Below are 108,130 nucleotides of genomic sequence, written 5' to 3'. Positions count from 1 at the left end.
GCTTGAGAGCGTTGTCACGAAGCGGCGAAACAAACGCGCCGCATTGAAAATGCTCAGAAAATTGATGAGGAGGTATGGTCAGCCTGAGGTGCTGGTCACGGATCGGTTCGTTTCATACAAAGCTGCGCTTCGCGATCTGGGTTGCGATCATCTCCAATCATGTGGGCGCTGGCTCAACAACAGAGTCGAGAATTCGCACCTGCCATTCCGACGACGAGAAAGGGCGATGCAGCGCTTCCGGCGGATGCGAAGTCTGCAGAAATTCGTCGCCGTCCATTCCTCCATTTTCAATCACTTCAACCATGATCGCAGCCTCTCCAAACGAGATCACTTCAAACAAAATCGATCCGCTGCTCTGGCCGAGTGGCGCGGTCTCTGCGCGGCATAAGGGACAGCGCTACTGTCCTTGCAGAGACGAGTTCGAATTCGTCTGACAGCACCCTCCTCGCTAAACGACAGCTTTGTCCGCGACGCAGTCATTCAAACGGCTCACAGACGCGGCATTGCAGCGAACGGCAGGATTGTCCGCGGAGCGGCCATGCGGCTGGGTCGCAGCTAACGGCAGCTCAGAGCCCAAGGCAGACATGATCCGCATCGATGTTCGCAGATGCAGCAACCCGGTTAATCAAAACTGCTGGCTGCGCTGCAGAAGAAAAGCCGTCGTTGGTTGTGCCTGCAGCGAAGTTCCAAGGGGCTATGGCTAAGTTGCGGACGAAGCTGCGTGATGTTGGTGCAGCAAAACCCCTCTCGGCCGATCGATCGAACCTTGAAATGGCTCGCGGCGGTGCAGCACGAGTTACCCGAAACGGTTATTCAAGACTGCGAAATCGACTAAAATCCAAACCGGCCATTCGCCGCGCGGGCGTCAAGTGTCTCACATGCGGGACGAACCGGCCCTTCAGGTCACCTCCTCACCTACGGCGCGGGTCCAAGATCATAAGAACCCATTTCGTCGCTGAGGTTTGCCATCCATTGCCGATAATTTCGCGTTCTTCAGTCGCTTCAAAACCGCGACGCTCATAAAGACGAATGGCACCAAGATTGTTGTCTTCTACAAGAAGACTAATCACATCTGCGTCTTTGTCTCTTCCAATAGTTACGGCAATGTCCAGAAGTCTCGAACCGAGACCTCGGCCTCGATGCTCCGGAAAACAGGCCAGCGACTCAATGAACCAAGACTTCGGGGCCAGCGCTTCAAGCTCGAGCATGGGCCGATAAAGCGGCGGTGCATCTGCCGGAACAGGATCAGGGTATTCAGGAATGCTGTAGCCCATCAGCGCTGCTATGGGGCCATCTCCTTCATCGGCCACGACGACACGACCGTCTTTTGCTTTTTCTGCCTGGTAAGCGCGTCCAAGTTCCCAACCCGCTTCAACTGTGCCTGCCTCTTCGGCCCAGAGATATTCTGGCAAACCTTCTCCGGCAAGGTTGATAAGCTGGGCCAAGGCTGAGGCATCTGTTGCGCGACCAAGCCGAAAAGGCGGGTCAAGTGGTATCATGATTTCTCTCCAATGCCGGACATTCTTAAGACCGAAACACCAAACACAGCAAATTCTAAGAGTTTTTTCGGATCATGACGACATGCGGATAAGTGCCTTAACCGCTGGCGCTGCGTAAGGCCCAAACAAGAACCTGGTCATCGGCTAATATTTTCGTCCGGGTCGACATATTCGCCGATTATGTCACGCAAAGAGCATCCCAGTTTTTCACACAATCAGGGAAGCTCTTCGGCATAAAGCCGCATTCTCCCGAGTTCAATCTGATTAATCCGAGAAGACGAGGTGTGTCCGAGTGCTTGGGCAACTTCACATTGCCTTAGGCCAACTTCTTTTCGGCGCGCCCTCAATCTTGCACCGATCTCACGTCGAATGTTTTCCAGCTCTTCGTCGAACATATACATATGAATGTCTGAAGCCGACGTTGGGTCAACATTTTTTTGACGCAATTAGGTTAAGTGTCTGCCGGTGAAGTGTAACCAGAGACAGGCTGCTTGAATATGCTTCCAGTAAGCCGTCCGCTTCGGTCGTTCACTGCATGCCGTATGGACGACCGTTCTGCGGACAAACCGGCCCGATGCACCTGTGGAAAGATCGAAGACCCTGAAGAGGGTTAAGCCATTCAGGTACGCGCCACAGCGCGGCTGAACTTCCCGAAAGACGCCATTTAAATAACTAAACCCTAACCAACCGTTCACTGCAAGAGCACTGGATATAACAAATGCCGGACTGAATTCTCGGAGGTAGGAAGTCAACTATCGATCCAAATTGAAGCCTTGTATTCTTTGCCCAAGAGTTTGGGAGCCTTCAATTGTGAGGTGCCCGTCGTCTCGAAAAAGGATGATGCCGTCACGGATCGTGTCGCACCGCCCTGAAACGCAGATCGCCTCGTCCAGCCGCAGCACTGGGGCCACGGCGCTGATCCGATCCATGATTCGGAACACCTCACGGTTGCGCGTGGACTCAAATTCGAAATCGCAGGCGTCTTCTTGGGCTCCGAACCGGACCACGCGCGCGGCGCACTGGCCAAGGTCAATCCCCTCCATCGGGGGCGGTGAGACGATCAGAACTTCAAGGCCTTTTTCCTTTAGTCGTCTTACCGTGTTTTCCAATGACGCCACTACAGCTTCAAATGCGTCTTCACCGACAAGCCGTGTTCCGTCCGCGTTCCAGAGCGCTTTCTCGTAAAGTGAAAATGGCGAGGACAGAACGATCGTGCGAAGACTAGTTTGTCTGTCCAGGTCGTCCAGCACATCGCGATTGAACTGAAAGCAGCCTGCCGTGTCTACAAAACCAAGGCTGTGCGCCCGGAATGCCACGTCGAGAAGAGGTGCGCAGCCGGCATAGGTGTGCTGGCGCAACTTGATCCCTGGGTTCGCGGCCAGCAGTGCGGGCACAAGATGCATAGCATAGCTGTCGCCCCACAAAATCACCTCCGGCTCATCAGAGGTCGCGCAGGCGGGGTCGGAGGTGAAACCGCCGGTACAGTTTTCGTCGAGCCCCATATTCGGCCGCAACCGCGTATCAAGCTCGGCCAGCGCCACGCCGTTGACCTTGCGATCGGGAAACCCGTTTTGCAGGTAGCCCCACAGCCCGCCGGCTGAGATTGCGACCATTAGCCCAAGCGAGGCCGCCATGTAGGGCCCGCGCGCCTTCAGCAGCGGACTGGGACGCCTACGAAAGGGCATTTCCACGAAGCGCCAGCTGAGGGCGGCAAGAACCAGAGTTGCCGCGATCAACGCGACGAGCAGACCGGGGCCGGGATCGTGCAGGCTGCGCAAGCGGGCGAAGGCGAAAAGCGGCTGGTGCCAGAGATAGGCGCTGTAGCTGACAAGACCGCCCCCGACCATCGCCCGGTTCGCCAGAATGCGGCCCACGATCCCGGTGTGGTCGGCAAAGAGAACCAATAGCATCGTGCCCGCGATCGGAACCAGCGTGAAGAGACTTGGAAAGGGTGTGTTGCTGTCGAACCCGAAAACGGCATAGGAGATAAGGGAGAGACCTGCCAAGCCTAGCGCGTCGATACGCCGGCGGTTTGGAAGAAACGCGCAAAGCGCGCCGGCGCCGATCTCCCACAGACGCGCGGCGGAATGAAAGTAGTTCTTGCCGGGGTCATCCGTCACACCCACATGCGCCAGGAAAATGCCGCCCAGCACCGACAGCAGGATCACGGCGAACAAAACCAATCTTCCGAAACGAGCCAAACTGAAAAGGAGTGCCGGGAAGATCAGGTAATACTGTTCCTCAATGGACAGGCTCCAGGTATGGAGCATCGGCTGCAGTTCCGAGCTTGGCTGAAAGTACTCAAGCTGGCTAAGGAAGTAGAAGTTCGACAGGAAGAAGCCGATCGAAAACAGGCTGCCGGAGAACTCCTGAAACTGCGAAGGCAGCATCCAGGCCCAGGCGAATGGAATACTGACCAGTATGACCACGGTCAAGCTTGGCAGGATGCGCCTGGCGCGACGCTCGTAGAAGTGACCAAACGAGAAGCAGCCCTTTTCAAGGTCCTTCAGAATGAGCGAGGTGATCAGGTACCCGCTGATTACAAAAAACACGTCGACGCCGACATAACCGCCGCTGAAGAGATCGAACCCGGCGTGAAAAAGGATCACGGCCATGACGGCGATTGCGCGCAATCCGTCTATTTCGGGGCGATAAGTCATTTGCGGGTTTTGGAGAGGTTCGGCGTGGAAAGCAATCACTATGACTCTGAAACCGCGCAAGTTAAGCTTCGGTTATAAGCTTCCGGTCCGAATTCTTCGCTAAATCTGCGAAAGTTTTTTCCGCCCATCGGTACTTGTGGTGTGAGACTCACCAATGAGAAGTTTGGGCTCAGAGCCACCGTTCGCTGCGCGTCCCACGAACGACTGCTATGCGCGTCCAATCTGTCCAGATGTCCATTTCTGACCCTCCTTCTGGACAAATAGACAGATTGAACAAGCGTTCAGGACAGCGGATCGGGCGTGGGGCGGCGTCTTTGCACGGCAAGATGGACACGCCACTGTCTTTGTGGAGACGAGTTCGAATTCGTCTGACAGCAACCGAAGTCATACAGTTTCTCTTGACCTGCGGATCTCGAAGTGACGTTCAAGCTTGTAGAGCTTTTTGACCGTCTGCTCTGCCCAAGAACTCGAGCGTATGCGCCATAATCTCTTGGAAAGCTGGATCGCTGGCGACCAGAAACGTATTCGAACTATCCACCTCGAGAAACTCTGCGCCCGGAATGCCAGCCGCAACCCTTCTCCCTTCTGTTACGGGATGTATTGGGCACATACGCGAGTGGATTACGAGCGTTGGTATCTGAACGCGTTCCAGGTCGTCAAGAACGTTTAGTATGTCGATCAGCTGTCGTTGTAGCAATGCGTTTTCTCCGGAGCCTGCATGGGAGATCAGATGGATGAGATCCGTGGTCTCCTCGAAAGAGGCCATCGGCAAAACCATCGTCGCCCAAGCACGCATAAAGCCATTGTCTGGATTGCCCCAGCCTCCACTCTTCAGAAGCGCAATAAAGGGATCGTTGTCAGCGGCATCTGAAGCACCTTCACGCATGGCTCTGCCACGCGCATAGCCATTTTGGATTACAAGGCGTGAAACACGTTCGGGATGTCGCGCGCATAATCGAATTGCAGTTGCCGCTGACTGCAGAACTGAAATCACTGGAAAACGGTCAATGCCAGCTGCATCGGCAACTGCAAGCATGTCATCAACGTGGTTGTCGAGAGTATTGTCGGGATTGATAGGGTCAGAGAGCCCTGACCCTCTTATGTCATATCTAACCAGCCGATGATTTTCCGAGAGTGCATCAAAGGTCGGGCGCAATAATTTGCTGCGCCAGTCTTTCTCCAGGTGTGAGAGGTGATGCCACGCATACAGGATAGGCGGCCCTTCACCGACGCTGGACCAAGCGATGTTGGTTCCGTCTTTGGAGGATGCATACCGGATTGTCTGGCCCCTCTCAGAGGTCAAAGAGGCCTTAGACTTTGTTTCCCTAGCTACATCAGCGACCATCTCAAATCCGCGCCGCGAGACGGTTCGGATCACGCGCTGATCTTTCCCATTGTCAGCGACTGCTGTGCGAGCAGCATTGATGCGTGCACTGATTGTCGCGTCAGACACAATGCGACCATTCCAGACCACGTCAATCAGGTCATCCTTGGTCACAAGCTGTCCGGCCCGCTCAGCCAAGAGCTGCAGAAGGTCGAATACCTGCGGCTCAATCGGCACCCTTTCGCCATCTCGTAATAACGTGTGGCTTGCCGTGTCTAGCTCGCAATTTGCAAAGAAATAACGCATTATTCGGCCGTTCCCTGCGATTTCCAAGTCAGGATCAACCGTTTCTTCAGGCAAATCAAGGAAATCACAAAGACTTCTAAAGGACTTCTTCAAGCGCGCATTTTTCGAGTCGGGCAAGGTGAATGCATCGAACAACGAGGAGACAAAAGATGACCACCCAGCCCGAATACAACACTATCGCCAACGGCTCGATCGACTACGCCCACTATGATCGCCGCGCCCGGGAGATCCGGAGCCAGGACGCGTGGAGCAACATCGGCACTATTGGCAAGGCCCTTGGGACCATCGCCACAGTGTTCCGGAGCAGAGTTTCACATAAGGCGAAGCTAATTTCGAAGGCTCCTGGTCGCAAACCGATGAGAACGCCGCAAATACGTCGTGCCCATCCGAAAGTTTCGCAAGCAAACTCCCAAACTGCGGTCCGCTAACGCCGAGCGACTGTCCAGAAACGTGATGACCCCGCCAATGTGCGGGGTTCTCATTATTTCGAAAGACAAATTGCCAGATCAGGATGGTTTGAGCAGCTTGATATGCTTTGCTCTGAGCAACGTCCGCTCTGGGCTGATTGTGTTGAAAAACTCTTCTTGAGCGATGCTTTGACTGCTGATTCACTTTCCTTGAAGCAAGGGAGTTCTGGCGATGATGGGGCTGAGGCAGGTGGCGTAGGGCGCGCTGTTCTACGAGTTCTCGATCGAGGATCACGTGCCACTTGATCATCTGTTGAGAGCCATGGACAGGTTCGTCGATCTCGGAGATATGCGCTGACATTTCGCACCTTTCTACAGCACGACAGGCAGGCCCTCGGTCGATCCCGAGCTGATGATCCGGATGCTGATCGTGGGCTACGCCTTCGGGATCCGGTCGGAGCGGCGGCTCTGCGAGGAGGTGCACCTGAACTTGGCGTATCGTTGGTTCTGTCGCCTCGATCTGAACGATCCGGTGCCTGATCATTCGACCTTCTCGAAGAACCGCCACGGCAGGTTCCGGGACAGTGACCTTTTCCGACACCTGTTCGAGAGCGTAGTCGCCCGCTGTATTGCCGAGGGCCTGGTTGGTGGCCAGACCTTCGCCTCTGATGCCAGCCTCATCCAGGCGGACGCGAACAAGCAGTACGCAGCAGCCAAGGCGGATTGGGACCCAGACCGGATCGATGTGACTTCCGCGCCGCGTGCCGTGCGCGAGTATCTCGAGACGCTGGACAATGCCGCCTTCGGGGCGGCGAGCGAAGTTGAGCCGAAGTTCACCTCCTTCGCCGATCCTGCCAGCCAGTGGACCGGCGCGCGGAAGGGGCCAGCCTTCTTTGCCTATTCCGACAACTACCTAATCGACACGGACCACGGCGTGATCCTCGATGTAGAGGCCACCAGGTCGATCCGCACGGCGGAGGTCGGCGCTACGCGGGCGATGATCGCACGAACGAGGGATCGCTTCGGCCTGACGCCAGAGCGGCTTGCGGCAGACACGGCCTACGGCTCTGGCGAGATGCTCGGCTGGCTCGTCGGCGAAGGCATCGAGCCGCATATCCCGGTTATCGACAAGTCGGAGCGCCGGGACGGCACCTTCTCCAATGCCGAGTTCCGCTACGACCCGGAGCGAGACGAGTACACGTGCCCAGGCAGGAAGGCCCTGAAGAAGTACTGGCGCAAGATGAAGACGCCTCGAGATGGGGTCGGCAAGGACGGCTTCCGGAAGTACTTCGCTCGCAAGCAGGACTGTTCGGCCTGTGAGCTCAAAGAACAGTGCACCCCGAACCAGCCTACCAGGAAGATCTCCCGCCATGTCCACGAGGCCGCACGCGACGCAGCCCGCTGCATCGTGACGACGGATGCCTACGCTGACGCCAGCCGAAGGCGAAAGAAGGTCGAGATGCTCTTCGCCCATCTCAAACGCATTCTCCGGCTCGACCGGCTGCGCCTCCGCGGACCCAACGGCGCCAGAGACGAGTTCCTCCTCGCCGCAACCGCCCAAAACCTCCGAAAACTCGCGAAATTGATCACCGCAACGCCCGCCTTAGCCTGAATGCAAGACCAAGCCGCACACGGCCGGACCAGTAGCGCGATCTTTAGACCGACTTCTTCAACACAATCGGCTCTGAGCCGCCGTTTGCTGTGGTCGGTTCGAATGGCTGCTAAGCGGACATAGTAGACTTTTGCTGCGGCTGCACAAATGTCCGCTTAGCGAATTACGCCATTCTGCTCAGTTGTCTTGCCAACAAAGCAAATCCGGCAGAATTTTTGCCGCATGTTCAGAGTGCTGTGCTTCCGGTGTTTATTCTGACATTACCTTCGGCGGTTCCTTCGTGATCGAATTGCTGCTGCACGGTGTGGCCGATCGCAGTGTGAATGCGCAGATCAGGGCGGCGTGACGGAGAAACGGATGCAGTTGGAAGAAGCAGGACGAGGATGTCTGCCGGGGTGCGATGCAGTTTTGACAAAGACCGGCACGCAAATCCGGGATATTTCCTAACGACGGTGTTTGGGATGACATGATGAACCAGATTTGGACCGTTACCATGAACCCCGCGTTGGACTACGAGACTTCGGTGCCCGTCATCCGATCCCGTTCCAAGTTGCGGTGCAGTGCGCCAATGCTCAATCCGGGTGGTGGCGGGATAAACGTGTCCCGCGCGATCCGGCGTATCGGGGGACATAGCCACGCCTTCGTCGCGCTTGGCGGGGCAGTCGGCGATGAAGTTCTTTCGCTGCTGCAAGCCGAGGGGATCGAAGCCGAGGTTATGGACGTCAACGGTTCGACCCGCATCAGCTTTGCCGTGACCGAGACTGATACCGCGGAGCATTTCCGGTTCATTCTGCCCGGACCACGTCTTACCGAGGGAGAGATCGAAGACGCGCTGCGGCGGATCGGTGAGTTGGCGGCGGGGGGCATCGTGGTTTTCAGCGGCAGTCAGCCGCCGGGCGCGCCCGACGATTTCCTGATACGCCTGTCGGCACGCCTTTCGAACGTGGGCGCCAGGCTATTTGCCGACACCTCTGGTCCCGCGATGGACGCGATATTGTCCGGCAAGGGCGGTCCGCTTGCTGTCTTACGTCTTGATATGGCTGAGGCCGCGCAGGCTGCGGGGAAGGTATTGAAGGACGCTGGAGATAGTGCTGAGTTCGGAAGGGACCTGATCAATCGGGGGGTGGCGGAAATGGTGATTGTAAGCCGCGGGTCCGAAGGGTCGGTTCTGGTGGATGGAACACAGAGGCTGTTTTGCCGGCCACCAAAGGTGCCGGTCAAAAGTGAAACGGGCGCGGGCGACAGCCTCATGGGGGCGGTCACGTGGCGCCTTGCGCAAGGTGACGGCGTTGAAGCGGCTTTGCAGGCGGGCGTTGCCGCAGCGGCCGCAGCCGTCATGACCGAGGCGACAAACCTGTGCGAAGGCGCGGACGTGGTGCGCCTGATGCCGGAATGCCGGGTGGAGGCTGTCTGAAACGGGACTTGTGGGTTTTCACAATACCGTCGCGGACAAATGACCCTTCAGGCAATGGGATAAACAGGCGTGCCGGGCCGTCATTTGGACTCGCTGGCGGCCACGTGTTTCTTCACCTGAAGAAAACTGTCCGGCACCACCGAGATTGAATCGATCCCGGCATCGACCAGAACGCGGGCGAAAGACGGATAGTTCGATGGCGCTTGCCCGCACAGGCTGACTTTCGCGCCGGCGTCATGCGCCTTTTGGACGACGGTACGGATCATCCATTCCACAGCCGGGTTGCGTTCATCGAAGAGCGGGGCCAGCTTGTCGCTGTCCCGGTCGACGCCGAGGGTGAGTTGTGTCAGGTCGTTGGAGCCGATGGAAAAGCCATCGAACCTTTTCGCGAACTCTTCGGCCAGGATGACGTTCGCGGGAATTTCGCACATGACGTAGATCTGCAGCCCCTTGGCCCCGCGCTGCAGTCCTTCTTGCTGCATCACATCCAGTACGCGGTCGGCCTCCTCGGGTGTTCGGCAGAAGGGGATCATGACCATCACGTTGTCGAAGCCGATTACCTCGCGCAGTTTCCGCACCGCGCGACATTCGAGACGGAACCCATCTTCGTAGGCCGGGTCGTAGTAGCGCGATGCGCCGCGCCAGCCGATCATGGGATTGTCTTCTTCCGGTTCGAACTGTGCGCCGCCAAGGAGATCCGCATATTCGTTCGTCTTGAAGTCACTCATCCGCAGGATCATCGGATGTGGGTGCGCTACCGCGGCGATGCGTGCCAGTCCGAGCGACAGGCTGTCGACGAAGTAATCGGCCTTGACTTCATAGCCACGGGTGAGCGTGTTGATCTCGGCGCGCACTGCTTCGTCTCGCAATTCATCGAAATGGAGCAGCGCCTCGGGGTGGACGCGTACGGTATTCGCGACGACGAATTCCATCCGGGCAAGGCCAACGCCATCGGCGGGCAGTCGCCACCAGCGGGCGGCGGTTGCCGGGTTGGCCAGATTGAGCATGACCTTCGTGCGTGTCGCGGGAACCTCTGTCAGGTCGATCTCTTCGACCGATACTTCGCTGCGCCCTTCGTAGACATAGCCCACATCACCTTCCGCGCAGCTGACCGTGATTTCCTGCTGGTCGTGAAGCAGCTCGGTGGCGTTGCCGCAGCCGACCAGTGCGGGCACGCCCAGTTCGCGGCTGACAATGGCGGCGTGGCTGGTTCGACCGCCGTGATCGGTCACAATGGCCGAGGCACGTTTCATCAGCGGCAGCCAGTCCGGATCCGTTGCCGAGGTCACCAGCACCGCGCCGTCTATGAAGCGGTCCATCTCATCGGGTGTTTCGATAAGGCAGACAGGCCCCGAAGCGACCTGTTCGCCGACCGCGAGACCACTGACCAGGGTCGCGCCATGCGATTCGATGTCGTAACGTTTGAACGTTCCGGATTTTCTTTGCGATTCAACGGTTTCCGGGCGGGCCTGGACGATGAACAGTTTGCCGGTCTCGCCGTCCTTGGCCCATTCCATGTCCATGGGCACGCCATAGTGTTTTTCGATGACAATGGCTTGATGTGCGAGTTGAAGGGCCTCGTCGTCGCTCAGAACGAAGCGCGCGCGCTCGGCCTTCGAGGTTGGCACGTTGCGCACCTGGCGCGGCCCTTCGCCGCTTGCGTAGATCATCTTGATCTCTTTGGCGCCGAGTTTCTTCTCGATGATCGGGCGCAGGCCCTGGCGGTCGAGAAACGGTTTAAATACCTGGATTTCGTCGGGGGTGACCGCGCCTTGCACCACATTTTCGCCAAGCCCCCAGGCCGCGTTTATCAGGACCACCTTGTCAAAGCCGGTTTCGGTGTCGATCGAGAACATAACGCCCGAGCCGCCGAGATCGGAGCGGACCATCTGCTGAACCCCGACCGAGAGAGCGACCATCTGGTGATCGAAGCCCATGAGCTTGCGATAGGTGATGGCGCGGTCGGTGAAGAGCGATGCGTAGCATTTCTTGCAGGCTGTCAGCAAAGCGTCCTCCCCTGCAATGTTCAGGAAGGTTTCCTGCTGACCTGCGAAGCTTGCGTTGGGGAGATCTTCGGCCGTGGCACTGGACCGGACCGCGACGGCGACGTTATCGTGCTGTGCACGTTCCGAAAGGATACGGTAGGCCTCCCGAATTGCGCCTTCGGTTTCTTTCGGCCAGTCACCAGCGACAATCGCGGTGCGAATCTTTTCGCCTGCCGCCTTGAGCGTGGTCTTGTTGGTTTCCAGCGCGGCGAGCGTTTCCGAGATCACCTGGTCGAGCGCATTCTCGGCGAGAAACCGGCGATAGGCATCGGCCGTTGTTGCAAAACCCGGCGGGACAGCAATCCCGACCTCTGCGAGCGTCTGCACCATCTCGCCCAGTGACGCGTTCTTGCCGCCAAAAACGGCAAGATCTTTGCGGCCTATGCTTTCAAAGAAGCAAACTTCGTCTGAGATTGGCATCTGATGCTTTCCATCTCGCTTAGAGCCGAATTCAGGTTAACGTAGCTTGCGTGCCATTCTGGGCATTGATCCGCATCAAGGCCGCCCGCCGCGATCCCGGGTTAGAGAAAACTGGACGAAAGGGTGCGAAATGGACAAAGCAACAGCCGATCTTGCCCGCAAAATCGAGGCGTCACTCACGCTGGGTGGCGAGCTTGCCGATCAAATCGTCGCGGTAATTCGCAAGGCGATCGAGGCGAAGGACTTCGATCGGGAGGGTCTGGACTCGACCGATCGGATACTCGCCGTGATTTGTGAAGTGCGACCGGGATGGAGCGTGTCGGCAAAGGGCATTGCGCACGGGCCGAACGGACATTGGCGCTGCACGTTGAGAAAGTCCGGTGTCCGGGACAATGATGAATACATCGGGGTTGGCCGCGGGCCCAATTTGCCCCACGCCATGTTGGCGGCACTCGTGAAAGTTCTTGCGTTCGGGCACTGAGGAGCCCGCTAGGTTTGACACCGAAGGTTTGTTCGCAATCGTCTTCTGTTGAGGTTTTTCAACACGTCATGACCGATCACCGCACGCGACTGCAGGATGAAAAGAGAGTACGTGGAAGCGTTTCCCGCGTTTCCGGATCGGTCGTGGATGTTCGGTTTCCGGCCGGAAAGTTGCCGGAGATAAACTCGGCCCTGGAAGTGCAATGGGAGACACCCAAGCGCCTGACGCTCGAAGTGCAGCAGCACAAGGATGTAAGAACCGTGCGCTGTGTCGCCATTCAGGAGACCGCGGGGCTGGCCTGCGGGGCAGAGGTGCTGGACACCGGCGGGCCGATCAGCATTCCGGTTGGTGAAGCGGTCCTGGGGCGGCTTCTTAACGTGGTGGGTGATCCTATCGACCACGGTCCGCCGTTGCCTGACGGGATGAAACGAAACCTGATCCACCGCAAACCGCCAAAGCTGGCCGCGCAGACGGCTAGCCGCGATCTTTTCCTTAGCGGCATTAAGGTGATCGATTTGCTGGCGCCGCTTGCAAACGGGGGAAAGGCAGCGATGTTCGGGGGGGCGGGGGTGGGCAAGACCGTCCTGATCATGGAGCTGATCCGGACAATCGCGGAAAAATATAAGGGCACATCGGTCTTTGCGGGGGTCGGCGAGAGATCGCGCGAGGGCCATGAGCTTTGGCTCGACCTCAAGAAATCGGGGGTGATCGATCGCACGGCCCTTGTCTTTGGGCAGATGAACGAGCCGCCGGGCGCCCGGTGGCGGGTCGCGCTGAGCGCCCTGGCGATTGCCGAGCATTTCAGGGATGAGGAAGGCAAAGACGTGCTTCTTCTGGTCGACAATGTTTTTCGCTTCGTCCAGGCGGGGGCGGAGGTTTCGGGATTGCTGGGTCGTCTGCCGTCGCGGGTCGGATATCAACCGACGCTGGCTTCGGAAATCGCAGAATTCGAAGAGCGGATCGCGTCGGTTCACAGCGCAGCGGTTACCTCGATTCAGGCTGTTTATGTGCCAGCCGACGATTTCACCGACCCAGCGGTTGCGGCCACGTTTACCCATCTCGACAGTTCCATCGTGCTAAGCCGGGAGATGGCGGGTGAGGGGCTGTATCCTGCCGTTGATCCTCTCGCGTCGAGTTCGACGCTGCTTGATCCCTCGATCGTCGGTCACCGGCACTATGATATCGCCGAGAAAACGCGGCAGCTGATCGAGCAGTACCGGGAGTTGCGCGAGATCATTTCGCTTCTGGGGATCGAGGAACTGAGCGCTGCAGATCGCAAGGCGGTGGGGCGGGCGCGCAGGTTGATCCGCTTTCTCACCCAACCTTTCGCCGTCACGTCCCAATTCACGGGCAAGCCGGGGGCAATGGTTGCGCTCGACGATACATTGGCAGGTTGCGAGGCGATCCTGGATGGCAAGGCCGACGAGATGGAAGAGAGCGATCTCTACATGATCGGGACGTTCGAGGAGGCGGAACAGCGGACAAAGGGGAGGGCCGCATGAGATTGACGGTGAGTACCCCAACCGCGCTGGTCGAGGACGTCCAGGACGTTCAGCATGTGCGTGCAGAAGACGAAACCGGGGCCTTCGGGATTTTGCCTGGTCATGCCGATCTCGTGGCGATCCTTCCGATTTCGATCGTGACCTGGCGAGCGTCGGATGGACGGGAGGGTTTCGTGCTTGTGCGGCAGGGTGTCTTGACGGTTCGGAATGGCGAGCATGTGGAGATCGCCGCGCGCGGAGGCTTTCGTGATGACGAACTGCCGGCGCTCGGGACGAAGGTTCTAGAAGAATTGCGCCAGTCCGACGAGGTCGAGGATGTGGCGCGAACCTCGGAGACGCGTTTGCACCTGGCCACGATCCGGCAGATCGAAAAAGTGCTGCGCGTCGAACGGGGGGCACAAGCGATGCCGCCCCGGCTTGACGGTCGTGCCGATGCAAGCGGGCAGGAGGCTGCCGGATGAGCGAAGAGGATCAAGAGGGGCGCCAGCATATGCAGGATGCAATTCGTCTTCGTCAGGCGCGACGAAAAACCTGGGAAAGCGAGGGCGAGCGCCCGTTGTGGCAGAACCTGTCCATGATCGGCGCACTTGGCTGGCTAATCGTGATCCCGGTTCTGATCGGCGTGTTCGCGGGCCGTTGGCTTGATGATCGCCTTGGCACCGGCGTGACACTGAGCGGCGCGTTGACCTTTGCCGGGGCCGGCCTTGGCTTCTACCTCGCCTGGAGAAGGATGAACGAGAAATGAGTATCATTCAAAGCCAGATACCGTGGTTTGTTTGCGGCCTTGCGCTGGGTGGGGTTTACCTCTTCCTGATCCATCTTTCGGTTCAGGCCATTATGCGCGAGACGGGTTGGATTGCCGCCTTCGGCCCGCTGGCGCTTCGTGTCGGATTGGCGGGGGTAGCGTTCTATTTCGCGGCACAGAGTGGTGCCTTGTCCGTGATCGTGATGTTGGCCGGTTTCCTGCTGATGCGCAGCATGGCGGTGCGCAAAATGAGGGAGGGCTAGGCATGGAGGGAAGCCCCCTTGCTGTTGATATCGTGTTTCAGCTGGGCTCCGTACCAATCAGCCGCGCCGTCGTGACAACATGGGCGATCATGGCGGTTCTTTTCGTGTTTCTGTCGATCGCGCTCAGGCGTCCGGTTGCGAAGGCGGGCCCGGTACAAGCCGCTTTGGAAATCGTGGTGACGACAATCGCGGCGCAGCTGCGTGAAATCCTGGGCCGGGATCCGTGGCCTTTCCTGCCATTGCTGGGGTCGCTTTTCATTTTCCTGGTGCTTGCCAATCTTGCCGCGATTCTGCCTGGGGCAACGCCGCCGACAGGCCATATCGAAACACCCGCTGCCCTAGCATTGATCGTGTTCTTGTCGGTCCATTTCTTTGGAATTCGTGCGCGAGGCGGCTGGCAATACCTGCGGCACTATGCAGAACCCAACCTGTTCCTGCTGCCGCTAAATATCCTGTCGGAGCTGACGCGCACCTTTTCGCTGATGATCCGCCTTTTCGGAAACATGATGAGCCATGAATTCGTTATCGCGATCGTGGTGTTTCTGGCAGGGCTACTGGTGCCAATTCCGTTCCTGCTGCTCGGCATCCTGATCGGGATCATCCAAGCTTATATCTTCACCGTTCTAGCAACAGTATACATCGCCGCCGCGGTTGGCGCGGTCGAGGCGTGAGAAAGGAAACGACATGGAAAATCTGGTTGAGGTGGTCAGTATCCTGGGGGCGGTCGTGGCCGTTTCCTTCGGGGCGATAATGCCTGCTTTCAGCGAAGGCCGAGCAATCGCCGCGGCCATGGAGGCGATTGCACGGCAGCCGGAGGCAGCGGGAACACTGTCCCGGACGTTGTTCGTCGGTCTCGCGATGATCGAGACGATGGCAATCTACTGTCTGGTGATTGCTCTGCTTCTGCTTTACGCGAACCCTTTTACCGGCTGAGGCAATGGCGATCGACTGGTGGACCCTCGCGCTTCAAACGATCAATTTTCTGGTCGTTGTCTGGCTGTTGAGCAAATTCCTGTATCGGCCAATCCGACGGGTCATCGAGGAGCGTGAAGCCGCGGATCAGAAGGCGGCCGAAGCAGCGCAAGAAAAAACTGAGGCGGCAGACGCCGCGCGAGAAGAATTCGAGGCAAAACGTGCGGAGCTGTCGCAAACGCTGCGCGAGGAAGAGGCAAAGCTGCAAACGCAGATGGAAAACGAGCGCGAGGACGTTCTGGAGAAGGCCCGGAAAGAGGCTGATAAGTTGTTGTCCGATGCCCGCGCTCAGATCGAGACCGAGCGCCACAAGACCTTTGAAACTCTGCGCGACCAGATTGCGGATCTTGCGCAAGACCTGGCCTTCAAGGCGTTGGCGGAAGGGGGAAACCTGGAAGAACCCGAGCTGTTGGCGCGTGTTTCGGACTATCTGGACGGCCTGAGCGAGGCCGACATGGCGGATCTGCGTGCCGATTTCGCCGGGGCGTCGGCAGAGTTGAAGATTGTAACCGCAACACCGCTGTCGACGACCGAGCAGTCCCGCTGGCGCAACTTTGTTTCCGAGCATTTCGGGGACGGAAAGATTTCGTTTGAGACGGATCCAGATATCATTGGAGGAGCCGAATTGCGGTTTGCCCATTCCGTCCTGAGCTTCTCTGTCGCGGACCGGTTGCGGCGCGCGGCGGCCGAGCTGAAGATGTGATGCCATGACGTTAGAAAAGGACATGCAGGCATGGATCGCGCAGGCCCGGCACCGCATCGGCGAAAGCGCGCTGGAGCCCGAGTTCAGGCGGATCGGGCGTGTGGAACTGATCGGCGATGGTGTCGCCCGCGTGGCGGGCTTGCCGCATACGAAACTGGGCGAACTCCTGCGGTTCGAAGACGGGACTTTAGGCCTGGCGATGACGGTCGAGGAGGCCTTTGTCGGGTGCGTTCTGCTGTCGTCGGATGAGACGATTTCAGCCGGGGGGCGGGTCTATGGCACAGGCGAAGTTGCCCGCGTGCCAGTGGGGGAAGACCTGCTCGGACGCGTTATTTCTCCAGTCGGGGAGGCGCTTGACGACGGACCGCCAATTGTAGCTGAGCGCATGGATCCGTTGGAACGTCCGGCCCCCGGAATCGTTGACCGTGACCTCGTGACCGAACCGCTTTTGACCGGGCTCACCGTCGTTGATTCCATGATCCCCCTCGGGCGAGGTCAGCGCCAACTTGTTATTGGGGATCGCAAGACCGGCAAGACAACGATCGCGATTGATACGATCATCAACCAGCGTGATACCGACGTCATCTGTATCTACGCTTCCATCGGCCAGAAGGCATCGACGTTTGCTCGTGTCATCAAGTCCGTTCGCGACCACGGCGCGGCCGAGCGCTGCATTTTCGTCATGGGGGCCTCCGACGCCGCGCCCGGCGCGCAATGGATCACGCCCTATGCCGCCTGCACCATTGCAGAATATTTCCGCGACCGTGGGCGGCATGCGCTCCTGATCCTGGATGATCTGACGAAACATGCGATCATTTACCGGCAGCTTTCGCTTATTCTGAGGAACCCGCCCGGGCGCGAAGCGTATCCAGGGGACGTCTTTTATCTGCATTCACGTCTTCTCGAGCGTGCCGCAAAGCTTTCGGAGCAAAACGGAGGCGGCTCCCTCACCGCGTTGCCGTTGGCGGAGACCCAATCGGGCAACCTGACGGCCTATATTCCCACGAACCTGATTTCGATCACGGACGGGCAGATCTATCTTGAGCCGAAACTGTTCTACGAAGGTCAGAAACCCGCGGTGAATGTCGGAATGAGCGTGTCACGCGTCGGTGGTGCCACGCAGGCCAGAGCGATCAAGTCGCTGGCGAACACTTTGAAGCTCGATTACGCGCAGTTTCTCGAGCTTGAGGTCTTTACGCGTTTCGGGGCCATGGTCGATGACCGGACGTTGAAGAAGATCGAACATGGTCGACGTCTCAGGGCGATACTCCGGCAGGAGGAGTATTCTCCCTTGCCGCTGTCGTTGCAGGTCGCCCTTCTTCTTGCTGTGACCGAAGGGCGGATGGATGCGCTTCCGGTGGCCGAGGTGGAGAGATTTCGAGAGATGCTGGCCAAGCGGTTGCCGACTGAACGTCCTCGTGCCGTTGCGGAAATCAACGAAACAAAAGAAGTGACTGACGAGGCGCGCGCTGCGCTCCTAGAGATCGTCGATGCCTGTGCCGCCGAGTTGACGCAAGTGAGAGAAGGCGATGAGGCCTGACACATGGAGTTGAGCCAGATAACGGCCCGTCTGGAGAGCCTGCAGGAACTGGGTGATCTGGTTGGGGCGCTTCGCTCGATGGCTGCATCGCGGGCTCAGGATGCGCAGGAGGCGCTTGACGGCACGCGAGCGTATAAACAGGTCGTCGAGCGCGCGATTTCGGAGATCGCGCCACTTGTGCGGGACTTTGCGGGCGATGCGGCCAGTGAAAAGGAAGCTGGGCAAAGCCTGTTGGTTATCGCCTCCGAGAACGGGTTTGTTGGCGGCTTCAATTCCCGCTTGATCGGTCACGCCCTGGGACTGCGCGCACCGGACGAACAGCTGCTGATCGTCGGTCGGCGTGGGCAAGTTGTTGCGTCCGAAAAGGGTATGGCTGAATTGACCGGCTTTCCGATGACAACGCGGATAGAGGGTGTGACGACGCTTGCCCGGCGCATCGCCCGGGCACTGAGCAACTGCGCCTCGGTGAGAATTGTGTTTGCCTGCCGAAAAACCGGCGCGTTGTTCGATTTGGCCGAGAAGCAGGTGGTGCCTCTGGCGAAATTGCCGCAAAGCGAGCTTCGCACTCCGCCAGTGACCCATGTTCCGTCCCAGAAACTCCTGGCTGGCCTGACAGACGAGTATCTTTTTGCCGAGATCGCGCATACCCTGATGGAAAGCCTGGCCAGCGAGAACGCCGCGCGGCTTGGAACGATGGATGCGGCATCAAGAAATATCGACAAAAAACTGGAACGTCTGACGCGCGATATGCGCGTCGCAAGGCAGGAAGAGACGACCTCCGATATGCTTGATGTCGTGACGGGGGCAGAAGCGGCCAACCAGCAATAGGGGCAGGCGTCAGTCGTTCAACCAGCGCCAGGCCTCGGAGAATTCGGAAGCCGGGAAGACACGCACCTCGCCTTTGAACAGAAACGCACTGAGCCGGACGCACCAGACCACCCAGTCAGGTGCGCCCACGAGGGCGAGTTTCTCAAAATCGGATGCATGCTTGAACCCCAGGCTCGTATCCTGCCAGGCGGCCGAGAGATCCCAACCGTGGAAATCCGGCCCGGCAAGGAACATTACGCGCAGCTTGCCATGTTTTCGGAAAAGGTCTTCGAGTTTCGGCAGAAACTCGGCATAGTCCTTTTCATGAAGCGTGCCGCTGACGCGCAGTCCGACGACGTTCCCGTGACTTTCGTCCATGAACTCGATCATTTTGGCAACCTGCCTAGCTCAACCGCGTCAGCCATTTTTCGACAGTGTCCTTGAGACCGTCCGCCTCTTCCTGAAAGCCCGTCCGGAGCGATGACCATTCGTCGGCGTCTTTCTTCTTGGCGTCTTCGATGCGGTTCGAGAGGTCCTCATGGAGCAGGCGCAATTGGCTCAACTCGGCAAGCGCCTTGGTTTTCTCGCCAATGTCGGCTTTTTCCAGTTTGGCCTTGGCTGCTTCGATCCCGCTGTCGATTTCGTGCAGCTTGCTCGCAAGATGTTCTAGATAGTCGGCCATTTCGCTTCCTTTCGTGTGGTCGTGTCAGAGTTCAAAACTTTGATGAATCTTAGGCATTTGCACGTGATGCCCCTTCAGCGTTTTCGCGATGTTTTGCATCGACTTTTCTTCGCCGTGGACCAGGAATGTAGTCTTGGGCTTGCCGGTGCGGCTGTGCCACTCGAGAAGTTCCTTGCGGCCGGCATGGGCCGAGAATCCGTTGATCGTGTGGATTTTCGCCCTGATCGGAATGTGATCGCCGAACAGCTTCACGGATTTCGCACCGTCGATGATAATCCGGGCAAGCGTTCCTTCGGCGGCATATCCCACGAAAACGACGCTGCAATCGCTGTGGGCGAGGTTGTGGCGCAGGTGGTGCCGCACGCGTCCGCCGGTGCACATGCCCGATCCCGCCATGAGCAGAGCACCAGAGCGAACGCGGTTGAGCGCCCGCGATTCCGATGCATCCTGTGTGAAATGAAGGCCGGGCAGATCGAACGGATCCTTGTGACAGCGCAGCATCTGGGCGAGCTCGGGTTTCATGGCTTCGGGATGGCGTTCGAATATTTTCGTCGCAGAGATTGCCATGGGCGAATCCAGATACACCTGAAGCGAGGACCGGATCGTTTTGTTCTCCATGCCTTGGTGCAGGAAATACAAAAGTTCCTGAGCGCGCTCCAAGGCGAAAGTCGGGATGACCACATTGCCGCCGCGCGCCTCGGCATCTTTCAGCGCATCGTAGAATTCCTCTACAGAGGCATCCAGCGATCGGTGGTGGCGATCGCCATAAGTGGTCTCCATCACTACGTAGTCGGCCCCCTCCGGTGGCGCGGGAGGATTGAGAAGTGGCCGGTCGCCGGGCCCGATGTCGCCGGAGAACAGGATGCTCTTGCTTTGACCGTTTTCAGTCACCTCAAGCAAGATGCTTGCAGAGCCCAGAATATGCCCGGCATCGAAGAAGGTGGCTGTCACGCCCTGGCAAAGCTCTATGGGTTTGCCGTATTGCGATGTCCGGCCGAACATGTCGATAGCATCAAGCGCGTCCACGGTATCGTATAGAGCTTCGGCGCGCTTGCCGTGTTTGCGCCGGTGCCTCGCCTCTTCCTCGTGGAGATGCGCTGAGTCCATCAGGACGAGGCGGGTCAGATCGCGGGTCGCGGCTGTGCTTATGATTTCTCCTTCGAAGCCACGCCTGACAAGGAGCGGGATGCGGCCGCAATGATCGAGATGCGCATGGGTGAGAAGAATGAAATCGACTGCGCCCGGGTCGAAGCCGAACGGCTCTGCATTGTCTTCATAGAGTTCGCGGCCGCCCTGGAACATGCCGCAATCCACGAGAATTTTGCGCCCGGCGGCGGATACGAGGTGACATGATCCAGTCACACCATGAGCCGCCCCATGAAATGATAACTGCATGCTGTTTGTCCTTTCAGGTCAGGGATTTGCCGGCGCGTGCATACCAACGCTGAATATCGTCCCAGATTTCCTGAGCCGTCTCCGCACACCAGAAGAGGTCCTTGTCTTCCGGGTCGATCACGCCTTCTTCGGCAAGGAATTCGGGGTTGAAGGCTTTTTGCCAGTATTCGCGGCCGACCAGGATCACCGGGACCGGTTTTATTTTCCGTGTCTGGATGAGCGTCAGGGTTTCGAACAACTCGTCCATCGTGCCAAACCCGCCGGGAAAGACCACGAGCGCCCGGGCCCTGAGCAAAAAGTGCAGTTTGCGCATGGCGAAATAGTGAAACCGGAAACACAGCCCCGGTGTCAGATAGGGGTTGGGGTATTGTTCATGCGGCAGCGTGATATTCAGGCCGACGGTTCTGGCGTTGACGTCGTGGGCGCCGCGATTGGCAGCCTCCATCAGGCCTGGCCCGCCACCCGTGACGATGGCCAGCCTGTTTCCCATGGCCCCTTCGGCGCGTCCGACAATCTGCCCGAACTCTCGGGCGACTTCGTAATACCGGCTTTTGTCAAGAATCCGCTTGGCGGTTCTGAGCTTGTCGGCAACGTCTTGGTCATCTGGGTGTTTCCTTGAAAGCTCCTCCAGCGTTGCGACTCTTTGCTTGGCGGTCTGCGGCTCCGGTATTCGGGTGCTTCCGAACACGACGATAGAATGTTTGATCCCCTGAGCCTGGAGAAGTTGTTCCGCCTTCATATAGTCGAGCTGGAGCCGCAAACCCCGCGTGTCATCGAGTTGGAGGAACTCGATGTCTTTATCGGCCTCAACGTATTCCGGGCTTTTCAGGATCGCCTGGATAAGGCCGGGCGCCTTCGGATCCTCGGACCTGGGTTTCGGGCTTTTCCAGGGAAGATCTGCCTTCCTGGTTTCAGGGTGTGATGGTTCCGGTTTGTCGCGGGATAATGGCATCGCCCAACCTGCCTGACGAAGTGTGCAACAAAATGATCGCATTGTGCCATCTTCAAATCATTGATGTGCATCAACCTGTTCTGGCGCCGATGAAGCGGTGTCCATCACCAAGCGCATTCGGGCCGAAAGAACGGGATGGTACGTTGGATTTTTCTTCGCTGGATAGGTGGTTCAATCCAGAGTTCTGCGGAACCTGAACAGAGCGGCGACCGACAGAAGAACCACGAATAACCCGAGCGCAACGAACGAATCCGCAACCGTCTGGGCTTCGGCCCCTTTCAGCATCACGGAGCGGATCAGCCTCAGGAAGTGAGTCAGTGGAAAAATCTCGCCCAGGTGTTGGGCCCATTGGGGCATGCCGCGGAACGGGAACATGAAGCCCGAGAGCATGAGCGATGGCAGGAAAAAGAAAAACGTCAGCTGCATGGCCTGCATCTGGGTGCGCGAAACGGTTGAAATCAGGTAGCCAAGAATCACCAGCGCCAGCACGAAGACGAATATGCCGGCAAGAACGACGGTCAGGCTGCCTATGAATGGCACATCGAACATCAACTTGGCCGCGGCGAGCACAACAACCACCTGAATGGCGCCGACCGCAAGATAGGGAAGGACCTTGCCAAGCATGATTTCCAGCGGTGTGGCGGGCATGGACAGAAGGTTTTCCATCGTTCCGCGCTCGGCTTCGCGCGTCAGGGCCATCGCGGTCATCATCACCATGGTCAGTTGGAGAATGACCCCAAGGAGGCCTGGCACGATATTGTACTGGGTGATGCCCTCGGGATTGTAGCGGCGATGCACGATAATCTCGACGCCGCGATCCTGCTGCGGCGCCGCGTCTCCGGCTTCACGCTGCAACGCCCTGCCTGCAACGGTCGAAAGCGTGGAAATCGCGCCCGACGCGACAGAGGGATCTGTTGCATCCGCCTCGATCAGGATCGCGGCCCTGTCATTGCGCTCGATCCGTCGGCCGAAATCCGATGGAACCGTGACGACGAAAGCCACGTCACCGCGGGCGATCATCGCCTCGGCCTGCGTCGCCGTCGCATTGGGGGCGATAAAGCGGTAGTACCCTGTCAGTTCCAGAGCACTGACCATGGCCCGGGTGAAACGATCTTGCGTCGGAGCAACCAGAGCGGCCGGCAATTCCTTGGGGTCGGTGTTGATGGCAAAGCCGAACAGCATCAATTGAACCAGTGGAACGCCGATCATCATCGCAAATGTGACGCGGTCGCGCCGCATCTGGATGCTTTCCTTGCTCAGGAGTGCCCTGAGCCGCGTAAGGGAAAAGAACCTGCTCATGGCGTGTTGTCCCTGGACGTGTTCATGAGCTGGATAAATACATCCTCGAGGCTCGTCTTGGCTGGTACGGCCGTGCAGTCCGTTTCCGCAGCGATCCGTGTCACACTTCGTTTGAGTGCCCGTGCATCCGATCCGACCACATGCAGGGTCGCGCCAAAATACGCGACCTGGTCGACACCCTCTTCCCCGGCAAGCGCGCGTGCAGCTGACGGGACATCCGCGCCCTCGATGATCATCGTGGTCAGGCCCGCGTCCCGAACGACGTCTTTGGTTGTGCCGATTGCGACGAGGTTGCCAAAGGAAAGGTAGGCGATCCGGTGACAGCGTTCGGCCTCGTCCATGTAGTGGGTGGAAACGAGAACGGTCAGACCGTTATTGGCCAGCTCGTGAATATCGTCCCAGAACTCCCGGCGTGCCTTCGGATCGACCCCGGCCGTCGGTTCGTCGAGCATCAGCAATTCAGGCTTGTGCATGATGCAGGCCGCGAGTGCGAGACGCTGCTTCCAGCCACCCGAGAGCGAGCCTGCGAGCTGATCCTTGCGGCTGGCGAGGCCGAGATCTTCGAGCGTGTCTTTCACGATCTGGCGCTTGGGCCGCATCGCATAGAGCCCGGCAACGAAGTGCAGGTTCTCGGCGATGGTGAGGTCGTCGTAAAAGGAAAAATGCTGGGTCATGTAGCCGACCTTGCGCTTGATCGCGCTGCGTTCGCGACGGATGTCGTGACCCAGCACGGTGCCCGTGCCGAAATCCGGTTCGAGCAGGCCGCACATCATGCGGATCGTTGTCGTCTTGCCCGAGCCATTCGGGCCGAGAAAGCCCATGATTTCGCCGCGGCGGACAGACAGGTCGATCCCGTTGACAACGGTTTTGTCGCCGAACCGTTTGGTCAGTTCGCGGACAGTGATCGCGTTGGTGGTCACTTCGCAGGCTCCGGCAGGCTGACCTCGATGATCTGCCCGGGTTTCAGCGTATGTTCACCCGTCGGCCGAGCCTCGACGAGATACACAAGCTTTTGCCGGTTCTCGAGCGAGTAGATCACTGGCGGCGTGAATTCGGGTTCATCCGAAATGTAACTGATGCGCGCAGTCAGCCCCTCTGGACAGCCGTCGCAACCAATTTCGAGTGTGCCGCCTATCGCGATCGTTTCGAAGCTCTGTTCAGGAACGTAGAGACGCAGCTTGACCGCTCCATCCGGAAGCACGGACAAGACCGGGGCGGTTGGACCCGCGATCTCACCCTCATGGCGAATGATGTCGACCACTGTCACGGGGGCCGTCAGTGACAGGCTGCGTTGCTCAAGCCGCCAGGAGACCTGGTTGCGCGCGGCCTCCGCCGCGGCGACGGCGGCCTTGGCCCGCGCGATAGCTTGCGGTCGGGCGGGAAGGCGGGCCACGGCCAACTGGGCCGTGATCTGGGCAACCTTCGCTCTGGCGACCTTGGCGGCAGTTTCGGCGTCATCCAGCTGAGCATCTGTTGCCACGTCGCGTTGTGAGAGTTGCGCTACGCGTTCCAGCGCGCGCTCTGCTTCGTCCGCTTGCAAGCGTGCCGCTGCGAGGTCGGCCTCGATCACCTCGATTTCTTCGCGACGTGCGCCTTCCAGGAGATCGGCCAGCTGGCTGCGGGCCTGAGCGAGGTTCGCGTCGGCTTGGGCGAGGGCGATTTCCGCGTCCTGCCGTTCCATCTCCACCAGAGCATTTCCTGCTGCAACGTGGTCCCCTCGCCGTACATTGAGGCTACGTACCTGCGACGCCTCGACCGGTGCAACCAAGGTGTATTCCCCTTCAACATATCCTGTCGCCAGAGGAGGTGGTGGTCCGCATTCTGCCAAGAGACCGGCAATCAGGGGCAGGTTACAAAGAATGTTCATCCGCGTTTCCTCTGAGAACCCATGCCAGGCTTAGAATGAGATTCCGGCAATTCACACGATAATGCACCAGACTGATCCCAGCATGTCCTCTTCCAACTTAAAGTATGACTTCACGCAGCCAGATCGGATTAGCACGATCCCAAGATAGACCGCCTTGTCGTAAATCAAGGCCTCGAACACCCTTTGTTCCGATGATACTCTTAAACGGGAAATTGCGTCCCTTAGGTTTGTTTCAGTCTAGTAATGCATCCAAAACTCACAACAGGAGGCCATTATGGCAGCGAAATGGAAGGTTACAGCCAAGCATACAGAAAATATTCTTACTTTGGGGGCTGAGGCCGTGGTGGAACAGGCTGTCGATCTGGCCAACCCTGACAGCCCAAGGGAATATCTCTACGATATCGAGCATGTGGATACGCACGAGTGCCGACGGGTTTTTTCGCATCGGACTCTGGAGGTAGGTGCGTTTATCGAAGAGGGTGAGTGGAGCAGAGACGTTTGAGGGATCATGCCAGATAGACCTGGCTTGAGGCGGGCAGGGGGCTTGCGCAGATTCTGGCTATGACCAAGCGCTCTCCTTCAAGTATTTCAAAACCAGCCCTGAGATCATTCGCCTGGTGGTGATGCTGTATGTTCGGTTTCCGTCTTACAAAGCCGCGCCTCGCGATCTGGGTTGCGATGATCTGCAGGCGTGCGGTCGGTGACTTAACAACCGCGTTGAGAATTCGCACTTACCATTCCGACGACGAGCGCGGGCGATGCGACGCTTTCGCCGAATGCGAAGTTTGCAGAAATTCGTTGCCGTTCACTCCTCCGTCTTCAACCACTTCAACCAGGACTGAAGCCTCTCCAAACGAGATCACTTCAAACAAAATCGAACTGCTGCTCTGGCCGAGTGGCGCGGTCTCTGCGCGGCCTAAGGGACAGTGCTACTGTCCCAGCAGAGACTTGTTCGAATTCGGCTGGCAGCGCCGCAGGCGTTTCCCAGCCGAAGGTAAGCGCCAATTGGTTGACAGAAAATGAGCCCGGCAATAGCTTGAAAACAGGAAAAAAAGCTGGAGAACCGACGATTTTCGCCCCATCGCTTCCTGTGGATTATGCGCATACCTGCATGAATCACTTTATCGTTCTCGATCTGCGCGAAACGGGGGAGTTCTCCGAAGAATTCCTCTTGGATTTGGGCAGCAAGATTAGTTCCAGCCCTTTGTGCGACGACATGCTCGTCCTGCAGCCTTCAAAAGTCGCTGACGTACGATTGCGGATATTCGGCGCAGACGGTCTCGAGGCCGATTTCTGTGCCAACGGGCTGCTGTATGTCTCCTCGAAAATCGGCGATGAGTTGGGACGCGACGCCGTAACGATCGAGATGCCGACCGGAGTTCGCAGGGCGTCGCGTGTCGGTGATGCTTGGCAGGCCGAAGTAGGGGAGGCCGAGCGGCTCGAGTTTGATCCGGCTCTTTGCAAAAATTTTCCAGTGATCGGTCTGATACGTGCGGGCGAGCCTCACCTGGTGCTCGGCTTGCCGGAGGCGTTGCCGGGCTTCAATATCGACCGCCGCGAATTCGAGCAGTATTGCAGGCCGCTGCCGGATCTTCTGGACATTCCTGGAGGCGTCAACGTAACGGTTGTTTTCCAGCAGCAGGATGACAGGGTGCTGATCCGCACTTACGAACGCGGTGTCCGCCGACATACGCTCTCGTGCGGCACCGGTTCGGTTGCGGCGACCGCGGCGGTCTTCGGCACGCCGGATGGCCCGCGCCGTTTTCATGTCTGCTCGCCGGGGGGAATGCACAGTATCTATTTCGATGGTGGGCATTGGCATCTCATTGCGCGACCGGTGCGCATCGGTTCAGGGTTCCTGCGTGACGGCCAGGTATGCTTACCGCTCGAACAACTGCAGCATTATTACGCGGAACCAAGGCCGATTTCTTTAACAGAGGCGTAAATAGGCACGATAATGATAAGCCCCGATAAATTCGGCGAAAAACGCGACCTGGTAATGCATATTCTCCGGCACACCAGTGCAGAACTGACGGCGTTGCTTGGTGTCGAGACACGCTTCGATCTGGCCAGTGAGGTCGATGGTGATCTGCTTGCGCGAATGGAGCAGATCGAGGAGGAGATCTTCCGCGTTGAGGACAACGTCTACACCGAGAGCGACCTGCGGGAATGTCTGGCGATGCAGGATGCTTTGCTGCTGACACTGACCATTGGCGGCAAAGTCGAGGGCTATCTCTTCGGTTATGCGGACGAGCCCGGCAATCCGGTCGTGGAAGGCAGCGACTACTTTGTCGACTCGGCCGTCATCTCGCTGGCCTACGAGGCGAAGGGCATCGGCAGCATGCTTTCGCTACCGGTACTCTTCCTGATCTACCTGCTGGGTTACAATGTGGCGGGTCTGACGACAGAGGAGCAGGACAGAACGGGGCGCAGACTGGCGGATTTTTACCGCAAATTGGGTTTCGTCAATGCGCCGGTCAACAGAGAAGGGGATGTAGGTATCGGGCTTACGCTTGAGCTGACACCACCGACGTTGAAACGGATTGCGGATATGCTGCCGAACACTGACTACCTTGTGGAGGCACTGGATGCCTGATCCGGCGCGTGCCGTCGTCATTGCCAGGTTGTGGCTCGAGCGCTTTTCCGCGAACACAGGGTCAGGAGTCTCGGGGTAACAATGACCGTGGCCGTGCCAGAATCCTCCGATCATGTTCTGACCAATCAGATCGTCCGCGCTGAGGACGGTACCGAGCTTGTCGGCGATCTCTACATTCCTGCTGGAAAACCCCCGTTCCCGGCCATTCTGCAGATCACGCCATACAATGCTCGCTCACTGGCCGGGCTCGGGCGTATATACGCACGGCGTGGCTTTCTTTTCCTGGCACTGGACTGCCGTGGCAGATACCGTTCAGCAGGCGATTGGGAGCCTTTCGCGCATGATCAGAAGGATGGGCATGCTGCCATCGAGTGGTTTGCGCAGAATCCCTTGTGCAACGGACGTGTTGGCATGCGAGGCCATTCCTACAGCGGTTACAACCTGCTGCTGGCGGCGATAGACGCACCCGAAGCATTGCAGGCAATCGTCTCCACGATGGCGCCAGGTGATCCTTTCGTGAATGCCCCCTTTGTCGGGGGCGCCTATAATGTCGGCAACTTGATCCGGTTGCTGGAGATCACCGGACGCGTCAGCCGGGATGCACGGCCCGACGAGGATTTTGGAATTCGACGTTTCGGCGCCAACAGCATGACGGTCAATCTCTACGAGGCTGATGGCAACTCGAGACCTGAAGACGACACCGATGATGAGTGGCCGGCTCTTTTCGCCAGTCGAATGGCGCGGCCGTTTGAGGAAATCGATCGCCGCCTCGGTGTCTTTCAACCGCAGTTTCGCGAGTGGATTCAGCACTGGCGACTTGATGATTTCTGGCGCGCGCGCTCGGTCGGTGGGCGTATCGAACGCATCAAGGCCCCGGCGCTTTTCATTTCCGGCTGGTGGGACGGCAATGGCGGCAGCGCGTCCGTTTTCTTTGACGGTTTGCGCAAGTCCGGTCAGGATAGGCGGCGGCTGCTGTTCGGGCCATGGGATCATGCGCTCAAGGCACCCGATTGCAGTGATCTGCCCGAGGATGATGCACAATCTATCATACGCGCAGCCGGACGGGACCAACTCAATGACGAATTCGCGTGGTTCGATACCCACCTGCGCGATCTTCCGTCCGGTCCAGCGACATCGGCCCGCACGACACTGTTTGTTACGGGGGTGAATCGCTGGCTCGATCTCGACGACTGGCCGCCGCACCGGACACACAAGTCGACCTATTATCTTCACGGGGATGGCGCTCTTCGGCTTGAGCTGCCCGAGGCTGCCGAGAACTCCAGCCGATACAGTTTCGATCCATCCGATCCGACGCCGTTCGGTCCGCCATCTTATCGCGGTAAGCCTTACCCGTTCGACAATTCAAAACTGGCCGAAAGCCGCAGTGACATTCTCGTTTTCGAAACGGACCCGCGCGGTGCGCCTCTTGCGCTTGTCGGCCAGGTATCAGCCTTGCTTTATGCCGAGGCCGACGTCGCCGATTTCGATCTCTGCGTGAAGCTGCTCGACCGTTATCCAGACGGTCGCGCAATTCTGCTGTGTGACGGGGTGCTGCGCGCGCGGTTCCGCGATAGCCATGAGAGGCCGACACGTGTCGAGCCCGGTCAGGTCAATTCGTTCAGTATCGATCTCTGGCATCTGGGTCATGTCGTCCGCCCCGGCCATGCCTTGCGCCTCGAGGTTGCTTCCGGTGCGCTCGGCCGGATAGATGTTAATCCCTGTACGGGGAACGACCTTGGTGGTGACACTGACAGGAAGCCTGCGAAAGTCCGGCTGCATCACTCGCTTACCCGTCCTTCGCAAGTGCTCCTGCCCATCTACGAAGATCCGCGACTGGTTGACGAGACACAGCCATGACGCTCAACGACAGTTTTTGGCCTGACCCGCAGGAGCGCAAGCTACTCGGCCGTTTCTACATAGCCGAAAGCATTAGTGAGATCCTGAATGTCATCTTCCCGTTCCGTTTCATCTATCTCTTTCTGGTCATGGAGCGACCGGAATGGGCGGTAATTCCGCTGATGGTTGAGATGGCGACGGTACTGGTCATGGAAATCCCGACCGGTGTCGTGGCCGACCGCTGGGGACGCAAGATCTCTGTTATCAGCGGCGGGCTGGTCTCGGCGCTCGGCTGGGGGCTGATCCCTCTGGCGGTCTTGGCAACCGGGCCGGATCAACTCCTCTATGTCAGCTTCTGTTTTTTCCTCAGCGGTTTCGGCCAGACGCTGGTGTCGGGTGCGCAGCAGGCCTGGGTCGTCGATAATCTGGCAAGTGCGGGCCGTCGTGATCTCGTCGACCGGTATTTCGCACGCATGCGCTCCTTTGCTTCGCTTGGCGGGGTCATGGCTGGCAGTATCGCGTTGCTCATTCTTTTCAGCACGGACGTGACGCAGGCCGTGCTTGGCTGGCTCTGGTGCCTGGCTGCGTTCGGGCTGTTGCTGGCCATCGCCATGGCCGCAACCATCCCGGAGAAGCGGCCGCAGCAGCAAGACGGCGAACCGCGAATCTCGGGGCTCTGGCAACAGACGATTGCCGGTTTTCGCAGCATCAGTCGCAAACGCCCGTTGTTGATGCTTGCGATCGCGATCGTGATTGCAACATTCTCGGGGGCCGTCGCCGACCAGGGTTTCGACATAGCCCTGGTCACGCGCGGTCTGGATGCGCGTGCGCTGGCACCGTTGGGTATACTTGATGACCTGATCGGAATGGTCGCACCTTTGATCGGCGTCGTGCTTGCGCGGCGGTTCGGCGCTACGCGTTTGCTGGCTGTCTTCATGATCATCCCCGCTCTCGCCGTGCTGATCTTCTTTCTTCAGCCGGGGCTGTGGGCCGTCGTGCTTCTGTTTCTCTTCCTGGTTTTCTTCGATTCGATTTGGGATCCGGTCGCCGATGCGCATCTGCACGATCTTATTCCCTCGGCACAGCGCGCCACCATCGGTTCTATCGTCAACCAGGCAAGTGGGGTTGCGATGGTGGCCGGTATCGGGCTGTTCGCACTCTTGCTTGGGGACCGCAGCGACGCGCTGCAGGCTGCGACGCCCGACCTGATCACTGCATTTTCCGGCGGAGTCTCGACTCATGTCGACCTGCCAACCGGACTGTTCGGCTTGCCGATTACGGATCTGGCGATCTTGCTGTTCGTGCTGGCCGGGTTGGGTGCCGTGCCATTTCTGTTGGCTGCCCGGGTGAAATCCGATGGAGGAAAGAAGTGAAACTGCGCGAATCGAACCGGATCGAGACCATCGTTTCAGAGGAAGACACGCCCGAACGCCAGCGATTGCTGAAGGTCAAAGAGGAACTTAACCGCACGCTCTCAAGGGACAATCCCGAAGAACGCGCAGACTGGCTGATTGCTGAGGAGCCGTTCGAACTGCCCGACAACGCCATCGAGAAGATGCGAAAGGCCGGGCCGGCGTTGAAGCGGTTTTTCGAGGTGGCCAACGCGCTTTTTCTCCGCGAACCGTGGATACAGAGCCGGCTCGAGAAGCGGATGACGCCCAATTATGCCTTGCTGAATCGCGCCCAACCCGATGCGCTGCCGCTCATGCCACGCCCTGACGTGGTGTTCGACCGCGACTGGAATCCGAAATTCGTCGAGTTGGAGATTACCGTCTGCGCGCGCTACGACACGGCCGCTATGGCCGAACTCTATGGTCTGGATGGTGACAACGGCCTGATCCGCAACTACGCCGAAGCCTTCAAACGTCGCTGGCCTGGGAAAACGCTGGCGTTATTGACCGCGCCACATCCAATCTGGTGGTACATCATCGACGAGGCGATACCGATCGCGGCCCGGTTGCAGCGTGAAGGGGTCGATGCGCTGGCGATCGGCGGTGAGGAACTGGCCAGCCTGCATTTCGATGGTGAGCGACTGTTGTTGCGGCAGCCGGATGGCAACGAGAAGCAGATCCACGTCTTCGACCGCTTCATCGATATTTACGAAATCGCCGAGATGACCCATCCAGGTATGGCACCGCTGCTCGATGCCTATTTCGCCGGCGCTGTCCAATCGATCAACACATGCAAGCAGTCGCTCGATGAAAAGGAATGGATGTGCCTTTTCTGGGATCCGGAACTCCGGTCGACCTGGAAGCAGGAACTTGGAGACGAGCATGACACGCTGCTGCGCGAGATGATGCCGCGTACATGGCGCGTTGAGCCCGGCGCCGTGATCGAGCTGGTTTCCGGCAAGCTGGTCCCGATGGAGCAGCTCGGATCATTGCCAGCCGAGGACCGTTCCTTCGTCCTGAAAGAGAGCGGCACGTCCTCTACATCCTCTGGTGCGCAGTCACTCAGGATTCTCTCGGAGCTTGATGCCGAGGCCGCGCAATCCGCGGTTGAGGGCGCATTTGCGAACCACACCACGTCACCATTCATCCTGCAGGAGATCATCGAGTCGCCACGCATCAGTTTCACGGCACTCAACACCAGGGATGGCGACAAACTCGTGACCCAGCATGGCGCGCGAATGAAGCTCAGCGTCTTCTACGTCGATGGCAAAATGACCAACGTCAAGTTCATAGCAAGCAATGGCAGCTTTGCGGTCAACTGGAGCGACTGCGTGGAGGGAATGGTGCAGTACTGACACTTTGCCGGGGCCTGGTCATAGGAACCTGTTTGTAGGTGCCGTGGCAGGCATCGCCGAGGCCCTGGCACAGGGCCGGGAAGTGTCCATTTGAACAACCGGTTGCCGCCACAGCCCCTTAAGGGCGGAGAAAAGGAAGCGACTGTGGTCAATGCTCTTATAATGGCAGACTCGCTTTCAAAATTCTCCCACGATGCGGCTACGAGGTGAAAAACTTGAATCGTGGTTAATGCCAAACCGTTGACTACGGCGATACGCCGGTGATCAACGACGCCTCGGTTGCCATTGCGGTAGCGATCGGATCTGCCACCGCCGATCTCAGCCTTATCACCAACAATGGCGATGGTACTTCCAGCCACGACCGTGCCGATTTCCACTTCCTGAATTAAGGTGAGGCAGCAATCTACGAGATCAGCCTCGACGTGGTTTCAGGGTCGGATACCGTCTCGCAAACCGTGACGCTGACGATCAGCTGTGCCAACGACGCGTCGGTGGTCAGCGGGCCCGTGCTGGCAATGGAAGACGAGGATGCGCTGCCGATCCTGATCGAGCAGGACGACCTGCTGTCGATCGCGTCCGACGTGGACCTTGCCGATGCGGGCGCGCTCGTGGCCGAGAACCTGGCGATCAGCGCCGGTGCGGGTGTCCTCGTGGACAATGGTGACGGCACCTGGACCTTCACGCCGGCGGCTGATGACGACACTGAGGTGAGCTTCACCTTCGACGTGACCGATGGTGACGAAACGGTCGCTGCGACCGGTGTGATCGACCTGCTTCCGGTCAACGACGATCCCGTCGGCACGGTGTCGATCTCGGGTGTCGCGCAAGAGGCAAGCGAGTTGGCGGTTCTCGTCTCCGGGCTTGCCGATGCCGACGGCCTGGGCATGCTGAACTATCAGTGGTTTGCGGATGATGTGGCCATTGTCGGTGCAACCGGGCTTACCTTCACGCCTGGCCAGGACGAGGTCGGCTCGATCCTGACGGTCGAGGTGAGCTACACTGATGGGCGCGGCACGCTGGAAAGCCTGCTCTCCGCGCCGTCGCTGGCCGTGCTGGACGCTGCCTACAACTTCATCGAGGGAACCGATGCGTCGGAACTGATCACCGGAAACGATGGACAGGACGCGATCTTTGCCCTGCTCGGCGACGATACACTCGTCGGCGGCCTCGGCGGAGACAGCCTCTCCGGCGGCGATGGCTTCGACATCGTCAGCTATGCCGACGCGGCCGAACGCGCGCGGGTCGACTTCCTGAACTAGGAGGCGGGTAATGCGCGCGCCGCGGCGGACGATCTCTATGATGGGATCGAGGGCGTGATCGGCACCGATTACGACGACCTGCTGTCGACCGACCTGAGCGACAACTTCCTGGATGGTGACCGCGGCAACGACGTTCTTCGTGCACGCAAAGGCCGCGATACCATGTTCGGCGGCGACGGCGATGACGAGCTCGACGGCGGCAAGGGCCGCGACCGGATGGAAGCAGATGACGGCAATGACATGCTGATCGGTCGGCGCGGGCATGACAACATGCGCGGTGGTCGTGGGGATGACACGCTGGATGGTGGTACCGGTAATGACTTCATGCTGGGCGGCCGTGGAAGCGACCTGCTCATCGGTGGTCAGGACAATGACACCATGCAGGGCAACCAGGATAGCGACACCTTCGTCTTTGCAGATGGCCACGGTGTGGATGTCATCACGGACTTCGAGGCAACCAACGATGCCGAGAGGATTGATTTCTCGGGACTTTCCACGATCGTTGACTTCGATGGTGTGACAGCGGTTGCGGTCGAGGATGGTGCGGATGTGGTGATTACCACCGGGGGTGCGTCGTCGATCCGGTTGGAGAATGTGCTGCTTACGGACCTGGACGCCAACGACTTCATCTTCTGAGGCGTCGACCAAATACGTGCATTGATCTGAGGCGGGGTTACCCCGCCTCAGTCGTTTTCGGGGTGGCGAAAGTGAACGCGCTGGCGGCCGGGATAATTTAAATTTTCCAATGGTTTGCTGGCCATCCCTAACCGCCGGGACGTTTTTCGGTAGCCCGCGGAACACCGCCAGGCCTGGCACGCGCGGCCATCGCTTTCGGCTCGGCAGCGTGGTCCGCTTTTCGCTTTGAGCCAGCGTGTTGCGGCAACGTGGCCGCCTTTCCGAGCTGGTCGTGCAGACCGCCCGGGGAATCGGCGTACGGTCGGGTTAACGGCGCTGCGGTGCCGCGAACCCAAGGGGGTGATCCGCGGCTGACATCCGGCTGACATGCATGCACCGCCGCAGCGCGGCAAATCTTTACGCTTTGTTAGGTTAACCCGCCGTGCGGTACCGTGCCAGGAGCGGCCAACTGCAGGTCAAGCCGATCCGTTCTTTCTTGGCACAAATACTCACTGGCGCGACGGAACCGCAGGCGGCACCTCGAACCCGTGGCCAATGCGGGCGTGCAGCGCGGAGCCGGCGCAAAACCTGCGCCGGGAGGGCAGGTCAGAGATCGATCCCCTTGGCCGAGGCGAGGCTCATCTCATGCACCTCGTCGTCGGCGCCCCAGTTGAGGATGTCGCGCAGCGTGACCACCGAGCCGACGATGATCATCGCCGGGCCTTTCAGTTTCGCCTCGTCCACACGGTCGTCGATATCGGTCAGCGTGCCGGTCACCACGCGTTGGTCGGGGCGGGTGCCATTCTCGATCACCGCCACCGGCGTGGTCATGTCGACGCCGCGCGCCTCGAATCCTTCGACCAGCGCATCGAGCGAGGACAGCCCCATGTAGATGGCCACGGTCTGCCCCGGGCGCACCATTGCCTCCCAATCGAGACCCAGCACCCCGCCGCGGCCATGCGCCGTGACGAAGACGCAGGATTGCGCATGGCCACGATGGGTGAGCGGAATGCCGGCATAAGCGCCACAGCCGGCGGCCGCGGTGATGCCGGGCACGACCTGGAAACCGATGCCGGCCTTGGCCAGCACCTCGATTTCCTCACCGCCGCGGCCGAAGATGAAGGGATCGCCGCCCTTGAGCCGCAGCACGCGATTGCCCTCGCGCGCGAGCTTGACCATGAGGTCCGAGATTTCCTCCTGCGACATGGTGTGGTTCGAGGGCGCCTTGCCCACGTAGATCCGCTCGGCGTCGCGGCGCACGAGGCTGAGAATCTCGTCGCCGATCAGCCGATCATAGAGCACCACGTCCGCGCGCTGCATCAGGCGCAGCGCGCGGAAGGTGAGCAGATCGGGATCGCCGGGCCCCGCACCGACGAGATAGACTTCGCCAACGGGCTTGGTCTTGCCGGTGGCGGCATCGTGCAGGTCCTGTTCGATCTGGCGGGTCGCGCGGTCTTCTTCGCCGGCAAGATAGAAGTCGCCTGCCGGGCCTTCGATCATGCGTTCCCAGAAATGGCGCCGGTCGCGGCCGTCCTCGAAGATGGCGGCGATCCTGTCGCGGAAGCCGCCGACGAAATCGGCCATCCGGCCGAAGGCGGCGGGCAGGGTGGATTCGATCCGGGCGCGCAGGATGCGGCCGATCACGGGCGCGACGCCGCCGGTGGAAATGGCGATGACGATGGGAGAGCGGTCGACGATCGAAGGGGTGATGAAATCGCACATCGGCGGATTGTCGGCGATGTTGGTCAGGCAGCCCTCTTCGCGCGTCCATTGATAGAGGCGCTGGTCGCGTTCGTCATCCTCGGACGCCCCCCAGACCACCATCGCCCCGCGAATGTCATCGCGCGTGGGCAGGCGGGGATGATGGGTGACATTGGGATGGTCGAGCAGCAGTTCGAGTTCCTGCGTGGGGTGCGGGTCGAACACCTCGACATGGGCGCCGGCGGAGAGCGCGCGCTCGACGCGGCGCGCGGCGACGGTTTCGCCACCGTCGACCACGACCTTCTTGCCGGTGATGCCGAGGAAAATGGGCAGGTTGTCCATGGGTGTCTTTCTTCTTTGTCAGGCGTTGCCGCCCGAGCCCGCGCCCTCGATCAGCGCGGCGGCGAGATTGCGGGCGCTGTCGGCGTCGAGGTCGACCTGGGTGATGCGTTTGCCTTCGCGCAGGATCAGGCGGGTCATCTTCATGCCCGAGTCGAAGGTAACCTCGCGCACCTGGGCCTTGCGCGAGTAAGGCAGGTCGAAGGCGGCGATTTCGCGGAAGTCCTCAGTCATATTCGAGCCCCTTGGTGAAGGCGGTTTCGAGAATCCATTCCCATTTGCGGGGGGTGTCGCGGTAATCCGGCTTGAGATCGAACTCCATGAACACTTCGCCGGATTGGCCCAGGTGTTTCACGAGTTCTTCAAGCTCCTTGAAGCTGGTGACCTCGGGGTGGCCGATGATCAGATCGCTGAGGCGTGCCATGTCAGACTTCTCCTACCCTGTTGTGAAAGCGGACGCGGAAAATGAGGCGCCCGGTATCGTCGTCGTTTTCGAATGCGGTCCTGTTGTGCAGGACGTTGTTGTTGAGAACGCCCTGGCCGGCCTCGAGCCGGATGCGCACCGCCAGCGGATCGCCGGTGGCGAGGTAGTCGCGCAGAAACGCCTCGGCTTCAAGGGTGGCGGGATCGTCGCGCCATTCGATCGAGCGGGTCCGCGCGGTATAGCGCATCTGCATCTGGCCGGTGCCGGGATCGGGATAGAAGACCGGGCCGACCGAGGCGGGACGCACCGAGCCGTCGGGTTCGGTGTTTTCGGGAATGGTCATGGCCTGCGGGTGCATCAGCGCCTGAAGGTAGGCGGGATGTTCGTCACGCAGGCGGATATAGAGGATCTCGGGATCGAGGATGTCGTTGGTGCCGCCCTGGGCCGCCTGCGAGACGCAATGCAGCACGAAGGCCGAGATGCGGTTCTCGGGCGCATTATAGTAGCCGTCGGTGTGCCAGTTCATCGCGCGGGTGGAGTAGGGGATGTAGCCGCGCTGTTTCGGCGCGTCGGAGACACGCAGCGCGACGATGCCCTGGTCGCCCCCCGAGCGGTGCGCCTCGGCGATGCGCAGGCCGAAACGCTCGGCGAAAGACCGCAGGTCGCGGCGGACCTTGGAATCATCTTTCTCAGGCGGGCTGCTGTAGATAGCAAAATTGCTCATCCGGCAGCGCCGGATGATTTCTTGTTGCTCAGATTCGCCGGGATTGGCCAGATCTGCGAGCGCCACGGGGGCGAGCCGGCGGCAATTTTCCGCGCCTGACAATTTTGTCGCACGCCATGCCTGGTAGGCCGTTTCATCCGACAGGTTTTGCCAGTTAAAGCTTTGTTTATGTTGAGTTTCTGTCTGCATTTCGGTCGCGCCCGGTCTTCTCCCTGAACTCGGATGTTGCCCGCCTGGACATGCGAACGTAAAATAATCTGCATCCGAGAGTGCATATTTTTTTTACATTCGTTTATCGTAATGTATAGATAGAAAGGTGAAATGCCATGCCGGCGCGGGTCTGGGAGGACGCTGAGGCGGGCGATCTTGGGAAACGCGCGAGATCACCACGCCGGCCAATGACAGAGCCGAACCGGCCGAACCCGCAACCAGATTTCTGGGAGGACTGTTGTGAAAGACGGCGACGCAAAGAAAACCCTGGATGGCAAGGACGTCCATCCGACCCCTCACCTCGACCAGCTCGAGGACGGCCCCTGGCCGAGCTTCGTGACCGGCCTGAAGCGGCTGCGTGACGAAGGATCGCCGAACAATCGGCGAATCATGAACGACCTGCTGGGTCAGTTGAACCACTCCTACGAGAAGCGCCTGGGTTTCTGGAAGGGCGGTACGGTTTCGGTGTTCGGGTATGGCGGGGGCATCATCCCGCGGTTTTCGGAAGTGGCCAGCATGTTCCCGGAATCGAAGGAATTCCACACGCTGCGCGTGATGCCGCCGGCGGGATACCACTATGACACCGAGGTTCTGCGCAAGATGTGCGACATCTGGGAAGAGCATGGCTCGGGCCTGATTGCCTTCCACGGGCAGTCGGGTGACATCATGTTCCAGGGCACCGACACCGCCGGCACCCAAAAGGCCTTCGACGCGCTGAACGAGATCGGCTTCGACCTTGGCGGCGCGGGCCCCGCGCTGCGGACGGCGATGAGCTGCGTGGGCCATGCCCGCTGCGAGCAGTCCTGCTATGACGAGGTGCGCGCACACCGCACCATCATCAACAGCCTCTTGGACGAAATGCACCGCCCGTCGCTGCCCTATAAGTTCAAGTTCAAGTTCTCGGGCTGCGCCAACGACTGCGTGAACGCGATCCACCGCGCCGACTTTGCCGTGATCGGCACCTGGCGTGATGACATCAAGATCAACCAGGAGAAGGTGAAGGAGCACATCGCCGAGGTGGGCCGCAAGTACACCATCGACACGGTGGTCAACATGTGCCCGACGCGAGCGATCTCTCTGAATGACGATGACACGCTGGAAATCGACAACCCCAGCTGCGTGCGCTGCATGCACTGCATCAACGTCATGACCAAGGCGCTGTCGCCCGGCGACGACCGCGGCATCTCGATCCTGATCGGCGGCAAACGTTCGCTGAAAATCGGTGACCTGATGGGCATCATGGTGGTGCCGTTCATGAAGCTGGAAACCGACGAAGACTTTGAGAAACTTGAAGAATTCGCGGAAAACGTGGTCGAGTTCTTTGCCGATAACGCGCTGGAACACGAGCGTGTGGGCGAGACGATCGACCGGATCGGCCTGCCGGCCTTCCTTGAGGCGCTGGACATCGAACCGGACCCGAACATGGTCAACCACCCGCGGACATCGTGCTATGTGCGCACCGACGACTTCGACGACGAAGCCGAGAAGTGGTTCGAGCGCAAGGCCCGCGAGGCAGGACTTCAGATCAGCGCCGAGTAATCGGCGCGATCACATCCGGATTTCATTTGGCTCCTGCCGTCACGGAGGATGAGGCGGCAGGATGGGAGGAAAGACATGACAGCAGCAGAAGACACCAAGCCGCGGATGCCGGACGAGGTCGGGGTTCCCGATCCGTTCCCCTACATGCACCCGATCATGAAGAAGAACTATGGCAACTGGGATTGGCATGACCGCCCCCGCGCCGGCGTTCTTCACCACGTATCGAAATCGGGTGACGAGATCTGGACCGTGCGTGCCGGTACGCAGCGCCAGATGGACGTGTTCACGATCCGCAAGCTGTGCGATATCGCCGACGAGTTCGCGGACGGCCACGTGCGCTTCACCACCCGCTCGAATATCGAGTTCATGGTGGGCGACCAGTCGAAGGTTGATCCGCTGATCGCGAAACTGGGTGAAGAGGGCTTCCCCGTGGGCGGCACCGGCGCATCGGTGTCGATGATCAGCCACACCCAGGGCTGGCTGCACTGCGACATTCCCGGCACCGACGCCTCGGGCGTGGTGAAGGGCATGATGGACATGCTTCACAAGGAGTTCATCCAGGAGAAGATGCCGAACCGCGTGCGTATCACCACGAGCTGCTGCCAGATCAACTGTGGCGGTCAGGGCGATATTGCCGTGAACGTGCAATACACCAAGCCGCCGAAGATCAACCATGACCTGGTCGCCAACGTCTGTGAACGCCCGGCCGTCGTGGCACGCTGCCCGGTGGCGGCGATCCGCCCGGCCATGGTGAACGGCAAGCCGAGCCTGGAAGTGGACGAGAAGAAATGCGTCTGCTGCGGGGCCTGCTATCCGCCGTGCCCGCCGATGCAGATCAACGGTGACGATTCCACCAAGATCGCGATCTGGGTGGGGGGCAAGCACTCGAACGCCCGTTCGAAGCCGACCTTCCACAAACTGGCGGTCGCCAACCTTCCCAACAACGCGCCGCACTGGCCGGAAGTGAAGGAAGTGGTGGGCAAGATCATCAATGCCTACAAGAAAGACGCCAAGCACTGGGAGCGCATGGGTGAGTGGATCGAGCGGATCGGCTGGAACCGGTTCTTCGAAATGACCGACCTGGCGTTCACCAAGCACCACCTCGACACCTGGACCGGGGCGCGCAAGACGATGAACATGTCGGCGCATATCCACTTCTAAGCCACGGGGACTACAGGTGAAAATCGGAGTATTGATAAGCGAGGGTCCGTATACGCACCAAGCGGCGGACACGGCCTTCAAATTCGTGACGGCGGCGATTGCCGCCGGCCACGAGGTGCCGCGGGTATTCTTTTACCATGACGGTGTGAACGTGGCGACGCGCCTGAGCGTGCCGCCGCAGGACGAGCGCAACATCCAGCAGAACTGGAGCGGGCTGGCCAAGGAGCATGGCACCGACCTGGTGGTCTGCATCGCCGCCGCACAACGCCGCGGCCTGCTGGACGAAAATGAAGCCAACCGCCAGGGCAAAGACGCCAACAACATTGCCGACGGTTTCCGGATTTCCGGGCTGGGGCAATTGATCGAAATGGGAATCCAGTGCGACCGCCTGGTGACCTTCGGCGACTGAGGAGGGATTTATGTCGGACGTGAAAAAATTCCTCTATGTGAACCGCAAGGCGCCCTATGGCACGATCTATGCGCTGGAGAGCTTGGAAGTCGTGCTGATCGGCGCGGCGTTCGAGCAGGACGTTTCGCTGGCCTTCTTGGATGACGGCGTGTTCCAGCTGACCAAGGGCCAGAAGACCGACGGTATCGGGGTCAAGAACTTCTCGCCGACCTTCCGGGCGCTGGGCGACTACGAGGTCACCAAGCTTTATGTCGAGAAGGAAAGCCTGGAAGAGCGTGGCCTGACCGAGGACGACCTGCAGGAGATCATGTACGAGGACGAGGATGACGACTGGGAAGAAAAGCCCAGCATCCGCATCGTCAGCCGTGCCGAGATGGCCGATGTCATGGCCGATCAGGACGTGGTTCTGAGCTTCTGAGGGGAGAGAGCAAATGGCAACGCTACACACGGTGAACAAGTCGCCCTTCGCCAATCAATCGCTTCTGAGCTGTTTGAACCATGTCAAGGACGGCGATTCGGTTCTGATGATAGAAGACGGTGTCTATGGCGGGCTTGCCGGGTCGGGCCTGTCGGACGCGGTGGCCGCCAAGGCCGGATCGGTGCAGGTTTTCGTCCTGCAGGAAGATCTGGAAGCGCGCGGCATTGACGCAGGTCGCCTGATAGATGGGGTGACAGCCGTCGGGTATGATGGATTTGTGAACCTGGTCGCGGAAACCGACCGGACGCAAGCCTGGCTTTGAAGAAACCTGCCCGGGGTTCGGGCGAACTTTTGTGAGGAGAAAGAAATGTCTGCATATAGCGTGAACGGCCAGACCGTTGAGCATGACGAAGAAGGCTACATCACCAACCTGAGCGACTGGTCGAAGGACCTGGCCGAGGTGATCGCCAAGGAAGAAAACATCGACATGACCGAGGAGCACTGGGCCGTCGTCAACTTCCTGCGGGAATACTATGACGAATACCAGATCGCGCCGGCCGTGCGCGTGCTGATCAAGGCGATCAAGAAATCAATGGGTCCGGAAGTGGGCAACAACAAGTACATGTACGAGCTGTTCCCCTACGGCCCGGCCAAACAGGCCTGTAAGATTGCCGGCCTGCCCAAGCCGACCGGCTGCGTCTGATCGGTTCTGCCCGGCCCGTTGGGAGGCTGGCCGGGCAAAATAGCCTTTAAAATTAAAGGCTTGCGCGAAAACTACGGGAGGAGTCCGCGTGCTGTCTGTGATCTACGCCATCCTATTCTACGTCGCGACGATCCTGTTGGTCGTGGGTGTGGCGATGAAAATCCGCAAATATGCGCGCACGCCGGCCCCCCTGAAGATTCCGACGACGCCGGCACCCACGACCACGGGCGGTGTTGTCCTGCGGATGTTCCGCGAGGTCGTGTTCTTCGAGAGCCTGTTCAAGTCGAACAAGTGGATCTGGCTGTTTGGCTGGGCGTTCCACATGGGCATGTGGCTCGTCCTGATCCGGCATATCCGCTATTTCACCTATGATATCTGGTGGTGGGTCCAGCTGGCCCAGCCGTTCGGCACCTATGCGAGCTTTGCCATGCTGGGCGGGCTTCTGGGGCTGTGGGCGCGGCGGATCCTAGTCGAGCGGATCCGCTATATCACCAATCCCAGCGATCATTTGATGCTGGCGCTTCTGGTGGCGATCGTGGGGTCGGGGATGATGATGCGCTTTGTCGTGCATACCGACATCCTGGCGGTGAAGGCGTTCATGCTGGGCCTGATGCGCCTGCGCATCGAGACCCTGCCGGGCGATCCGATCCTGCTGGTGCATCTGGGCGCGGTGGCGGTCCTGATGATCATCTTCCCGATTTCGAAACTTCTGCATGCGCCGGGCGTCTTCTTCAGCCCGTCGCGCAACCAGGTCGATAACCCGCGCGAAGTGCGCCATATCGCGCCCTGGGCCAAGAAACTGGAGAGCTGAGCCATGGCAGCCGATGGTGACGATATCCCGAAGCTGAGCCACCCGCTCGAGATCCCGAAGCTCAAATGCGGGGCGATGGAAGGGCTGCAGCCCTTCATCGCGGCGCCCGAGCACCAGGAAAAGCTGGGCTTCCCCGGAGAGCTGGTGCCGAACTGGAAAGAGGTGGCGCTGGCCAAGATGGCCGAGCTGGCGGAGAAGAACCGCGCGTTCCAGGTCTATCTCGATGCCTGCGTGAAATGCGGCGCGTGCACCGACAAGTGCCATTACTTCCTGGGCACGGGCGATCCGAAGAACATGCCGGTGGCGCGCCAGGACCTGCTGCGCAGCGTCTATCGCCGCTATTTCACCTTCGCGGGCAAGTATTTCCCGTCGCTGGTGGGCGCGCGTGACCTGACCGAAGAGGTGCTTCAGGAGTGGTATTCCTATTACCACCAATGCAGCGAATGCCGCCGTTGCAGCGTGTTCTGCCCCTATGGCATCGACACCGCCGAAATCACCATGGCCGCGCGCGAGATCATGGACGCGGTCGGCATGGGCCAGAAATACTCGAACGAGATCATCGGCAAGGTGAAGGACGTGGGCAACAACCTCGGCCTCAACCCCAAGGCGCTGGCGGCGACGCTGGAAGACCTGGAAGAAGAGATCGAGGACGACACCGGCATTTCGGTGCGCCTGCCGCTGGACGAGAAGGGCGCCGACATCCTGCTGGTCACGCCTTCGGCCGACTTCTTCGCCGAACCGCATATCGACGGGCTTATCGGCTATGCGAAGGTGTTTCACGAGGCCGGCGTGAGCTGGACGCTCAGCTCCTATGCCTCGGAGGCCGCCAATTTCGGCCTGTTCATCGGCTCCTACGAGAACATGCGGGAAATCGCGCTGCGAATCCGCAAGGCAGCCGAGGACCTGGGCGTGAAGCGCATCATCTTCGGCGAATGCGGTCATGCGTGGCGGGTGGCTTACAGCTTCCTCAACACGCTGGCGGGGCCGTTCGATTTCCTGGACCCGAAATACCCGGTGCCGCAGCATATCCTGGAGTTCACCTGGAATGAAATCCAGAAGGGCACGCTGAAATTCGACAAGAGCCAGAACGACCACATCAAGCTGACCTATCACGACAGCTGCAACGTGGCGCGTGCCAGCCGCATGGGCGATGAGCCGGGCGGCCAGTTCGAGATACCGCGCAACGTCATCAAGGCGGTGTGCAACTACTACTATGATATGGACCGTTCGACGACGCATGAGAGCACGCTGTGCTGCGGCGGCGGCGGGGGACTGTTGACCGACGACCTGATGGAGCTGCGCAAGAAGGGGGCCAGCCCGCGGATGACCGCGTTGCAGGAGGTCACGGAAGAGCACGGGGTGACCCATATGGCCGCGATCTGCGCCATCTGCAAAACCCAGTTTTCAAAGGTCATGCCGGCGTATGGCTATGACATGGACAGCATCGTCTCGGTGCACCAGCTGGTTTCGAATGCGATCATTCTGACCGGGCAGGACGGCGACGACGATGACAGCGAGGATGAAACCGAGGCCGCCTGAGGCTGCGGGGACGTGGAGGACAAACGATGAATGACGTGAGCAACGACCCGAAACTGACGTTCCGCCGCTTTGAGGAAGGCGAGACGGCTGCAGATTGGGACCTTGAAGAAAAGATCTTCCAGGGGGACACGTCCTACAAGTGTCCGACCTATGTGCACAAGACACCGCCCTGTCAGGGCTCGTGCCCGTCGGGCCACGAGATTCGCGGCTGGCTGGCGATTGCTCGCGGCATGGACAAGCCTCCGGTCGAGGACATGGCCTGGCAGGAATACGCGTTCCAGCGGATGGTCCAGGCCAACCCGTTCCCGGCCACGATGGGCCGGGTCTGCCCCGCGCCCTGCGAGGCGGGCTGTAACCGCAACGAGGTGGACGATTATGTCGGCATCAACGGTGTCGAGCAGTATGTCGGCGACTGGGCCAACGAAAACGGCGTGAAGATGGGCGCACCCGGCGCGGCGACCGGCAAGAAGGTAGCCGTGATCGGCGGCGGACCGGCCGGCCTTTCGGCAGCCTATTACCTGCGGCTGGATGGCCACGAGGTTTCGATCTTCGAGGCGCATGACAAGCTGGGCGGCATGATGCGCTATGGTATCCCGGGTTACCGGACGCCGCGCGACATGCTGGACAAGGAGATCGGCCGGATCATCGACATGGGCGTCGACGTGCATCTGAACACGCGCATCGGCAGCGATGTGACGGTCGAGAAACTGGAACAGGCGTTCGACGCGATATACTGGGCGATTGGCGCGCAGAATGGCCGCCCGCTGCCCATTCCGGGCTGGGACGGCACCGAGAACTGCATCAACGGGATCGAGTTCCTGGATGCGTTCAACCAGGGTTATGTGCTTGGCACGGCGAAGAAAGTCGTCGTTGTCGGCGGTGGCGACACCTCGATCGACGTGGCGAGCGTGGCGCGGCGCCTGGGCCATATTAACAAACCCTACAACCCCGAGCGCAACGACGGTTCGGTGGTGGATTTCACCAGCCATGACGTGGCGTCGAGCCTGAGCCGGGAAGGCATGCAGGCAACGCTGACCTCGCTCTTCCCGGTCGAGCAGATGACCGCGGCCGAGCGCGAGCGGGAAGACGCCAAGCGCGAAGGCATCGACATCAAGGGCAGCGTGATGCCGCTTGAGGTGATCAAGGACGACAACGGCAAGGCCGTCGGCCTGAAGATGTGCGAATGCAAGATGAACGGCATGGCTCCGGAGCCGATCGAAGGCACCGAGTTCGAGATCGAGGCCGACATCATCATCGCCGCCATCGGCCAGATGGGCGATTTCGAAGGCATGGAAGACCTGGCCAACGACCGCGGTTTCATCGACATCGAGGGCCCCTACCAGGTGAAAGGCCGCGAAAAGCATTTCGCCGGTGGTGACATCATCAAGCCGCACCTTCTGACCACGGCGATCGGCCATGGCCGGATCGGGGCCGAGATCATCACTGACTACCTGGATGACGGCAATGTCAACAAGCGGCCCAAGGTGGATGTGCATCACTTCAACCTGATGGAAGAGCTGCACCAGCGCGGGAAGGACCCCGAGCCCTATGACCACACGCAGGGCCGCGGGACGAACTCGGCCAAATACGCGATCCACAATTACGAGGACCGCTCGAACGCGCAGATCATCCCGCATACCGAGCTGTACAAGGGCCACTTCGCCTTTGAAAAGCGCGGGGTGCGCGAAGAGGTGCATATCGAGGGCGATGCCGTTCTGGGCAACTTCGAAGAGCGGATCATCGGCTTTACCGAAGAGCAGGCGCGCAAGGAAGGCGAGCGCTGCATGTCCTGCGGGATGTGTTTCGAGTGCGACAACTGCGTGATCTTCTGTCCGCAGGATGCCGTGCACCGGGTGCCCAAGGCCGACCGGACGGTGGGGCGCTATGTCTATACCGATTACAACGCCTGCGTCGGCTGCCACATCTGCGCGGATGTCTGCCCGACCGGCTATATCAAGATGGGCCTCGGGGAGTAAGCATGGCACGGATCGCCGCAATACTGGCTTTCATGCTGGCGCTGGCCGGGATGGCCCAGGCCGAGGAGCGTTCCTCGCTGTGGCCGGACATCCCCAAGGCCAGCGGCACGCCGCACCCGGAAGGCAATGAATACTGGCGCAAGCAGCACATGGAGCTGATGAAGCACGATCGCGACGAGACCATGTACGAAGGCGATCGCCAGGTTCAGGCCAGCCTGAAGGCCTGTTTCGACTGCCATGCCGTCGAGGATGAGACCGGCACGCCGGTGACCTATGCCAGCGACAAGCATTTCTGCCGGGTCTGCCACGATTACGCGGCGGTCAAGGTGGATTGCTTCATGTGCCACCGCTCGACGCCCGACGGGGTGGATGAGGGCAGCGCCCATGCCCGGCTGATGTCCGAGCCTGAAGGCGAGACCGGGGTGAAATCCCTGTCCGCCTACCTGATGGGCAAGGCACCGAAGGCGGCGATGCGAACCAACAGCCAAGCGGAGACAGGCGAATGACGTTCCGGATGCCCGACGATACCCGGCAACCGCCCGCCCAACGGGCCGTGAACCGCGCTGAGATGACCCGCCGCGACCTGCTGCGCAGCGGTGCGGCCGTGGCCACGGCCACGCTGGCGCCCGGTGTCACCCTGATGGCTTTCGGCGGCAGCCCGGCCGAGGCCGCCGGTGCGGCCGATGCCGGCAAACGCTGGGGCCTGCTGATCGACGTGAGCAAGTGCCAGGACGGCTGCACCGATTGCATCACCGCCTGTTCCGAGGAAAACGGCTGGCATGACACCGGCCACCCGGAGACCGATGCCCAGTGGATCCGCAAGGTGACGCTGAAGAACAGCGCCACGGGTCACACGGCGGAAATGCCGGTGATGTGCCAGCATTGCGAGAGCCCGCCCTGCGTCGATGTCTGCCCGACCGGGGCCAGCTTCAAGCGCAAGGACGGGATCGTCCTGGTCGACAAGCATATCTGCATCGGCTGCCGCTATTGCATGATGGCCTGCCCGTTCAAGGCGCGGTCCTTTGTGCACGAGCCGACGGTGAACCAGAAATCCCACGCCCCGCGCGGGCAGGGCACGGTGGAAAGCTGCACGCTCTGCGTGCATCGCGTGGACAAGGGCGGCACGCCCGCCTGTGTCGAGGCCTGCGCCAAGGCAGGGCACGAGGCGATCATCTTCGGAGACCTGAAGGACCCCGAGAGCGCTATTTCGAAACGTCTGGCCGGGTACCCCTCGGTCGCCCTGCGGCCTGACCTCGATCTCAATCCCGGGGTCCGCTACAGCAATCTCGGATAAGGGGCAGGGCCATGGAACGCACGATCTATCGCGAAATCAAGGCGACGAACACAGTCTGGGGCCTGGCGATCCTGCTGGGTGCCTTCCTGGCCGGGGCTTTGGGTTCCGTGCTCTATACCGAGCATCACGGCCATATCGTGACCGGCATGACCAACCAGGTGGTCTGGGGCCTGCCGCATGTCTTTGCGATCTTCCTGATCGTCGCGGCCTCGGGTGCGCTCAATGCGGCCTCGATCGCGAGCGTTTTCGGGCAGGCGCCCTACAAGCCGATTTCGCGGCTTTCCGCGGTGCTGGCGATGTCGCTCCTGGTGGGTGGTCTTGCCATCCTGGTGCTTGACCTCGGCCGGCCCGACCGGCTTCTCGTGGCGATGACGACCTACAATTTCAAGTCGATCTTTGCCTGGAATATCTATCTTTATACCGGGTTCCTGGCCGTTGTCGGGGTGTACCTGGCGGTGCAGATGAACCGGCTGGACTACAAATACGTGCGCGTCGCCGGCACCGTGGCCTTCCTATGGCGGCTGGCGCTCACCACCGGCACGGGCTCGATCTTTGGCTGGCTGGTAGCGCGGCCCGGTTACGACGCGGCGATCATGGCGCCCTTGTTCATCGCCATGTCGTTCAGTTTCGGCCTGGCGGTGTTCATCCTGGTGATGGTGACGCTGATGAAGGTGTCGGGGCGCGAAGTGGGCTGGGGCCTGTTGCACCGGATGGGCGGCCTGTTGGCGATTTTCTGCATGGCGGTTCTCTACTTCACCGCGGTGCAGCACCTGACCGCGCTTTACGCGGCCGAGCATGCGGGCTTCGAACGGTTCATCCTGCGTGATGGCGGGCACGTGACCTTCTACTTCTGGGTGGGACAAATCCTGATCGGCGGGCTGCTTCCGATCGCGCTGATCTACCTGCCCTATATCCGCGACGCGAAATCCGAGCCGGTCTGGGCCTCGATCTTTGTGATCATCGGCGGTCTGGCGCAGGTCTATGTCATCGTCGTGGGCGGGCAGCTCTATCCGCTCGAGATGTTCCCCGGCTACGAGATCAGCTCGACCTTCAATGACGGCTCCATCGGCAGTTACGCTCCGAAATGGCCCGAGGTTCTGCTGGGGCTGGGTGGCGTGGCGATTGCGCTTCTGGCCGTGGGTGTGGCGGCCAAGATCCTGCGCATCCTGCCGACAAATCTGTCCGATGCGAATGTGCCGGAGAGCTGACCCCCTTGCAAAAGGGGGGCAAGCGCCCTTACCTGCAGCGAAGCTGAACCCCGGGAGGTTGAGATGAACGCGCAGCAACCGCATCCGTTTTCGAAATTCGTGGCCATCCTTGGCCGCGGCAAGACCAAGCAACGGCACCTGACGCTGGATGAAAGCGTCGAGGCGATGGAAATGCTGTTGCGCGACGAGGCCGTGCCCGAGCAGATCGGCGCCTTTCTGATGCTGCTGCGGCTGAAAGAGGAAGCGCCCGAAGAGATTGCCGGCTTTGCCCTTGGCACGCGCAAGACCTTTGATCTGCCTGCCGACATGCCGCATGTCGATATCGACTGGTCGTCCTATGCCGGCAAGCGCATCCAGCTGCCGTGGTTCGTGCTGTCGGTGATGGCGCTGGTCAATGCGGGCTATTCGGTCTGCATGCATGGCACCGAAGGGCACACCCCGGGCCGCGTCTATACGCGCGGCGTGCTCGAGGAGCTGGGCTTTCCGGCGGCACGCACGCTGGCCGAGGCGGCGGATCAGATCCGGGCGCGCAGGTTTGCCTATGTGCCGCTGGAGGTGATGAGCCCGACGCTGCGCCACCTGATCAACCTGCGCCCGATCTTCGGGCTGCGCAGCCCGGTTCATTCGTTCAGCCGGATGCTGAATCCGTTCGATGCGCCGACGGTGATGCAGGGCATTTTTCACCGCGGCTTCATGGATATCCATTCGGGTGCGGCGCAGCACCTGGGCATTCCCAACATGGCCGTGTTCCGTGGCGAAGGCGGCGAGATCGAACGCCGCCCGAACAAGCCGACACAGGTCTGGACCACGCATGGCAAGGATGCGCCCATCGTCGAGGAATGGCCGCAGCTTCTGCCCGAAGGGCACCAGCCGCCGGATGAAGAGATGGACACCGCGCGCCTGTTGCAGGTCTGGCGCGGCGAGATCGAGGACACCTATGCCGAGGCGACGATCACTGGCACCATCGCTGTGACGTTGCGCACCATGGGCAAGGCCGGCTCGATCGCGGAGGCCGAAGAGATGGGCCGCGCGGTCTGGGCCGCGCGCGACCGCGATTTCCTGCCCGCCAAGGCATGAGCACGCATCCCCGGTTCATGATCTCGGCGGCGCACAAGTCGTCGGGCAAGACGGTTGTTTCGGTCGGCCTGTCGGCGGCACTCCGAGCCGCGGGCGACGATCTGCAAACCTTCAAGAAGGGGCCGGATTACATCGATCCGATGTGGCTGTCCGCCGCGAGCGGGCGGCCGTGCTACAACCTTGATTTCAACGCGATGGAACGCGATGATATCGCCCGATTTTTCTGCGAAAAATCGCGGGGCCTGTCGCTGGTCGAGGCCAACAAGGGGCTGTTCGACGGGGTCGAGCCGGATGGATCGGATTCGAACGCGGCGCTGGCAAAGCTGTTGCAGCTGCCGGTGGTCCTGGTGATCGATACCCTGGGGATGAGCCGCGGGATCGCGCCCCTGCTGATGGGCTATGAGGCCTTTGACGCCGAGGTGAATATTGCCGGGGTGATCCTGAACAAGGTGGGCGGTGCGCGCCATGAAGGCAAGCTGCGGCGCGCGGTGGAAACTTACACGGACCTGCCTGTCCTGGGGGCGGTCTGGCGCAACAAGGACCTGGAAATCGGTGAGCGGCATCTGGGGTTGACCACGCCGGCGGAAACCGAGGCGCGCGACGCGGTCGTGGCGCGGATCGGTGCCGTTGTTGGAGACTCGGTTGATCTTGATCTTTTGCGGGGGCTGGCGCGGACGGCGCCGGGTCTGGATGCGTCCGCGCCACCGGGACTGATGGACAAGCCGGGCGCGGGGCTGCGGATCGGGTATGCGCGGGACGCGGCGTTTGGCTTCTACTATCCCGACGATCTCGAGGCATTCGAACGGATGGGCGCCGAGCTGGTCCCGATCGACATCATCCGCGATGCGGCGCTGCCCGCGATTGACGGGCTTTTCATCGGGGGCGGGTTTCCCGAGATGCGGGCGGCGGAGCTGTCGGCCAATGCGTCGATGCGCGCCAGCGTGAAAGCGGCGCTTGAGGCGGGGCTGCCCGCTTATGCGGAATGCGGCGGGCTGATGTATCTGAGCGAGGCGATCTGTTGGGGCGGGGAGTGCCACGACATGGTTGGCTTTATCCCGGGGCGGTCGGTGATGCATGCGCGGCCACAGGGCCGGGGATACGTGCGATACGATTGCACCGAGGCCAATCCCTGGGGCAGCGCCGGGCGTGAAATCCGTGCGCACGAGTTCCATTATGCCAGCCTGGACGGGGTGCCCGACGGGCTGACCTGGGCCCGGCGGATCACGCGGGGGCATGGCACGGACGGTGAGCGCGATGCCATCGTCAAGGCCAACACGGTGGCCGGGTTCATCCATCTGCGCAACACATCCCGGGTGCCCTGGGTGCGCGGGTTCCTGGAATTCGTGTCCCGCTGCAAGGCCGGCGGCGCGGCTTAACCCTTTTTCAGTCCGGGCGTGCAAAACTGTGCCGGCATTGGCAGGCATGGCGGCGCGAAATGGACTATGGCAACTGGCTTCGGCCGATCCTGATCATCGTGTTCCTGGCGGCCCCGGCAGTGAGTGTCCGGATTGCCAGCCACTATTCCGATGATCCCTATCTGCAGCCGCTTGCACTGACGGCGGAGGGATTGGCCGCTGCCGGGGAAGGCGAGGAGGCCGATGCGGTTGCGGTGATCGATGTGCAGGTGCTTTGGGGGCGCGACTGGGACGGGCAGATCACCCGTACGGGGCTGCGGCGCATCATCGGGCAATCGCTGAAGCGGCAGACCGACTATTTCCGCTTCAGCATTCGCGAAATGCCCGGCAACCGTGTCACCGTATCATTCGTGGTCGGGCCGAACCGGTACGGTCCTTACGCGCCCGGCGGGATGAGCGATGGCCTTCACGCGGCCCTGACGGCGCAAAGAATGGCGCACCGCAAAATCGAGTAGCCACCAAAGAAAAACCCCGCCGCGAAAGGCGGCGGGGCATCGACATCCGGTCTCAACGCGCAGCTTAGCTGCGCTTGATCTCGAACTTGTAGACATCGCCTTCCGAGGACTGGCTCAGCAGCTCGTTGCCGGTCTGGCTGCAGAAAGCCGCGAAGTCGGCAACCGAACCCGGGTCAGTGGCTTCGATGGCCAGGACCTGACCTGCGGTCATCCCCTTGAGGGCTTTCTTCGCCTTCAGAATCGGCAGCGGGCAGTTGAGGCCCTTTGCGTCCAGCATTTGATCAGCCATGTATGTCTCTCCTCTAAACTCTGGCTTTGCGAATCCTGTTCAGATGAACAGGTTGATATCCGATTTTAGCGCGGTTTCCATATAGGTTGCCGCACCCCCCAGTTCGACACCGTCGATCATGTCGTTGACGTCGTATTCGAACAGGTCGAGCGTCATCTGGCAGGCGATGATGCGCACGTCGCTTTCGACGGCGGCTTCGCGCAGGTCCTCAATCGAGGCCACGCCCTTCTTCTTCATCAGGTTCTTCATCATCTTGCCGGCCATCCCGCCGACACCCGGCAACATGCCCACGATATTGGGCATGGCAATATGCCCGCCCATCATGGGCATTTCCATCGCGGCATTGCCAAGCGGCGTGAATTTCAGGTCCAACTCTTTCTTCAGCAGCGGCAGACCGTAGAACGTGAAGAACATTGTCACGTCGACGTCCATGGCCGCTGCGGTGGTGCCGAGGATGAAGGGCGGGTAGGCCCAGTCCAGCGACCCCTTGGTAACGATGATCGACATGCTCTTGGCATTGTCCATGTCGCTGGTATCCAGCATCGCCTCTTCTCCTCCCAAAAAGGTTCCAATATTTGAATATTACAATAAGGGGCGGGAAAATCGAGTCTATCTTGCGCCGTTTTGACAGTTTCTTGCCGATTTTTGCTTGTTTTTCAGGCGGGCTTGATCCTAGACAGGCGCAGCACGGTGGAAAGGGCCTGATTTTCATGGATTTGCTGGACTTCAAAGAGAATTCGCTGAGGGCCAGTCAGCTTTTGCGTGTCATGTCCAATGAAAAACGCCTGATGATCCTGTGCAACCTTGCCGAAGGGGAATGTTCGGTCCAGCAGCTGCAGGAAGCGACCGGGTTGGGCCAGTCGACGGTGTCCCAGCAGCTGGCCGTCTTGCGCGGCGAGCGGCTGGTCAGTTACCGGCGCGAAGCACAATCGGTCTACTATGCGCTGGACAGCGACGAGGCCGGGGCGATCCTGCAAACGCTGCACGATGTGTACTGCTCCAGGGACAGCTGAGCGGCGATCCGTCATTTTGCCGCGTCTGCCCATTTTTCATTGGGTAAAACATAATCACACATGCTAATTCTTTAATCGGATGACCCGGCGTCAAGACCGGGCCCGACAGAGAGAGGGACATGAACATGATCGAGACATGGAGAGAGGCCGCGGTCGAAAATGCGACGGCCTATATTGGGTGGGGCGGGCTGCTGATCGGCATCGTCTTTGGCGCGATCATCGCGCGTACGAATTTCTGCACCATGGGGTCCCTTTCGGACATCGCCAATTTCGGTGACTGGCGGCGATTCCGCTCGTGGCTTCTGGCCGTGGCGGTGGCCATGCTCGGGGTGCTTTGGCTCGAGCGGGCAGAACTGGCCGACATGAGCAACAGCCTCTACCTGGGGTCGCGCCTGATGGTGGGCGGCCATATCCTGGGCGGACTGGTTTTCGGAATCGGCATGGTGTTCTCGGGCGGCTGCGTTTCTAAGAACCTCGTGCGCGCGGGCTCGGGCGATTTGCGGTCGCTGATCGTGCTGTGGCTGATCGGCGGAACCGCCTACATGACCATCGGTGGGCTTTTCGCCGAAAGCCGGGTGGCCTTTACCGATGCCACGAGCATCGACCTGGCGACCGACCAGGCGCTGGACACGCTGCTGGCGGCCGCGACGGGAATGTCGGCGGGCACTGCACAGCTTCTGACCGTGGCGGTGCTGGCCGGGGGCATGATCATTTATGCCTTTGCCGACAAGCGGTTCCGCACGTCGCCGTCGCACCTGATCGCGGGAATCGGGATCGGGCTCTGCGTGACCGCGGGCTGGTTCCTGACCGCGCTGACCTTCGACGAGTTTGCCGACAACCCGACGCTGGCCTCGCTCAGCTATGTGCGGCCGGCCGGTGACAGCATCGACTATTTCATGCGCTTTACTGCGGACAAGACGCCGAGTTTTGCCGTGGCGACGACGGTGGGCGCGCTTTTGGGCGCGTTCCTGATGGCGGTGAGCCAGAAGAAATTCCATCTCGCCACCTTCTCGGATCCGGGCGACACGCTGCGCAACATGGCGGGCGCGATCCTGATGGGCTTTGGCGGGGTGACGGCGCTGGGCTGCACGATCGGGCAGGCGGTGACCGGGTTCTCGACGCTGGCGCTGGGCTCGCTCATCACCTTCATCGCCATCATCATCGGCGGGTTCATCGGCATGAAACTGATGGAACGCATGGTCTGAGCCCAAGTTTCCGAACCGTTCGTCAACGCATCGTCCCCCGGGGTTAACCGCCCCGGGGGATCGTTTTTGCGGGGGGTGATTTGCGTGCACCGTCCGGCTGACATCCGGCTGCCGGAGGATTGCGTATTGCAGCGTGGGAAAACCGGTTAACGCGGCGCACGGTGATCGGAAAGGACCGCCCTCGGGCCCCTCCCACCCACCCGACCCCGGGGCCCTCGGGCGGTCCTGGGGCGTCTGCTTTTGGGCGTTGGCGTGGTGGCGAGGGGGGGATGAGTATTTTTTCCAAGAAAGAACCCGCCGCCGAGAGAGTGTCGGCGGCGGGTCGATGTGCGGTGAGCTGCCGTGCCGGGCGCGTCAGGAGCGATCTTGCGCTCTTAGCCTTCGTCGTCTTCGGGGAAGAGACGGGCGGCCACCTGCATGGCGATCTTGCGGTAGATCTGGGCATGCGGGCTGTCGGGCTGGGAGACCACCACCGGGGTGCCGGCATCGGAATGTTCGCGGATGTCCATGTGCAGGGGCACCGCGCCCAGGAAGGGCACGCCGAGGCGGCGGGCGTCTTCCTCGGCGCCGCCATGGCCGAAGATGTCCGAGGGTTTGCCGCAATGAGGGCAGATGAACGTGCTCATGTTTTCGATGATGCCGAAGATCGGCACGTCCACGTTCTTGAACATGTTGAGGCCCTTGCGGGCGTCGATCAGCGCGAGATCCTGCGGGGTGGAGACGATGATCGCACCGTTCAGGGGCGTCTGCTGGGCCATGGTCAGCTGCGCGTCGCCGGTGCCCGGCGGCATGTCGAGCACAAGCACGTCGAGATCGCCCCAGTTCACCTCGCGCGTGAGCTGCATCAGCGCCGAAACGACCATCGGGCCACGCCAGATGAGCGGGTTTTCCTCTTCCATGAAGAAGCCCATCGACATGACCTTGATGCCGTATTGTTCGACCGGGTAGACGACATCGCCTTCAATCCGGGGGTGTTCGTGGATGCCGAGCAGCTTGGGCATCGACGGGCCGTAGATATCGGCATCGAGCAGGCCGACCTTGAAGCCGAGCCCCGAGAGCGCCAGCGCGAGGTTGGTGGAGGTGGTGGATTTGCCCACGCCGCCCTTGCCCGAGGCGACGGCGATGATGGTTTTGATGCCGGGGATTGGCGCCATTTCGGGGCGTTTGTCCTCGCCTTTCGCCTCGGTCGGGCGCTTTTTCAGGCGTGGCGGTTCGGGCGCGGCGGGGGCCGGGCGGTCGGCGGTGAGAACGACGAGGAGGTTTTCCACGCCCTCGACCGGCTTGATCTTTTCCTCGATCGCCTTTTGCAGCTCCGACAGGTCGCCCTCGAATTTGTCGGGGACGTGGACGGGGATGATGACCTTGCCGTCCTCGACCGAAATCTCGCGTTCGACGATCATGCCGGACATGACCAGATCGGGGTGGACGCCCTTGACGGGGATGGTTTGCAGGCGGCTGACGATGACTTTCTTCATGGTCCGTCTCTCTTTCGTTCGCGCGTAAAAGAAAAGGCCGGGCCCGGTATTTGGATTGGGGCCCGGCCTGATATGCGGGGTGGGTTACTTGCCGTAGTAGAGGCGCACCACGTGGGCGGCCTCGGCGAAGAACAGCCAGCGGGCCGCGAGCAGGCCGAGGATGTGCAGCGCGATCAGCGGCACCGCTAGGGCATGGCCGTTCGGCAGCAGCAGGATCATGATCACCGGCAGCAGCACCGCGCAGATCAGCGCGACGGCGCGCAGCTTGACAGCGTGCTTGCGCCCGACGGTGTAGGCCATTTCCTTCAGCAGGTAGTTCTGCCCGGAATGCGGCGGTTCGAGCAGCCGGGTCTTGCCGATGCGGCCGAGGCCGGTGGCGGTTTCCAGCGTGCTGTCGCCGGTGGCGCCCTTGGCGTCGCCCTGCATCCAGGCCAGCACCTGCACCACGCCGAGCACGACGAGGAAGGCCGCCGCGGCGTGGACCTGACCTGCGAAGAGGCCACCGCCGCCGATCGAGAACAGCAGGAACAGGATCGGGGTAAGCGGCGTGTTCCAGCGCGGCACGGTCTTGAGCTGGGTGTAGATCATCGAGGTGGTGAACACGGTCACCATCGCGAAGAGCGCGCCCAGAAGGCCCAGCGGCCGGAGCGTCGTGTCGAGGAAGACCTGGCCGAACGCATAGGGGGCCAAGGTCAGCAGGGTGATCACCGCCATGATGCCTTCGCGCGACAGCCACGACGAGCGCCACTGCGAGAACGCCTTGACCGCGTTCTTCTTGTTGCCGAGGTGAAAGACCGAGCTGACCAGACCGCCGACGGCCATGCCGTAGCCCAGCAGGTACATGAAGAAGGCGGTCCAGCCGGTGACGGTGGGCAGGCCGAGGCCGAGCCAAGCCAACAGGCCGAAGCCGAGACCGGAGAACGCGGTGAAGAAGATAACTGAGGGTGCGGGATGCATCAGATCGCCTCCAGTGCCTTGTCGAGCCACGCGAGGAAGCCCTTGGGTTCTTTGTTCTCACCGTTCAGCGCGGCGTCCGAGGGGACGTCCTTGGGCCGCGGCGGCAGGTACTTGTTCACGGGCGCGGTGCCCATTTCCGGCATCAGGTCGATGCCGCCACGCTCGGCCACCAGCTTCGAGACGTTCGAGTTGGGGTCCGCGAAATCGCCGAAATGGCGGGCGCCGGCGGGGCAGGTGCGCACGCAGGCGGGCACGCGGTCTTCCTCGGGCAGGTTCTCGTTATAGATGCGGTCGACGCAGAGGGTGCATTTCTTCATCACCCCGGCCAGCGCATCCAGTTCGCGCGCGCCGTAGGGGCAGGCCCAGGCGCAGAGGCCGCAGCCCATGCAATCGTTTTCGTTGACCAGCACGATGCCGTCTTCGGTGCGCTTGTAGCTGGCCCCGGTGGGGCAGACGGTGACGCAGGGCGCATCATCGCAGTGCAGGCAGGATTTCGGGAAGTGAATGGTCTGCGAGCAGCCGCCGCCCGAGGGTTGCGCCTCGAACGTGTGGACGCGGTTGAGGAAGGAGCCGTGCGGTTCCGCCCCATAGGCGTCTTCATCCGAGAGCGGCACGCCGTAGTTCGAGGTGTTCCATTCCTTGCAGTTCACCACGCAGGCATGACAGCCGACGCAGGTATCAAGGTCTATGGCGAGGCCGAGTTTCTTTTCGGTCGAGGTGGGTAGGGTGGTCATTTGAACTCCTCCCCGTAGGCGATGTCTTTGGGGCCCTGGCCCACCGGCGATTTCGAGGCCGGCAGGGCCGGCTCGGATACGTGTTCGCCCGGTGGGGCCTTTTCGATCTTCACCCGCAGATCGAACCAGGCAGCCTGGCCGGTGACGGGATCGGAGTTGGCCCAGCGGCGGCCATCGCCCTTGGGCGGCAAGAGTTCGTTGATGAGGTGGTTGAGCAGGAAGCCCTTGGTGGCCTCTTGCGCATCCTCGCTGAGCGCCCAGGCGCCGCGCTTCTTGCCGATGGCGTTCCAGGTCCAGACGGTGTTTTCGTTGAGCGCGTCCATCCGGGCGACCTGGCACTTGATCTTGCCATGGGTCGAGGTGACGTAGGCCCAGTTCTCCTCTTCGGTAAAGCCCTTCTCGTCCCAGATCTTGCCGGGGATGTAGAGCTTGTTCACGCCGGTGATCTGGCGCAGCCACGCGTTCTGCGAGCCCCAGGAGTGATACATGTGCATCGGGCGCTGGGTGAGGGCGTGGATCGGGTATTCGTCCTTGTTTACGGCGGCCTCCTCGAACGGTTCATACCATTCGGGCAGGGGGGTCATCGTGGCTTTCACGCGGTCACGCAGGTGATCGGGCGGCTGGATGTCGCCGTGGCCTTCGGCCGCGCGCTGCAATTTGCGCATCGGTTCGAGGTAGAGGTTGAACACGTAGGGCGCGGCGGCGTCGAAGAGGCCGATTTCCACCGCCCAATCCTGGTAATGCTGGTTCCAGGGTTTGTAGAACTGGGCATTTTCCGGGATGTGGTTGATCCAGAATCCGCCGTTGTCGATATAGGCCTGGATCTGGTTGGGGTTCGGCTCTCCGCGGCCGTTCTTGTCGCCGTTGGGGCCACGGAAACCCGCGAGGGGGCCGACGCCGGGGCGGCGTTCGTGGTTCTGGATGTAATCGGCGTAGTCGGCGTATTTCTGGCTGCCGTCGTCGTTGACAAAACCGGGCAGGCCCAGCTTGGCCCCCAGATCGCAAAGCGCCGACTGGAAGCCTTTCACGTCGCGATCCGGCTCGACCACTGGCCAGCGGATGCTATCGGCGGCGGCCTCGGCCTCGCAGATCGGGCGGTCGAGCAGGCTGATGCAGTCGTGCCGTTCCAGGTAGGTGGTATCGGGCAGCACGAGATCGGCATAGGCCACGGTTTCCGAGCTGTAGGCATCGGAATAGATGAAATGCGGGATCACGTAGTCGCCGTTTTCGTCCTTGTCGGTCAGCATCTTGATGACCTCGGACGTGTTCATCGTCGAGTTCCAGGCCATGTTGGCCATGTACATGAAGAGCGTGTCGATCTTGTAGGGATCCCCCGCGTAGGCGTTGGAGATGACCATGTGCATCAGGCCATGCGCCGAGAACGGGTTTTCCCAGGTATAGGCCTTGTCGATACGCTTGGCCGAGCCGTCTTCGTTGATGAGGAGGTGTTCCGGGCCCAGCGGATAGCCCAGGTGAGGCCCGTCGAGCGGTTTGCCGGGTTGCACGCCCGCATGCGGTTTGGGGTGCGCCTCGGGCGGTTTGGGGTAGGGCGGCTTGAAGCGGAAGCCGCCGGGCACCTCGACCGAACCCAGCAGGATCTGCAGGATGTGCAGCGCGCGGCAGGTCTGGAAGCCGTTGGAGTGGGCCGAGATTCCGCGCATCGCGTGGAAGGAGACGGGGCGGCCCGTCATCGTCTTGTGTTTTTCGCCCTTCCAGTCGGTCCATTCGACATCGAGGGTGATTTCCTCTTCAAAGGCGACACGGGCCAGTTCGGCGGCGGTGGCCTTGATCTTCTGCGCGCTCAGCCCGCACTGATCGGCGATCTTTTCGGGCGCATAGGCGTCATCGAGGTATTTCTCGGCCAGCAGCTGGAAGGCGGGCTTGTAGGTGACGCCGCCCTTGCGCAGGTGCGCGGCGAGGTCCGGCTTCACGCCTTTCTTGTCATACTTGGCCGGTTTGCCGGTGGCGCGATCGATCACCTGGGGTGTGCCGTCCTTGTCGCGCAGGAAAAGGCCGTAATCGGCATCGTCGGGATTGTCGTTCACCAAAAAGCCCGCGTTGGTGTAGCGGCTGAGATAGTTCAGGTCGACCTTGCCGGCCTTCAGCAACTCGTGGATCATCGCGAGGATGAAGAGCGCGTCGGTGCCGGGCGTGATGCCGATCCAGTCGTCGGCCACGGCGTTGTAGCCCGATCGGATCGGGTTCACGCCGATGACGCGGCCGCCATTGCCCTTCATCTTGCCGATGCCGATCTTGATCGGGTTGCTGTCGTGGTCCTCGGCCACGCCGAAGATCATGAAGAGTTTCGTGCGGTCCCAGTCGGGCTGACCGAATTCCCAGAAGGCGCCGCCCATCGTGTAGATGCCAGCGGCGGCCATGTTGACCGAGCAGAAGCCGCCATGCGCGGCATAGTTCGGAGTACCGAAGGCCTGGGCCCAGAAGGATGTGAAGGATTGCGACTGGTCGCGGCCGGTGAAGAAGGCCAGTTTCTCCGGCGCGGTTTCACGCAGGGGAGCAAGCCAGCCCGCGGCGATCTCGTAGGCCTCGTCCCAGCTGATCTCCTGAAACTCGCCCGAGCCGCGGGGGCCGGTGCGTTTGAGGGGCTTGCGCAGGCGCGAGGGGGCGTAATGCTGCATGATGCCGGCCGAGCCCTTGGCACAGAGCACACCCTGGTTGACCGGGTGATCGCGGTTGCCCTCGATATATTTGACCTTGCCGTTCTCGAGGTGGACGTTGATGCCGCATCTGCACGCGCACATGTAGCATGTCGTCTTGCGCACCTCGTCCGAAACCTTGGGGGAGGGGCGCGGCGCCACCTTCGTATCAGTCATGTTCATGCCCTGTTTTTCAGCTTTGGTATCTTTATATTTGCATATGACGATAAGTTAAGCGGTTAACACCGCAAGTTCCAAATGATTAGTTGACGCAGACCAGCGGATAAACCCGGGAAACGGGCCTGCCCACGGAAAACCGGGCCGGACAGGCGTATTTCGGCATGGATTTCGCACCGCGCGGCAGGAGCGCTGCGAAGGAAGCGCGAAATGCGGCGGAAAGGCGGCAGTGATTCGGCAAAATCTGGTTAAAAGGCGAATCGATTTTCCGGAAAATCCGGGAGAATGGGCTGGCAGAAGCGCAGCCGGATATCGCGGGCACTCGCCCGGGGCGTGTCGGGTCGATGGCAGCTGGAATGTTCGCGGCGGTGCAGCAAGCAGGGGGCGATGCATGCTGAAAGTGGTGAGCTATGCACCGAAAACATCCACCGGATGCGGCGCCGAAGGCCGTAGAATTCTTGTGCGAATTTAGGTGTTTAGGGGAAAAATACTGCGCGACTGTTTCTTGTGACGCCAATCTTGGAAATTTCCCCCTTTATTGTTTCTGCGTGTGCATCAATCTTTTGGGTGGCTGCATGGTGCGCGGGGCGCGGGCGCAGAGGGCTGCGTTGCACCGGGCGCATGGGCCAGGAAGGCAAAGATTGTCGAGACCATCGCGAGACAGTCTTCCGCACGGGCCAGGGGCCATCGCTCATAGGTTGAGCGGATTTTTGCCGAATTGACGGAAAGGTAGCGCAGGGCGTAACATGAATTTGTCCAAGAGCTGGCAACACGACCATGCCGAAATCGCGTAAGGGGCTGTCGCGATAAGGCCTGTCAGGGGCGGGACCGGAAACGACCGCAGGTTCGTAATGCGGCGTTTACGAAGGGAAAAAACGGCCCTGCTGCCAATTGGTTAGTAGAGAGCGAAAGACAAACCGCATGCTTTTGCGGTGGCCTGTCCGTGTGGGGCGGGGAAGGGAATTTGGTGCTTGTTGCCTGCGCATGTATCGCGCGCCACTTGGGGAAAATATCGTGAGCCAACGCACGAGTGAGACATTCGATGTCGGCAAGCTGAAACGGCTGGTCGATGCGGAGTTACCGGCCCAGCGCGGGCGGGCGGCCTATCGTAGAGGCGTGAAGCGGGCGCTGGATATCATGATCGTCCTGATCGCGGCTGTACCTACGATCGCGATCCTGCTGCCGCTCACGGCGATCATCGCGCTGGATGGACGTTCACCTATTTACGTACAGAAAAGGCTGGGCCGCAATGGCCGGCAATTCCGGATGTTCAAGCTGCGTTCGATGGTGGCCGGGGCGGATGAGGTGCTGGAGTCCTACCTGGCGCGCAATCCCGAGGCGCGGGCCGAGTGGGACCGGACGCAGAAGCTCAAGGCCGATCCGCGGATCACCGTCTTTGGCCAGTTCATCCGCAAGAGCTCGCTCGACGAGCTGCCGCAACTGCTCAACGTGCTGCTGGGTGACATGTCGATCGTGGGACCGCGCCCGATGATGGTTGAGCAGAAGGATCTCTATCCCGGGGCTGCCTATTACGAGATGCGCCCGGGCATCACCGGGTTCTGGCAGGTGAGCGAGCGCAACGAGACCTCGTTTTCCGAGCGCGCGGTCTATGACACGAACTATTTCCGGCAGATGTCGCTGATGACCGACCTGCGCGTGCTGGCCGCCACGGTGAAAGTGATGCTGCGCGGCACCGGTTACTGAGCGCGTTTTTCCGCCAGTTTTTCCCGCATGACCGCAATGGCCGCACCCGCCCAGGCACGCCAGTTGAGCCGGGTTTCGTATTCGCGCCGCGCGGTCTGGCGCAGCGCGTCATAGGCGGCGGGATCGGCGGCATACCCCATCACCACATCGGCGAAATCCGACGGCGTTGACTCTTTGGGCAGGGCACGGCCGTTGATGCCGTCGCGCACCGGCACGCCACCGACATCCAGGCACAGTGACGGCAGGCCGAAGGCCGAGGCTTCGCAGAAGGCGAAGCCGTAGCTTTCGAAGCTGGGCTGGACCAGGAAATGCGCCGCCCGCATAGCTGCGTCAAAGCGCCGGGCCTGGTCCGGGTCGGACTTGTCGAGCGGGCCGAGCAGGGTGACCTGTTCGTTCAGGTGGAAATCGGGCGGGGTGCAGCCGATCACCGTCAGCCGGGCGTCGAGGCCACGGGCGCGCAATGCCTGCATGGTGTCGAAGGCCACCGGCCCGCCCTTGGCAAACCAGTCACGCGCCACGACCAGCAGATGCAGCGGCGCGCCGGGCCCCGGCGCGGGCGGCGCGGCGCCGGGGCCCGGATCAGCGACATTCGCGCCCCAGGGCAGGACATGGGCTTTGCCGCTGGGCAGGTCATAGAGCGCATCGGCCCGGGATTTCAGCCAGTCCGACGGCCACAGGAGCAGGTCGGTGGCGTTGAAGATGCGCCGCTCGGCCCGCAATGTCAGCGGATCGAGCAACTGCCGCGAGACCCAGGACGAGCCGAAGCTCTGCCCGATTTCCGAGCGTTTGTAGACGGTTGGCGTGGCGTCCGAGGTGAAGACGCTGAGCGTGCCGGGCGGCGGCGCGATGCGTGACATCGACTGGAAGGCATAGGCGCCGAAAACCACATCGAATCCGCCTTCGGCCAGCTGGCGGTTGAGCGGTGCCGCGATGATGCGGGCCAGCGCCAGATGCGCCCGCCAGCGCAGCCTGAGCTGCGCGGCATCCGACAGCGCATATATCGCGCGTCGGGTGGGCTCGGCCAGGCCCCAGCTTTGCGGCAGGATCGTCAGATCGGCATGATCCGAGAGCGCACCGAAAATGCGCGCGTTGCCGCCCGAGTAGGGCTGCGCGTGTTCGGGGCTGATGTCGCACAGATAGGCGATTTTCAGCGGGCGTTCGGAACTCATCTTGGCGGTGGCACCCTGCAAATTGCGATGACCGGAAACAAACCAGCCCCAGTAGGCCAGAATTCGGGGAATTGTTGGCCATTCCGTGACAAATGGGAAGGAAGAACAGGACAGCCGGCTAAATCACTGATAGGATTGGGCAAGTTGATGAGCAGCCGGGGTTCGAAACCCATTCATGCCGAATACGCTCGCCTATCTGGTGCTGGCCGCCTGGCCGCTGATGACGATCGTGATTTTCCGCCGTCTCGATATCGGGCGCGCGGTGATCTGGTCGTTGCTGCTGGCTTATCTCTTTCTGCCGCCACCGCCGGCGGTGTTCGACTTTCCGCTGATGCCGCCCCTTTCTAAGGAAACGCTGCCGTCGATCAGCGCGTTCCTGGTGGTGCTGGCAATGCGCGGGCGCGATCTGCAGATTTTCCCGCGCTCGACCGTGGCACGGATCCTGATGGCGATTTTCGTGCTCAGCCCGCTGGCCACGGTGCTGACCAATGGCGAGCCGGTTTCCTATGGCGCGGTCGGCCTGCCCGGGCTGCGCCTGATTGAGGCGGCCGCGCTGATGGTGAACCAGGCGATGCTGCTGATGCCCTTCGTGCTGGCGCGCAGTTTCCTGACAGGTGAAGACGACCATAGGGATCTGCTGATCGCGCTGGTGGCGACGGGGCTGGTCTATTCGGTGCTGATGCTGATCGAGGTGCGGCTGAGCCCGCAGCTCAATATCTGGATCTACGGCTATTTCCAGCACGTCTTCGACCAGATGGTGCGGTTTGGCGGTTTCCGGCCCATCGTGTTCCTGTATCACGGGCTGTGGGTGGCGTTTTTCGCGCTGATGGTGGTGGCGGCCGCGGCGGCGCTGTTTCGCGAAAGTGCGAGCAAGAACAAGGGCTACCTGATGGTCGGCACGGCCTATCTCTGGGCGGTTCTGGTGCTGTGCAAATCGGTGGCCTCGATCGCCTATTCGCTGGTCCTGGTGCCGCTGATCCTGTTTGGCAGCAAGATGCTGCAGTTCCGCGTGGCCGCCCTGCTGGCGTTCCTGGCGATCGCCTATCCGGTGCTCAAGGGCAACGGCCTCATTCCGACCGATTTCCTGCTGAGCCAGGCCGCCAGCATCGACCCGGATCGCGCCGCTTCGCTGGAATTCCGGTTCCATAACGAGGACATCCTGATGGACCGCGCCTATGAAAAGCCGGTGTTCGGATGGGGCAGCTGGGGGCGCAACCATATCCTGGATCCCGTCTCGGGGCAGATCCTGACGGTGACCGACGGCCGCTGGGTGATCACCATCGGCGTGTTCGGCTGGGTCGGTTTCTTCGCCGAGTTCGCACTGCTGGCCTGGCCGCTCTACATCCTCGCGGCCCGCAGTTTCAACCTGCGCGACCCCAGGGTACTGTCGCCCTGGCTGGGTCCATTGTCGCTGATCCTTGCCTTCAACCTCTTCGATCTCTTGCCCAATGCCACGATCACCACGCTGACATGGCTGATGTCGGGGGCGCTTCTGGGATATCTTGAGGGCGAAGGCCTGCGCAGCAGGTGCCGCAAGGCGGCGCTGCAATCGGTGATGTGAGTCATGGAAAAACCGCGTGTCCTTGTCATCGCCGAAGCGGCGAACCCCGAATGGGTGAGCGTGCCGCTGGTGGGCTGGTCGCTGTCAACCGCGCTGCGCGGGGTGGCGGATGTGCATATCGTGACCCAGGTGCGCAACCGCGAGGCATTCCAGCGCGCGGGCGAGGTGGAGGGCGAAACCTTTACCGCCATCGACAGCGAGGCCTTTGCCCGGCCGATGTGGAAACTGGGCGAAGTTCTGCGCATGGGGCAGGGCAAGGGCTGGACCATGGTGCAGGCGGTCTCGGCGCTCTCCTACCCCTATTTCGAGCGACTGGTCTGGCGCCGTTTCGGGCCGGATATCCGCGCCGGGCGCTATGATCTCGTCCACCGGGTTACGCCGCTCTCGCCCACGATCAGCTCTCCGCTGGCGGGCCGATGCGCGCGTGCCGGCGTGCCCTTCGTGATGGGGCCATTGAATGGCGGCGTGCCCTGGCCGCGCGGCTTCGACGCCGAGCGGCGGCGCGAGCGGGAATGGCTGAGCTACCTGCGCGGCGCCTACAAGGCGCTGCCGGGCCGCGGGACCACGCTGCGCCACGCGGCCGCGATCATCGCCGGATCGTGCCATACGCTCTCCGAGATCCCCGCGCGCCACCGGGGCAAATGCGTCTACATCCCCGAAAACGCGGTCGATCCGGCCCGGTTCTCGCAGCTGGCCGCGCCGGAGAACGATGTTCTGCGCGCCTGTTTCGTCGGCCGCATGGTGCCCTACAAGGGGCCCGACATGCTGCTCGAGGCGGCGCTGCCGCTGCTGCGCGCGGGACGCATGCAGCTCGAGATGATCGGCGATGGTCCGATGCTGGCCGGGCTCAAGGAGTTTGCCGCGCGCGAAGGTATCGCGGACGCGGTCACGTTTCATGGATGGGTGGCGCATGACAAGGTGCAGTCGGTGATGTCGGGCTGCCACCTGCTCAGTTTCCCCTCGGTGCGCGAGTTCGGCGGTGGCGTCGTGCTCGAGGCGATGGCGCTGGGGCTGGTGCCGCTCATTGTCGACTATGCCGGCCCGGGCGAACTGGTGCGGCCGGACTGGGGCCTCAAGGTGCCGATCGGGTCGCGAGCCGAGATCGTCGCGGCGTTTCGCGCCGAGCTTGGTCGCTGCGCCGCCGATCCGGCCGGGCTGGCCCCGCTGGCGGCCGCGGCGCGCGCGCGGGTCGAGGAGAAATTCACCTGGGCGCGCAAGGCCGGGCAGGTGCGGGAGGTCTATGACTGGGTCCTGGGCCGGGCCGCGAAACCCGCGCCGTTCGACTGACGGGCCTCAGCCTCATCCAAGGTGACCCCGCCGCGACGGCGCAGCCGGCGCAACCCCTGCCTCAGTCACTGTCGGAAATGATGCGGGCGGGAATGCCGGCCACGGTGGCGCCGGCGGGCACGTCGCGGGTGACCACGGCATTCGCACCGATCCGCGCGTGATCGCCCACGCGCAGCGGCCCGATCAGCTTTGCGCCCGCGCCGACGTCGACATGGCCGCCCAGTTCCACCGGTCCGGCCAGGGTGACCTGGTGGAAAATCATGCAGTTGGGGCCGATTTTCGCCTCGGGGTGGACGATGATGCCGGTCGGGTGAGTCAGCCGCAGCCCCCCACCGATCTCGGTGTTCAGATGCAGCTCGCTCTGGGTGACGAGCGACCAGAACCAGTGCACCAGCACCCAGTATTTCGCCGCCAGGCGCCCCAGCGGCCCGCCGCGCGCCCTTGCCGCCTGGTAACGGCGGATCGATCGCAGCAGTTTGCGCCCCGGGTCCCAGAAGCGCTGGACCGTCTCGCGCGACCAGTCGGGCACGGTGGCCGAAACATCGCTATCGCTCATCTGTGGTCGTCTCCGGGCTGTTGCGCGGGGACGGGCGAAATGACGCCCCCGTGATGGCCAGACCCTTGCAAGAAAAGCACAAAACCGCAACAGTCGAGGTGTGGTCGGGCAGGGAGTTCCGCATGAAAAATCTGGGTCGGGGTCTGGTGCAGCTGGCGGTTCTGGTGGCGATGTTGGCGGCGGGGCCGCGCGCCGCAGGGGCCGCCGACCGCAAGGTCTATTTCTTCGGCAATTCGCTTATCCATCACCTGAGCGACAGTGACGAAACCACCGTGCCGCATTGGCTGGCGCTGATGGCGCGGGCCGGCGGGCACGGGTTTGCCGCCGACGGGCAATGGGGTTTCTTGCGCGATTTCGCGCGTCCCGGCAAACCGCTTGCCAACTGGTCGTTCCGCGAGGTGAAGGGCGCCTGGAACCGCGATCGCACGCCGTTTGCCGAGGCCGGGTTCGACGCGATCATCGTCAATACCGCGAATTTCATCCAGTACCAGGCCCCGGACCGGCCCTATGACGGGGACAATCCCGATGGCGCTTCGCCGCTGTCGGCGATGCTGGGACTGATCGAGCAGCATGGCCACGATACGCCGCTTCTGGTCTATGAAGGCTGGGCCGAGATGGCGGGCGTGGCCGACCGCTTTCCGCCGGCGCGCGACGGGCTGGCCAAGTATCACGGCTATAACCGCGGCGCCTATCACCGCTGGTACGAGGATTTCGTGGCGCAGCTGCAGGAGGCGCGGCCGCGCCACGACATCCGGCTGGTGCCGGTGGCGCGTGTGCTGTCGGAGCTGATGAGCGCCGAGCCGCTGGCGCAGTTGCCGGCCGAGGTTTTCTATCTCGACGATGCGCCGCATGGCACGCCGACGACCTATCTTCTCGCCGCTGCCGTGCTCTACCAGGCGCTTTACGGAGAGCCCGCGCCGACGGGGCTGAGCCTGCCCGAGACGATCCATGCGGCGGTGCGCGAGGACTGGCCCGGCACGGTGGCGCGGATATCCGGGGCGCTGGGCGTGCAGGAGAAAGCCGCCGCCGGGGCGGCGCCCGCGACGCAGCCGGTCGTGGCGGCAGCGGCAGCGCAGGGCGGCGCGGCGGTGGGGCTCGACAACCCGTCGCTTGCGATGGGGTTGAACGGGATCGCCGACTGGTCGACGCAACACCCGTTCATCGACGTGATGAAGACCGCCCGGCCCTGGGTGGGCCATGAAGGCGCCGACTGGGGCGCGTGGGATGCGGCCCGCCTGGCCGAGGGCGGGTATCTGGACGAAAGCGGCTGGCCCAAGGCGCTGCCGCCGGGGGTGGACCGGATCGAGGCCTTCATCCTGACCGATCAGCCCGAGGCGGCGACGGGCCTCGCTGGGCGCTACCGGGTGCGCTGGGAGGGCGAGGGCGGCCTGAAGATCACCGGGCGGCTGCGCCGGGTGCAGATGGACGAAGCGGCGCGCGAGGCCTGGTTCAGCTATACGCCCGGCGAGGGGCTGGTGGCGCTGGCCATCACCGCGACCGAGGCCGGCAACCCGATCCGCAACATCGAGGTTGTGCACGAGGATCATGTCGCCCTGCACGAGCTGGGCGTGACCTTCAACCCCGACTGGATCGCGCGGATCGCGGATCTGCGCGGCATCCGCTTCATGGACTGGATGCTGACCAACGGATCGCCGGTGACCGGCTGGGACAACCGCCCGACGCGGGGCGATTTTTCCTATGGCTGGCGCGGCGTGCCGCTCGAGGTGATGGTGGATCTGGCCAACCGGATCGGGGCGGACCCGTGGTTCTGCATGCCGCACCTGGCCGGCGACGATTTTGCCGGGCAGTTCGCCGGGTATGTGCGTGACCATCTGGACCCGCGTCTCAAGGTCTATGTCGAATATTCCAACGAGCTTTGGAACTATACTTTTCCGCAGGCGCGTTGGGCGGGCGAGCAGGCGCGCCTGCGCTGGGGCGTACAAGCGGGCGACGATGCCTGGATGCAGTTTGCCGGCATGCGCGCGGCGCAGGTGATGCGCGCCTGGGGCGGCGTATTCGCGGGCCCGGATGCCGCGCGGCTGGTGCGGGTGATGGGGGTGCATACCGGCTGGATGGGGCTGGAAGAGCCGTTCATGGAGGCGCCGCTCTGGGTGGCCGAGGATGGCCAGGTGAACCTGCGTCCGGCGGCGCATTTCGATGCCTATGCCGTGTCGGGCTATTTTGGGTTCGAGCTGGGCGACGGCGAGGAGGGCCGCCTGGAGGACACCCGCCGCTGGATCGCCGAGAGCGTCGAGATCGCCGAGGCGGCGGCACGGCAGGAAGGATTGCAGCGCAAGGCGCTGGAGGCGGCGATTGCGCCGGTGCGTTTCGAGCGCGCCATTCCGCGCGCGGCCCAGGCCGTGCGCGAGGGATCGCTGAGCGAGCTGACCGAGACGCTGTGGCCCTATCACCGCGCGGTGGCGGCGCGCAACGGGCTGGAGCTGACCATGTACGAGGGCGGCACCCACGCGGTGGGCCATGGCCGCGCCAGCGGCGATGCCGAGCTGACGGCGTTTTTCAACGCTTTCAACTACAGCCCTGAAATGGCGGCACTTTACGGCGAATTGCTGGACGCCTGGCGCGATGTCGGCGGGCAGATGTTCAATGCTTTCGTCGACGTGGCCCCGCCCAGCCAGTTCGGCAGCTGGGGCGCCTTGCGCCACCTGCAGGACGACAATCCGCGCTGGGACGTTCTGATGGCAGTCAACGCGCGGGGGCCCAAGGGGCGCGCGCGCGATCCGGGTGCGTTTCTGCATGGCGTGCTGCGGCAGGGCGAGGGTGAGATCGAAGGCACGGCGGAAGAGGACATCCTGCTGGCGGGCCCGGGCGATGACCGGTTGGTCAGCCACGGTGGCGGTGACGCGTTGCATGGCGGCGATGGCGTGGACATCGCGGTTCTGCCGGGGCGGCGCGATGATTACCGCTTTGCCATGCAGGGCGCGCGGCTTCTGGCGATCCGTGGCCCCGAGGTGCATGCGCTGCGCGCCATCGAGAAGCTTGAATTCGAGGGCGAGGATGGCCGGGTGTACTGGCTGGACCTGCCTGACTAGGCCGCGGAGATCCCCTCGACCAGGGTCTGCGCTCCGCGGGCCGAGGAAAACCCTTCGACGATCCGGGCGCGGCCGGCGGCCGATAGCGCGGTCAGGCGTTCCGGATCAGACGCCAGTTCGCCGATGGCGCCGGCCAGTGTTTCCGGGTCCTTGGGCGGCACGAGAATGCCATCGCGGCCCGGGGTGATGAGTTCGGGCACACCGCCGGCATCGGTACCGATGGTGGGCACGCCCATCGACATCGCCTCCATATAGGCCACGCCCAGCGGTTCGTGCCAGCTCGCCAGCACGAAGAGATGCGCGTGCTGAAGGCGCTCGCGTACCGCGCCTGCGTCGATCGCGCCCAGGAGCGTGGCGTGTTCGCCCAGCCCCAGCCGTTCGAGATCGGCCTGCAATTCGACATGGAACCCATCGCCGCCGGCATCGTCTTCGCCGGCGATTTCAAGCCGCGCGTCGATGCCCGCATCGCGCAAATGGCGCACGGCCTGCATCAGGTCCTGATGGCCCTTCACCACGTTGAGGCGCCCGCAGGAGAAGATGCGCAGCGGGCCACCCGGTTGAGGTGGGGCATAGGGCGCATCGCGGCTGAGAACGTCGGTATCGACGCCCATGGGCTGTAGGTAGAGCCGATCGGGCAGGTCCTGCCCCAGGTCGCGGCGGAGTTCGGCGGTGAGCTTGCGGGTGATGACGGTGCCGAAGGCGGCATGGCGCCATTTGAAGCCCTGGCCGGGGCCGTAATCCGACAACGGCCCGTGCAGGGTAAGCGAATAGTCGAGCCCCCAGATCCGGTTGGCCAGCGCGCAGATCAGCGCCGCGCGCCCGCAGGAATGGGCGTGCACATGGGTGATGCCGCGCGCGCGGGACTCCTGCGCCAGCCGGCGCGCAGCGGGCAGGGAAATCAGCACGTCGCGGGCAAAGGCGCGCGGTTCGCGGCGCAGGTCGCGCCAGAGCGCGGCCAGGGGCAGGCGCGGCAGGGCCAGTGCCGCGTTGCCGGGCGACAGATCGCCCAGATAGATGGTGCGCGCGATCGCCTCGTCCGACCAGTCATGCGAAATTAATCCCGGTGGGGGCGGCCTGGTGCTAAAAAGCGTCACATTGACGCCCATTTTTTCCAGTTCAAGGATCTCGCGCCAGAAGAAAATATGGGTTTGACCCGGGAATTGAGGTATCAGGATGCCAATTTTTGTTGGTTTGGGCACGAAGCGGGCTTTCACTTTGACACTTGATTCCAGCAATCGGGACGCGCCGTGCAGTGGCGCGCTGCGACCCTGCACCGAGAGGGCCGTGCAGGGCAAGCCTTGGCTGGGGGGTGCGTGACATGCCGGGGCTGAGCATCATCATTCCAGCCAGTAACGAAGCAGCACTGATCGGGCGCTGCCTGAAGGCGATCCTGGCCTCGGATCCGAAGCCCGGGGCGGGGTCGGGCTCGATCCCGTTGCCGATGCCGGTCGAGGTGATCGTGGTGGCCAATGGTTGTTCCGACGATACCGCGGGCATGGCGCGTGGTTATGCGCGGGGGTTTGCGGCGATGGGCTGGGATTTCAAGGTGTTGGAGCTGGCCAAGGGCAGCAAGCCCGCGGCGCTGAACGAGGGCGACCGGAACGCGAAATTCCGCTCGCGCGCTTACCTGGATGCCGACGTGGTGGTATCGAAACCGCTTCTGGACCAGGTGGGCCGCGCATTGCGCATCAATCGCCCGGCCTATGTCAGCGGGCGCGTGAACATCGCGCCGCCGCGATCTGCCATTTCAAAGCTTTATGCGCAGACTTACGCGCGCGTGCCGTTCATGACGCAGGGCGTGCCCGGCTGCGGGTTCTTCGCGGTGAACGGCGAAGGGCGGCGGCGCTGGAAGCAATTCCCGAACATCATTTCCGACGACACGTTCGTGCGGCTGCTGTTTTCCCCCAAGGAACGCGTGGCCGTCGCGGCCACCTATGACTGGCCGCTCGTCGAGGGCTGGGCGAACCTGGTGAAGGTGCGCGCGCGGCAGGATGCCGGGGTGCGCGAGGTGCTGGGCACATATCCGCAACTGGCGCGCAACGATGACAAGCCGGCGCTGGGCATCTTGGGCAAGCTGCTCTTGTTCCTGCGCAACCCGCCCAGTTTCGCCGTTTATGCCGGCGTGGCGCTGGCGACGAAACTGAAAGGCGACGAGGGCTGGAGCCGCGGACGATGACCCTTGCCGCGCGCATCCTGGGCGGCGAAAGCGTTCTGGCGCGTGCGGTGCGCAGCGCCGGGCTGACCGTGTTCGGCTTTGGCACGAGCCAGGGCCTGCGGCTCGTCTCGAACCTGATCCTGACGCGGCTGCTGTTTCCCGAGGCGTTCGGGATGATGGCGCTGATCACCGTTTTCCTGATGGGTCTGAACCAGTTCTCCGATGTGGGCGTGACGCCCGCGATCATGCAATCGGAGCGCGGCGACGACAAGGATTTCCTGAACACCGCCTGGACGATCCAGGTGATGCGGGGGTTTAGCCTTTTTGCCGTGGCCTGCGCCATCGCCTATCCGGTGTCGCTGCTTTACGAGGTGCCGGAGCTCGCCGTGATGCTGCCGGTATCGGCGCTGACGCTGATTTTGACCGGGTTCAACCCGACGCGGATGGACACGGCGCAACGGCATTTGCGGGTGGGGCGGCTGACCGCGCTTGATATCTTCAATCAGGTGATCGGGATTCTGGCCGCGATCATCCTTGCCTGGTGGTGGCAATCGGTCTGGGCGCTGGTCATTTCGGGGGTGATCGGGGCGGCGGCGCAGCTGGTGATCTACACGGCGCTTTTGCCCGGGGTGCGGAACCGGTTCCGCTGGGAACGGCGGGCGGCGGATGAGCTGATCAATTTCGGCAAATGGATCTTCCTGAGCACGGTGGCGGGGTTTCTGCTGACGCAGGCCGACAAGCTCCTGATCGGGAAATACCTGCCGCTGGATCAGTTCGGGGTCTACAATATCGGGTTTTTCCTGGCCTCGTTCCCGCTCTTGATGGGGGGCGTCCTGGTGCGTCGGATCCTGATCCCGATCTACCGCGAATGGCCGCCGGGCCAGAGTGCCGAGAATTTCGCGCGGCTGCGCAAGATGCGCTTTGCGGTGTCGGGCGCGCTTCTGATCCTGCTGGCGATCCTGGCGCTGGGCGGGGTGTGGATCGTCGATCTGCTGTATGATCCGCGCTATGCGATGGCGGGCGCGGTGACGGTGGTGATCGCCTGCATGCAGGTGCCGCAGATCATCGCGCTGACCTATGACCAGGCGGCGCTGGCCGCGGGCGACAGCAAGCGGTTCTTCGTTCTCGCGGCGTCGAAGGCGGTGCTGATGGTGATCTGCCTTTATGCCGGGCTGGAACTGGCGGGCCTGTTCGGCGCGCTGATCGGGCAGGGGATCGCGATGCTGGCGGTCTATCCGGTGGTGATCTGGCTGAGCAGGGCGACAGGGGCCTGGGACCGGCTGCATGACGGGGCGCTGGCACTGGCTGGCCTTGCGCTCATTGCGCTGGCCTTCTGGGTGAACGCCGATTCCATTTCTGCCCTGGCGGGGGCAGGCGCGGGCTGAATGTTGCTGAAATATGGCGCTATTGCGCAGGGCCAAGCCAATAAAAATAGCCGAAAACTTGGGAAATCGCCCTAATATGACCTTATTTGTATGTAAGAACCGGTTCCAACTGTCTTGGACCCGGGACGAGTGAATCTTGATGACGCAAAGCGGCGAACCCCTTACGCCCGGCGAGAACGATATCGCGATCGTCGGCATGGCGGCGCATCTTCCGGGTGCGGCGACGATTGGCGAGTATTGGCAAAACCTGCGCGATGGCGTCGAATCCATTCGCAGGCTGAGCGCCGAGGAGATGCGCGAGGCGGGCGTGTCCGAGGCGCTGCTGAACCGTCCCGATTACGTGCCCCATGCCGCGCTTCTGGACCGGTTCGAGTATTTCGACGGCGAGTTTTTCGGGTTCAGCCCCAAGGAAAGCGCGATCCTTGACCCGCAGCACCGGCAGTTCCTGGAAGTGGCCTGGGAGGCGTTCGAGAACGCGGGCCATGTGCCGGAAAACGTCGATGGCCCCATCGGGGTGTTCGCGGGCTGCGGGATGGGCAGCTATTTCTATTTCAACATCTGTTCGAACCCCGACCTGGTGGACCAGGTGGGGATGTTCCTGTTGCGTCACACGGGCAATGACAAGGATTTCCTGTCGACCCGGGTGAGCCACGTGTTCGACCTGAAAGGCCCGTCGATTTCGCTGCAGACGGCCTGTTCCACCTCGCTGGTGGCGACGCACTACGCGGCGCAGGCGCTGCTGAATGGCGAATGCGACATGGCGATCGCGGGCGGCGTGACGATCGAGCTGCCGCAGGGGCATGGCTATGTCTACAAGGAGGGCGAGATCCTGTCGCCCGACGGCCATTGCCACGCGTTCGACGCCCGCGCCGAGGGCACGGTGTTCGGATCGGGTGCGGGTGCGGTGGTGCTGCGCCGGCTGGAGGATGCGATCGCCGATGGCGATCACATCTGGGCTGTGATCAAGGGCAGCGCGGTCAACAATGACGGCGCGGCCAAGGCCGGGTACCTGGCGCCCAGCGTGGACGGGCAGGCGGCCGCCGTGGCCGAGGCGCAGGCGATTGCAGAGGTGCCCGCCGACACGGTGGATTACGTGGAATGCCACGGCACCGGCACCTACCTGGGCGACCCGATCGAGGTGGCCGCCCTGACCGAGGCATTCCGCCGGACCACGAATGAGACCGGGTATTGCCGGATCGGATCGGTGAAAACCAATATCGGCCACCTGGACACGGCTGCCGGGGTGGCGAGCCTGATCAAGACCTCGCTGGCGCTGCATCACAGGCAGATGCCGCCATCGCTGGGATACGAGAGCCCGAACCCGACGATCGATTTCGAGCATTCGCCGTTCCGGGTGAACGACACGCTGACGCCCTGGGGCCGGCGCAAGGGGCCGCGCCGGGCGGGTGTGAACAGCCTGGGCGTGGGCGGCACCAATGCGCATGTGGTGCTGGAGGAAGCGCCCGAGCGCGCGGCCAGCGAAGAAAGCGATTGGCCGTTCCAGTTGCTGGTTCTGTCGGCGCGCTCGAAGGCGGCGCTGGACGAGGGTGCGAAGCGGCTGGCGGCGCATCTGCGCGCCAACCCCGACGAGCCGCTGGCCGATGTCGCCTGGACGCTGAAAGAAGGCCGTCGCGCATTCGAGAAACGCCGCGTTCTGGTGGCGGAGAACGCAGTCCAAGCCGCTGATATGCTGGAAGAAAACGATCCGCGCCGGGTGTTTACCCATGCGGTGGCGGGCGACCGGCCCGATACCGTGTTCATGTTTCCGGGCGGCGGGGCGCAATATGCCGGCATGGCCCGCGATCTGTACGAGACCGAGCCGGTCTTTGCCGAGTGGATGGACCGGGGCCTTGAGGTGCTGCAACCGCGGCTCGACTATGACCTGAAAGCGCTGTGGCTGCCCGAAGAGGGCCAGGAGGCGGCGGCGGACGCGGCGCTGAAGCGCCCGTCGGTGCAACTGCCGCTGATCATGATCACCGAATACGCGCTGGCGCAGCTGTGGATGAGCTGGGGTGTGGCGCCGGACGTGCTGGTTGGCCATTCGATGGGCGAGAACACGGCGGCCTGCCTGGCTGGCGTGATGAGTTTCGAGGATTGCATCGGGTTGGTGCATCTGCGCGGCACGCTCTTTGATACGGTGCCGGCGGGTGGCATGCTGTCGGTCTCATTGCCGGCCGAAGAGTTGAAGGCGCATCTGGGCGATGACCTGGACCTGGCCGGCGTGAATGCGCCGGGGCTGAGCGTGGCCAGTGGCCCACAGGCGGCGCTGGACGACCTGCAGCAACGGCTGGAGGCGCAGGACATCGACTGTCAGCGCATCCAGATCGACATTGCCGCGCATTCCCGGATGCTTGAGCCGATCCTGTCGCGTTTTGGCGATTACCTGCGGGCGATCCCGCTCAATCCGCCGCGGATCCCGTTCATCTCGAACCGGACGGGGCAGGAAATCACGCCCGAACAGGCGACCGACCCCGATTACTGGGTGGCGCATCTGCGCGGCACGGTGCTCTTTGCCGATTGCATCGACCGGCTGAGCGCGCGGCGCGAGCGGATCTACATCGAGATGGGGCCGGGCAAGGCATTGTCTTCGCTTGCCGCCCAGCACCCGGACGTGCATCGCGAGCAGGTGATTTCAGCCCTGCGCCACCCGGATGACCACATGCCGGATGACGAATATTTCATCGCGCAGCTGGGCCGGGTCTGGGCCATGGGCGGCGATTTCGACTGGAGCCAGATCTGGGGCGCGGCGCGGCGCAACCGCGTGGTGCTGCCCGGCCATGCCTTCCAGCGCAAACCCTATTTCATCGAACCCGGCGAGGCGCGCGGCGCCGAGGCGGTGCCGACGCATTTGATGCGCACGGATGTCCTGGAGGACTGGGGCTATGTGCCCGCGTGGAAGCCGGTGGCGGCGGATTGCGACGTGGATGTCAGCACACTGACGGATGCGCCTCGGGAACGCTGGTTGGTCTTTGTCGATGACACCGGGCTGGGCCGGGCGGCGGTGGATCGGCTGCGCGCGGCGGGCCAGGATGTGATGACCGTGCGGGCAGGCGATGCCTTTGGCCCGGATGGCGAGGGCGGTTATGTCCTGAGCCCCGAACGCGGGCGCGAAGGCTATGACGCGCTGATCGCGGCGCTGGGTGCGAAGGACTGGGTGCCGACGCGGATCGCGCATTTCTGGCTGGTGACACGGGGCGAGGAGCATCGCCCCGGATCGTCTTTCTTCCATCGCAACCAGGAACAGGGCTTTTATTCGCTGATGTTCCTGGCGCAGGCGATGGCCGGGGCGGAATGGCCCGGCGTGCATATCACCTGTTTCACCACCGGCGCGGCCCAGGTGAAGGGCGAGACGCTGGAGTATCCGGAGAAGCTGACCATGCAGGGCCCGGCGCGGGTGATCCCGCGTGAATTGCCGGGCGTCACGGTGACAACGCTGGACCTGCAATTGCCCGAGGTTCCGCGCCGGGGCACCGCCGACCTGTCGGAGTTGGCCGAGCGGGTTCTGGAAGAGATATTCGCGAAACCGGCCAGCGCCGTGGCGGCGCTGCGCGGGGCGCGGCGCTATGAACAGGTGTTCCGGCCGAAGGCGCTGGAGGCCGAGGGCGCGGCGCCTGTCGCGCTGCGACAGGAGGGCGTTTACCTGATCACCGGCGGGTTCGGCGGCATCGGGCTGACCCTGGCCGAGCGGCTGGTGCGCGAGAGCCATGCGCGGATCGTGCTGATGGCGCGTACGCCGCTGCCGCCGCGTGACGAATGGGAGGGCTATGCCCGCCGGTTCGGCGCGCATGACGCCACCGCGAGGCGGATTGCCGCGGTCGAAAAGCTGGAATCGCTGGGCGGGCAGGTGATGGTTGTCGCCGCCGACGTGTCGAACGTGGAGGAGATGCGCGGTGCGCTGGAGCAGGTGCAGATGCGCTTTGGCCCGGTCAACGGGGTGATCCATGCCGCCGGCGTCATCGCGGATGAGCCGCTGCTGGCGAAATCGCCGATGACGGTCGAGGACGTGTTCACGCCGAAAATCCATGGCACGCAGGTTCTGGACCAGCTATTCCCGGATGGTTCCCTGGATTTCATGGTGCTGTTTTCATCCTCGTCCACCGTGACGGCGCCGGTGGGGCAGGTCGATTACGTGGCGGCAAACGAATACCTGAACGCCTATGCCAAGTCCCGCGCGGACGACAAGACGCGCGTCGTGGCCATCAACTGGGGCATCTGGGCCGAGGTCGGCATGGCCGCCGATGCGCTGGGCGTGGGGCAGGAGGAGCCCGACCAGAGTGAGCATCAGGTTGATCCGCCGCTTCTGGACGCGGCGACCTTCGACCGTGACGGCAACCGCCTTTTCAAGACCGAGCTGTCCACCGCGCATTGGGTGGTGGGCGAGCATCGCACGGCCGAGAACGAGGCGTTGCTGCCCGGCACCGGCTATCTGGAAATCGCGGCGCAAGCCCTTGAGGCGCAAGGGGAAACCGGGCCGTTCGAGATACGGGACCTATATTTCCTGCGCCCGCTGGATGTCAGCGATCATGCGCCGCGCGAAATGCGGGTGACCCTGCGCCGTGATGATCTGGGATACGCGATGAACGTGCAATCGGCCCGCACCGTGGACGAGCGGCACGGGTTCGAGACCAACGCACAGGCGACGTTGGCGATCCTGCCGATGGCCGCGCCGGATCCGGTGGACCTGGCCACGCTCGAGGCGCGTTGTGGCGCGGAGCGCGAGGCCGAGCCGGGCCGCACGCTGCGCAGCCCGCAGGAGGCGCATCTGAATTTCGGCGCGCATTGGCGGGTTCTGACCCGTACGGCGCTGGGCGACGGGGAAGGCGTGGCCCGGCTGCGCCTGCCCGAGGCGCTGCGCGAGGAGGGCTATCGCCTCTCGCCGGGCCTGATGGACCTGGGCACCGGCTGGGCGATGGAACTGATTGAGGGCTATGAGCCGTCGCATCTATGGGTGCCTGTGTCCTACGGCGCGGTGCGGGTGTTCCGCCCGCTGCCGGGCGAGGTTGTCAGCTGGGTGCGCAACGCGGGCGAAAACCGCGCCGCGGCGGGCGCGGCCAGTTTCGATATCACGATCTGCGACGCGCAGGGCAATGTCTGCGTCGAGGTGCACAATTTCTCGATCCGGCGGATCGAGGCGGACGCGCGTCTGATCCCCGAGCCATCGGCCAGGGACCTGGAATTCCCCGACACGCAGGCCAACCGCCCGCTTTCGCCCGCCGAGGAGCGCCTGCGCCACAACCTGGGCCAGGGCATTCGCCCCGAGGAAGGCGCCGAGGCGTTCCTGCGCGCGCTGGGCATGGGCGCAAGCCAGGTGGTGGTCTCCTCGCTCGACCTGCATGACCTGATCCGCCAGGCCGCCGATACCGGCGCCGAGGAGGGCGAGGCGCAGACCTTCCAGCGGCCGGATCTGGACAATGATTACGTGCCGCCCGAGGGGGCGATCGAGCAGAAGCTGGCGCAGTTCTGGAGCGCGCTTCTGGGCGTGGAACAGGTGGGCGCCGAGGACAATTTCTTTGATCTGGGCGGGCATTCCCTGATCGCCGTGCGGCTCTTTGCGCAGGTGAAGAAAACCTGGGACGTGGATTTCCCGATCTCGGTGCTGTTCGAGGCGCCGACCATTCGCAAATGTGCGGAAATGATCGCCGCCGAAGGGGTCAGCGCCGAGAGCGAAGGTGGTGCCCCGGCCGGCGACGTGCCGAAAAGCCCGGAACGGCGGTTCACCCATATCGTGCCGATGCATGCCGGTGAAGGCGGGCCGCGGCGGCCCTTCTTCCTGGTGGCGGGGATGTTCGGCAACGTGCTGAACCTGCGGCACCTGGCGCATCTGTTGGGCACCGATCGTCCCTTCTATGGCCTGCAGGCCCGTGGCCTTTACGGCGAAGACGAACCGCACCGCACCATCCCCGAGGCCGCGCGCGATTACCTGGTTGAGATCCGCCAGGTGCAACCCAAGGGGCCCTATATGCTGGGCGGGTTTTCCGGCGGCGGCATCATCGCCTATGAAATCGCCCAGCAGCTGAAGGCGGCGGGCGACGAGGTGGCGATGCTGGTGATGCTGGACACGCCGCTGCCGCAGCGCCGCCCGCTGAGCGGCGGGGACCGGCTGCGCATCCAGCTGCAGGAATTGAAGGCGGGCGGCTTTGCCTATCCGTTCACATGGCTGGCGCGCCGCGTCCGCTGGGAAATTGAGAAACGCCGCGCGCCGGTGGCCGCGCCCGCCGAGGCCACCGAGACCGCGTTCCACAACACCGCGATCGAACAGGCCTTCCTGGGCGCGGTGGCGCAATACGAGCTGAAACCCTGGGATGGGCCGCTGGCGCTGTTCCGGCCGCCGCTTGTGGGCAAGTGGCAGGTGGGCGAGGGCCGCTGGGTCAACTCGGAGCGCGCCTATGTCACCCATGACAACGACTGGACGCCATATGCGCCGCTGGTCGAGGTGGTCGAGGTGCCGGGCGATCACGATTCCATGGTGCTGGAGCCCAATGTGCGGGTTCTGGCCGCGCGGATGAAACGCGCGATCGAGGATGCCGAGAACCCGGCGGCGCGGGCCGCGCGGGTGGCAGCACTTCCGCTGAAGCCGCATGCGGCGGAGTAGGGTATGGCACGGGTTCTGACCATCATCCTGAACTATCGCACCGCCGCGATGACGCTGGAGGCGGCCGAGGCCGCGCTGCGCGAGATGGAGGGGATCGAGGGCGAGCTGGTGATCGTCGACAATGACAGCGGTGACGGGTCGTTCGAAACCTTGCAGCAGGGCGTAGCACAGAAGGGCTGGGCCGAGACCGACAAGAAGGTGCGGGTGCTGCAATCGGGGCGCAATGGCGGGTTCGGCGCAGGGATGAATTTCGGCATCCGTGCGGGAATGAGTGACGGCACGACACCCGATTTCTACTATATCCTGAACTCCGACGCCTTTCCCGACGACGGCGCGATCCGCCACCTTCTGGACTATCTGGAGCGTCATCCCAAGGTCGGGTTCGCGGGCAGCTATATACATGGGCCGGAACAGGACACGCATGTCACTGCTTTCCGCTTTCCCGGGGTGCTGAGCGAGTTGGAAGGCGCGATCCGGTTCGGTCCGGTGACGCGGATGCTGGCCGATCACGTGGTGCCGCTGCCGGTGCCCGATCAGAGCGGCGCGGTCGACTGGCTGGCAGGCGCCAGCATGATGATGCGGGCCGGGGTGCTGGATGAGATCGGGCTCTTCGACGAGACGTTTTTCCTCTATTTCGAAGAAACCGACCTGTGCCGCCGCGCCGCGCTGGCGGGCTGGCCCACGCATTACGTGGTGGAAAGCCGGGTCACGCATATCGGTTCGGTCAGCACGGGCATGAAGGCCTGGGACCGGATTCCGGAATACTGGCTGAACAGCCGGTGGCACTACTTCGTGAAGAACCACGGGCGCGCCTATGCCGCGCTGGCGACGCTGGCGCATGTGGCGGGGGGCCTGTTCTATCGCCTGCGGTCGCTGCTGCAGCGGCGCGGGCTGGTCGATCCGCCGCATTTCCTGCGGCACCTGATCGCCCACGACCTGAAGGCACTTTTTGCCGCGCCGGGGGCACGCGGCGGCAAACCGGGCGGCAAGGCCGCCCTGCGGGAAGGAAAATCGTGATGTCTGCGCAAACCATGATCGTCATCGGCAACGAAAGCCTGGCCATCCAGTGCAGCGAAAAGCTGCTTGAGGCCGGTCACCGGCTGGCGGCGGTGGTGACACGCAACCCCGACATCGCGGGCTGGGCCGAGGGCCGCGGCCTACCGGTGATCGCGCCCGGCGCGGGGCTGGCCGAACGGCTGGCCGATCGGCCGCATGACTGGCTCTTGTCGATTGCCAATCTCGACATGCTGCCCGATGCGGTTCTGGCCCTGCCGAAACGCGGGGCAGTGAATTTCCACGATGGCCCGCTGCCCGCCTATGCCGGGCTGAACGCGCCGGTTTGGGCGCAGATGAACGGGGAGCGGAAGCACGGCATCACCTGGCACATGATCGAGGCCAAGGCCGACACCGGCGGGATCATCGAGCAGGTGATGTTCGACATCACCGAGGCCGATACCGCGCTGACGTTGAACACCAAGTGCTACGAGGCCGCCATCGGCTCGTTCGGGGCGGTGCTGGAGAAGCTGTCGCGCGCCGAGGTGCCGGTGACGGGGCAGGACCTGGGCCAGCGCAGCTATTTCGGCCGGCTGAAACGGCCCGAAGCAGCCGCAAGGATCGATTTCGCCAAACCCGCGGACGAGATCCTGCGCATGGTGCGCGCGCTGGATCACGGGCCTTACTGGAACCCGCTGAGCGCGCCCAAGATCGAGGCGGGCGGGCAGGTTCTGCTGGTCTCAGGCGCGCGCATCCCGCGCGAGCCCGCGCCGCAGGCGGTGCCGGGCACGGTGCTGGATGTGGACGACAGCGCCATTCGCGTGGCGACGGCGACGGTGCCGGTGGTCTTGCAGGGCGTAACGGCGATCTGCGGCGGCGACGTGGTGCTGCCCGCGCTGGTGGCCGAAGGCGATGTGCTGGCCTCGCCTGACGAAGAGACGCGCGCGCGGCTGGACAAGGCAATGGCCCAGGCGGCGCGCGGCGATGAACTTTGGCGCGCGCGCCTGCGTGCGCTGGCGCCGGCCGAGATCGCGGGCGGTGGCGCACAGGGCGCGGCGGGCCAGGTGCCGCTGGCCACCGGGCTGCAGGGCGACGCGGTTCTGACACTCGCGGCCGGTCTGGCCGCCGCGCTGGCCGAACATGGCGTGGCCGACCTGGCCTATGCCGCGCCCGGCGCGGAACCGGCCCCGGGCTATGCCAGCCGCTGGGTGCCGTTAAGGGCGGGCGACGAACTGGAAAAAGCACGCGAATTCCCGTGCTTCGCGCTGGATCTTCAGGCGCGTGACCGCGATATCGGCCTGATCCAAATGCCGCAGATCGGGCTGGCCGACAATGGTGGTCTGATCGACGGCACGGCCCTGACGATCACGCCCGAGGCGATCCACTATGATGGCCGCCGGGCCAGCGAGGCGCTGGCGCTGTTGTGGGCGAAGCGTCTGGAACACCTGGCCGGGATCGACGGCGCGGCCCATATGGCGCCCGCCGATCTGCCGGTACTACCCGAAGCCGAGCGCGAGCTGGTGCTGAACGGCTGGAACGCCACGGAAACCGCCTATGACCCCGCGCTTTGCATCCACCAGGCGTTCGAGGCGCAGGTGGCACGCACGCCCGCGGCGACCGCGCTGGTCTTCGAAGGCGAAAGCCTGAGCTATGCCGAGCTGAATGCGCGGGCCAACCGCGTGGCGCATGTGCTGCGGGATATGGGCGTGACACCCGGCACGTTGGTGGGGCTGGCGACCGAACGTTCCGCCCATCTGCTGGTGGGGGCGCTGGGTATCCTGAAGGCGGGGGGCGCCTATGTGCCGCTCGATCCGAATTACCCCGCCGATCGCATCAAGCTTTATGTCGAGGACAGCGGCGCCCCGGTGATCGTGACCACGCAGGCCATTGCCGGGCAACTGCCCGAGGGGCGCGCGGCGCGGCTGGTGCTGGATGCCGATCCGCGGCTGGCCAAGGCGCCCGAAGACAATGTTGCAAGCGGCGTGCGCGGCGAGGACCTGGCCTATCTGATCTATACCTCCGGCTCGACCGGCAAGCCCAAGGGCGTGATGGTCGAACATCGAAATGTGTCGAATTTCTTTACCGGCATGGACGGGCGTATCCCGCACGAGGATGGCAGCGTCTGGCTGGCCGTCACCTCGCTTTCCTTCGATATCTCGGTGCTCGAGCTCTTCTGGACGCTGGCGCGCGGGTTCAAGCTGGTCTTGTCGGGCGACGAAAACCGCACGCTGGTCAGCCAGGGCCGGATCGCGATGACCGGCAAGGGCATGGAGTTTGGGCTGTTCTACTGGGGCAATGATGACGGCCCGGGCAAGCAGAAATACCGGATGCTGCTGGAAGGCGCGAAATTCGCTGATGCCAACGGGTTTTCCGCGGTCTGGACGCCCGAGCGGCATTTCGCGGCCTTCGGCGGGCCCTATCCGAACCCGGCGGTGACCGGCGCCGCGGTGGCGGCGGTGACGCAGAATATTTCCGTGCGCTCAGGCTCTTGCGTGGCGCCGCTGCACCATCCGCTGCGCATCGCCGAGGACTGGGCGGTGATCGACAATCTGACCGAGGGGCGCGCGGGGCTGGGCATCGCCAGCGGCTGGCAGCCCGATGATTTCGTCCTGCGCCCGGAAAACGCGCCGCCCAACAACAAGACGGCGATGTTCGACACGATCGAAAAGCTGCGCGCGCTCTGGCGCGGCGAGACGGTGGAATTTCCCAACGGCAGTGGCAAGGACTGCGCGGTGCTGACCCAGCCGCGCCCGGTGTCGAAGGAACTGCCGATCTGGCTGACCATCGCGGGCAATCCGCAGACCTGGAAAGAGGCGGGCGAGATCGGGGCCAACGTGCTGACCCACCTGCTGGGCCAGTCGATCGACGAGGTGGGCGAGAAGATCGGGATCTACCACCAGGCGCTGCGCGACAACGGGCATGACCCCGAGGATTTCAACGTCACGCTGATGCTGCACACCTATGTGGACGAGACGCGCGAAAAGGCGCGCGACATCGCCCGCGGACCGATGAAGGATTACCTGGGTGCGGCGGCGGTGCTGATCAAGCAATATGCCTGGACCTTCCCGGCCTTCAAACGGCCCAAGGGCGTGGACAACCCGTTCGAGCTGGACCTCGACACGCTGACCGAGGAGGACCTGGAGGGGATCCTCGAGTTCGCCTTCCTGCGCTATTTCGAGGATTCCGGCCTGTTCGGCACGGTCGAGGATTGCCTGGATCGGGTCGAACAACTCAAACGGATCGGGGTGACCGAGATCGGCTGCCTGATCGATTATGGCATCGAGCCGGACCTGGTGCTTGAAAGCCTGCCGCGCCTGGCCGAGGTGCACCGGCGCGCGAACCTGGCAGAGGGCATGGCCGAGGATGATTTCTCTATCGCGGCGCAGATCGTGCGCCACGGCGTCAGCCACCTGCAATGCACCCCCAGCCTGGCCCGGATGATCGCGATGAACGAGGAATCGCGCATGGCGCTGGGCCGGGTGAAACACCTGATGATCGGGGGCGAGGCGCTGCCGGGCAACCTGGTGGAAGATTTCAGCCGGGTCACCGATGCCAGAATCGAGAACATGTATGGCCCGACCGAAACGACGATCTGGTCGACCACGGAAACCGCCGGGCCGGGCGAAGGAGTGGTCAATATCGGCACGCCGATCGCCAACACGCAGGTCTATGTTCTGGACGCGGACATGCAGCCTGTGCCGGTGGGCGTGCCCGGCGAGCTGTTTATCGGCGGTGCCGGCGTGACGCGCGGATACTGGCAGCGCGCGGCGCTGACGGCAGAGCGGTTCGTCGAGAACCCCTATCATGGGGGCCGGATGTATCGCACCGGCGACCTGGTGCGCTGGCGCGCCGATGGCAAGCTGGATTTCCTGGGCCGGGCCGACCACCAGGTGAAGCTGCGCGGCTATCGGATCGAGCTGGGCGAGATCGAAACCCGCCTGCACGAACAGCCCGGCATCCGTCAGGCTGTGGTGATGGCGCGCGAAGACACGCCCGGCGATGTGCGGCTGGTGGCCTACCTGCTGTCGGACCGTGCGCCCGATGAGGCCGCGCTGAAGGCGACGCTGGGCCGCGACCTGCCCGACTTCATGGTGCCTAGCCATTTCGTGCGGCTGGAGGACTTTCCACTGACGCCGAACAAGAAGGTCGACCGCAAGGCGCTGCCGGCGCCGATGCAGGTGGCGCCGACGCGCGCGGCGGCGGCCCCAGTGGGGCAGACCGGCGACAGCATCGAGGCACAGATCGCTGCCGTTTGGGCCCATGTTCTGGGGGTTGACGGGATCGGCGCGCGCGACAGTTTCTTTGACCTGGGCGGGCATTCGCTGCTGGCGGTGCAGGCGCACCGCGAGATCCGCGAGCGCTGTGCGGTGCCGCGGCTGGCGATCACCGATATCTTCCGCTTCCCGACGCTGGAGGGGTTGGCCGCGCGGGTGCGCGAACTGGCCGGGGCCGGGGGCGCGGAGACGCGCCCGGCGGCCGCACCCGGACCGGACGCCGCAGCAGCGCAGGCGCCACGCGACGATACCATGTCGCGACGCCGTGAAATGCGCGCCAGGCGCCGGATGGCGAGGACCTGAACATGGCGCTTGATAGCGGAGTCCTAGACCAGCTCGAGGCCGCGCTTGGCGCGGTCCTGCCCGGCGAGGTTGCCGTCGCGGTCGAGGATCCGTCGGCGGGCGATGCCGGCCTTTTTGCCGCCGAGGCCGCCGCGGTGGCCCGCGCGGTGCCCAAACGCCGGGCCGAGTTTGCCGCCGGGCGGCGCGCCGCGCACCGGGCGATGGAGGCGCTGGGCCACCTGGCCGCGCCGGTGACGATGGAGGCCAACCGGGCGCCGGTCTGGCCGGACGGGCTGATCGGGTCGATTTCGCATTGCAATGGCGGCTGTGCCGCCCTGGTGGCGCGGGGGGCGGATCTGCGCGCCGTGGCCATCGACCTGGAAGACAATACCAACCTGCCGCGCGAGGTGTTGCCGATGGTCTGTCTGCCGGCCGAACGGGCGTGGATCGACCGTCTCGCCCCGGAGCGCCGGATGTGGGCGGCGCGGCTGATATTTTCCGCCAAGGAATGCGCCTACAAACTGCAGTTCCCGATTACCAGAAAAATGTTGGATTTCGCGGATTTGCAGGTGGATATCGACCTTCCCGGCCGGCGATTCCGGGCCCGTTTCCTGGATCACCAGGCGCCGTTTTGCGCCGGAGAGACGCTGGACGGGCAGATCGACTGGCACGGCACGATCATCCATAGCGTGATGATCCTGCGGTAATACTTTCATAAAAAACAATAAAATGAGTTTTCCACAGGCGATTTCTCTGTCGCCTGGGCGGAAACGCAGTGTTTCTGGCTAATTTGTGAAAACCATGGCGAAAATGGGGCAGATCGCCTAAGTTAGGACACATATCCGCCGAGGCAGAGCTGGCTGCCCGTGCGAACCTGATACGCACGCGGGTATCGAACTTTTCAGCCAAATTCCTGCGGGGGCAGGGAATTTCGCCAAGGTTACGGAGTTTGGACGATGAGCCAGATTCAGTCGGTTGGAGATTTCCTGAACATGGTGCGCCGGCGCGCCATGCTGATCATCGCTGTGGTGATGCTGGGCAGCGCCTTTTCCGTCTGGTGGACGCTGAACCAGCCGCGCGTTTACGAGGCGACCGCGGTGGCGCAGATCGAAACGCCCACGATCAATGATCCGGCCGCCAGCCCGACCGGGGGAACCACCATCGACCACCGCCTGCGTCTGCTGGAACAGCAACTGATGGCGCGCGACAACCTGATCGGCCTGATTGACGGCTTCCGCCTGTTCAGTGAAACCGACCTGTCGCTGAGCCTGAAGGTGGCGCAGCTGCGCGAATCCGTGAGAATCACCCAGATCACCGATCCGACCGCGGCTTTCGGTGCGCAGCGCGTGCCCACGGGCATGATGATTTCCGTCACCCATCCCAATCCTGAAACCGCGGCGGCGGTTGCCAATGAATTCCTGTCGCAGCTGGTCAGCCTGAACCGTGAGCGGCGCTCGAGCGTGGCGCTGCAGAACCTCGAGTTCTACCAGTCCGAAGCGCAGCGGGTCGAAGCCGAGATGGCGGCGCTGGAAGCGCGGCTCGCGGCGTTCAAGGAACAGAACTCGGCCTACCTGCCGGCGGGCATCACGGCGCAGCGCGATGAAATGGGCACGCTGCGCAGCACGCTTCTGGATATCGAGCAACAGCTGATCGAGCTGGAGGCGACGCGCACGCGCCAGCGCGCCGAGGTGATCGAGCGTCAGGGCGCCCTGCTGGAAGAGCAGCGCGCCCTGATCAACACGCGGATCGCCGAGATCGAGGATGCGATTGCCAGTGCGCCGGAAATTGATCGTCAGTTCGGCGTTCTGACGCGGCAGTTGGAACAGCTGCAGGATGAATACAGCGTCATCACCCGCCGCGCGACCGAGGCCGAGATGGGCCAGGTGCTGGAAAGCCAGCAGCAGTTCGAGCGGATCGAGGTGCTGGAAAGCGCGCTGGTTCCCGAGAACCCTGTTTCAGGCAGCCGCAAGAAAAAGGCCGCGATGGGCGCGGCCTTGAGCGGTGTCCTGGGTCTCGGCCTGGCGTTCCTGCTGGAAATGATGAACCCGGTCATTCGCACCCGGGCGCAGCTGGAGCGCGAACTGAACGTGAAGGCCGTCGTTGCCATCCCCAACCTGACGACGCCTCAGAAACGCCGCCGCCGGTGGTTGATCACCATCGCGGTCCTGGTGGCGCTGGTGGCACTGGCCTCGGCCGGGTGGCAGTTGATCCGGGATTTCGCCGGGGCATTGTTGCAGGGGGTAGCGCGCAGGGCCACCGGGGCCTGACCGGGCGCCGTGGCGCCCCAGCCTAGTAGCCGTAGGTGTAGCCGCGCGAATCCTCGCCCTCGGCCTGGTTCAGGACCACGCCCAGGAGTGGTACGTCATCTCCCAGCCGACGCATGACCTCGCGCACCTCCTCGGCCCGGGTCAATCCACCGCCGACGACCATCAGCACCCCGTCGAACTGCCCCTTGAAGGCGATGACGTCGTCGAAGGCCAGGGCCGGGGGCAGGTCGTAAAGCACGATGTCGGGGTCAAGCTCGTCCATCATCCGTTCCAGCACGCTGGCTGTCATCGGGTCCTGCAACAGCTCGGCTGCATAAGGTTCGACCCGGTCATTCATGGCGACGGCGAGGTTCGAACCGATATTGAGGGCGTTGCGGCCGAGGCGCTTGAAATGGTCTGTGACCGGAACGCTGCCCTGCAGGAAATCACCCATGCTGCCCACGTCGGACGCGCCCAGCACATTGGCCAGCGACGGGTTGCGCATGTCCATGTCCATCAGCATCGTGCGGTTGTTTTCATAGCGCGACAGCGAAATGGCCAGGTTTGTCGCGGTGAAGGTCTTGCCGCAATCGCGCGTGGGCGAGGTGATGGCCACGCGGCGCCAGTTATTCTCGAGAAGGGTCTGCACCAGCCGGGTGCGCAACACGTCGAAAGCGCCGTGCGCGGGATCATGGCGGCTGGCGGTGATGATCAGGTTGCGTTCCAGGTGGCGCGCATCCACCGGGATCGAAGCCAGCCTGTCCCAGCCGTGGCCCGGCATCGGGGTGTCCTCGTCAAAGGGCGAGGGCATGTCCTCGGCAACGGCTTGAGGTTCCGGTGCGGGTTCAGCTTCGGCAATCGACTGGGGCTCATGCTCCGGTGCTGCGGGTGTCTCGATCTCGGCCGGGGTTTCCGGCTCGGCAGCGGGTTCCGCCATCTCGCGAGACATGTCCAAGCCGGATTCCGCCGGGAAAACGTCGCCGATAGCGTCCGGCGCGGTGGGATGGGCCGGGGCGTGGCGCGGCTCTTCAGCATAGTCGAAGGCGGGTTCTGCCTCTTCATCGTCCAGAAGCGAGTCCGCCTCGTCATCGAAGGCGTCCGTCGTCCACAGCGCGTCGGGGCTCTCCGGCACAAGGGCCGCGTTTTCGGCTTCGATCTCTGCCGCGGCTTCTTCGTCGGCGGTGACGTGGGGCACGCCGACCAGTTGGCGCAAGTGTGTAACGGTCTCGTCGATGCTGGAGGCCTCGGCGATTTCGGCGATCAGGCGGTCTCGTTCGGCCGGGTCCAGACGGCGGCGCGACTTGCGCGTCAGGGGTTGGTTGTCAGACATGGCCGCCCCCCGAACCGGAGAGCGCCCGCCGACCGACCTGCATCGCTCTGCTGTTGCCGTTCACGTCTTTGTCCTGCCTTGCTCCGACACAGGCCCTACATAGGGGCGCGCCGGGGTTCTTGCCCGTATTTTGTCCCCTTGAAGCAGAAAAATGGGGCCAAAATAGGACGATTGTCCATTATTTCGCATCAGAACCCCATCAGGTTGGCGCGGGTAATCGCCGCGTCGATGAACCGCGCGCGGTCGGTTTCGGGCTGCCAGCCCAGCACGGTCTTGGGGCGGGCATTCTCGAAGGGCGAGAAATGCGCGCGGCTTTTCCAGTCTTTGAGCGACGGGCGCGACAGGCCCTTGCGGCGCAGGACGCGAGTTTTGAGGAAGAATTTCACCGCGTCGGCCGCGAAAAAGGCCCAGAGCGGCCCGGGCGAAACGCGGATGCGTGCCCCGAGCGCATCATGGATCGCATCGAAGTAGCCGCGGGCCGAGAGCATTGGTTCGCCCACCAGGTTGAAGCTCTGGCCGGCGGCCTCTTCGACCTCGATCATGCGCACCAGGCCATCGGCGCAGTCCCCGATCAGAACGAAAGGCAGGATGTTGCGGCCATGGCCCCAGATCTTCACCGCCCCCGCGCCGTGCCAGCGGCCAATGCCCCAGTGCTGCAGGGGGCCGCCTTCGCCCACCACGATGCCGGGCCGGGCGACGACGATCTCGATCCCGTCGCCGTTCATCTCCATCAGCCGGCGTTCGCATTCCGCCTTGGAGCGGGCATAGATGTTGCGTTCTTCCAGATCGCCGAAATCGGTATCTTCGGTGATGGTCTGACCCGGATCCGACATGTCGTAGGAGGCGATGGTGCCGGTATAGACGAGCCGTTCCACGCCCGCATCGCGCGCGGCCCGGGCGATGCGCAGGCTCACGCCGACATCGTTCTCCAGCGCGGCCTCCCAGGTTTTGTCCATTGATTTCGCAAGGTTGTAGACGTGCTTGATGCCGGTCATGGCCTCGCGCAGGGCATCTTCGTCGTAGAGCGAGGCGCCCACGGTTTCGACGTGGTTGGCGATGTCGTCGAACGGGCCGGTGCGCCCGCGCGACAGCACCCGCACATCATGGCCGCGCGCCACCAATGCGCGTGTCAGCGCCCGGCCAATGAAGCCGGTGCCGCCGATCACCATCACGTCGGGTTTGGGCGTTCCCTTGGGTTTTTTCAACGGCGGATCGGGCCGCAGATGAGCGAGCGTGGCGTCGATCCCCTCCATCACCTGCACCACGCTTTCGCCGGAAAACCGTGCATCCACCGGCCGGTTTTCGGCGATCGCGCCATAAACCGCCGCGCACAGCCCCCGAAACGATTGACCATAGGGCGATTTCTGGTTGAGCGAGGTGAGTTGCACCGCGGCGTTGCGCACCCCTTCGCGCAGATGCGCCCAGCCTTGCCCCAGTTCGGCGCGCAGCGGGTTCAGCACCAGGTCCGAGGTGTTGGGCGCGGCGATGGTCAGCGTGTCGTTGGCATAATCCAGCCGCGCCATCCCCGAAGAGCCGCGCAGCACCACCGAGCGGTCATCATGCGTTTCCACCAGGCTGAGTGTAATCAGCACGTCGACATCGCCGGCGAGCGCCGTGACGCGCCAGGATTGCGGCCTCGTGCCGCCGCCGGGCAGGGCGATTTCCTTGGCGGTTTCCAGGTGCAGGATTTCCGCCGGGCCGAAGAGATCGGTCATGAAGGCGTAAAGATGCGGCCCGAGCTCCAGCAGGAGGTTGCGGCTCTCGCGCATCAGCCAGATGCCATAGGGCCCGGCGCGCAAGGGGCCCAGCGGGAAGGCCCAGGTGATCTCGGCGGTCGAAACCCGGCCCAGCCGGCCCCGGGCCAGCGCGGTTTTCAGCCGCTGGTAGGCGGGAATGCCCAGGAAATTGTGCCCGGCGGCGAAGGTGACGCCGCGCGCCTGCGCGGCCTCGGCCATCTCGCGGGTTTCGGCAGCACTCATAGCGACGGGTTTTTCCACGACCACGTGCAGACCGGCCGCGATGCATTGCAGGGCCAGCGCGTGGTGCAGGTTGGGCGGCGTCAGGATATGCACCGCATCCACTACGTCGGCGGCCAGCATGTCCCCGAGATCGGTAAAGGCCTGAAGGCCATAGGCAGCGGCAAAACCTTCGGCGGCGCTGGCCGAGGCATCGCAGACGGCGGTGAGCGCCGCGCCCTTGGTGGCGCGCAGGGCGTCGGCGTGCCAGCTTGCGATATAGCCCGCGCCGATGATGCCAACCCGTGTCTTTGCCATTGTCAGATCCTTACTTGTACTCGATGATTTCCATGTCCCAGCCGCGCCGCTTGCGCTTCCAGTAGCGCATCGTGCCAACCAGGTTCGGGAACTTGGACAGGAACAGAAGCACCGAATGGTGGAGCGAATTCTTCAGCGGCAGGCCGGTTCTGCGCAGGCCCCTGACGGTTCGGACATAGGACAGCGCGTAAAGTCCCAGCACGACGAGCAGCAGGGGCAGCGACATCACGGCGCCGACGATGAAGAGAAACGGCAGCACCGCGCCGTAGAGCCAAACGCGGCGGCGTTCCTTGATGAAGTGGGTGGGATGGAGATCGCCCACCTGGGCAAAGCCGTGGCCCGAGCGGATCGCGCGCTGCCACCATTGGCCGAAGGAGAACATCGCCGCGTCGTGATGGGTCATTGGGATGGGCAGGCGGTGCACGCGAAAACCCGCCTTGCGCACCCGCACGCACAGCTCGTCATCCTCGGCCGCGATGACCTTGGGATTGAAGCCGCCGAGGCGAGCAAAGAGGTCGCGCCGCACCATCATGTCGCCGCCGCAGGCCTCGATATCGCCGGCGGGGCGATGCCATTCATAGTCGCACATCTCGTTGTAAACACTGGCTTTCGGGTCGATCTCGGCGCGCCAGCCGGTGATGATGCCGATATCCGGCGTGTCGTCCAGCGCCTTGGCGGCATGGGTCAGCCAGCCGGGTTCCAGCGTGCAGTCGCCATCGACGAACTGCACGTAGTCGGGGGGCTCGGCATCCGCCGTCAGCGCGGCAAAGCCCGCGTTGCGCGCCCGCGCCGCCGTAAAGGGCTCGGTGGTGTCGAGCTCGACCACCTCGGCGCCCGCCTTGCGGGCCTCTTCGACCGAGCCATCGGTCGAGCCCGAGTCGACATAGACGAGGCGCGCGGCCTCGCCCTGCATCGAGGCAAGGCAGTTGATCAGCCGCTGGCCTTCGTTGCGCCCGATCACGACGGCGCCGATGGTCGAGGGGGTGCGCGTCATGACAGGGGCTCCGGTCGCTTGGGCGGGCGAGGCGCGCCAGGGGTGGAATAGGCGGCAAAAAGCGCGGCAAGGCGGGCCGCCTCGATCCGGCTGTCGAAATCGTGGCGCACGGTTTCGCGGCCCTCGGCGCCCATCGCCTCGGCGGTTTCCGGGTCATCCAGCACGGCCTCGATCGCGTGGGCCAGCGCCAGTTCATCGCCCGGCGGGCAGAGATAGCCGTTGACGCCATGTTCGACCAGTTCGGGAATGCCGGCGATCTGGGTGGTGACGACCGGCACGCCGGCGGCCAGCGCCTCCATCAGCACCACGGGCAGGCCTTCGGCGAAACTGGGCAGCACCAGCAGATCGGTCTCGGCCAGCATCGCGGCCACCTCGGATTGCGAGCGGTAGCCCATGAAATCGACCTGTTGGTCGATCCCCTTGTCGCGCGCCATCCGTTCCAGCGCCGCGCGATCCGGGCCATCGCCGATGATGGCAAGGCTGAGGGTTTCGTGACGCAGATGTTCCAGCGCCTCGAAGAGCACCGGCAGGCCCTTGACCGCCGCCAGCCGCCCGACGAACAGCACCTGGTGCCCGCGTGCGCGGGGGGCGGGCGCATAGCGTGCAGGATCGACGCCGCAATGCACGATATGCAGCTTATCCCATTGATCTGTATCCGAAAATGCCATTGCTTGGCTGCGGCAGAATTCGGAAATACACGACACGAAAACTGCCCGGCGGATCTTTTCGTCCAACCGCCAGTGGATCGGCTCGAAAAAGATGTCGGGCCCGTGCAGGGTGAAGGAATAGGGAATGCCCGAGATCTCGGAGGCGAGCATGGCGACGGTGCAGCTCGACTTGGCGATATGATTGTGCAAATGGGTCACGCCTTCGCGCGCCATGTGACGGGCCAGCACCCCGCCCTCGGCGAAATAGATCATATGGTAGAGCCATGCGCGCAGCCCGCCTGGCGCGGTGCGCCCGGCCAGCGCCAGTGCGCGCAGCCAGCGCCCGGGCCGCCGCGCGATCCAGCCCAGATGCGCACCCGCCAGGCGTAGCGGGTTTTTCGCGGCTTCCAGCACGTGAAAGGTGCGCGCGGCTTCCTGGCGCTGCTCTTCGCCGACGTGATGTTCCGGGCCGGTGCGGCGGATCGAGCAGGTCTCGACCATTACGCCGGCCTCGCGCAGGCCCGCCACCTCGCGCTGGATGAAGGTATCGGTGGCGCGGGGGTATTCGCCGGTCAGATAGGCGATCTTCATGCTCATGCCGGCCCCCTCAGCGCATGGCGCATCGCGTTTTCGAAGGGTTGCGCCGAGTGCCATTTCAATTCGGCCCGGGCGCGGGCGTTGGAATATGTGGCGGGCCGCATGCGCGCGCGCAGCGGCCCCGGGCGCAGAAGGCCGGGCATGCGGCGCGCCAGACCGGGAAAGCGGGTGAAAAGCCCGGCCAACCGGTCGAAGAGCCGCCAGCCCACCGGCACGATCAGGCCCGGCGCGGTGCGGCCCAGGGCCAGAAGAAAGCGTTCGCGGTCGGGCAGATCGTCATCGACCAGGTTCACCGCCCGCATGCCACGCACCGGTGGCGGCGTTTCGGCCGCGCGCACCAGCGCCTCGGCGCAACCGGCAACCGAGATCAGCGGAATCTGCCCCTCGCGCCCCAGCCGCAGCAGGACGGGGCCGATTTTCGGGCCCAGATGAGCGTTCCACACGCGACCCGGCCCATAGACCGCCCCGGGCCGCGCGATCCAGCCCGAGAGGCCCGAGCCGCGCACCGCCGCCTCCTGCGCCAGTTTGGCGCGGGTGTAGGCGTCTCGGCCTTCGGGAAATTCCTCAAGCGGGGTGTTTTCGTCGATCGTGGCCATCTCGGGCAGGGCGTCGGGCGCGTAAACGGCGATCGAGCTGACCAGCACCAGCCGCGGCTGGGGCTTTGCCGCCTTGAGTGCACGCACCAGCGCGCGGGTGGGGGCCACGGTATCGCGCTGCATCGCCGCGTCATCGCCGCCCATCGCGGCGGCGCAGTGGATCACCGCATCCACGCCCCGCAGCGCGTTGTCCAACGCGCCGGCGTCGTCGGCCAGGTCGAAGGCGATGCATTCCAACCCGTCGATGCCGCCAAAGTCCGAACAGTTCCGGCGCACCAGCGCGCGTACGCCGTGGCCGCGCGCCAGCGCGGTTTCGACCACCTCGCGCCCGATGAAGCCGCCCGCGCCGGTGACAAGGATCGTCAGCGCGCCCATGGCATCGGCTCCGGCTTGTCGCAGCGGGTTTCGATCTCGACCGCGCCTTGCGTGCCTGCATTCTGGATCGCCAGCGTGACCTCGGTCAGGTGCAGCGCGAAATCCCCGGCAAGGCGGCTTGGGCGGCCGGCGGCGATCGCCGCGCACATCTCGGCCGGGCCAAGGGCGAAGTTCATCGCTGCCGCGCCACGGCGTTTCACCTTGGGGTGGGTGGGGCCCGTGGGCCTGATCCGGCGGCCGATGGGATGTTCCAGCAACCGGCGGCGCAGGCGCAGGCGGCGGTGGAATTTCACAGCCGCCGCGTTGTTCCACGCCTCGTTCACGGCCAGTACGCCCGCGTCACCGATCACCCGGATGCGGTGATCATGCGGCGCGGCGATGGAGCAGGTCAGCCGCGCGGGCGGGCCATCCTCGAAAAACAGCGTCGCGACCGAGAAATCGGGCGCGCCGCCTGTCACGCCCAGCTTGTCGGGCAGCAGTTCGGCACTGGCGGCAATCACCCGGTGGACGGGACCGAACATGTTGATCAGCCAGCTGAGGTAATAGCCTGCATGTTCCAGCGTGCAGCCGGTGCGAAACTCGTCCTCAAAGGGCCAGGGCGCGCCGCTCTCGCTGATCCAGTCCTGCACCGGGGCCTGCGGGATGAACCCGTCGTCAAGTTCGGCATAGACCAGCCGGGGCGTGCCCGCGACACCCTCGCGCACGGCGCGGGCCAGCATCTGCGCCGCCTCGCCCAGCACAGAGGACGGCGCCGAGGCCAGTTGCAGCCCCGCCGCGCCGGCCTGCGCTGCAAGCGTTTTTGCCTGTTCCAGCGACAGCGCCATCGGCTTTTCGCAGAACACGTGATGCCCGGCAGACAGGGCGGCGGCGTTGATATCGTAATGAGAGCCCGGGTTGGTGAGGTTCAGCACCAGCCCATCGGCGGGCAGATTGTCGAACGCCTGTTCCAGCGTGTCGAAGGCCGCGATGCCCCAATGCCGGGTAAAGGCGGCGAGCCGCGCGGCATCGCGGTCATGGGCGCCGACGATGCGCAGGCCGGGAAAACGGGCCAGCCCCGCCATGTAGAGATCGGCCACGAAACCGCACCCTATGAGCACGACCGAACTCATCGCACGCCCCCGGGGGCATGCGGGATGGTCCGGCACGGGGGCCGGGCGGGACAGCGGGGCGCAGATGGCATGCCGGGTTGCCTCTTGGCTCTTGTCATCTCAGTCGCGCGCCTTCAGAGCATGGAAAGGTGTCAATACTGGGGCAGGTGCCCGGAATATCGGGATTTTTCTGGGTTTTTGCCATGAAAACGTGCAGGTTTCCAGCACAGGCTGCAGCAAAGGGACAAACGTGGATTTCAGGGTTTCGGACGCGACGATTTCGGTGAACTTGCCCGATGCCGCGGCATTGCAGCAGGCCGTGCGCGCGCGATTTCGCGCGGGCGAGGGGTTTGCGCTGGCGACGATCAACCTCGATCACCTGGTGAAACTGCGCAGCGATGCGGGGTTCCGCGCCGCCTACCAGGCGCAGGATTTCGTGGTGGCCGATGGCAACCCGATCGTCTGGCTGTCGCGGCTGGCCGGGCGGCCGGTGCGGCTCGTGCCCGGCTCTGACATGGTGATGCCGCTGGCGCGGCTGGCGGCCGAAGAGGGCGTGAAGGTCGGATTTGTCGGTTCGACCGAGGCGAGCCTTTCGGCCGCGGCGCAGGCGATGCAGTCGGCGGTGCCGGGGCTGGAGATCGTGGCGCGGATCGCGCCGCCGATGGGGTTCGATCCGTCGGGCGCGGGGGCCGACGAGGTGTTGGAAGAGGTGCGCGCCTCGGGGGCGCGGCTGGTGTTCCTGGCGCTGGGCGCGCCCAAGCAGGAGATGCTGGCTGCGCGCGGGCGCGCGGTGGCACCCGAGCTCGGCTTTGCCTCGATCGGGGCGGGGCTGGATTTCCTGTCGGGCGAGCAGCGGCGGGCGCCGAAATGGGTGCGCGCGATCGCGATGGAATGGGCGTGGCGCATGCTGTCGGCGCCCGTGCGGCTGGGTCCGCGCTATGCGAAGTGCTTTGCCATCCTGCCCGGCCATTCGCTGCGCGCGGTTCTCGCGCGTCTGCGCGCGCGGTAGGCGCAGGAGCGAGGGGCGTTGCCCCTCGCGCTCCCCGAGGTATTTCGGGTCAGATAAAGGGCCGGATCAGTCGAGGCGGCGCGGCGTGACGCGGCGGCCCCAAAGGCGATCCTTGAGGCGGGATTTGAGACCGCGCGGAGGCGGGATTTCCTGCGCCTGCTCGAAGGTCGTGCCGGTGAGCGTGCGATCATGCCAGAGCGCCAGTTCCACCCCCCATTGCGCGGATTGGGCGGGGTCGAGCCCGTCCGGGATGCCCATGCGCGTGGCCAGCATTCCCGGCATCCAGTCGGACATCACGATATCGGGAAACCGGTCTGCCAGGTCGGCCACCAGCGCGCGAGTCAGGATGCGGGCGGCCCCCTTGGAGACAGAATAGGCCGAAGACGCGGGCAGCGGGTGCAGATCGGCGAAGGTGGCCACGTTGAGGATGCGGCCGAAGCCGGTTTCCACCATCCGGTCGAGCGCGAGGCGCGAGGCCGCGAGCGTGCCGCCGAGGTTGGTGTTGACCGTTGCCATGAAGCTTTCGGGGCTTTCATCGAGGATATCGCGGCGGGGATAGGTGGCGGCATTGTTGATCAGCAGGGTCAAGGGGCCGAGCCGGTCAGCCGCTGTGAATGCGCTGCGCAAGCTGTTGAAATCGCTCACATCCGCCAAGATCGGGGTGATCCGGCCCTCGTTGTCGGCCGTCTGGGCCAGGGCGTTCTCGTCGCGTCCCAGGGCGGCCACGCGCAGGCCGCGTGCGGAGAGCGCGCGGGCCAGTTCCCGGCCGAGCCCGCCGCCCGCGCCGGTGACCAGCGCCACGCCCGATATCAGCCGTTCGTCATTGCGCGCCATGTCCGCCCTCCTTCACGATCGCGTCGGCCACCCGCAGCGCCTGCGCCGCGATGCTGAGCGATGGGTTCACCCCCATCGAGCTGGGGAAATAGCCCGCATCCGCCCCCCAGAGATTGGCCAGCCCATGCGCCCGCCCGTCGCCGCGCAGCACCGCGCGAGCCGGATCGTCGCCGAAACGCATCGTGCCCGAGGGATGGCCATAGTTCAATTCCGGCCAGCGCGTCAGGAACATCCGTCGTTGCCCGCGGAAGGCACGCGAAATCTCGCGCCTGAAGAGGCGGCGGCGCGCTTTCAGTTCATCGTGGAGGGTATAGGCGATGGCGATCTCGTCGCTGCCCGGCTCGGGCGGCAGCACGCGGTTTTCGTCATAGGGTAGGTCTTCGAGCAGGCCGACGAAGATTTTCGCGGTGCCCAGCATCCGGGCGGCGATGGCGGCGGGAAGGCGGGTCAGGCCCGCCGCGCCGGGGACGCGCGCCAGTGCCGAGCGTTCGACGAGGCCGCGCAGGTACCACGCGATTTCCCCGTAGGAGGCGGCGACGCCCATCGCCTGCACCATGCCCAGCCGATGGCCGTCGCGCCAATAGAGATCGCGCAGGCCGACGGATTTCGACGGCGTGGGATCATCGCCGCCGGGCCAGATCGCGAACATTTCGTTGAGGTGGAACATCAGGCCCCGGCCGACCAGGCCGCTGGTGTTCGCGACGCCCTGCGGAAACGCCTCGGAGGCCGAGGCGAGGCAGAGCCGGGGCGAGCCGAAGGCGCCGCCCGCCAGCAGCACGTGACCGGCCTTCAGCATCAGAATCTCACCGTCGCGACAGGCCTCGATCCCGGTGATGCGCCTGCCGTCGCCCAGAAGGCGGGTGACCTCGCACCGGTCGAGCAGGGCAGCATTGCCGGTGGCCAGCGCCGGCTCCACCCCGGCCGAGCGCCCGTCCATCTTGCAGGCGCGCGGGCATTTGAAGCCCAGGCATTCGGCGCAGCCCGGCAGGTGCGCGATGGCCGAATGCAGCGCGTAGGGGTGCAGCCCGTTCCTGCGCAGCCTTTCGGTGATGATCGCATCCCCGGGCGACAGCGGCCGGGGCGGGCCGAGGTTCGGGCAGGGCGTGCCGGACAGCGGATCGGGCGCGCCATGCACCTGGTAGAGCGCCTGCGCGCGATCAAGCCAGGGGGTGAAGGCGGCCCAGGAGACGGGCCAGCCGCCGGTCGGGTGCGGGCGATCCTCGGAGTGATCGAGATCATGCGGCTCGGGCCGTTCCAGAGTGGCGGCATAGAACACCGAGGATCCGCCGACACCCGCCCCCAGGGGCGCGAAGAAACGCGCCTCGCGGCCATCCACCCTTGCGCGCATCTGCGCGGGCCAGAAGCCGCGGGCCGCGCGCGCCTCGGGCACGAAGATCTCATGGTCGAGCGGGGTCTGTTCGGCGCGGTGCCCTGCCGGACCCTTTTCGACGAAAAGCACCTTCAGTCCTGCTTCGGCCAGGGCGCGGCCGGCAGTGCCGCCGCCGATCCCGGTGCCGATGACGATGACGTCCCAATGCCTGTCGGCCAGGGCGCGGCTCATTGCGGGGCCTCGCCGCGGAAGGCGGGGGCGAACAGATCACGGATCTGCCGTGCGGCCGTGTTGGTCAGGTGGTTGTTGTCGAAATAGCGGCCCACGGGGCCCTCGAGCGCGTAGCACCCGCCGACATCGCAAAGCCGCGGCCATGGGTCGATCACGGTAATCCGCCCGGCCTGGGCGGCGGGGGCAAAGACCGCTTCGGCGCGGGCCGCTCGGGCCTCGGCCTTCTTGCGTGAAATGCTGGTCGGGGCGGCAGAGGGGGACAGCCGGCCATGGGCCAGGCGCCGGGCAACCTCGCGGCTGTCGTAGGACACGATCTCGGGCACCTGACGCAGCACGTGGATGTTGTCGAAGTTTTCTTCCAGAACCGGCAGCGTCGCCTCCCATCCGCGTCGGAACACCTCGGCGTTGTCGGCACCATCATAGCCCGAAAGCGTGATCGTGTCGCCGGTACCGGCACCGGTTCCGCGGCCTTCGACATAATAGGACCAGCGCCCGACCAGGATGATGCTCTGGGCCTTGTCAAACGTCGGCAGCGCCTTGAACATCCGGGCCTTGTCCCGCGTGCAGGCGGCATCCTCGGCGGGGGTGGCATAGCTTTCGCTCTTGTCGACGCCGACCAGCGGCATGCAGCCCGCGTGCCAGTAAATCACGCCGGGCGTTCCGGTTTCCTGCGCCAGTTGCCCCAGCCCGTCCATCAGCGCGCGCAGGTGGCTATCGCCCCAGATGACGACGCGGGGCGGGCCTGTGGGGCCGATCACGCAGAGCTCCAGCCCTTCGAGCGGTCCTTCCGGCACGGGCGCGCAGCGGCTGGTATCCTGCAGGAAATCCGCCGAGGCGCTGATATGCGGGCGCACATCGGGGCCGAACCGCTCGGGCATCCCGTCGCGTGCATAGGCGCTCCAGCCGATGGCGAACATCGCCAGGCTGCACGCCACGAGGATCACCAGCACGTTCTTGCCGCGCGCGCCCTCGACCCGGCGGAACGGGGTTTCGACCAGCCACCAGGACAGGATCGACAGCACCAGCGCGAGCGCCATCCATCCCGCGGTTTCGCTCCAGCCGGAATAGCCATCGCGCCAGTATTTCGACAGCACCAGGACCGGCCAGTGCCAGAGATAGAGCGAATAGGAGATCTTGCCGAAGAACACCGGCAGGCGCATCGAAAGCACATGGTTGACCGGGTTGGCCTGCTTGCCGTTCGCGATCAGGAGCGCGGTGCCGAGCGCGGGCAGGATCGCCTGCCACCCGGGAAAACCCTGGGGCCGAATGAAAAGAATGCCCGCCAGCACCAGCGCAAGGCCCAGCCAGCTGAGCGCCGCGTGATAGGCCCAGGTGGCGCCGCGCGACTGGCCGTAGATCGCCAGGAGCACGCCCGCCAGAAGCTCCCAGGCACGGAAGGGAAACAGGTAGAAGGTGGTTGTCTGGCTGCCGGGCGTCAGCGCGACCGAGGCCGCCAGCGACCCCGCAAAGGCCACGATCAACGTCCAGATCAGCAGCGGGCGTGAAAATTTCAGCAGCAGGATCAGGATCGGCAGCGCGATGTAGAACTGCTCTTCCACCGATAGCGACCAGGTATGCAGCAGCGCCTTGTTGTCGGCGCCGATGTCGAAATACCCCTCGCCACGCCAGAACAGCACGTTTGACAGGTAAAGCGTGGCCGCGATCAGGGATTTGCCGAATTCGCGATATTCGAACGGCAGGAAGATCGCAAAGGCGAAAAGCGATGTGACCGCTGCCATGGCGAAATAAGCCGGCGCCAGGCGCTTCACCCGGCGGATATAGAACCGGCCAAGGTGCAGCCTGTCGTTTTCGGTCAGGTCACGCCACAGGATACCACCGATCAGGAAGCCCGAGATCACGAAGAACACATCGACCCCGGTAAAGCCCCCCGGCAACCCCGGCACGCCGAAATGATACAGCACCACCGCCAGAACGGCGATCATGCGCAGCCCGTCGATTTCCGGGCGATAGGCGGGGTGGGGCAGGGTCGAAATGGGGGCCTCCGGGCGGGGGTGTGCGAATTTCAAAGCGTGACGCTGCGTTTAATGCAAGAAAGGGGCAGAAATTGCACCGCTTCTTTGCGAATTTGCGGCAAAGAAGACATTTCGCGGGCAGGGGAGGCACATATGCCGGTCAGGATCGAGAAAACGGGCGCCGTCTGGACGGTGATCCACAGCCGCCCCGAGGCGCGTAACGCGATGGACGTGGCCCATGCCCGCGCGCTCTATCAGGCGTTTCTCGACTTCGAGGCCGACGAGGCCGCGCATGTGGCCGTGTTCTGGGGCGAAGGCGGTGCGTTCTGCGCGGGTTGGGACCTGAAACAGGTCGCCGCGCTTTCCGAGGGCGAGGCCTGGGAGGCGCTGGCGTTTCCCGAAACCGGCGATGTGATCGGCCCGATGGGGCCGTCGCGGCTGGAACTGTCGAAGCCGGTGATTGCCGCTGTCGAGGGGCCGGCGGTGGCCGGTGGCATGGAGCTGGCGATCTGGGCCGACATGCGGGTTATGGCCGAAAGCGCCTTCATGGGCGTCTATTGCCGGCGCTGGGGCGTGCCGCTGATCGACGGGGGCACCGTGCGCCTGCCACGGCTGGTGGGCGAGGGGCGCGCGATGGACCTGATCCTGACCGGTCGCAAGGTCGGGGCCGAAGAAGCGTTGCGCATCGGGCTCTGCGAATACGTGGAGCCCGATGGCAGCGCCCGCGCCCGGGCCGAGGAAATGGCCCACGGGATCGCGCGCTTCCCGCAGGGCTGCCTCAGGGCCGATCGCGCTTCGGCCCGCGGGCAGGCGGGGCTTGGCCTGCGCGAGGCGCTGCGCCATGAATGGGCGGGCAGCAAGGACATGGTCCGCGCCGAAGGCGCGGCCGGGGCCGCGCGTTTTGCCGGCGGCAAGGGCCGGCACGGCGATTTCGATGACATCTGACGGGATGGGGCGCATGGAAACCGGGTTCGAGATTTTCCTGTCCGTCGCGCCGGGGCTGGAAACCGCGCTGCGCGACGAGGTGGCCGAGGCCAGTTTCGCATCGCCCCGGGTGGTGCCCGGCAGCGGCGTCGCGATCACGGGCGGCTGGCCCGAGGTCTGGCGCGCCAACCTGGTGCTGCGCGGGGCGGCGCGCGTGCTGGTGCGGGTCGGCGCGTTTCGCGCCATGCACCTGGCCCAGCTTGATAAACGCGCGCGCAAGTTCGACTGGGCCGCGGTGTTGCGCCCCGACGTGCCCGTGCGGGTCGAGGCGACCTGCCGCAAATCGCGCATCTACCACGATCGTGCCGCCGCACAGCGCGTCGAACGCGCGATCGCCGAGACACTGGGCGCGCCGATCTCGCCCAAGGCCGAACTGCGGGTGATGGTGCGAATCGAGGATGATCTCTGCACCATCAGCCTCGACACCTCGGGCGAGCCGCTGCACCGTCGCGGCCACAAGGCCGCCGTGGGCAAGGCGCCGATGCGCGAGACGCTGGCGGCGCTGTTCCTGCGGCAATGCGGCTTTACGGGGACCGAGCCGGTGATCGACCCGATGTGCGGCTCGGGCACCTTCCCGATCGAAGCGGCCGAGATCGCCGCGCATCTGCCGCCCGGACGCGACCGCGAGTTCGCCTTCATGCAATTTGCCGCCTTCGATGCCGGGGCCTATGCCGATCTGCGCGGCGCAGCGCTCGCGACGGCAACGACGCCTGACATCGTGTTCCACGGTTATGACCGTGATGCCGGCGCGGTGCAGAATGCCCGCGCCAATGCCGAGCGCGCCGGGGTGGGGGCGTTAACCGCCTTCGAACAGCAACCCATCGCCGAGCTGAAACGCCCCGACGGACCGCCGGGGCTGGTCATCGTCAACCCGCCCTACGGCGCCCGCATTGGCAACAAGAAGCTGCTTTACGCGCTGCACGCCACCCTGGGCCAGGTCCTGCGCGAGCGGTTTTCCGGCTGGCGTGTCGGCATCATCACGAGCGAGGGCGGCCTGGCCAGGGCGACCGATCTTCCGTTCCTGCCGCCGGGCCCCCCGGTGGCGCATGGGGGACTCAAGGTGCGGCTTTACCAGACCGGGCCGCTGGACTGACATGTTACATATTGCGCCGCGAATACGTTTTCGAAGTAACGAAAAAACTTGCTTCGAATCGTTTCCATCCGTATCACCGACCATGCGGTCGGGTATTATCCGTAATCCCCGATAGAACAGGAGAGACACGTGACCCAAGCCTTTATCTGCGACGCCACGCGAACGCCCATTGGCCGCTATGGCGGCGCGCTCAGCTCGGTTCGCACCGACGATCTGGCGGCGATCCCGATTGCCGCGCTGATGGCGCGCAACCCGGATGTGGACTGGGCCAGGCTCGATGACGTGGTTTATGGCAGCGCCAACCAGGCGGGCGAGGATAACCGCAACGTGGCGCGCATGGCCGCACTTCTGGCTGGCCTGCCGGTCGATGTGCCGGGCGCCACGATCAACCGGCTCTGCGCCTCGGGGCTCGATGCCGTGGGCACCGTTTCGCGCGCCATCCGGGCGGGCGATTACGACATGGCGATCGCCGGCGGCGTGGAATCGATGTCGCGTGCGCCCTTCGTGATGCCAAAGGCCACGAGCGCCTTCAGCCGGTCGAACGCGGTCTATGACACGACGATCGGCTGGCGCTTCGTGAACCCGAAGATGGAGGCGCAGTACGGCATCGACTCGATGCCGCAGACCGCCGACAACGTCGCCGAAGACTACCATGTCAGCCGCGAGGACCAGGATGCCTTCGCCGCCCGCAGCCAGGCCCGCTGGGAAGCGGCGCGCAAGGCGGGCGTCTTCAAGGATGAAATCACGCCCGTCACCGTGCCGCAGCGCAAGGGCGATCCGATCATCGTCGATACAGACGAACATCCGCGCCCGGGCACGGATGCGGCGCAACTGGCCAGGCTGAAAGGCGTGAACGGGCCCGAGAAGACCGTGACCGCCGGTAACGCGAGCGGCGTCAATGACGGGGCCGCGGCGCTGCTTATTGCCAACGAAGAGGCGGCCAAGAAAAACGGGCTGGAGCCGATGGCCCGCATCGTCGCCATGTCCGCCGCCGGGGTGGAGCCGCGAGTGATGGGCATCGGCCCCGTGCCCGCCAGCCAGAAGGTGCTGCGCCGGGCAGGGCTGAACATCGGCGAAATGGACGTGATCGAGCTGAACGAAGCCTTCGCCAGCCAGGGCCTTGCCACGCTGCGCGCCCTTGGCGTGCCCGATGCGGCCCCCCATGTTAACCCCAATGGCGGGGCGATCGCCATCGGCCATCCGCTGGGCATGTCGGGCGCGCGCCTGGTGCTCACGGCGGCCTATCAACTTAAACGCACGGGCGGGCGCTATGCGCTCTGCACCATGTGCGTGGGCGTGGGCCAGGGTGCCGCGCTGATCCTTGAACGCGTCTGAGGGAGGAGCCAAAGATGTATGCACAGATGATCAAGACCGCCGGAACCGGCGTCAAATCCCGGGACGACATGACCCCCGAGGAGGCGGCCTTTCAGGACAGGATCGACGCCGACATCAAGATCGAGCCGAAGGATTGGATGCCCGACGATTACCGTGCCACGCTGATCCGGCAGATCGGCCAGCACGCGCATTCGGAAATCGTCGGCCAGCTGCCCGAGGGCAACTGGATCACCCGCGCGCCCACGCTTGAGCGCAAGGCGATCCTGCTCGCCAAGGTGCAGGACGAGGCGGGCCATGGCCTCTACCTTTACTGCGCCGCCGAAACGCTGGGCATTTCCCGCGACGAACTGACCGAGGACCTGCTGTCGGGCAAGATGAAATATTCCTCGATCTTCAATTATCCCACGCTGAACTGGGCCGATATCGGCGCGGTGGGCTGGCTGGTTGATGGGGCCGCGATCATGAACCAGGTGCCGCTGCAGCGCACCTCTTATGGCCCCTACAGCCGCGCGATGATCCGCATCTGCAAGGAGGAAAGTTTCCACCAACGGCAGGGCTACGACATCATGATGAAGATGGCGCAGGGCACCGAGGCGCAGAAGAAAATGGCGCAGGATGCGCTCAATCGCTTCTGGTATCCGTCGCTGATGATGTTCGGCCCCTCGGATAAGGAAAGCGTGCACAGCGCGCAGTCGATGGCCTGGAAGATCAAGATCGACTCGAATGACGAACTGCGCCAGCGCTTCGTTGACCAGACCGTGCCGCAGGCCGAATATCTCGGGCTGACCATCCCCGACGAGAACCTGAAATGGAACGAGGAAAAGGGCGGCTACGATTTCTCGGAGCCCGACTGGACCGAGTTCTTCAATGTTCTCAAGGGCAAGGGCCCCTGCAACACAGAACGCATGAACGCCCGCGTGCAAGCCTGGGAAGACGGCAAATGGGTGCGTGACGGATTGTTGGCGCATGCACGCAAGCGTGCGGCCCGCAAGGTCGCGGCCGAGTAAGGAGCTAAGGATATGAAAAACGAATGGCCCCTGTGGGAAGTCTTCATCCGTGGCCAGCATGGCCTCAGCCATCGCCATGTCGGCTCGCTTCATGCGCCGGACGCGGAAATGGCCGTGAAGAACGCGCGCGATGTCTATACCCGCCGCAACGAAGGTGTGTCGATCTGGGTGGTCGAGGCCAAGCATATCACCGCCACCAACCCCGGCGAAAAAGGCCCGATGTTCGAACCCTCGGAATCGAAGATCTACCGCCATCCCACCTTCTTCGACATTCCCGATGACGTGGGGGCGATGTGATGAGCGCCGATCTTTTCGAATTCCTGTGCCGGATGGGGGACAACACCCTGATCCTGGGCCACCGGGTGTCGGAATGGTGCGGCCATTCGCCGGTGCTGGAGGAGGATATCGCGCTGGCCAATACCGCGCTTGACCTCATTGGCCAGACCCAGCTGTGGCTCGGCCTTGCCGGCGAGGTGGAAGGGCAGGGCCGCTCGGCCGACGACCTCGCGTTCCTGCGCGACGCCTGGGATTTCCGCAACGTTCTGCTGGTCGAACTGCCCAATGGCGATTTCGGCCAGACGCTGATGCGGCAATTCCTGTTCGACGCCTGGCAGGAGCTGATGCTGGGCGCCCTCAAGGAATCGAGCGATGCGCGCGTCGCCGAGATCGCCGAGAAGGCCAGCAAGGAAGTGGCCTATCACGTCGAACGCTCGGGCGACACGGTGATCGGCCTGGGCGACGGGACCGAGGAAAGCCACCAGCGGATGCAGGCAGCGCTGGATTATCTTTACCCCTATGTGGGCGAGATGTTCGAAAGCGATGCCGTGGACGCGGCGATGGCCAAGGCGGGCATTGCGCCCGATCCGGCCTCGCTTCGCGATGCCTACGACGCCAGGCTGGCGCAAGTCATGGCCGAGGCAACGCTGAGCATCCCCGATGACCGCTTTGCCCATGCCGGCGGGCGCACGGGCCGCATGCACACGGAACATCTGGGCCATATCCTGAGCACCATGCAATGGCTGCAACGCGCCTATCCGGGCGCGACCTGGTAGGGTTAGATGCAGCCGCGCGTGGACGAGATCTGGGACTGGCTCGACCAGGTGCCCGACCCGGAAATCCCGGTGATTTCCCTGGTCGACCTGGGCATCATCCGGGATGTGGAATGGCAGGGTGATACGCTGCAGGTCACCGTGACGCCCACCTATTCCGGCTGCCCGGCCACCAGCGTGATCAATTTCGAGATCGAAAAGGCCCTGCGCGACCACGGCATCGAGAAGCTGGAATTGAAACGCCAGCTGTCCCCGGCCTGGACCACCGACTGGCTGACCGAGAAGGGGCGCGAAAAGCTGGAAGACTACGGCATCGCCCCGCCCAGCCCCACCAAAGGCCCCGAACGCTGCCCGCATTGCGGCGGCACCCATCTTGAACGCATATCCGAGTTCGGTTCGACCCCGTGCAAGGCGCAGTGGCGCTGCAAGGACTGTCTCGAACCCTTCGACTACTTCAAGTGCATCTGAGGAGACCGCACATGGCGCGCTTCCACGACCTGAAAGTCACCGACATTCACCGCACCATCCGCGACGCGGTGGTCCTCACGCTCGAACCCGATGACCCGGCGGCCTTCGATTTCACCCAAGGCCAGTACCTGACCTTCCGCCGTGATTTCGATGGCGAGGAGTTGCGCCGCTCCTACTCGATCTGCTCGGGCAAGACCGAGGGCAGGCTGCAGGTCGGCATCAAGCGGGTCGAGGGCGGGGCGTTCAGCACCTGGGCCAACGAAGAGCTGGCGGTGGGCGACACGCTTCAGGCGATGGAGCCGATGGGCGGGTTCTTCACCCCGCTCGATCCGGCGAATGAAAACAACTACCTCGGCTTTGCCGGCGGGTCGGGCATCACGCCGGTCCTGTCGCTTATCAAGACCACGCTCGCGGTCGAGCCGAAATCCACCTTCACGCTGGTCTACGCCAACAAGGGTGTGGCCACGATCATGTTCCGCGAAGAACTGGAAGACCTGAAAAACCAATACCTTGGCCGGCTGTCCGTGATCCATGTGCTGGAACAGGATGCGCAGGAAATCGACCTTTTCACCGGCATGGTGACCGAGGAGAAATGCGCACAGCTCTTCCGGACCTGGATCGACATTCAGCATATCGACACGGCCTTCATCTGCGGCCCCGAGCCGATGATGCTGGGCATCGCCAAGGCGCTGCGCGATCACGGCCTTGACGATGCGCAGATCAAGTTCGAACTGTTCGCCAGCGCCCAGCCCGGGCGGCTGAAACGCAAGGTGGTGTCGAAAGAGGCGGGCAAGAAGGCCAACCAGGCCGAGATCGCCATTACCCTCGACGGCTCCACCCAGACGATCACGGCCGCGAAGGACATGACGGTTCTGGACGCCGCGCGCGAAAACGCGATGGACGCGCCCTATGCCTGCAAGGCGGGCGTCTGCTCGACCTGCCGCTGCCGCGTGATCGAGGGCGAGGTCGAGATGGTCGCCAACCACGCGCTCGAGGATTACGAGGTCGAGAAGGGCTATGTGCTGTCATGCCAGTCCTTCCCGGTCACCGACCGCGTTGTCGTCGACTACGATCAGTGAGGGCGGAAGCATGGACGAGATGAACCTTACCGACTACCTGGCGCAGGGTGGCAAGCTGACCAGCCCGGCCAATGTGCCGCCGCGCTATCGCGCCGAGCTGCTAAAGCTGATGGCCACTTTCGTCGACAGCGAACTGGCCGGCGCTGCGGGCTTTGCCGATGCGATCAACGCGGGCCCCGGTATCAAGGAACGGATTGCCGCCGCCAAGATCGTGCTGGAAAAGACCGACAATGCCGACAAGGTGTTGAAACTCATGGGTGAATTCGGGGCCGATACCGCGCGTTACGCCAATCATCACCCCTGGACTGCGCGGCTGGACCGCGATGCCGATATCGGTGCCAGCCGCACCGAACATGACATGCGGCTTGCCGTCTTCAACTACCCGCTGGCAGGCTGGGGCGATGCGGTGGTGATGAACCTGCTGATGGGGCGGGCCGTCGGCGTGCAGATGGAGGAATTCAAGCGCGTCAGCTATCAACCACTGGCCGAGGCCTTCCGCGCCATCGCACCGGTCGAGGCCCGCCATGCCGAACTGGCCGAGGAAGGCATCGAACGGCTGATCTCCGAAGGGCAGGGCGACAGCCTGCAGGCCAGCGTTGAATACTGGTGGCCCCGGGTTGCTGCCAGTTTCGGCATTGGCAACCCGGAGCGTTTCGAGGCGCTCAAATCCATGGGCCTGCGCCACACGCCCAACGCGGACCTGCGCAACACATGGGAAGAGCGCGCCGGC

Annotated in this window: 94 protein-coding genes and 2 pseudogenes (1 of these 96 cut by a window edge); 62 read left to right on the top strand and 34 right to left on the bottom strand. The window is 63.2% G+C overall.

All coding sequences use genetic code 11. The annotated features are described in order from the left end of the window. Positions 1–388, top strand: a 388-nt coding sequence (locus tag E0501_RS15790; protein ID WP_137702330.1) for a DDE-type integrase/transposase/recombinase, incomplete at its 5' end; no start/stop codon positions are given. A 523-nt stretch (positions 389–911) separates the two neighbouring features. On the opposite strand, the gene E0501_RS15785 is transcribed toward E0501_RS15790, so the two are convergent. The 4 genes from E0501_RS15785 to E0501_RS15770 form a co-directional block, all read right to left on the bottom strand. Further along, positions 912–1,499, bottom strand: a complete 588-nt coding sequence (locus E0501_RS15785; RefSeq protein ID WP_137702329.1) for a GNAT family N-acetyltransferase — start codon at positions 1,497–1,499, stop codon at positions 912–914. A gap of 215 nt (positions 1,500–1,714) precedes the next feature. Beyond that, complete coding sequence (locus E0501_RS15780; protein WP_161594638.1) at positions 1,715–1,894, bottom strand: helix-turn-helix domain-containing protein; 180 nt, start codon at positions 1,892–1,894, stop codon at positions 1,715–1,717. Positions 1,895–2,251: 357 nt separating this feature from the next. Continuing rightward, positions 2,252–4,159 (bottom strand): acyltransferase family protein, encoded by a 1,908-nt coding sequence (locus E0501_RS15775; RefSeq protein ID WP_137702327.1) that lies wholly within the window; start codon positions 4,157–4,159, stop codon positions 2,252–2,254. A 424-nt stretch (positions 4,160–4,583) separates the two neighbouring features. Further along, complete coding sequence (locus tag E0501_RS15770) at positions 4,584–5,924, bottom strand: alpha/beta fold hydrolase (RefSeq protein ID WP_137702326.1); 1,341 nt, start codon at positions 5,922–5,924, stop codon at positions 4,584–4,586. A 14-nt stretch (positions 5,925–5,938) separates the two neighbouring features. Here E0501_RS15770 and E0501_RS15765 point away from each other — a divergent pair, with 14 nt between their 5' ends. From E0501_RS15765 to E0501_RS15755, 3 genes and pseudogenes are all read left to right on the top strand, one after another. Next, positions 5,939–6,217, top strand: a complete 279-nt coding sequence (locus tag E0501_RS15765) for a hypothetical protein (RefSeq protein WP_137702325.1) — start codon at positions 5,939–5,941, stop codon at positions 6,215–6,217. Between the two features lie 244 nt (positions 6,218–6,461). Continuing rightward, positions 6,462–7,808, top strand: a pseudogene (locus E0501_RS15760) (IS1182 family transposase). A gap of 466 nt (positions 7,809–8,274) precedes the next feature. Beyond that, the gene (locus tag E0501_RS15755; RefSeq protein ID WP_137702324.1) at positions 8,275–9,222 is read left to right on the top strand and encodes a 1-phosphofructokinase family hexose kinase; all 948 of its coding nucleotides are present in this window, start codon (positions 8,275–8,277) and stop codon (positions 9,220–9,222) included. A gap of 80 nt (positions 9,223–9,302) precedes the next feature. Here E0501_RS15755 and ppsA read toward each other — a convergent pair whose 3' ends face one another. Beyond that, a complete protein-coding gene (gene ppsA / locus E0501_RS15750) occupies positions 9,303–11,687 on the bottom strand; it encodes a phosphoenolpyruvate synthase (RefSeq protein ID WP_137702323.1) in 2,385 nt (794 codons plus the stop codon). A 130-nt stretch (positions 11,688–11,817) separates the two neighbouring features. Here ppsA and E0501_RS15745 point away from each other — a divergent pair, with 130 nt between their 5' ends. From E0501_RS15745 to E0501_RS15700, 10 genes are all read left to right on the top strand, one after another. Next, on the top strand, positions 11,818–12,168 hold the full coding sequence (locus E0501_RS15745; RefSeq protein WP_137702322.1) for a hypothetical protein: 351 nt from the start codon (positions 11,818–11,820) through the stop codon (positions 12,166–12,168). A gap of 68 nt (positions 12,169–12,236) precedes the next feature. After that, positions 12,237–13,670 (top strand): F0F1 ATP synthase subunit beta, encoded by a 1,434-nt coding sequence (gene atpD, locus E0501_RS15740; RefSeq protein WP_137702321.1) that lies wholly within the window; start codon positions 12,237–12,239, stop codon positions 13,668–13,670. Then, complete coding sequence (locus E0501_RS15735; protein ID WP_137702320.1) at positions 13,667–14,131, top strand: F0F1 ATP synthase subunit epsilon; 465 nt, start codon at positions 13,667–13,669, stop codon at positions 14,129–14,131. Before atpD ends, E0501_RS15735 begins: the two co-directional genes overlap by 4 nt. Continuing rightward, positions 14,128–14,415: an AtpZ/AtpI family protein gene (locus tag E0501_RS15730; protein ID WP_137702319.1), complete on the top strand. Its 288-nt coding sequence runs from the start codon at positions 14,128–14,130 to the stop codon at positions 14,413–14,415. Before E0501_RS15735 ends, E0501_RS15730 begins: the two co-directional genes overlap by 4 nt. Beyond that, positions 14,412–14,678, top strand: a complete 267-nt coding sequence (locus E0501_RS15725; protein ID WP_137702318.1) for an ATP synthase subunit I — start codon at positions 14,412–14,414, stop codon at positions 14,676–14,678. The genes E0501_RS15730 and E0501_RS15725 overlap by 4 nt, the downstream gene beginning before the upstream one ends. 2 nt (positions 14,679–14,680) lie before the next feature. After that, the gene (gene atpB / locus E0501_RS15720) at positions 14,681–15,349 is read left to right on the top strand and encodes a F0F1 ATP synthase subunit A (protein ID WP_137702317.1); all 669 of its coding nucleotides are present in this window, start codon (positions 14,681–14,683) and stop codon (positions 15,347–15,349) included. Between the two features lie 13 nt (positions 15,350–15,362). After that, positions 15,363–15,611, top strand: a complete 249-nt coding sequence (locus tag E0501_RS15715) for a F0F1 ATP synthase subunit C (protein ID WP_137702316.1) — start codon at positions 15,363–15,365, stop codon at positions 15,609–15,611. Positions 15,612–15,615: 4 nt separating this feature from the next. Then, on the top strand, positions 15,616–16,353 hold the full coding sequence (locus E0501_RS15710; protein ID WP_137702315.1) for a F0F1 ATP synthase subunit delta: 738 nt from the start codon (positions 15,616–15,618) through the stop codon (positions 16,351–16,353). 4 nt (positions 16,354–16,357) lie between these two features. Further along, complete coding sequence (locus tag E0501_RS15705) at positions 16,358–17,893, top strand: F0F1 ATP synthase subunit alpha (RefSeq protein ID WP_137702314.1); 1,536 nt, start codon at positions 16,358–16,360, stop codon at positions 17,891–17,893. A gap of 3 nt (positions 17,894–17,896) precedes the next feature. Beyond that, a complete protein-coding gene (locus E0501_RS15700) occupies positions 17,897–18,721 on the top strand; it encodes a F0F1 ATP synthase subunit gamma (protein WP_137702313.1) in 825 nt (274 codons plus the stop codon). A 9-nt stretch (positions 18,722–18,730) separates the two neighbouring features. Here the strand turns inward: E0501_RS15700 and E0501_RS15695 are convergent, their stop codons facing one another. The 7 genes from E0501_RS15695 to E0501_RS15665 all read right to left on the bottom strand — a co-directional run bounded on the left by E0501_RS15695 (position 18,731) and on the right by E0501_RS15665 (position 24,895). Then, complete coding sequence (locus tag E0501_RS15695; RefSeq protein WP_137702312.1) at positions 18,731–19,090, bottom strand: SpoIIAA family protein; 360 nt, start codon at positions 19,088–19,090, stop codon at positions 18,731–18,733. A 13-nt stretch (positions 19,091–19,103) separates the two neighbouring features. Beyond that, positions 19,104–19,382, bottom strand: coding sequence for a hypothetical protein (locus E0501_RS15690; protein ID WP_137702311.1), 279 nt, complete (start codon positions 19,380–19,382; stop codon positions 19,104–19,106). A 24-nt stretch (positions 19,383–19,406) separates the two neighbouring features. Further along, complete coding sequence (locus E0501_RS15685; protein WP_137702310.1) at positions 19,407–20,777, bottom strand: MBL fold metallo-hydrolase RNA specificity domain-containing protein; 1,371 nt, start codon at positions 20,775–20,777, stop codon at positions 19,407–19,409. Between the two features lie 13 nt (positions 20,778–20,790). Continuing rightward, positions 20,791–21,729 (bottom strand): LOG family protein, encoded by a 939-nt coding sequence (locus E0501_RS15680; RefSeq protein ID WP_137702309.1) that lies wholly within the window; start codon positions 21,727–21,729, stop codon positions 20,791–20,793. 171 nt (positions 21,730–21,900) lie between these two features. Beyond that, positions 21,901–23,028: an ABC transporter permease gene (locus E0501_RS15675; RefSeq protein ID WP_137702308.1), complete on the bottom strand. Its 1,128-nt coding sequence runs from the start codon at positions 23,026–23,028 to the stop codon at positions 21,901–21,903. Beyond that, positions 23,025–23,948 carry an ABC transporter ATP-binding protein gene (locus tag E0501_RS15670; RefSeq protein WP_137702307.1) on the bottom strand — a complete coding sequence of 308 codons (924 nt, stop codon included), beginning with the start codon at positions 23,946–23,948 and terminating at the stop codon, positions 23,025–23,027. Before E0501_RS15670 ends, E0501_RS15675 begins: the two co-directional genes overlap by 4 nt. Beyond that, positions 23,945–24,895, bottom strand: a complete 951-nt coding sequence (locus E0501_RS15665; protein ID WP_137702306.1) for an HlyD family secretion protein — start codon at positions 24,893–24,895, stop codon at positions 23,945–23,947. The genes E0501_RS15670 and E0501_RS15665 overlap by 4 nt, the downstream gene beginning before the upstream one ends. A 274-nt stretch (positions 24,896–25,169) precedes the next feature. On the opposite strand from E0501_RS15665, the gene E0501_RS15660 reads away from it, so the two are divergent. From E0501_RS15660 to E0501_RS15620, 10 genes and pseudogenes are all read left to right on the top strand, one after another. Beyond that, positions 25,170–25,397, top strand: coding sequence for a hypothetical protein (locus E0501_RS15660; protein WP_137702305.1), 228 nt, complete (start codon positions 25,170–25,172; stop codon positions 25,395–25,397). 133 nt (positions 25,398–25,530) lie between these two features. Further along, positions 25,531–25,815 (top strand): annotated as a pseudogene (locus E0501_RS21380) (DDE-type integrase/transposase/recombinase); the annotation flags it as partial. An 89-nt stretch (positions 25,816–25,904) separates the two neighbouring features. Then, positions 25,905–26,840, top strand: a complete 936-nt coding sequence (locus E0501_RS15650) for a diaminopimelate epimerase (RefSeq protein WP_137702304.1) — start codon at positions 25,905–25,907, stop codon at positions 26,838–26,840. Between the two features lie 12 nt (positions 26,841–26,852). After that, positions 26,853–27,491 carry a GNAT family N-acetyltransferase gene (locus tag E0501_RS15645; RefSeq protein ID WP_137702303.1) on the top strand — a complete coding sequence of 213 codons (639 nt, stop codon included), beginning with the start codon at positions 26,853–26,855 and terminating at the stop codon, positions 27,489–27,491. 81 nt (positions 27,492–27,572) lie between these two features. Then, complete coding sequence (locus tag E0501_RS15640; RefSeq protein ID WP_137702302.1) at positions 27,573–29,348, top strand: CocE/NonD family hydrolase; 1,776 nt, start codon at positions 27,573–27,575, stop codon at positions 29,346–29,348. Then, positions 29,345–30,700 carry an MFS transporter gene (locus E0501_RS15635; RefSeq protein ID WP_137702301.1) on the top strand — a complete coding sequence of 452 codons (1,356 nt, stop codon included), beginning with the start codon at positions 29,345–29,347 and terminating at the stop codon, positions 30,698–30,700. The genes E0501_RS15640 and E0501_RS15635 overlap by 4 nt, the downstream gene beginning before the upstream one ends. Continuing rightward, positions 30,697–32,073: a hypothetical protein gene (locus E0501_RS15630; RefSeq protein ID WP_137702300.1), complete on the top strand. Its 1,377-nt coding sequence runs from the start codon at positions 30,697–30,699 to the stop codon at positions 32,071–32,073. Before E0501_RS15635 ends, E0501_RS15630 begins: the two co-directional genes overlap by 4 nt. Positions 32,074–32,333: 260 nt before the next feature. After that, entirely contained in the window at positions 32,334–32,462 is a 129-nt protein-coding gene (locus E0501_RS21705; RefSeq protein ID WP_268888893.1) for a hypothetical protein, read from the top strand. 66 nt (positions 32,463–32,528) lie between these two features. After that, positions 32,529–33,332, top strand: coding sequence for a cadherin-like domain-containing protein (locus tag E0501_RS15625; protein ID WP_205123509.1), 804 nt, complete (start codon positions 32,529–32,531; stop codon positions 33,330–33,332). Between the two features lie 54 nt (positions 33,333–33,386). Then, positions 33,387–33,968, top strand: a complete 582-nt coding sequence (locus E0501_RS15620; RefSeq protein ID WP_137702298.1) for a calcium-binding protein — start codon at positions 33,387–33,389, stop codon at positions 33,966–33,968. A 585-nt stretch (positions 33,969–34,553) separates the two neighbouring features. On the opposite strand, the gene cysG is transcribed toward E0501_RS15620, so the two are convergent. The 4 genes from cysG to E0501_RS15600 are packed head-to-tail and all read right to left on the bottom strand — an operon-like array spanning position 34,554 to position 37,135. Next, on the bottom strand, positions 34,554–35,990 hold the full coding sequence (gene cysG / locus E0501_RS15615; protein WP_137702297.1) for a siroheme synthase CysG: 1,437 nt from the start codon (positions 35,988–35,990) through the stop codon (positions 34,554–34,556). Between the two features lie 18 nt (positions 35,991–36,008). Continuing rightward, positions 36,009–36,221 (bottom strand): DUF6967 family protein, encoded by a 213-nt coding sequence (locus E0501_RS15610; RefSeq protein WP_137702296.1) that lies wholly within the window; start codon positions 36,219–36,221, stop codon positions 36,009–36,011. Then, entirely contained in the window at positions 36,214–36,411 is a 198-nt protein-coding gene (locus E0501_RS15605; protein ID WP_137702295.1) for a sulfur relay protein DsrC, read from the bottom strand. The genes E0501_RS15610 and E0501_RS15605 overlap by 8 nt, the downstream gene beginning before the upstream one ends. A gap of 1 nt (position 36,412) precedes the next feature. Then, positions 36,413–37,135 carry a TauD/TfdA family dioxygenase gene (locus E0501_RS15600; protein ID WP_161594635.1) on the bottom strand — a complete coding sequence of 241 codons (723 nt, stop codon included), beginning with the start codon at positions 37,133–37,135 and terminating at the stop codon, positions 36,413–36,415. Between the two features lie 450 nt (positions 37,136–37,585). Between E0501_RS15600 and dsrA the strand changes: the two genes are divergently transcribed. The 15 genes from dsrA to E0501_RS15525 all read left to right on the top strand — a co-directional run bounded on the left by dsrA (position 37,586) and on the right by E0501_RS15525 (position 51,350). Then, positions 37,586–38,884, top strand: coding sequence for a dissimilatory-type sulfite reductase subunit alpha (dsrA, locus tag E0501_RS15595; protein WP_205123508.1), 1,299 nt, complete (start codon positions 37,586–37,588; stop codon positions 38,882–38,884). Positions 38,885–38,959: 75 nt separating this feature from the next. Then, a complete protein-coding gene (dsrB, locus tag E0501_RS15590) occupies positions 38,960–40,045 on the top strand; it encodes a dissimilatory-type sulfite reductase subunit beta (protein ID WP_137702293.1) in 1,086 nt (361 codons plus the stop codon). Between the two features lie 16 nt (positions 40,046–40,061). Continuing rightward, a complete protein-coding gene (gene tusD / locus E0501_RS15585; RefSeq protein ID WP_137702292.1) occupies positions 40,062–40,454 on the top strand; it encodes a sulfurtransferase complex subunit TusD in 393 nt (130 codons plus the stop codon). Positions 40,455–40,464: 10 nt separating this feature from the next. Continuing rightward, positions 40,465–40,872: a sulfurtransferase complex subunit TusC gene (tusC, locus tag E0501_RS15580; protein WP_137702291.1), complete on the top strand. Its 408-nt coding sequence runs from the start codon at positions 40,465–40,467 to the stop codon at positions 40,870–40,872. A gap of 13 nt (positions 40,873–40,885) precedes the next feature. Continuing rightward, a complete protein-coding gene (gene tusB / locus E0501_RS15575) occupies positions 40,886–41,194 on the top strand; it encodes a sulfurtransferase complex subunit TusB (protein WP_137702290.1) in 309 nt (102 codons plus the stop codon). Between the two features lie 45 nt (positions 41,195–41,239). Continuing rightward, a complete protein-coding gene (locus E0501_RS15570; RefSeq protein WP_137702289.1) occupies positions 41,240–41,575 on the top strand; it encodes a TusE/DsrC/DsvC family sulfur relay protein in 336 nt (111 codons plus the stop codon). Between the two features lie 88 nt (positions 41,576–41,663). Beyond that, positions 41,664–42,386 carry a respiratory nitrate reductase subunit gamma gene (locus E0501_RS15565; RefSeq protein WP_205123507.1) on the top strand — a complete coding sequence of 241 codons (723 nt, stop codon included), beginning with the start codon at positions 41,664–41,666 and terminating at the stop codon, positions 42,384–42,386. Between the two features lie 3 nt (positions 42,387–42,389). Then, positions 42,390–43,925, top strand: a complete 1,536-nt coding sequence (gene dsrK / locus E0501_RS15560; RefSeq protein ID WP_137702288.1) for a sulfate reduction electron transfer complex DsrMKJOP subunit DsrK — start codon at positions 42,390–42,392, stop codon at positions 43,923–43,925. Positions 43,926–43,951: 26 nt separating this feature from the next. Beyond that, entirely contained in the window at positions 43,952–45,901 is a 1,950-nt protein-coding gene (locus E0501_RS15555) for an NAD(P)-binding protein (RefSeq protein ID WP_137702287.1), read from the top strand. Positions 45,902–45,903: 2 nt separating this feature from the next. Beyond that, positions 45,904–46,407 carry a hypothetical protein gene (locus tag E0501_RS15550; protein ID WP_137702286.1) on the top strand — a complete coding sequence of 168 codons (504 nt, stop codon included), beginning with the start codon at positions 45,904–45,906 and terminating at the stop codon, positions 46,405–46,407. Continuing rightward, positions 46,404–47,195 (top strand): sulfate reduction electron transfer complex DsrMKJOP subunit DsrO, encoded by a 792-nt coding sequence (dsrO, locus tag E0501_RS15545; RefSeq protein ID WP_205123506.1) that lies wholly within the window; start codon positions 46,404–46,406, stop codon positions 47,193–47,195. Before E0501_RS15550 ends, dsrO begins: the two co-directional genes overlap by 4 nt. Positions 47,196–47,206: 11 nt before the next feature. After that, complete coding sequence (gene nrfD / locus E0501_RS15540; protein WP_137702285.1) at positions 47,207–48,403, top strand: NrfD/PsrC family molybdoenzyme membrane anchor subunit; 1,197 nt, start codon at positions 47,207–47,209, stop codon at positions 48,401–48,403. A 63-nt stretch (positions 48,404–48,466) separates the two neighbouring features. Beyond that, positions 48,467–49,480, top strand: coding sequence for a glycosyl transferase family protein (locus E0501_RS15535; RefSeq protein ID WP_137702284.1), 1,014 nt, complete (start codon positions 48,467–48,469; stop codon positions 49,478–49,480). Then, positions 49,477–50,856: a cobyrinate a,c-diamide synthase gene (locus E0501_RS15530; protein WP_137702283.1), complete on the top strand. Its 1,380-nt coding sequence runs from the start codon at positions 49,477–49,479 to the stop codon at positions 50,854–50,856. Before E0501_RS15535 ends, E0501_RS15530 begins: the two co-directional genes overlap by 4 nt. Positions 50,857–50,915: 59 nt before the next feature. Then, positions 50,916–51,350, top strand: a complete 435-nt coding sequence (locus tag E0501_RS15525; protein ID WP_137702282.1) for a hypothetical protein — start codon at positions 50,916–50,918, stop codon at positions 51,348–51,350. 64 nt (positions 51,351–51,414) lie between these two features. Here E0501_RS15525 and E0501_RS15520 read toward each other — a convergent pair whose 3' ends face one another. Further along, positions 51,415–51,639: a sulfurtransferase TusA family protein gene (locus E0501_RS15520; RefSeq protein WP_137702281.1), complete on the bottom strand. Its 225-nt coding sequence runs from the start codon at positions 51,637–51,639 to the stop codon at positions 51,415–51,417. A gap of 39 nt (positions 51,640–51,678) precedes the next feature. Continuing rightward, on the bottom strand, positions 51,679–52,182 hold the full coding sequence (gene dsrE2, locus E0501_RS15515) for a sulfur carrier protein DsrE2 (protein WP_235857876.1): 504 nt from the start codon (positions 52,180–52,182) through the stop codon (positions 51,679–51,681). Between the two features lie 167 nt (positions 52,183–52,349). Here dsrE2 and E0501_RS15510 point away from each other — a divergent pair, with 167 nt between their 5' ends. Together E0501_RS15510 and E0501_RS15505 are read left to right on the top strand one after the other, a co-directional pair. Continuing rightward, a complete protein-coding gene (locus tag E0501_RS15510; RefSeq protein ID WP_137702280.1) occupies positions 52,350–52,652 on the top strand; it encodes an ArsR/SmtB family transcription factor in 303 nt (100 codons plus the stop codon). Between the two features lie 125 nt (positions 52,653–52,777). Continuing rightward, positions 52,778–53,857, top strand: coding sequence for a YeeE/YedE family protein (locus tag E0501_RS15505; protein ID WP_161594634.1), 1,080 nt, complete (start codon positions 52,778–52,780; stop codon positions 53,855–53,857). A 374-nt stretch (positions 53,858–54,231) separates the two neighbouring features. Here the strand turns inward: E0501_RS15505 and E0501_RS15500 are convergent, their stop codons facing one another. From E0501_RS15500 to E0501_RS15485, 4 genes are all read right to left on the bottom strand, one after another. Continuing rightward, entirely contained in the window at positions 54,232–55,332 is a 1,101-nt protein-coding gene (locus E0501_RS15500) for an Mrp/NBP35 family ATP-binding protein (protein ID WP_137702278.1), read from the bottom strand. An 84-nt stretch (positions 55,333–55,416) separates the two neighbouring features. Further along, entirely contained in the window at positions 55,417–56,289 is an 873-nt protein-coding gene (locus E0501_RS15495) for a dimethyl sulfoxide reductase anchor subunit family protein (protein ID WP_137702277.1), read from the bottom strand. Beyond that, on the bottom strand, positions 56,289–57,023 hold the full coding sequence (locus E0501_RS15490) for a 4Fe-4S dicluster domain-containing protein (protein ID WP_137702276.1): 735 nt from the start codon (positions 57,021–57,023) through the stop codon (positions 56,289–56,291). Before E0501_RS15490 ends, E0501_RS15495 begins: the two co-directional genes overlap by 1 nt. Beyond that, positions 57,020–59,854, bottom strand: a complete 2,835-nt coding sequence (locus E0501_RS15485) for a molybdopterin oxidoreductase family protein (protein ID WP_137702275.1) — start codon at positions 59,852–59,854, stop codon at positions 57,020–57,022. Before E0501_RS15485 ends, E0501_RS15490 begins: the two co-directional genes overlap by 4 nt. A gap of 1,014 nt (positions 59,855–60,868) precedes the next feature. On the opposite strand from E0501_RS15485, the gene E0501_RS15480 reads away from it, so the two are divergent. Continuing rightward, positions 60,869–61,558 carry a sugar transferase gene (locus E0501_RS15480; RefSeq protein WP_407943444.1) on the top strand — a complete coding sequence of 230 codons (690 nt, stop codon included), beginning with the start codon at positions 60,869–60,871 and terminating at the stop codon, positions 61,556–61,558. Here the strand turns inward: E0501_RS15480 and E0501_RS15475 are convergent. After that, positions 61,552–62,727, bottom strand: coding sequence for a glycosyltransferase family 4 protein (locus E0501_RS15475; RefSeq protein ID WP_137702273.1), 1,176 nt, complete (start codon positions 62,725–62,727; stop codon positions 61,552–61,554). The two genes, E0501_RS15480 and E0501_RS15475, sit on opposite strands and share 7 nt — an antisense overlap. A gap of 175 nt (positions 62,728–62,902) precedes the next feature. Here E0501_RS15475 and E0501_RS15470 point away from each other — a divergent pair, with 175 nt between their 5' ends. Further along, positions 62,903–64,288, top strand: a complete 1,386-nt coding sequence (locus E0501_RS15470; protein WP_137702272.1) for a hypothetical protein — start codon at positions 62,903–62,905, stop codon at positions 64,286–64,288. A 3-nt stretch (positions 64,289–64,291) separates the two neighbouring features. Further along, positions 64,292–65,575, top strand: a complete 1,284-nt coding sequence (locus E0501_RS15465) for a glycosyltransferase family 4 protein (protein ID WP_137702271.1) — start codon at positions 64,292–64,294, stop codon at positions 65,573–65,575. Between the two features lie 61 nt (positions 65,576–65,636). Here E0501_RS15465 and E0501_RS15460 read toward each other — a convergent pair whose 3' ends face one another. Then, a complete protein-coding gene (locus tag E0501_RS15460) occupies positions 65,637–66,131 on the bottom strand; it encodes a serine O-acetyltransferase (RefSeq protein ID WP_137702270.1) in 495 nt (164 codons plus the stop codon). Between the two features lie 122 nt (positions 66,132–66,253). Between E0501_RS15460 and E0501_RS15455 the strand changes: the two genes are divergently transcribed. Next, a complete protein-coding gene (locus E0501_RS15455) occupies positions 66,254–69,181 on the top strand; it encodes a calcium-binding protein (protein ID WP_235857875.1) in 2,928 nt (975 codons plus the stop codon). On the opposite strand, the gene epsE is transcribed toward E0501_RS15455, so the two are convergent. After that, on the bottom strand, positions 69,178–70,380 hold the full coding sequence (epsE, locus tag E0501_RS15450; protein WP_137702269.1) for an exopolysaccharide biosynthesis GT4 family glycosyltransferase EpsE: 1,203 nt from the start codon (positions 70,378–70,380) through the stop codon (positions 69,178–69,180). The genes E0501_RS15455 and epsE overlap by 4 nt on opposite strands. A 119-nt stretch (positions 70,381–70,499) precedes the next feature. Here epsE and E0501_RS15445 point away from each other — a divergent pair, with 119 nt between their 5' ends. From E0501_RS15445 to E0501_RS15415, 7 genes are all read left to right on the top strand, one after another. Beyond that, the gene (locus tag E0501_RS15445) at positions 70,500–71,357 is read left to right on the top strand and encodes a glycosyltransferase family A protein (RefSeq protein ID WP_137702268.1); all 858 of its coding nucleotides are present in this window, start codon (positions 70,500–70,502) and stop codon (positions 71,355–71,357) included. Next, positions 71,354–72,721, top strand: a complete 1,368-nt coding sequence (locus tag E0501_RS15440) for an oligosaccharide flippase family protein (protein ID WP_137702267.1) — start codon at positions 71,354–71,356, stop codon at positions 72,719–72,721. The genes E0501_RS15445 and E0501_RS15440 overlap by 4 nt, the downstream gene beginning before the upstream one ends. A gap of 139 nt (positions 72,722–72,860) precedes the next feature. Beyond that, complete coding sequence (locus E0501_RS15435; protein ID WP_137702266.1) at positions 72,861–79,313, top strand: type I polyketide synthase; 6,453 nt, start codon at positions 72,861–72,863, stop codon at positions 79,311–79,313. Between the two features lie 3 nt (positions 79,314–79,316). Next, on the top strand, positions 79,317–80,330 hold the full coding sequence (locus tag E0501_RS15430) for a glycosyltransferase family 2 protein (protein WP_137702265.1): 1,014 nt from the start codon (positions 79,317–79,319) through the stop codon (positions 80,328–80,330). Continuing rightward, positions 80,330–84,883 carry a MupA/Atu3671 family FMN-dependent luciferase-like monooxygenase gene (locus tag E0501_RS15425; protein WP_137702264.1) on the top strand — a complete coding sequence of 1,518 codons (4,554 nt, stop codon included), beginning with the start codon at positions 80,330–80,332 and terminating at the stop codon, positions 84,881–84,883. Before E0501_RS15430 ends, E0501_RS15425 begins: the two co-directional genes overlap by 1 nt. 2 nt (positions 84,884–84,885) lie before the next feature. Continuing rightward, complete coding sequence (locus tag E0501_RS15420) at positions 84,886–85,569, top strand: 4'-phosphopantetheinyl transferase family protein (RefSeq protein ID WP_137702263.1); 684 nt, start codon at positions 84,886–84,888, stop codon at positions 85,567–85,569. 249 nt (positions 85,570–85,818) lie between these two features. Further along, the gene (locus E0501_RS15415; protein ID WP_137702262.1) at positions 85,819–87,129 is read left to right on the top strand and encodes a GumC family protein; all 1,311 of its coding nucleotides are present in this window, start codon (positions 85,819–85,821) and stop codon (positions 87,127–87,129) included. 22 nt (positions 87,130–87,151) lie between these two features. Here E0501_RS15415 and E0501_RS15410 read toward each other — a convergent pair whose 3' ends face one another. From E0501_RS15410 to E0501_RS15385, 6 genes are all read right to left on the bottom strand, one after another. Beyond that, a complete protein-coding gene (locus tag E0501_RS15410; protein ID WP_235857874.1) occupies positions 87,152–88,438 on the bottom strand; it encodes a nucleotide-binding protein in 1,287 nt (428 codons plus the stop codon). Positions 88,439–88,626: 188 nt separating this feature from the next. Further along, complete coding sequence (locus tag E0501_RS15405) at positions 88,627–90,711, bottom strand: NAD-dependent epimerase/dehydratase family protein (protein WP_137702261.1); 2,085 nt, start codon at positions 90,709–90,711, stop codon at positions 88,627–88,629. A gap of 10 nt (positions 90,712–90,721) precedes the next feature. Further along, positions 90,722–91,705, bottom strand: a complete 984-nt coding sequence (locus tag E0501_RS15400) for a glycosyltransferase (RefSeq protein ID WP_137702260.1) — start codon at positions 91,703–91,705, stop codon at positions 90,722–90,724. Continuing rightward, positions 91,702–92,949, bottom strand: coding sequence for a glycosyltransferase (locus E0501_RS15395; protein WP_137702259.1), 1,248 nt, complete (start codon positions 92,947–92,949; stop codon positions 91,702–91,704). Before E0501_RS15395 ends, E0501_RS15400 begins: the two co-directional genes overlap by 4 nt. Continuing rightward, complete coding sequence (locus E0501_RS15390) at positions 92,946–93,920, bottom strand: NAD-dependent epimerase/dehydratase family protein (RefSeq protein WP_137702258.1); 975 nt, start codon at positions 93,918–93,920, stop codon at positions 92,946–92,948. The genes E0501_RS15395 and E0501_RS15390 overlap by 4 nt, the downstream gene beginning before the upstream one ends. Next, on the bottom strand, positions 93,908–95,029 hold the full coding sequence (locus tag E0501_RS15385; protein WP_137702257.1) for a Gfo/Idh/MocA family protein: 1,122 nt from the start codon (positions 95,027–95,029) through the stop codon (positions 93,908–93,910). The genes E0501_RS15390 and E0501_RS15385 overlap by 13 nt, the downstream gene beginning before the upstream one ends. A 229-nt stretch (positions 95,030–95,258) precedes the next feature. Here E0501_RS15385 and E0501_RS15380 point away from each other — a divergent pair, with 229 nt between their 5' ends. After that, positions 95,259–96,017 (top strand): WecB/TagA/CpsF family glycosyltransferase, encoded by a 759-nt coding sequence (locus E0501_RS15380; protein WP_235857873.1) that lies wholly within the window; start codon positions 95,259–95,261, stop codon positions 96,015–96,017. 66 nt (positions 96,018–96,083) lie between these two features. Here the strand turns inward: E0501_RS15380 and E0501_RS15375 are convergent, their stop codons facing one another. From E0501_RS15375 to E0501_RS15365, 3 genes are read right to left on the bottom strand one after another with little or no spacing between them, the layout of a single operon-like run. Next, positions 96,084–96,851 carry an SDR family oxidoreductase gene (locus tag E0501_RS15375; protein ID WP_137702256.1) on the bottom strand — a complete coding sequence of 256 codons (768 nt, stop codon included), beginning with the start codon at positions 96,849–96,851 and terminating at the stop codon, positions 96,084–96,086. Next, positions 96,838–98,412, bottom strand: coding sequence for a GMC family oxidoreductase N-terminal domain-containing protein (locus tag E0501_RS15370; RefSeq protein ID WP_137702255.1), 1,575 nt, complete (start codon positions 98,410–98,412; stop codon positions 96,838–96,840). Before E0501_RS15370 ends, E0501_RS15375 begins: the two co-directional genes overlap by 14 nt. Then, positions 98,409–100,439, bottom strand: coding sequence for an acyltransferase family protein (locus E0501_RS15365; RefSeq protein ID WP_268888892.1), 2,031 nt, complete (start codon positions 100,437–100,439; stop codon positions 98,409–98,411). Before E0501_RS15365 ends, E0501_RS15370 begins: the two co-directional genes overlap by 4 nt. Positions 100,440–100,538: 99 nt before the next feature. Between E0501_RS15365 and E0501_RS15360 the strand changes: the two genes are divergently transcribed. The 9 genes from E0501_RS15360 to E0501_RS15320 all read left to right on the top strand — a co-directional run. Further along, entirely contained in the window at positions 100,539–101,330 is a 792-nt protein-coding gene (locus E0501_RS15360) for a crotonase/enoyl-CoA hydratase family protein (protein ID WP_137702254.1), read from the top strand. Continuing rightward, the gene (locus E0501_RS15355; RefSeq protein ID WP_235857872.1) at positions 101,320–102,462 is read left to right on the top strand and encodes a THUMP domain-containing class I SAM-dependent RNA methyltransferase; all 1,143 of its coding nucleotides are present in this window, start codon (positions 101,320–101,322) and stop codon (positions 102,460–102,462) included. The genes E0501_RS15360 and E0501_RS15355 overlap by 11 nt, the downstream gene beginning before the upstream one ends. Positions 102,463–102,591: 129 nt before the next feature. After that, complete coding sequence (gene pcaF / locus E0501_RS15350) at positions 102,592–103,797, top strand: 3-oxoadipyl-CoA thiolase (RefSeq protein WP_137702253.1); 1,206 nt, start codon at positions 102,592–102,594, stop codon at positions 103,795–103,797. A gap of 14 nt (positions 103,798–103,811) precedes the next feature. Further along, entirely contained in the window at positions 103,812–104,804 is a 993-nt protein-coding gene (paaA, locus tag E0501_RS15345) for a 1,2-phenylacetyl-CoA epoxidase subunit PaaA (RefSeq protein ID WP_137702252.1), read from the top strand. 12 nt (positions 104,805–104,816) lie between these two features. Further along, on the top strand, positions 104,817–105,101 hold the full coding sequence (gene paaB, locus E0501_RS15340; protein WP_137702251.1) for a 1,2-phenylacetyl-CoA epoxidase subunit PaaB: 285 nt from the start codon (positions 104,817–104,819) through the stop codon (positions 105,099–105,101). Next, on the top strand, positions 105,101–105,856 hold the full coding sequence (gene paaC, locus E0501_RS15335; protein WP_137702250.1) for a 1,2-phenylacetyl-CoA epoxidase subunit PaaC: 756 nt from the start codon (positions 105,101–105,103) through the stop codon (positions 105,854–105,856). Before paaB ends, paaC begins: the two co-directional genes overlap by 1 nt. Before the next feature lie 6 nt (positions 105,857–105,862). Beyond that, entirely contained in the window at positions 105,863–106,321 is a 459-nt protein-coding gene (paaD, locus tag E0501_RS15330) for a 1,2-phenylacetyl-CoA epoxidase subunit PaaD (protein WP_137702249.1), read from the top strand. A gap of 11 nt (positions 106,322–106,332) precedes the next feature. Further along, positions 106,333–107,400, top strand: coding sequence for a 1,2-phenylacetyl-CoA epoxidase subunit PaaE (gene paaE / locus E0501_RS15325; RefSeq protein ID WP_137702248.1), 1,068 nt, complete (start codon positions 106,333–106,335; stop codon positions 107,398–107,400). 10 nt (positions 107,401–107,410) lie between these two features. After that, positions 107,411–108,130 carry the 5' portion of a Phenylacetic acid catabolic protein gene (locus tag E0501_RS15320; RefSeq protein WP_137702247.1) on the top strand. The gene runs 36 nt beyond the window's last position, so 720 of the gene's 756 nt are visible here — the first part of the coding sequence; its start codon is at positions 107,411–107,413; its stop codon lies beyond the right edge, outside the window.

The sequence above is a fragment of the Marimonas lutisalis genome (genome assembly GCF_005434965.1).
GTDB classification, from domain to species: Bacteria; Pseudomonadota; Alphaproteobacteria; order Rhodobacterales; family Rhodobacteraceae; genus Marimonas_A; species Marimonas_A lutisalis.
Note: the sequence above shows the minus strand (reverse complement) of the source record. Positions and strands in the feature narration are given on the sequence as shown.

What these genes read in the sequence shown, in the direction of transcription:
- E0501_RS15730 (WP_137702319.1), top strand. Translation starts at nt 14,128, where the DNA reads ATGAGCGAAGAGGATCAAGAGGGGCGCCAGCATATGCAGGATGCAATT.
- E0501_RS15455 (WP_235857875.1), top strand. Translation starts at nt 66,254, where the DNA reads ATGAAAAATCTGGGTCGGGGTCTGGTGCAGCTGGCGGTTCTGGTGGCG.
- E0501_RS15705 (WP_137702314.1), top strand. Translation starts at nt 16,358, where the DNA reads ATGACGTTAGAAAAGGACATGCAGGCATGGATCGCGCAGGCCCGGCAC.
- E0501_RS15645 (WP_137702303.1), top strand. Translation starts at nt 26,853, where the DNA reads ATGATAAGCCCCGATAAATTCGGCGAAAAACGCGACCTGGTAATGCAT.
- E0501_RS15485 (WP_137702275.1), bottom strand. Translation starts at nt 59,854, where the DNA reads ATGACTGATACGAAGGTGGCGCCGCGCCCCTCCCCCAAGGTTTCGGAC.
- E0501_RS15435 (WP_137702266.1), top strand. Translation starts at nt 72,861, where the DNA reads ATGACGCAAAGCGGCGAACCCCTTACGCCCGGCGAGAACGATATCGCG.
- E0501_RS15525 (WP_137702282.1), top strand. Translation starts at nt 50,916, where the DNA reads ATGGACTATGGCAACTGGCTTCGGCCGATCCTGATCATCGTGTTCCTG.
- atpD (WP_137702321.1), top strand. Translation starts at nt 12,237, where the DNA reads ATGACCGATCACCGCACGCGACTGCAGGATGAAAAGAGAGTACGTGGA.
- E0501_RS15445 (WP_137702268.1), top strand. Translation starts at nt 70,500, where the DNA reads ATGCCGGGGCTGAGCATCATCATTCCAGCCAGTAACGAAGCAGCACTG.
- dsrO (WP_205123506.1), top strand. Translation starts at nt 46,404, where the DNA reads ATGACGTTCCGGATGCCCGACGATACCCGGCAACCGCCCGCCCAACGG.
- E0501_RS15520 (WP_137702281.1), bottom strand. Translation starts at nt 51,639, where the DNA reads ATGGCTGATCAAATGCTGGACGCAAAGGGCCTCAACTGCCCGCTGCCG.
- E0501_RS15475 (WP_137702273.1), bottom strand. Translation starts at nt 62,727, where the DNA reads ATGAGTTCCGAACGCCCGCTGAAAATCGCCTATCTGTGCGACATCAGC.
- E0501_RS15410 (WP_235857874.1), bottom strand. Translation starts at nt 88,438, where the DNA reads ATGTCTGACAACCAACCCCTGACGCGCAAGTCGCGCCGCCGTCTGGAC.
- E0501_RS15635 (WP_137702301.1), top strand. Translation starts at nt 29,345, where the DNA reads ATGACGCTCAACGACAGTTTTTGGCCTGACCCGCAGGAGCGCAAGCTA.
- E0501_RS15555 (WP_137702287.1), top strand. Translation starts at nt 43,952, where the DNA reads ATGAATGACGTGAGCAACGACCCGAAACTGACGTTCCGCCGCTTTGAG.
- E0501_RS15530 (WP_137702283.1), top strand. Translation starts at nt 49,477, where the DNA reads ATGAGCACGCATCCCCGGTTCATGATCTCGGCGGCGCACAAGTCGTCG.
- E0501_RS15440 (WP_137702267.1), top strand. Translation starts at nt 71,354, where the DNA reads ATGACCCTTGCCGCGCGCATCCTGGGCGGCGAAAGCGTTCTGGCGCGT.
- cysG (WP_137702297.1), bottom strand. Translation starts at nt 35,990, where the DNA reads ATGGACAACCTGCCCATTTTCCTCGGCATCACCGGCAAGAAGGTCGTG.
- dsrB (WP_137702293.1), top strand. Translation starts at nt 38,960, where the DNA reads ATGACAGCAGCAGAAGACACCAAGCCGCGGATGCCGGACGAGGTCGGG.
- E0501_RS15550 (WP_137702286.1), top strand. Translation starts at nt 45,904, where the DNA reads ATGGCACGGATCGCCGCAATACTGGCTTTCATGCTGGCGCTGGCCGGG.
- E0501_RS15780 (WP_161594638.1), bottom strand. Translation starts at nt 1,894, where the DNA reads ATGTTCGACGAAGAGCTGGAAAACATTCGACGTGAGATCGGTGCAAGA.
- tusB (WP_137702290.1), top strand. Translation starts at nt 40,886, where the DNA reads ATGGCAACGCTACACACGGTGAACAAGTCGCCCTTCGCCAATCAATCG.
- E0501_RS15700 (WP_137702313.1), top strand. Translation starts at nt 17,897, where the DNA reads ATGGAGTTGAGCCAGATAACGGCCCGTCTGGAGAGCCTGCAGGAACTG.
- E0501_RS15710 (WP_137702315.1), top strand. Translation starts at nt 15,616, where the DNA reads ATGGCGATCGACTGGTGGACCCTCGCGCTTCAAACGATCAATTTTCTG.
- E0501_RS15775 (WP_137702327.1), bottom strand. Translation starts at nt 4,159, where the DNA reads ATGACTTATCGCCCCGAAATAGACGGATTGCGCGCAATCGCCGTCATG.
- E0501_RS15535 (WP_137702284.1), top strand. Translation starts at nt 48,467, where the DNA reads ATGAACGCGCAGCAACCGCATCCGTTTTCGAAATTCGTGGCCATCCTT.
- E0501_RS15735 (WP_137702320.1), top strand. Translation starts at nt 13,667, where the DNA reads ATGAGATTGACGGTGAGTACCCCAACCGCGCTGGTCGAGGACGTCCAG.
- E0501_RS15395 (WP_137702259.1), bottom strand. Translation starts at nt 92,949, where the DNA reads ATGAGCATGAAGATCGCCTATCTGACCGGCGAATACCCCCGCGCCACC.
- E0501_RS15725 (WP_137702318.1), top strand. Translation starts at nt 14,412, where the DNA reads ATGAGTATCATTCAAAGCCAGATACCGTGGTTTGTTTGCGGCCTTGCG.
- dsrK (WP_137702288.1), top strand. Translation starts at nt 42,390, where the DNA reads ATGGCAGCCGATGGTGACGATATCCCGAAGCTGAGCCACCCGCTCGAG.
- paaB (WP_137702251.1), top strand. Translation starts at nt 104,817, where the DNA reads ATGAAAAACGAATGGCCCCTGTGGGAAGTCTTCATCCGTGGCCAGCAT.
- E0501_RS15460 (WP_137702270.1), bottom strand. Translation starts at nt 66,131, where the DNA reads ATGAGCGATAGCGATGTTTCGGCCACCGTGCCCGACTGGTCGCGCGAG.
- E0501_RS15420 (WP_137702263.1), top strand. Translation starts at nt 84,886, where the DNA reads ATGGCGCTTGATAGCGGAGTCCTAGACCAGCTCGAGGCCGCGCTTGGC.
- E0501_RS15355 (WP_235857872.1), top strand. Translation starts at nt 101,320, where the DNA reads ATGACATCTGACGGGATGGGGCGCATGGAAACCGGGTTCGAGATTTTC.
- E0501_RS15690 (WP_137702311.1), bottom strand. Translation starts at nt 19,382, where the DNA reads ATGGCCGACTATCTAGAACATCTTGCGAGCAAGCTGCACGAAATCGAC.
- atpB (WP_137702317.1), top strand. Translation starts at nt 14,681, where the DNA reads ATGGAGGGAAGCCCCCTTGCTGTTGATATCGTGTTTCAGCTGGGCTCC.
- dsrE2 (WP_235857876.1), bottom strand. Translation starts at nt 52,182, where the DNA reads ATGCTGGATACCAGCGACATGGACAATGCCAAGAGCATGTCGATCATC.
- E0501_RS15465 (WP_137702271.1), top strand. Translation starts at nt 64,292, where the DNA reads ATGGAAAAACCGCGTGTCCTTGTCATCGCCGAAGCGGCGAACCCCGAA.
- E0501_RS15675 (WP_137702308.1), bottom strand. Translation starts at nt 23,028, where the DNA reads ATGAGCAGGTTCTTTTCCCTTACGCGGCTCAGGGCACTCCTGAGCAAG.
- E0501_RS15470 (WP_137702272.1), top strand. Translation starts at nt 62,903, where the DNA reads ATGCCGAATACGCTCGCCTATCTGGTGCTGGCCGCCTGGCCGCTGATG.
- paaA (WP_137702252.1), top strand. Translation starts at nt 103,812, where the DNA reads ATGTATGCACAGATGATCAAGACCGCCGGAACCGGCGTCAAATCCCGG.
- E0501_RS15405 (WP_137702261.1), bottom strand. Translation starts at nt 90,711, where the DNA reads ATGGCAAAGACACGGGTTGGCATCATCGGCGCGGGCTATATCGCAAGC.
- E0501_RS15390 (WP_137702258.1), bottom strand. Translation starts at nt 93,920, where the DNA reads ATGGGCGCGCTGACGATCCTTGTCACCGGCGCGGGCGGCTTCATCGGG.
- E0501_RS15680 (WP_137702309.1), bottom strand. Translation starts at nt 21,729, where the DNA reads ATGCCATTATCCCGCGACAAACCGGAACCATCACACCCTGAAACCAGG.
- E0501_RS15660 (WP_137702305.1), top strand. Translation starts at nt 25,170, where the DNA reads ATGGCAGCGAAATGGAAGGTTACAGCCAAGCATACAGAAAATATTCTT.
- E0501_RS15640 (WP_137702302.1), top strand. Translation starts at nt 27,573, where the DNA reads ATGACCGTGGCCGTGCCAGAATCCTCCGATCATGTTCTGACCAATCAG.
- E0501_RS15665 (WP_137702306.1), bottom strand. Translation starts at nt 24,895, where the DNA reads ATGAACATTCTTTGTAACCTGCCCCTGATTGCCGGTCTCTTGGCAGAA.
- E0501_RS15695 (WP_137702312.1), bottom strand. Translation starts at nt 19,090, where the DNA reads ATGATCGAGTTCATGGACGAAAGTCACGGGAACGTCGTCGGACTGCGC.
- E0501_RS15765 (WP_137702325.1), top strand. Translation starts at nt 5,939, where the DNA reads ATGACCACCCAGCCCGAATACAACACTATCGCCAACGGCTCGATCGAC.
- E0501_RS15610 (WP_137702296.1), bottom strand. Translation starts at nt 36,221, where the DNA reads ATGACTGAGGACTTCCGCGAAATCGCCGCCTTCGACCTGCCTTACTCG.
- E0501_RS15375 (WP_137702256.1), bottom strand. Translation starts at nt 96,851, where the DNA reads ATGGCGCGCAATGACGAACGGCTGATATCGGGCGTGGCGCTGGTCACC.
- E0501_RS15755 (WP_137702324.1), top strand. Translation starts at nt 8,275, where the DNA reads ATGATGAACCAGATTTGGACCGTTACCATGAACCCCGCGTTGGACTAC.
- E0501_RS15490 (WP_137702276.1), bottom strand. Translation starts at nt 57,023, where the DNA reads ATGACCACCCTACCCACCTCGACCGAAAAGAAACTCGGCCTCGCCATA.
- E0501_RS15600 (WP_161594635.1), bottom strand. Translation starts at nt 37,135, where the DNA reads ATGAGCAATTTTGCTATCTACAGCAGCCCGCCTGAGAAAGATGATTCC.
- E0501_RS15510 (WP_137702280.1), top strand. Translation starts at nt 52,350, where the DNA reads ATGGATTTGCTGGACTTCAAAGAGAATTCGCTGAGGGCCAGTCAGCTT.
- E0501_RS15360 (WP_137702254.1), top strand. Translation starts at nt 100,539, where the DNA reads ATGCCGGTCAGGATCGAGAAAACGGGCGCCGTCTGGACGGTGATCCAC.
- E0501_RS15715 (WP_137702316.1), top strand. Translation starts at nt 15,363, where the DNA reads ATGGAAAATCTGGTTGAGGTGGTCAGTATCCTGGGGGCGGTCGTGGCC.
- paaE (WP_137702248.1), top strand. Translation starts at nt 106,333, where the DNA reads ATGGCGCGCTTCCACGACCTGAAAGTCACCGACATTCACCGCACCATC.
- nrfD (WP_137702285.1), top strand. Translation starts at nt 47,207, where the DNA reads ATGGAACGCACGATCTATCGCGAAATCAAGGCGACGAACACAGTCTGG.
- E0501_RS15370 (WP_137702255.1), bottom strand. Translation starts at nt 98,412, where the DNA reads ATGAGCCGCGCCCTGGCCGACAGGCATTGGGACGTCATCGTCATCGGC.
- E0501_RS15785 (WP_137702329.1), bottom strand. Translation starts at nt 1,499, where the DNA reads ATGATACCACTTGACCCGCCTTTTCGGCTTGGTCGCGCAACAGATGCC.
- E0501_RS15570 (WP_137702289.1), top strand. Translation starts at nt 41,240, where the DNA reads ATGTCTGCATATAGCGTGAACGGCCAGACCGTTGAGCATGACGAAGAA.
- tusC (WP_137702291.1), top strand. Translation starts at nt 40,465, where the DNA reads ATGTCGGACGTGAAAAAATTCCTCTATGTGAACCGCAAGGCGCCCTAT.
- E0501_RS15415 (WP_137702262.1), top strand. Translation starts at nt 85,819, where the DNA reads ATGAGCCAGATTCAGTCGGTTGGAGATTTCCTGAACATGGTGCGCCGG.
- E0501_RS15500 (WP_137702278.1), bottom strand. Translation starts at nt 55,332, where the DNA reads ATGAAGAAAGTCATCGTCAGCCGCCTGCAAACCATCCCCGTCAAGGGC.
- E0501_RS15505 (WP_161594634.1), top strand. Translation starts at nt 52,778, where the DNA reads ATGATCGAGACATGGAGAGAGGCCGCGGTCGAAAATGCGACGGCCTAT.
- E0501_RS15430 (WP_137702265.1), top strand. Translation starts at nt 79,317, where the DNA reads ATGGCACGGGTTCTGACCATCATCCTGAACTATCGCACCGCCGCGATG.
- E0501_RS15385 (WP_137702257.1), bottom strand. Translation starts at nt 95,029, where the DNA reads ATGAGTTCGGTCGTGCTCATAGGGTGCGGTTTCGTGGCCGATCTCTAC.
- ppsA (WP_137702323.1), bottom strand. Translation starts at nt 11,687, where the DNA reads ATGCCAATCTCAGACGAAGTTTGCTTCTTTGAAAGCATAGGCCGCAAA.
- paaD (WP_137702249.1), top strand. Translation starts at nt 105,863, where the DNA reads ATGCAGCCGCGCGTGGACGAGATCTGGGACTGGCTCGACCAGGTGCCC.
- E0501_RS15400 (WP_137702260.1), bottom strand. Translation starts at nt 91,705, where the DNA reads ATGACGCGCACCCCCTCGACCATCGGCGCCGTCGTGATCGGGCGCAAC.
- E0501_RS15745 (WP_137702322.1), top strand. Translation starts at nt 11,818, where the DNA reads ATGGACAAAGCAACAGCCGATCTTGCCCGCAAAATCGAGGCGTCACTC.
- E0501_RS15685 (WP_137702310.1), bottom strand. Translation starts at nt 20,777, where the DNA reads ATGCAGTTATCATTTCATGGGGCGGCTCATGGTGTGACTGGATCATGT.
- E0501_RS15605 (WP_137702295.1), bottom strand. Translation starts at nt 36,411, where the DNA reads ATGGCACGCCTCAGCGATCTGATCATCGGCCACCCCGAGGTCACCAGC.
- paaC (WP_137702250.1), top strand. Translation starts at nt 105,101, where the DNA reads ATGAGCGCCGATCTTTTCGAATTCCTGTGCCGGATGGGGGACAACACC.
- E0501_RS15425 (WP_137702264.1), top strand. Translation starts at nt 80,330, where the DNA reads ATGTCTGCGCAAACCATGATCGTCATCGGCAACGAAAGCCTGGCCATC.
- E0501_RS15495 (WP_137702277.1), bottom strand. Translation starts at nt 56,289, where the DNA reads ATGCATCCCGCACCCTCAGTTATCTTCTTCACCGCGTTCTCCGGTCTC.